This is a genomic window from Halobacterium sp. KA-6 (assembly GCF_021029015.1).
GTDB lineage: Archaea > Halobacteriota > Halobacteria > Halobacteriales > Halobacteriaceae > Halobacterium.
Genome location: NZ_JAJJZH010000010.1, coordinates 1 through 106,938, shown reverse-complemented (window position 1 = coordinate 106,938; position 106,938 = coordinate 1). Strand labels below are relative to the sequence as shown.

Here is a 106,938-nt window from a genome sequence, read left to right as displayed (position 1 = left end):
GTTGTGTCGGCTTCTTTCCGTCCACGTTGTCGAGAGCGTCTTGCAATTCCTCGACGGAGATCTCGTCGAGATGATTCACTAGCTACTGCAACTGTCTCTGAGTAAAAAGTTCTACCGGTTACTATAGCTACGAGAACTGCATCACCTCGAACGTGACAGCCAGAGATGCGCTGTACGACCGACTTCGTGAGGAGACTGACTTGACAGCAAACCTCATCCAAGAGGCAATACGGCGTGCTGTCCAAGCTGTAGATAGTGGTGTAGATCGCTGGAAGAAGGGCAAGCGGACGAACAAGCCGGAATTCGCCTCTTGGAGTATGGTGTACGACAAGCGCAGTGCGACGTTCTACCGAAACAAAATCTCACTCTCCACGGTGAACGGACGCATCGAGTGTGATTTCGAGCTACCAGCGGATAGTCCAACACCATATGAAGAGTACGTCTTGTCTGAAGAGTACGAGTTTCGGACGAGTACACTCCAGTACGACCAAGCCAGCGACGAGTTCTACTTCCACGTTAAAACGCGGAAAGTAGACGAGAACGGCGAAGCTGTTGAAATTGAGGATTCGGACGTTCCTGGGCACGAAACCGTCCTCGGGATCGACCTCGGTATCAACAGCCTCGCAGTCGCCTCAACCGGCACGTTCTGGAGTGGTGACGAGTACAACCACTGGATCCGAGAGTTCGAAAAACGGCGGGCAGAGATGCACCAGCGCGGCACACAAGCCGCACATAATGCCCTGCTACGCCTTGGACAGCGGGAACGTGCGTGGCGCAAACAGTACATTCACACGGTCGCCAACGAAATTATCGAAGAAGCTTGTGACCACGAGTCCGATGTAATCGTTTTTGAGAACTTGACGGATGTTCGCGAGCGACTGCCACACGCTGAGTGGCATCACGTGTGGGCGTTCCGCCGACTCCTTGAATACGTGCAATACAAGGCGCCAGAACGCGGGGTATCCGTTGAACAGGTGGACCCTGGCTATACGAGCCAGCGGTGTTCTCGGACTGACTGTGGTTTTACGCACGAAGACAACCGCGACGGTGAGCACTTTGAGTGTCTGAAATGCGGCTACGAAGTGAATGCGGATTATAACGGTGCGAAGAACGTCGGATTGCGGTACATGCGGAAGCGACAGCACAGCCTGCGTTCCTCGCCCACGTCGGGGGGCGCAGACGCACCAGTAGACGTGCGTATACATGGTGGGATGCTGAACGGCGACGGCTATCAAGCCGTTTGATAGACGATTGCCGGGGGTCCATATCAAAGCCCCTCCCTCAACGAGCAAACCCATTATGGGTAAGCGAAGCCGGGTCGGGTAGTTTACGCTTAAGGCAGCGGCGGGCCTCCGTCGTCGTATGAAAGTCGCACTCCTCGCGCACGAGAAGTTCCCCGGCCGCGCGAAGACCGCGGTGGGCGTCCTCCGATACGCCGACTACGACGTCGTCGCGGTGCTCGACCGGGACAACGACGGCACCCGCGTCAACGACCACCTCGCGGACGTGCAGGACGCGCCCGTAGTCGCGTCGATGAGCGACGTACCGGACGACGTGGACGCGCTCGTAATCGGCATCTCGCCCATCGGCGGCGCGTTCGACGAGTCGTGGCGGCCGGACGTCCGCAACGCGCTCGAACGCGGCTGCGACGTCTATTCGGGCCTGCACTACTTCCTCAGCGAGGACGAGGAGTTCGCCGACCTCGCCGCCGAGCACGGCTGCGAACTCTGGGACGTGCGGAAACCGCCCGCCGACCTCGGCGTCGCGGACGGCGTCGCGGACAGCGTCGACGCGACGGTCGTCGCGACCGTGGGCACGGACTGCTCGGTCGGGAAGATGACCGCCACCCGCGAACTGTACGAGACCGCGCGCGAGCAGGGGATGGACGCGGCGTTCGTGGCGACCGGGCAGACCGGCATCCTCATCGAGGGCGAGGGCATCCCCGTCGACCGCGTCGTCTCGGACTTCGCCGCGGGCGCGGTCGAGCGCATGGTCCTGGAGGCGGGCGCGGACCACGACTACGTCTTCGTGGAGGGGCAGGCGAGCATCGTCCACCCCGCGTACTCCGGGGTCACCGCGAGCATCGTCCACGGCTCGATGCCCGACCACCTCGTGCTCTGCCACGAGCACGGCCGCGACTCCGTCCACGGCTACGACCAGGCGCTCCCGCCCGTCGAGTCGTTCGTGGAGCGCTACGAGGCCTTCGTCGAACCGGTCACGGACGCGGACGTAGTTGGCGGGATGCTGAACACGCGCAGCGTCGAGACCGACACGGCCGCTCGCGGCGCGGTCGCGGACTTCTCCGAGGCCATCGGCGCGCCCGCCGACGACCCCGTGCGGTTCGGGCCCGACTCGGTCATCGAGGTGATTCGATGAGGACCGAGTTCGAGCGCTACGAGTTCCCGCTCGAACACCCCTTCACCATCGCGCGCGGCACGCAGGAAACCGCCGCGAACGTCGTCGTGCGCGTCGAGGACGACGAGGGCAACGTCGGCGTCGGTGGTGCCGCGCCCTCCGCGCACTACGGGGAGACGGCGGCGACCGTCGAAGCCGTCCTGCCGGAACTGCTGGCCGTCGTCGAGCGCGTCGACAACCCGCACGACCTCGCGCGTATCGAGACCGGCCTCCGCGAGGTCGTCGAGGACAACCCCGCGGCGCGCAGCGCGGTCAGCATCGCCTGCCACGACCTCGCCGCGAAGCGCGCGGATTTGCCCCTCTACCGCTACTGGGGGCTGGACGCCGCGAACACGCTCGACACCTCCTTCACCATCGGCATCGACGACGAGGAGACGATGCGCCGGAAGACCGCCGAGGCGGTTGAGGCGGGCTACGGCACGCTGAAGGTGAAACTCGGCACGAGCCGCGACGAAGCGCTGCTCTCGGCGGTCCGGGAGACCGCGCCCGACGCCACCATCCGCGTGGACGCCAACGAGGCGTGGACGCCCAAAGAAGCCGTCCGCAACATCGAGTGGCTCGCCGACTACGACGTGGAGTTCGTCGAGCAACCCGTACCCGCGGAGAACCGCGAGGGCCTGAAGTACGTCTACGAGCGCTCGCCGCTCCCGATTGCCGCCGACGAGTCCTGCATCGTCGCCAGCGACGTCCCCGACATCGCGGACCGCTGCGACATCGCGAACCTGAAACTGATGAAGACGGGCGGATTGCGCGAGGCGAAGCGCCTGATTCACACCGCCCGCGCGCACGGTCTCGAAGTCATGTGCGGGTGCATGATAGAGTCCAACGCCAGTATCGCGGCTGCCTGCCACCTCGCGCCCCTCCTGGACTACGCGGACCTCGACGGCTCGCTGCTGCTCGCCGAGGACGACTTCGACGGCGTCCCGCTGCCCGCCGGCCACATCGACCTGCAGGCCGTCGACCGGCCCGGGACGGGCGCGCGAGAGGTCTGACGCGCGACTCGACGCTTCCGGTGGTTCGGCACGCACTCGCACCGTCTCAACAGGCTTATGGGTGCCTCCGGGCGAACTAACGGACAGAATGAGCACCGTTACTGTGACGCTCCCGGACGGCGCCACGCTTTCCGTCGAAGCCGGGGCGACGGTCGAGGACGTAGCGTACGAAATCGGGCCCGGCCTCGGCCGTGACACAGTCGCCGGGAAGCTGGACGGCGAACTCGTCGCGAAGGAGGAGCCGATTACGGAGGACCGCGAAATCGAAATCGTCACCGAGGGCTCCGACGACTACCTCGACGTCCTCCGGCACACCGCCGCACACGTGCTCGCGCAGGCCGTCCTCCGCCACCACCCCGACGCGAAACTCACCATCGGGCCGTACACCGACGAGGGGTTCTACTACGACATCGCGGACGTCGAACTCGACGCCGACGACCTCGAAGAGATTCAGGCGGAAGCCGAGGACATCATCGAGGCCGACTACGACGTCGAGCGCGTCGAGTACGACCGCGAGGAGGCCTTCGAGAAGTACGAGGACAACCCGTTCAAGCGGGAGATTCTCGAGACCGAGGCGGCCGGCGAGGACCCCGTTAGCTTCTACCGGCAGGACGGCTTCGAGGACCTCTGTCAGGGCCCGCACGTCGACTCCACGGGCGAAATCGGCGGCTTCGAAGTCCTGGAGACCTCCGCGGCGTACTGGCGCGGCGACGAGGAGCGCGAGACGCTGACTCGGGTCTACGGCACGGCGTTCCCCACCGAGGACGGCCTCGAGGAGTACCTCCAGCGACGCGAGGAGGCCAAGGAGCGCGACCACCGCAAACTCGGCTCCGAGATGGACCTCTTCTCGATTCCGGACGTCACCGGTCCCGGGCTTCCGCTCTACCACCCCAACGGGAAGACCGTGCTGCGCGAGCTCTCGGACTACGTCCACGGCCTGAACCGCGACATGGGCTACGACGAGGTCGAGACGCCGCACCTCTTCCGCACGGAACTCTGGAAGAAGTCCGGCCACTACGACAACTACGTCGACGACATGTTCCTCATGGACGTCGACGACGAGGAGTACGGCCTGAAGCCGATGAACTGCCCGGGCCACGCCACCATCTTCGACCAGTCCTCGTGGAGCTACCGCGACCTCCCGGTCCGGTACTTCGAGGACGGGAAGGTGTACCGCCGCGAGCAGCGCGGCGAACTCTCCGGACTCAGCCGGGTGTGGGCGTTCACCATCGACGACGGCCACGTGTTCGCGCGCGCCGACCAGATCGAGGAGGAGGTCCGCCGCATCATGGACCTCATCTTCGAGGTGCTGGACACGTTCGACCTCGACTACGAGGTCGCGCTCGCCACCCGCCCCGAGAAGTCCGTGGGGAGCGACGAAATCTGGGAGCAGTCCGAGAGCCAGCTCCGCGACGTGCTCGACCAGCAGAACGTCGACTACGACCTCGAACCCGGCGACGGCGCGTTCTACGGGCCGAAAGTCGACTTCGCGTTCGAGGACGCGCTCGGGCGCACGTGGGACGGCCCGACCGTCCAACTGGACTTCAACATGCCGGACCGCTTCGACCTCGAGTACACGGGGTCGGACAACGAAGCCCACCAGCCGGTGATGATTCACCGCGCGCTCTACGGGAGCTACGAGCGGTTCTTCATGGTGCTCATCGAGCACTACAACGGCCGCTTCCCGACGTGGCTCGCGCCCGAGCAGGTCCGCATCCTCCCGGTGACCGACGACAACCTCGGCTACGCCCACCGCGTGAAGAACGAACTGGAGGGCTACCGCGTGGAAGTCGAGGACCGCGACTGGACGGTCGGCCGGAAAATCCAGCAGGCCCACGACGACAACGTCCCGTACATGCTCGTCCTCGGCGACGACGAGGAGGAAGCAGGGACGGTCTCGGTGCGGGACCGTCAGGAGCGCGAGCGCAACGACGTCGACCTCGAGGCGTTCCTCGACCACCTCGACAACGAGGTCGCGGAGAAGCACACGGAACCGGACTTCGCGGAGTAACCCGCTACTCGTTTTTCGCGGTCAGTCGCCGACGTGGAAATTCGGCGGTTCGCGGCGCGGCGCCGCAGTCTGAAGGAAGCCGACGAGCGGGCTCCCGACGAACCCGACCAGCGCCGCGAGGAAGACGGGCGTGATGCTCGCACCGTCGGTCAGCGCGATGGCGATGAGCGCCGACGACAGCGGCGTTCCCGTGACGACGGCGTTGAACGCGGCCATGCCCGCGAGCATCGAGAGTATCGGCGGGAGCGCGGGGACGACCGTCGACGCCGCGAGCCCGAGCACCGCGCCCATGAACATGTGTGGGACGATGAGCCCGCCAATCCAGTTGCCGTTGATAGTGAACGCGGCCGCGACCATCGTCCCGAGCAGCGTCGCCACCAGCACCCCGAGCCCGAGGTCGGTGCCCACGAGCTGGTTCATCTTGCTGCCGCCGTAGAAGTACGTCAAGGGGAGCGCGTAGCCGAGCAGGCCGATGCCGAGGCCGGCGACGGTCGTCCGGACGTAGATGGCTGGTGACCACCGGTTGAACAGCCGCCCCACGGTGTCGAAGATGGTCGTGTAGAGCGCGCCGAACGGGATGGTGACGACGGCGACGGCGGCTGCAGCGACCAACTGGCCGCCCGAGATGGGCGCGACCGCGGAGACGTGCCACGTCGGGAACAGGTGGAAGCCGCCGAGCGCCGCCTCCGTGAGGTAGCCCGCGAAGCTCGCGACGAACGTCGGGATGATGGCCTCGTAGTACTCGAGTCCGCGCTCGTGGGGGAGTTCCAGCCACAGCAGCGCGCCGCCGATGGGCGCGCCGAGGATGGCGCCGAACCCCGCGCCCATGCCCGCGAGCGTGAGGAGTTTCTCGGCGTTCGGCATCCCGAAGGTCTCCGCTGCCTGCGTGCCGAAACTCCCGCCGACGACGCTCATCACGCCCTCCGGGCCGGCGTTCTGCCCCGCGACGAGCCCGATGAAGCCGACCGGGACTGTGGGGACGTTCTCCGCGAGCGGGACCCTGCCCTCGTCGTGGAACTGCCGGACGAGCGCGGCGAGCGCGCCCGGGTAGTACGTCTTGTAGAGGATAGCACCGATGAGGACGCCGGCCGCCACGCTGACCGGGATGCGCCAGTAGGTCGCCTCGAAGGTGTGCCAGAGTGCGTGCTTGGCCGCCAGCCACGCAATCCGGAACCCCGTGGCGACGAGGCCGACCGCGACGCCGAGCACGGCCGCGCACGCGAGCAGTTTCGAGAACCGACGCTGGTCCATTACACCGGTCCGATGCCCGGAGCGGGGACGTAGCTTACGATTCGGGGCGTCACGGCGTCCGGCGCGCGACGAGCACGGGGCGGTCGGCGTTCCGGACGACGCGCTCGGTGACGCTCCCGGAGAGCAGCCTGCTGACACCCGTCCGGCCGTGGGTCGCCATCACGACGAGGTCGACGGCCGCCTCGTCGGCGTAGTCGAGAATTTCGCGGTGTGGCGTCCCGCTCCGAATCTCGGTTTCGGCGTCGAGACCGCGGTCGTCGGCGGCCGCGGCGACGGTCTCGACGGCGCGCTCGGCGGCCGCAGCGACGCTCGACTCCCCGGGGTTGCTCGAACTGCCGACGATGCTCGCGCGCTCGGACTCGGGCACGACGTAGAGCGCGTGGACGACCGCGTCGAACTCCGCGGCGAGGTCGAGGCCGTGCGTGACGCCCGCGGAGGCGGCGTCGCTGCCGTCCGTCGGCACGAGGACCGCGTCGTACATGTGTCGAGGTAACACGGACGGCCACGTAAGTGTCGGGTGCGCTGGCGTCAGTCGACGTCCCCGCTGCGCTCGGTCTCCCGGAGCACGAACGGACCGATGGAGAGCGTGCGCTTCGTGATGGTGACGATGCGCAGGATGTACGACAACAGCAGCGCGAACGGCAACACGGTGACGGTCACGGCCGCGCTCACGACGAGCAGCGCGTGGTTGACGCCGAACGTGCTCCGGGGGTACGCCGCCGGGTCGAGGAACAGCAGCGACACGATGGCGACCCCGAGCGCGGGCACGGCGGCGTACAGCAGCGTCCGCGAGAGGTCCGACAGCTCCCACTGGAAGTACAGCGTCTTGAAGTGCTCGCGCGCCGGGCCGAACAGCGCCAGCGTGTCCAGGAGGTCGTCGAGGGCCGCGTCGGCGTCCTCGTCGAGCGCGTCGCCGTGGTCGGCGCGGAGGCGTTCGCCCGCGTACATCTTCCACGAGTAGTTGTAGTTCAGCGCCGCCCACACCACGTCGAACTCCCCGAATTGGGCACCGTCGAGTTGATTCGCCACCACGCGCGCGTTCTCCGTGAGGTTGTCCACGTAGGCGTCGACGGCCGCGCCTGCTTCGCCGTCGGGCGCGGCGTCGGCGAGCGCGTTCGCCTGTTCGCGGGTCGCCTCCACGAGCCCGCGGAGGAACGCCGACGGCTCCGCGGGCGCGACGTCCATCCCGGCGGCGGCGGCGGCGTCCTCGCGGAACGACAGCGCGCCCTCCATGCGCTCGCGCTGGTCGCCCGCCGCGCCGAGTTCCTGGGAGAGCACGAGCTGGCTCAGCGTGAGCACGAGCGTCACGCCCGTAATCGTCGCCGCGACCAGCGCGTCGAACAGCGTCTCGTGGGGGTCGCCGTCGGTCAACAACTCGTAGGCTGGTGTCGGCAACAGCGTTCCCACGGCAACCATCGAACAGAACAGCACCGCGAGCACGCCGGCCGCGACCGCCTGCCGGTCGGCGTCCAACACGACCCAGACCCACCGGCTGCTGCGCGGGACGCGCTCGCGCAGCTGGTCGCTCGGCTTGCTATCGTCGCTGTCGGCCATACCCGGGCTTCGACGCACGCACGGAAAACAGTAGTCGCCACGCGCGCTCGCCGTAGCCGACTACGCCTGCTCTTCCTCCTCGCGGATGGTCTCTAACTCCGCGTCCACGTCCTCGTCGCCGTCCGCGCCACGCTCGACGGCGTCCTCCCCACGGACCTCCGCGCGCAGTTCGTTCAGTTCCGCTTCGACCTCGCGGTCCTCGCGTTCCTCGTCGAGTTCGCGGTCGATGCGGTCGCGGTCGTCGCCCAGCGGGCTGTCGAGGACGCCGCGCTCGTCGAGTTCGTCCATCGCGGCGGCGCGCGCCTCCATCTCCTCGGTCTGGTCTTTCGCGCGCTCGATGGCGCGGGTGACCTCGGTCGACTCGTCGCCGACGCCGGTCACGGCTTCCGAGACGCGCGTCTGGGCCTGCGCGGCTTCGTGGCGCGCCTTCATCGTCTCCTTCTTCGTGCGGAACTCCTCGACGCGGGTCTCCAGTTCCTCCTTCTTCTCCTCGAGGTCGCGCTGAGTCTCCTCGAGGTCCGCGATTTGGTCGTCGATTTCGGTGACCTGGTCGCGCTTCTGTCGTTTCTTCTCCAGCGCGCGCCGCGCGAGGTCGTCGCGGTCCTGCCGGACCGCCTCGCGGGCCTGCTCGTCGTGCTTCTCGGCGTTCCGCTGGAGGCGCTCGCGCTGGACTTCGAGGCGCTTCTTCTGGGCGGTGAGGTCCGCCAGCCCCTTCTCGACGTCCCGCAGTTCGTCGCGCAGGCGCTGATAGGAGTAGTCCAGCGTCTCCGTCGGGTCTTCGGCGGAACTGACGACCGCGTTCAGTTTCGACCGGACCGCGTACGAGAGGCGTGACACGATACCCATACACACGACTTTGGGCTCTGGACGTATAACCTTCATCGCAGCCTACACCATGTTCGGCCGCTAACGGCGCCGTATGCAACAGGAGACCGTGCTGGTGCCGGGCGCGCGGGACGTGGAAGCGACCCTCGATTCGCCCGAGGACGGCGCGACGGCGTGCGTCGTCATGTGTCCACCCCACCCGCAGCATCGCGGGCACCGCGGCGACGACCGCCTCGTCGCCGTCGCGGAGTGCCTCGTCGAGCGCGGCGTCGCGGCGCTGCGCTTCGACTACGGCGACTGGGACGAGGGGTTGGGGGAGCGCGAGGACGCCCGGAACGCGGTCCGGTGGGCGAGCGAGCGCTACGAGCACGTGGGCCTGTTCGGGTTCAGTTTCGGCGGGTCGGTCGCCGCGCTCGCCGCCGCGAGCGTGGACGTCGAGTTGTGCGCGGTGTCGCTGCTCGCGCCGACGGCCGAACTCGAAGCCGGGCTGAACGCCGCCAACGCGCTCGCTGACGTGACTGCGCCGCTGCAAGTCGTCTACGCGACCCGCGACACGACCGCGGACTGGGAGCCGGTCGTCGAAGCAGCCCGTGGCCTCGACTGCGAGGTCGTGGAACTGGACGCCGACCACTTCTTCGTCGGGCGCACCCATCACGTCGCGGAGGCGGTCGGCCCGTTCCTGGCGGACGCCTGCTAGCGACGCCACAACCGCTATCAGGCGACGCGTCCACGCTGCGGACATGACGAGTCGCTGGACGTCGTTCACGCGGTGGGTGTTGTTGACCGGCGACCGCCGCGCCGTCGCCGCCGCGCTGCTGGCCGCGTTCGCGGTGCTGTTCGGGCCGGTCGGCCACCTCGTCACGCTCGGTGGCGGCGGCCACGAGACGACGGTGCCGCTGGTGACGACGCTGCTGTCGGGGAACTTCGTGCTCGTCTCCATCGTCGTCTCCGTCAACTCCGTGTTCGTCTCCGGCGAGCAGAGCCCACTCGGCCAGCAGTTCGGCCGCATCCGGGACACCGCGGAGTTCCGGCGGCAACTCGAATCCGTCGTCGAGGCCGACCACGTGCCCGCCGACCCCGAGGGGTTCCTGCAGGTGCTCACCGGGGACATCGTCGAGCGCGGGCAGCGCCTGGAGGACGACGTGCCGCCCGCGGACGTCGACGTGCGCGCGGACCTCGACGCCTACCTCGACCGGCTCGGCGCGGCGTCTGGCGACATGAACGCCCGGCTCCAGGACGTCGAGCGCCCGCTCGAAGCGGTGCTGGCGACGATGCGCTTCGACTACGCCCGGCAGGTCGCGGACCTCCAGCGGCTCCGCGCCGAGCACGGCAACGACCTCCCCGAGACCGCCGCCACCACGCTCGAGGAGATGCTGGACCTGCTGGAGTACTTCGCGGTCGCTCGCGCGTACTTCAAGTCGCTGTACCTCCGCCGCGAATTCGCGGGCCTCTCCACGAACCTCGTCTACGTCGCCGTCCCGTCCATCGCGGCGGTGTCGTTCTTCCTGCTGCACTTCTCCCAACTGCCGAGCACGCACGCGCTGGTCGTCGCCGTCCACGTGCTCGCGCTCGCGCCGTTCGCGCTGCTGTCGGCGTACGTCGTCCGCGTCGCCGCCATCTCGCGGCGGACCGAGTCCCCCGGCCACTTCGTGTTCGGGGACGGCGAACCCGGCGTCCCCGGCGTCTCCTCGCCGTAGGGCGGGACGTGCCAGCGGCTGGCGAACCACGCCCGTCCCGAAACCGTTTTTGCCGCGCCCGCCGCACAGTCAGTATGCCGACGGAGACCGGGTACGACCCGACACTGGGAAGCAAGTTCGTGTTCGTTACTGGCGGGGTGATGTCCGGGCTGGGGAAAGGCATCACCGCCGCCAGTCTGGGCCGCCTCCTCTCGAACGCCGGATTCGACGTCACGGCCGTCAAAATCGACCCCTACCTCAACGTGGACGCGGGGACGATGAACCCCTACCAGCACGGCGAAGTGTACGTGCTCAAGGACGGCGGGGAGGTCGACCTCGACCTGGGGAACTACGAGCGGTTCCTCGACGTGGACATGACCTCCGACCACAACGTCACCACGGGGAAAGTCTACCAGCACGTCATCGAGCGCGAGCGCGCCGGCGACTACCTCGGGAAGACCGTCCAGATTATCCCCCACGTCACCGACGACATCAAGCGGCGCGTCCGCGAGGCCGCCGAGGGCTCCGACGTCTGCATCGTCGAGGTCGGTGGCACCGTGGGCGACATCGAGGGGATGCCGTTCCTCGAGGCGCTGCGCCAATTCAGCCACGAGGAGGACGACGAGGACATCCTGTTCACGCACGTCACGCTCGTGCCGTACTCCCAGACGGGCGAGCAGAAGACCAAGCCCACCCAGCACTCCGTGAAGGAACTCCGGTCGATTGGTCTCCAGCCGGACATCCTCGTGGGGCGCTGTGAGGACGAACTCGACCCCGACGTCAAGGAGAAAATCGCGCTGTTCTGCGACGTCCCCACCGACGCCGTCTTCTCGAACCCGGACGTCGAGGACGTCTACCACGTCCCCCTCGTCGTCGAGGAGGAGGGCCTCGACGAGTACGTGATGGAGGAGTTCGACATCGCCGACGACGCCCTCCCGAAGGCCGAGCGCTCGACGGAGTGGCGCGACCTCGTCACCCGCGAGCGCACGGGCGAAGTCGACATCGCGCTCGTCGGGAAGTACGCCCTCGAGGACGCGTACATGAGCATCCACGAGGCGCTCAAGCACGCCGGCCTCGAACGCGGCGTGGACGTGAACGTCCTCTGGGTGGACTCCGAGAAGATGAACGACGACCACGAGGAGCGTCTCCGCGAGGCCGACGGCGTCGTCGTCCCCGGCGGCTTCGGCTCCCGTGGCACCGAGGGGAAGATTCGCGCGATTCAGTACGCCCGCGAACACGACGTCCCCTTCCTCGGGCTCTGTCTGGGCTTCCAGCTCGCAGTCGTGGAGTACGCGCGCAACGTCCTCGGGATGGAGGACGCTCACTCCTCGGAAATCAACGAGGAGACGCCCCACCCGGTCATCGACCTGCTGCCCGAGCAGTACGACCTCGAAGACCTCGGCGGGACGATGCGCCTGGGCGCCCACGAGACCCAAATCGAGCCCGGGACGCTCGCCCACGAACTGTACGGCGACACCTCGTGTACGGAGCGCCACCGCCACCGCTACGAGGTCAACCCCGACTACATCGACGACCTCACCGAGAACGGCCTGACGTTCTCCGGGGAGGCCGGCAACCGCATGGAGATTCTGGAGTACGACGACCACCCGTTCTTCTTCGGGACGCAGTTCCACCCCGAGTTCCGGTCGCGGCCGACCCGCGCGAGCCCGCCGTTCGTCGGGCTGCTGGACGCCGTCCTCGAAGCCACCGAGACGGAAGTGGAGGTGGTGAACTGATGGTCGACGTCGAGGAGTTCGTCGCGGACGCCAAAGCCGAGATTCGGGAGAAGCTCGGCGACAGCACCGCCATCATCGCGCTCTCCGGCGGCGTCGACTCGTCTACCGCCGCCGCGCTGGCGTACGAGGCAGTCGGCGACCAGCTCGTCCCCGTCTACGTCGACACCGGCCTGATGCGGAAGGGCGAAACCGAGGAGATTCGGGAGGTCTTCGACTACATGGACAGCCTCCGCATCGTCGAGGCGCAGGACCGCTTCTTCGACGAACTCGAGGGCGTCACGGACCCCGAGGAGAAGCGTCACGTCATCGGCGAGCAGTTCATTCGGGAGTTCGAGACGGTCGCCGAGGACGTCGACGCCGACTACCTCGTGCAGGGCACCATCTACCCCGACCGCATCGAGAGCGAGGGCACCATCAAGAGCCACCACAACGTCGGCGGGCTCCCCGAGCGCGTCGGCTTCGAGGGCATCGTCGAGCCGATGCGCGACCTCTACAAGGACGAGGTCCGGGAGGTCGCCCGCTACCTCGACCTCGAGGAAATCATCAGCGAGCGCATGCCGTTCCCCGGCCCCGGGCTCGCGGTGCGCGTGCTCGGCGAAGTCACCCCCGAGAAGGTCGAGGTCTGCCGCGAGGCGACCGCGGTCGTCGAGGAGGAACTCGAAGAGTACGACCCGTGGCAGGCGTTCGCCGCCGTCCTCGGGAAGGCGACGGGCGTGAAAGGCGACAACCGCGTGCACGGCTACGTCGTCGCCGTGCGCTCCGTTGAGTCCCGCGACGGGATGACCGCGCGCGCCCAGGAACTGGAATGGGAGACCCTCCAGCGCCTCCAGTCCCGCATCGCCGGGACCATCGACGACGTCTCGCGCGTCGTCTACGACGTCACCCACAAACCACCCGCGACCATCGAGTACGAATGAAGGCAATCGTCGTCGGTCCCGACCGCGGCATCGTCGACGCCCTCCGGAACGAGGGCGTGGAAGTCACCAGCATCGAAGGCGTCGCCTCCGGGGAGCGCCTCGAAGACGCCGGCGTCGCGGACGCCGACCTGCTGGTCATCACGGACGCCGCAGAAGCGACCGCCATTCCGGTCGCCCGCGAGCAGAACGCGGACCTGAAAACCGTCGCGTTCACGCCCGACTCGATGCCCGAATTCGTGAAAGGCGTCCTCGACCTCGCCGTCGACCCCGCGCTGCTGGGGCCCGAGACGGTCGCCGAGGAACTCGTCGAACCCGACAGATAAGGACCTCCGCCGCCTCCCTTCTCGCGTGTCACTCGACCGCTATCCCGACCTCGCGCCCGAGACTGGCGAGGTCGTCACGGAGGAGCTGTACTACTCGCCGGACGAACTCGTGAAGGCGTTCGCGCTCGGACCGGGCGCGGAAGTCGAACCGCACGAGCACGGCGACCAGACGAACACCTTCCACGTCCTGGAGGGCGAAATCGTCGTCGTGCAGGGCGACAGCGAGGAGACCGTGTCAGCGCCGGGCGTGGTCGTCCACGAGCGCGGCGTCGCCCACGGCGCGCGCAACGAGAGCGACGACGTAGCGGTGTTCACGGCGACGATGGCCCCGATGGAGTCATAGCGAGAGCGCGACCGGACGGCCGGGGCGCTCGCCGTCGCCGTCGACGGCCGCGGAGTGCGGGCTGACGTGCTCCCAGCAGACGAACTTCTCGACGCTGCCGGGTTCGTAGAGGAAGTAGTCCGCGGGCTTCGAGCAGAGCACGCACTCGGGGTCGCCGTCGGCCGCGTCGATGGCTGCCGACAGCGCCGCCTCCGCGCTCGCGTCCGGGTTGTCGCCGCTCGAAGCCGGCATACGCGTCGAGTACGGCGCTCTCCCGTTTAAACTGTGGGCCGATTCAGGGGGCGAGGCGCTCCAGGACGGGAATCTCCTCGCGGCGCTCCTCGCTCAGCGCGTCCCACTCGATACCTTCGGGTTTCGTCGCGGGCGCGTCTGTGTCGATAACTCGCTCGGGCGTGACGACGTAGTCCATCGGCACGTCGTGGTCGACGGTCGGGATTTTCTCGTCAACGACCTGTCGCTCGTGGACCGTCGTCACCGTCGCCGTGTCGTCGTCGACGCGGTCGAACTCCCGCAACAGCGCGAATTCGAGGTCGCTGTACCCCTCTCCCTTGCCGACGCGCTCGCCGTGCTCCGTGACCGCGACGCTCCCGGAGACGATGAGATCGACCGGCTCGACGTCCTCTGGGCCGACTGGTGTGCCGTGCTCGCTGATGCCGCTGACCGTCGTGGCGTCGTCGACGTCCGCGACTTCCGCGGGGTCCAGACGGAGGAAACACTCCTCGTCGCGCAAGCGGGGCACGGCGACGTACACCGTCTTCCCCGCGCGTAGCGCCGCGCGTCGCACCGGCAACTGTGGGGCGTCCGGATTCGCCTTCACCACGTCGGCGTCCGCCCACACGTCGGTGTCGGCGAGCCGGTCGGCGGCGTCGCTGGCGCCCGCGAAGTTCGAGATGCGGCCGTGTGGCGGGAACGGGAAGCGAGCTTCGCCGCTGGCCTCCAGGTCGTCCCAGACGCGCTCGCGGAGGTCCTGCTTGTCCATGTGGGTGTCTGCGTGCCGGCGCGACGTGAACCCACGGCTTCACGAGCCGGAACTGTGCGCCGACGCCGGTGTCTCTTTCCACGCGCCGCCCGTCGGTTCGCACGTGACTGATTCGCAGATGACGGCGTACGTCGTCGAGGAGTACGGTGACCCGGACGTCTTCACCGAGACGACCGTGGAGACCCCCGAGCCCGGTCCGGAGGAGGTCCGCGTCGAGGTCGCCGCGACCAGCCTCAACCCCGTGGACTACAAGATTCGGCGTGGCGACATCCCCGACTTCGCGCCGCCGTTCCCCGCGATTCTGCACTGCGACGTCGCGGGCGTCGTGGACGCCGTCGGCGACGACGTCGACGCCTTCGAGGTCGGCGACGAAGTGTACGGGATGCCGGGTGGCGCGGGCCGACATGGCGCGCTCGCGGACTACGTCGTCGGGCACGCCGGCACGTTCGCGCCCGCTCCCGACGCCATCCCGCTGGAAGACGCCGCCGCGCTCCCCGTCGTCTCCACGACTGCCTTGGAGATGCTCACCGACAAGGCCGACGTCGGCGAGGACGACGAAGTACTCGCGTACGGCGCCAGCGGCGGCGTCGGCCACATCGGCGTCCAGCTCGCCGCGAACCTCGGTGCGACGGTCACTGCGACCGGTTCGACCGCCGAGAAGCGCGACCTCGCCAGCGACCTCGGTGCGGACGCGACCGTGGACTACACGACCACCGACGTCGCCGACTACACGGCCGAGTACGCCACCGGCGACGGCTTCGACGTGGTGTTCGACCCCGTCGGCGACGACCACATCCAGACGTCGTTCGACGCGGTGCGGCCGTTCGGGACGGTCGTCACCACGGAGTCCAGTTCCACGCAGGACCTCTCGGCGATGCACGCCAACTCCCTCGAACTCGGCGTCGTGTTGGTCATCCTGCCCGTACTGCTCGGCGACCGACAGGAGCGCATCGGCGACGAACTCCGCGAAATCGCTTCGCTCGTCGACGACGGCGCAGTCGAGCCCGTCGTCTCGGAGTACTTCACGTTCGCCGAGGTCGCCGACGCCCACCGCCGCGGCGAAGCCGGCGACTTCCACGGCAAGCTCGTGCTCACGCGCGAGTAGTTCGGCGCGCGCCAGCGACGAGCGCGGCCGCTGTGACGGAGCCGGCCTGGTTCCGCCGCACGACCACCGTTAATCGCAGTTGAATTCGGCTTAATCGGGGTTGAGACGGGCTACTGAACCGGAAATCCGGCTTCACGGCTACCCCGGTTCAAGTGGGATGGGCTCCGAGAGACGACTGCGATGAACGCACGCAAACTGCTCACGCTGGTCGTCGCGGCGACCGTCCTCGTCGGCGGTGCCGCAGCGGCTGGCGCTGCGACCCCCGGCAACGCACCGACAGACGAAGCACCCGACGAAGCGAACGGGAACGCGCCGGACGACGCCGGCGACGCCGACGCGGACGACGCTGAAGCCGACAGCGAGGACGCTGACGAGGCCGGCGAGAACGAGACGGATGCGGACGACAACGAGTCCGCCGGCCCGCCTAGCGACGTCGGCCCCGCCGCGAACGCTTCGGAGCACGCCGCGAACGCCTCCGAGCACGCTGACGAGAACGCGTCCGACGCGGCCGGCGAGCGCGGCCCGCCGACGGACCTCCCCGAGCAGGTCCCGGACCACGTCTCCGCCATCCACGAGCAGATTCAGTCGTTCCTCGGCGGTGACGTCGACCACCTCGGGAACGCGCTGAGCGACCTCCTCGGTGACGAGGGCGACGCGAGCGAGGAGGAGACGGCCGAGAACGAGACCGCTGACGACGAGACCGCCGACACTGAGACGACCGAGAACGAGACCGCAGACAACGAAACGGTCGACAACGAGACGACCACCGCCGCGAACGTCGCGCCCCTCGCGTAACGTTTCCTGACGCTGTCGTGCCGTTCTTTTTCGAGTGACTCGCCGCGTAGCCGCGGGCTACGCGTCCTCGCGGCTCGCGAGCCCGACGAGGTGCCCGATTTCGGGGACGACGACCTCCTCGCTGCCGAGTTCGGCGGCGTTTTCGCTGCCAGGCAGGCAGAACACGGGGACGCCGTCGGCGACGCCCGCGGTGGCGCGCGTGGCGACGACCTTCTCGCCGATTTCCTCGTAGGAGAGCCGTCGGAACAGTTCGCCGAACCCCGGCAACGTCTTCTCGAACAGCGGCTCGGCGGCCTCGACGGTGACGTCGTCGGGCGTGACGCCCGTACCGCCGGTGGTGACGACGACGTCGACGTCGCCGCGGCCCGCGAGGTTGTCGATGCCGCCCTGCACGCGGTCGTAACTGTCACGGACGAGTTCGCGCGTGACGACCTCGTGGCCGTCGGCCTCGAACGCCGCCGCGATGGCGTCGCCCGCGGGGTCGTCGTCCAGCGAGCGCGACGAGGACACCGTGAGAATCGCGACGCCGACGTGCTCGACGTCGTGGTGGTGGTGGTCGTGTTCTTCCTCGTCGTCGTGCTCGTGGGGCTCGCTCTCCTCGGTCAGCGGGTCCTCCGCCGGTTCGTCGGTTGCGTCCTCCGCTGGCGCTTCGTCCTCGTCGTCGTCCCGTCGCGTCTCGCGGGATTGGAAATCGACCATGGGCGCGGGTTCGCGCGCCGACGGGAAAAGCGTGGACCCCACAGTTTTGGTCGGGGGCCGCGACGCCCCGCGCATGCAGGCAGTCCACTTCGCGGGCCACGGCGGTACCGAGGTCGTCGAGTACAGCGAAGTCCCGGACCCGGAGGTCGGCCGCGACGAGGTGCTCGTCGACGTGAAGGCGGGCGCGCTCAACCACCTCGACGTGTGGACGCGCCGCGGGATGCCGCAACTCGACCTCGAGATGCCCCACGTCCCGGGGAGCGATGCCGCGGGCGTCGTCACGGAGACTGGCTCCGACGTCACGCGCTTCGAGGTCGGCGACAGAGTCGCGGTCTCGGCGGGCGTCTTCTGCGGGGACTGCGAGTTCTGCCGGGACGGCGACTACCCGCTCTGCACGTCGTTCCACGTCCTCGGCGAGCACGTGCCGGGCGTCCACAGCGAGTACGCCGGCGTCCCCGCGGACAATCTCGTCCCGGTACCCGAGCACGTCGACTGGGAGACGGCGGCGGCCGCACCCCTCGTGTTCCAGACGGCGTGGCGGATGCTCCACACGCGCGCCGATGTCGAAGCCGGCGAGAAAGTGCTCGTGCTCGGCGCGAGCGGCGGCGTCGGGCACGCGGCCGTCCAGATTGCTTCGCACGCGGGCGCGGAGGTGTACGCGACCGCGAGCAGCGAGGCGAAACTTCGGTACGCCGAAGAGATTGGTGCCGACCACGCCGTCAACTACGAGGCGGAGAACTTCGCGGACGAGATTCGCGCGCGGACCGGCAAGCGCGGTGTGGACGTGGTCGTCGACCACGTAGGGGAGGCGACGTGGAGCGACTCGCTGCGCTCGCTGGCGAAGGGCGGCCGGCTCGTGACGTGCGGCGCGACGACGGGCGGCCGCCCCGAAACCCACGTCCAGCGGCTGTTCTGGAACCAGCTGTCCGTGCTCGGGTCGACGATGGCGACGCCCGGGGAGGCCGACGACGCGCTCTCGCTGGTCTGGGACGGCACCTTCGACGTGCGGATTCGGGACGTGCTCCCGATGAGCGGGACGGCGCGCGCCCACGAACTGCTGGAGAACCGGGAGGGCTTTGGGAAGGTAGTGGTAATCCCCGACAGCGAACGCTAATGGTGACCCACGACCCCCGCGAGGACCACGACGACGCCGGCGGCATGAGCGAGCGAGCGCAGTGGCTAGTCGTCGCGGCGCTGGTCGTCTGTGGGATTCTCGCGCCGCTGTACCTCTACGTCCTCGGGCCCGGGAGTTTCGGGCTCGGCTTCCGGGACACCTACCTCGCGGTGCCGATGGTGCCCGCGATACTGCTCGGCGCAATCGGCGTCTGGACCGCCGTCCGCGGGCGGTAACCCTTCTCGGCTGCTGTTCTAGTCGCTCAGCGCGACGTCCTCGCGCTCGAAGTGCTCGCCGGTCCACGTCCACGCGTCCAGAATCGGCGGACGCGCGGCCAGCGACGCGAGCACGTAGACGTAGCCCGGCCACGACGCCTGCTCGCGGTCGGTGTCGCTCATGTGCGCGGGCCCGGCAGGATGAGAGTGGTAGAAGCCGACGACCTCCCGGCCCGTCGCTTCCGCTTCGTCGAAGACCGCCAGCGTCGCCTCCGGGTCGAGTTCGTAGGTGACGCGGGGCGCGTCCGCGACGTTCGGGACGCGCCGGACGGCCTCCGCGATTATGCGGTCGTCCTCGCGGTGGCCGAGCAGCGCGCCGCAGGCCTCGCGCGGTGCGTCCGCTCGTGCGTGGTCGAGCACCGCGTCGTAGGCCGCGCGGCCGAGTTCGAGCACACCTGTGCTACGTGGTGTGGCCGGAAAAATCCGCCCGACGGCTCGCGCTACTCGCGGGTGCCGTCCGGCACGGGGTCGGCGTCGCCCTCGAAGTCGCGGCGCATCGCGATTTCGAACCACGGGCAGAGGCGGAGTTGGCGGTAGTAGCGCGGGTTCTCGTAGAGGTCCTCGTAGTCCGCCCAGAGGATGCCGCCGACCTCGTCGGGGTCGGGGTCGACGCTCGTGTCCGACAGCGTCGCGACGAGCACTGCGCAGACCTCCCACTCGAGGCCCTCGTCGAGGTAGTGGCGCTTGTACTCGAAGCGGTCGGTGACTTCGAGGTCGTCGTACTGGTCGGGCGTGATGCCGAGTTCCTCTTCGAGGCGCTCGCGGGTGGCCTCCTTCTGGGTCTGTCCCTCGACGGGGTGGCTGGCGACGGTGCCGTCCCAGTGGGTGTCCCAGAGGCGCTTGCGGGCGGCGCGCTGGGCGAGCAGCACGCGGCCGTCCTCGTCGAACAGCAGGCACGTGAACGCCCGGTGGCGGATGCCGTCGCCCGTGTGGGCGTCGAGGCGGTTCGCGAGGCCTTCCTTCTCGTCGTAGGCGTCGACGGCGACGACGTCCTGTTCGGCGTTCTCCGCGGTCTCGTCGGTGCGCGCGGACTGGACGGGCACGTCGGGCCCTGAATCGCTCATGGCGTCACCGACGGGCACGTGGGTAAATAGCGCTTCGACTCGCCACGCTCAGCCGAGCTTCTCGTCAAGGATGAGTCGGGTCTTCGTGGAGACGACTTCCTCCTGTTCGCGGGCCTTCGAGACGAGTTCGTTGACGCCGCCGGTGTCCGTCGCGTCGACGACGAGCACGATGTCGTCCTCGCCGGAGACCTGCCAGACGAAGTCGACGGGCTCCCAGTCGACCATGCGGTCGCCGACCTCGTGGGTGTCGACGTCCATCGCCACCCCGATTTCTATCATCGCCTTCACGTTGCCCGTGGAGGTGGCGACGGTGAACCGCTCGATGACGCCCTCCTCCAGGAGGCTGTCGACGCGGTTGCGGACGGTGCCCTCGCTGACGCCGATGTCGTCGGCGATTTCCGTGTACGGGGTGCGGGCGTCCCGTCGCAGCGCGTCGAGGATGCGCCGGTCGATGTCGTCCATGTCCAAGCGTTGGTCCCCCGGACAAAAAGAATTTCGAATTTCGCAACTTCGCTACGAAAGCAAGATTTATACTCCGGGGATGCGTTTGAATCTCGTAATGTCGGACGCCTACCTCGCGTTAGAGACCGGCGACGTGGTCGAAGCCAACGCCCGCTCCCCGGGCCAGGCGCGAGGCGAACTCGTGTTCACGACCGCCTACACTGGATACGAGGAGAGCCTCACAGACCCGTCCTACGAGGCCCAAGTACTCACCTTCGCGTACCCCCTCATCGGGAACTACGGCGTCCGTGAGGAACGCTTCGAGTCGGACCGCGTCCACCCCAGCGCCGTCGTCGCCCGCGAACTCACCGACGACGTCGCCGAGTGGCTCACCGAGGAGGGCGTCCCCGCCGTCGACGGCCTCGACACCCGCGACCTCGTCCTCGACATCCGCGAGGGCGGCGCGATGAAGGTCGGCATCGCCGCCGGCCCCGACGCCACGCCCGAGGACGCCCGCGCGCAACTGGAGGACTGCCCGCACATGAGCGACCTCACGGACATCGGCAGCCGCGTCAGCGTCGACGAACCCGAGGTCCACGGCGACGGCGACACCGACGTCGCGCTCGTCGACTGCGGGGCCAAGGGCTCCATCGTCTCCGAGCTCGTCGAACGCGACGCGACCGTCCACGTCCTCCCCTACGACACCACACCCGCGGAACTCGCGGCCGTCGACCCGGACGTGCTGTTCATCTCGAACGGCCCCGGCGACCCCGCGAATTTCGAGGCCGCCGAGACGCTCGTCTCCGAATTCGTCGGCGACCTCCCGGTCGCGGGCATCTGCCTCGGCCAGCAGGTCGTCGCCCGCGCGCTCGGCGGCGCCACCGAGAAGATGGACTTCGGCCACCGCGGAGTCAACCAGCCGGTCCTGGACTACGACTCCGGGCGCGTCGTGATGACCACGCAGAACCACGGCTACACGGTCGCCGAACCCGGCGACCTCGACGTCACGCAGGTCAACGTCAACGACGACACCCCCGAAGGCCTGGACTCCGAGGAACTGGACGTCATCACGCGCCAGTACCACCCCGAAGCCAACCCCGGCCCCCACGACAGTCTCGACTTCTTCGACGACGTGCTCGAGTTGGCCTCAAGCCGCACGACGGTCACGGCCGACTAATCTAACCGTACTTCTTCGTCGACGAGGCCGCGGAGCTGCGTCGACGCCTGTTCGCTGAGCACGCCGCTCGCCGTCGTCAGGACGCCGTGGGCGTTGCGCGCCCGTATCGCGCTCACGAGCGTGTCCAGCAGCCGGAACAGCCGCTCGGGGGCGACGTACATCGAGAGTACGCCGACGCCGTCGACGACCACCCAGCCGGTCTCGGGCTCGACGTGCTCGAACGCCTTCGAGAACTGGATGCTCACGCCCGTCAGGTCGCTCGGCGCGACGCGCTCGGTCACCCACAGCGGCCCGTCGTAGTCGACTTCCGTCCCCGTGACCGGAACGACGCCGACGCGGCGCGGGTCGCCGCCCCGTTCCTCGATGCGCGTTTCGAGTTTCCCCAGGTGGCCGTCGGTGGTCACCACGAGCAGATTCTGGAACGCGGCGTCGGGGAGCGCGTCGACGATTCGCTGGCCGCTGGGCTGCACGCAGAGCGCGACCTCGCCGGCCGCCAGGTCGCCGAGTCGCCGCTCGAACTCAGGAGTCACGCTCGAACCCTCCACTGAATTCGCCGGCGTCGATTTCCACGCCCTCCTGTCCGAGGTGCACGAATTCGCGGGCGAACCGCCACGTCGCAGCGACGCTCACCACGCCGCTGGCCGCGTACGCGACGTACGCCGCCACCTCGACGAGTGCGCCGGCGCTGGTGACGTCAACGAAGAGTTCCAGCACCGACCCGACCATCAGGCAGCCCAGCGCGCCCACTAACAACAGGACGCCGCCCCGGTAGAGGACGTTCCGCGAGTACGCCACCGCGGGGTACGCGAAGCCCGCGCACAGCACCACGAGCACCGCGACCTCCGCGAACCAGACCAACCACGTCATCGGCCGACCACCCGCCGTTCCGTGAACAGGGTCACGAACCGCCAACACGAGACGGTGATGGCGACGATGGCTATCGCCCACATCGCCAGCGCGAGTTGGCCGCCGTCCGCGGGCGTCGCGGGGTGCAGCGTCGCGCCCGTCGAGACTGTCATCGCGCCGAACACGACGGGCAGCGGGGCGAGCGCGCGCCCCCACTCCGTCTCCCGGAAGCCCGCCGCTGCGATGGTCGCGAACGTGCACGCCACGGTCGTCGCGACGAGCGTCAGAATGTTGAGCGCGACGGTGATGTTCGTCGCCCACGTCGGCAGCGCCATGCTGGTCCGTCGCTTTTCGACGCGGTCACTAAGCAGTTTGGGCGAGGGGATGACACGAACGCGTGCCGCGCACCGAAACTATAAATCCACGAGCACAGAATCGGAAACTAATGTCGGACTCGGTCCTCTCCGGGAACAAATTCACGTTCCGCGAGTGGCACGCCGGCGTGCTCGGCGCCGCCGTCGGCGCGTTCGCCAGCTACCTCCACGCTATCGACTACACGAACCTCGGTGTCGCGCTCGCGGTCGTGTTCGTCGCGGCGGCGCTCGGCCTCCGGCGCTACGGCAGCGTCGCCGGCCGCACCGTCCGCCGAGAGCCGTGGTACGCGCTCGCTGCGTTCGTCCTCGCGGGTGCCGCCGTGTTCGCGCTCGCCTGAATCAGCCCCACTGCTCGTCGCGAATCGGGCGGTCGCCGACCGGCAGCACGTCGAGGTCGTCGTCGTGGTGGGCGACGCCTTCGAGCATCGCCTCCGCGCTCTCGACCGTCGAGAGGTACGGCACTTCCTCCTCGACGGCGGTTTCGAGGGCGTCGCGCTCGTCGGAGATTACGAAGTCGACGTCGCCGCGGCGAATCGCCTCCGAGAGGTCGTCGAACGTCTGCACGTCGAAGTACTCCTCGAAGCCGCTGACCGGGAGGTCGACGACGGCAGTGCCGCCGATTTCGGGGTCGTTGCCCGCGGCGCGCTGGGCCTTCCAGTACGCCAGCCCCGGCTTCGCGGCGGTGCCCATCACTTCGCCCGTGGACTTCATCTCCGGCCCGAGGCGCGGGTCCGAACCCGGCAGCCGGTCGAACGGCAACACGACCTCTTTGACGCTGTACTGCTCGGGGACGCCCTCGCTGACGTCGAGGTCCGAGAGCGAGAAGTCGGCCATCACCTTCGCCGCGAGCTTCGCAATCGGGACGCCGGTCGCCTTCGAGACGAACGGGACAGTGCGCGAAGAGCGCGGGTTCGCTTCGAGCACGTACACCTCGCCGTCCTGCACGGCGAGCTGGACGTTCAGCAGACCGACCGTGTCCAGCGCGGTGGCGATGTCCTCGGTGACCTCGCGCACGCGGCCGAGCGTCTCCTCGTCGAGCGAGCGCGGCGGAATCGTACACGCCGAGTCGCCGGAGTGGACGCCCGCGGTCTCGACGTGCTCCATCACGCCGCCGATGAGGACGTCCTCGCCGTCCGCGACGGCGTCGACGTCGAGTTCGACCGCGTCCGCGAGGAACTCGTCGACGAGGATGGGTTTGTCCGGGCTGACCCGGACGGCCTCCTCCATGTAGTGTTTGAGTTCCTCGTCGCTGTGGACGACGTCCATCGCGCGCCCGCCGAGCACGTAGCTCGGGCGGACGAGCACGGGGTAGCCGATGTCGTGGGCGAGGTCCAGCGCCTCCTCCTCGCTGGTCGCGGAGCCGCCGTCGGGCTGGCTGATGCCGAGTTCGTCCATCAGGACGTTGAACCGGTCGCGGTCCTCCGCGAGGTCCATCGCGTCCACGCTCGTCCCGAGAATCTCGGCGTCCACGCCGTCGCGGCGCTCCAACTCGGCCTCCAGCGGGTCCGCGACGTTCACGGAGGTCTGGCCGCCGAACTGCACCATCACGCCGTCGGCGTCGGTCGCCTCGACCACGTCGGCGACCTCCTCGGCCGTAATCGGCTCGAAGAACAGGCCGTCGCTGGTGTCGTAGTCCGTCGAGACGGTCTCGGGGTTGTTGTTCACGACGTGCGCCTCGATGCCGGCCTCGCGGAGCGCGCGCACCGCGTGCACCGAACAGTAGTCGAACTCCACGCCCTGCCCGATGCGGATGGGGCCGCCGCCGACGACGACCACGGAGTCGACGTCCGTGTTCACGCGGAGTTCGCCCGCGGCCGCGTCGCCCTTGAGCGGACCGTTGAACCACTCGGGACGCCGCGACGAGTAGTAGTACGGCGTCTGCGCGGCGAACTCGCCAGCGCACGTGTCTACCTGCTTGTACGAGCGGCCGGGGACGGCCTCCTCGACGTCGGTGACGCTGGCGCCAGCGCCGTCGGGCGCGAGTTCGTCTTCCGCGTCGTCGGTCGCGCCGGGCAGCCACGACGCGTTCGCGTCGTCGAACTCCCCACCCGCGAGCGCCGAGATTTCGTGGTTCGTGAAGCCGGCGGTGGCGGCAGCCGTGAAGTCGCCCTCGCTGGCGGCTTCCGCGGCCTCCGCGACGTTCTGGAAGCGCTCCAAGTACCACTCGCGGAAGTTAGTGAAGTCGTTGACCTCGTCGACGGTGTAGCCGCGGTCGAACGCCTCGAACACCGCGTACGGGCGGTCGGGCGTCGGCGTCTCCAGGTAGTCGGCTTCCAACTCGTCGTCGCTGACCGCGCCCCAGTCGACGTCCGGGTCGTACTCCGAGGAGCGCAGCGCCTTCAGGAGGCTCTCCTCGAACGTCCGGCCGATGGCCATCGCCTCCCCCGTGGACTTCATCGCCGTGCCGAGTTCGAAGTCCACGTCCGGGAATTTGTCCTTGGGCCAGCGCGGCACCTTCGTGACGATGTAGTCGATTGCGGGCTCGAAGGCGGCGGTGGTCTCGCCGGTAATCTCGTTCTCGATTTCGTGGAGGCGCTTGCCGAGCGCGACCTTCGCGGTGACCCGCGCGATGGGGTAGCCGGTCGCCTTCGACGCCAGCGCCGACGAGCGCGAGACGCGGGGGTTCACCTCGACGACGCGGTACTCGCCGCCGGGCGTGCCGTCGTCGCGCCACGCGAACTGGATGTTACAGCCGCCCTGGATACCCAGGTCGCGGATGACTTCGAGCGCGACGTCGCGCATCGCCTGGTGGCCGTCGTCGGGGATGACCTGGCTGGGCGTGACGACGGTGGACTCGCCCGTGTGGATGCCCATCGGGTCGATGTTCTCCATGTTGCAGACGATGATGCAGGAGTCGTCGGCGTCCCGCATGACCTCGTACTCCAGTTCGACCCAGCCCTCGATGGACTCGGTGACGAGCACCTCGTCGTTCCGGGAAAGGCGCAGGCCCTTCCGGACGCGAGCGACGAGTTCGTCCATGTCGTCGACGACGCCGGAGCCGCTGCCGCCGAGCGTGTACGTCGTGCGCGCGATGACCGGCAGCCCGCCGACCTCGTCGGCGGCGGCCTCGACACGCTCGCGCAGCGCGTCCTCGTCGAAGTCCTCGACGGACTCGCCCTCGTCGAGCGTGATGGTCGTCGACGCCGGGACGGGCTCGCCGAGGTCCTCCATGCGCTGGCGGAACAGGTCGCGGTCCTCGGTCGCATAAATCGTGTCCAGCGGCGTCCCCATGATGTCGACGTCGTACTCGTCGAGGACGCCCTCCTCTGCGAGCTCCGCGGTGACGTTCAGCCCGGTCTGGCCGCCGAGCCCGGCGATGACGCCGTCGGGGTTCTCCTGGGCGATGACCTCCGCGATGGCGTCGGTCGTGATGGGCTCGATGTACACCGCGTCGGCCATCTCGGGGTCCGTCATGATGGTCGCGGGGTTGGAGTTGACGAGCACGACTCGCACGCCCTCCTCCTGCAGTGCCCGGCACGCCTGCGCGCCAGAGTAGTCGAACTCAGCCGCTTGTCCGATTTGGATGGGGCCGCTCCCGATGAGCAGTACCGTGCGGTCGTCGTGCTCGCTCATTTCTACTCGTTCGGAGTTCGCCCATCGTAATAAGCCCCGCGGAATGGACAGAAGTTCGAAGTCGAATTGCGAAAATCGAAGCGGTTGCGAGCGATACGATGCTCTCGGTGGCGTCGTTTCGGTCAGGTGCGAGAATCTCCCGCAGCGACCCGCTACGCGGGCGTGTCGTACTCGTCCTCGAAGTCCCGTTGTGCGCGGTACGCGTCCACGAACTCGCTGACGTCGAACTCCTGCATCTGCTGCTCGAACTCGCTCTCGGTGCCGCTGTCGTCGGCGTGACTCACCGCGTGGTCCATCAGTTCGACGACCAGTTCGACGACGACCTCGTGGAGTTCGCGCGCTTCAAGGTCCGTCACCCACAGCAGCGCGTAGCCGACGCTGCCGTTCTCGCTCTCGTCCACGGCGACGATGTCCTCGGGGAGCTGCTCCATCACCGCGCCCATCAGGTGCGGCGTTCCGAACTCCTCGAACTCGTCGTCGGGCGCGGGCGTCACCGCCTCCTTCAGCACCGCGACGATGTCCTCCGGCACGAACCGCGACGGCGGATGCATGTCCATCACGACCGCGTGCGTCTCCCCGCACGAACAGTCGTACTCCCGCATCCCCAAGTCGAAGTCCTTCACGTGAGCCTGCTCCCCGCACGGGAGGTCCACCCACGCGTCGTCGTCCTCGGCCCCCGGTACGCGCGGCTCGGTCATTACCACGCGGTTGGCCCGCCGACCGGTTAAGCCCCGCGAACACCGTCTGACCGTTTGGACTCTCTCAGCACTGAATCGGTCGCCGTCGAGACCGTCCAGAAAGCCCCGGCGCGCTCGCCTCCCGCGGCTCGCTGCGCTCCTCGCTTCGCTGCGGTGCTTACTTCGCCGGGGTTCGGCGACCGCGCCGCCCCTTTCAGTCCACCCACTGCCGGCTGGTCGGGTCGCTGTTGGCTGTTCTCGGGCCGAATCTTCTTGGCGGGTGTGTGCGTCTGTCCGCTATGGCCGCCATCGAACTCCGCGACCTCACCAAGCGCTACGGGGACCTCGTCGCCGTCGACGACGTCTCCTTCGAGGTCGAAGCCGGCGAAGTGTTCGGCTTCCTCGGGCCGAACGGCGCCGGCAAGACGACGACCCTCCGCACGCTTCTCGGGATGCAAGCACCCACTTCGGGGACCGTCTCGATTCTCGGGCACGACACCACCGTCGAGAGCCAGCGCCTCGACGCGCTCGCGGACACGGGCTTCCTCCCGAGCAACCCGCAGTTCGACGAGCAAGCCACCGGCTTCGAGGTGCTCAACCTCCACGAGTCGCTGAAAGGTGGCTCTCGGCGCGCCGACCTCCTCGGCCGGTTCGAACCGCCGCTGGACCGTCCCGTGCGCGAGTACTCCACGGGGAACGTCCAGAAACTCGGCATCGTGCAGGCGTTCATGCACGACCCCGACGTCGTCGTCCTCGACGAACCCACGTCCGGGCTGGACCCGCTGCTCCAGGACCGCTTCAACGAGTTCGTGCGCGACGAGCGCGAGCGTGGCGTCACCGTCCTGTTCTCCAGTCACGTCCTCAGCGAGGTGCGACGCATCTGCGACCGCGTGGCCGTGCTCCGGGACGGGGAACTCGTCGCCGTCGAGGACGTCGAGACCCTGCTCGACCGCAGCGGGAAGGTCGTCCGCGCTCGCGTCGCCGACGACGTCCCCGAGAGCGCCTTCGACATCCCCGGCGTCTCGGACCTCGCGCGCCGGCCCATCGACGGCGCGACACGCGTCTCGTTCACATTCACGGGCGACGTGGACGCGCTCGTGGACGAACTCGACCGCTACCCGTTGCAGGAACTCGACGTCGAGGAAGCGCCACTCGAGGACGTCTTCCTCGACTTCTACGGGGGTGACGACGATGTTTGAGATTGCTGCGTACGGTGCTCGCAAGCGCGTGAAGGGTGCGCTCGCGCTCTCGGTCGGCCTCTCGGCGTTCAGCGCGATGTACGCCGCGTTCTTCCCGTCGCTGACCGGGAACCTCGACCTCGAGGAGTACATCAAGGCGCTCCCGCCCGTGTTCGTGGAGGCGTTCGGCCTGCGCGCGTTCAACACCATCGAGGGGTTCCTCGCGACCGAACTCTACCAGTTCGCGTGGGTCATCCTCCTCGGCCTCTACCTCGCGTACAGCGCCGCCTCCCTGATTTCGGGTGACGTCGAGAGCGGTCGCATGGACGTCCTGCTCTCGCTGCCTGTCTCCCGCGCCCGCCTCGTCGGCGAGCGGTTCCTCTCGCTCGTTCCCGGCGTTCTCCTCATCAACGTCGTCGTCGCCGCGGTGACGTGGGTGGCGACGCGCGCCATCGGCTACCCAATCGGGACTGTCGACCTCGTCGCCGTCCACCTACTCTCGCTCCCGTACCTGTTCGCGTGCGCGGCAATCGGCCTGGCGTTCGGCGTCCTCGCGGACCGCGAGAGTATCGCCCAGCGCGCGGCGATGGCGACCGTCTTCGGGCTGTTCCTGCTCGAATCGCTGCTCGCGAGCACGGACTACGCGTGGGCCGGCGCCGTCGCGCCGATGCGGTACTTCGACCCGACCGCGATTCTCGTCGACGGCACCTACGACGTCGCCGGCGCCGTCATCCTCGTGGCCGCGACGCTGTTACTGGTCGCTGGCAGTCAACTGTACTTCCGGCAGAAGGACGTGAACTAACGACAGCAGACCCAACCGGTGGCCAGTATCCGCGAGTGAGCGGTCCGAAGGACCCGAACGAAGCGGTTCACTCGCGGCGAAGCCGCGAGGCCGACGAACCCCCGAAGGGGGTGAGGAGTGCTTTTTCCGCAAGTTTTTGCAAGCGAGGGCGCCGCAGGCGCCCTCCCACAGCAAAAAGTGCGTTTCAGGGCCAGTCGTCGCGGACTTCGGCTTCGTCTTCGGGTTCGTCGTCGGTCTCGCTGGCGAGGTCCCAGTCGGCTTTCGCGGCGGCGTCCTCCAGCGGGAGGTACTCCCAGCCGACTTCCTCGGCGAGTGCGCGGTCGTCGTCGTCGATGCCGACGAAGACGTGGCGTTCGGTGTCGAACTGGCGTTTGACGGATTCGAGGCTCTCCTTGCGGCCCTTCGGGCCGGAGAAGAAGTCCTGGCGGATGCGGCGTTTGCGCGTGAAGTTGGTGACGACGTACGTGGGTTCGTCGGAGACGACGCCGACGTACTCGGTCCACTGGCGCGCGCCCGCGAACGCGGTCCCGGGTTTCGCGAGTTCCTGGAGCGCGGACAGCTCGAACGCGAGGGTCATGTCCGTGCTCCCGCCGGATTGACTCATGGCGGAACATCGGGCGCGAACGGGAAAAACGGCTTCGGTCGCGGGCCGCGCTACTGGGCGATGTCGAGGCGATAGTAGCCGGTGAAGCGGACGACTTCGCCGTCGGCGAGGTCGTCGGCGACCTCCTCGGGGATTGTCACGCCGTCGCCGTCGACGGCGTCCGGGAGGGCGGCCTGTGCTCGGTCGTGGAGTTCGTCGTAGTCGCGGACGGTCTCCTCGACGGTCGTCGGCGCGGTCTCGGTTGCTTCCAGAATCGGGTTCATGTGCTCACCGGCAGTATCGTGTGCCGTGCCAACGTATGCCACGAAAGAACATAAGGATACCGGCAGGTCGGCTGGTGAACGAGGAACGCGGACCGAATACGTAGAAACGAGCGACGAACGACCGAGCGCGAGGCGGGTCCTACTGTTCCTGCGGAATCGCGAGCTCGTCGATTTCGAAGTTCTCCTGGAGGAGGACGTCCTGCTGGTCGGCGACGACGGCCTCGTCCTTGATGAGCTTCTTGTACTTCGACTGCGGCGCGAGGTTCCCGATGAGCACGCCACCGATGAGTTTGCCGTCCTTGAACGTCAGACGGCGCCACTCCGTGTCGCTGTACTTGCGCTCGCAGGACTCGTCGCCCATCGTCGGGAAGCCGAAGGAGAGGAACGGGAAGTCGAAGTGCGTAATCGAGTACGAGGACACCCAGCGGAACGGCTCGATGTCGACGTCGTATCCTTCGTCCGCGAGCATCGTCTTCCCGGCGAGGGCGCCCTGCTGTTTCGCGGAGCCCCACGAGCCGTTCTGCGCGCGCTCGTCCATGATGGTGTCCCAGTACTGGGTGATGTCGCCAGCGGCGTAGACGTCCTCGACGTCGGTGCGCATGTACTCGTCGACGTGGACGCCGTTGTCGATGGTGGCTTCGGTGTCCTGTAGGATTTCGACGTTGAAGTCAAGGCCGATGGCGACGCCGACGAAGTCCGAGTCGTGGCGGTCACCGTTCCCGTCGACGGTCGCGACGACTTCGCCGTCGTCGTTCGTCTCGAAGTGGTCCGCGCCGGACTCGAAGACGGGCTCGACGCCCTTCTCGCGGAGCCCCTCGTGGATGATTTCGGCGCCTTCCGCGCTGAGCGCGTACCGCCACCAGCGGTCGCCGCGCATCAGGTACTTCGCGTCGACGTCCTGGCCGCCGCAGATGGCCGCGAGGTCGATGCCGAGCAGGCCCGCGCCGACGACGACGCCCGTGTCGGCGTCTTCGGCGTGCTCTCGAATCTTCCGTGCGTCCTGGAACGTCCAGAAGTGGTGGACGCCGTCGGCGTCGGAGTTCTCGACGGGGAGCTGGTTGGGCGTGCCGCCCGCCGCGACCAGCAGCTTGTCGTAGCTAATTTCGTCGCCTTCGTGGGTTTCGACGGTGTGGGCGTCCGGGTCGACACCCGTGACGAGCGTGTTCAACTGGAGGTCGATGTCGCGCTCGTCGTACCAGTCCGGTTCGTGGATGCTGATGGGGGCTTCCGGGAGCTTCCCCTTCGCGAATTCCTTGATGAGAATCCGGTTGTAGAGGGCCTCGCCCTCGTCTGTGACGACGGTGACGTCGGCGTCGGGAGCCTCCTCGCGGATAGCTTCGGCGGCGGAGCTGCCCGCGATGCCGTCGCCGATTATCACGTAGGACTCGCTCATGTTCGGACTGTGGCATTCCGGGTTAAAGTGGATTGCTATCTCTCCGGCGGGACGAGAATATTGCGCGAACGCGGCGCACGCACGTGATTTCCGAATCGGCAGCGAGCGCGAACGGTGCCGCGTCGGGACGTTCTTTAGGCCCGCGTCCGTAGCCGTGGACGTGAAACTCCACCAGAACGCCAAGCACTTCGCGTCCCGGAAGGCGCTGGAACTGCCCGGCGTGCGCTCGGTCGCCAAGAAGGGGTTGGTCGACCTCCACGTCCGCATCTTCTCGGGGAAGGCCGACGAGGCCCGCCGCGAGGAGCGCCGCGACCACCTCGAGGACTTCTTCGACGCGACGATGGACATGTACCTCGCCGCCCTCCAGGAGGGCTACTCGGAGGCCGAGGCTCGCGAGACTACGCACATCGTCGCCAACTTCGACTTCTACAACCACGGCTGGGCGGAGATGATGGAGTTCCCGCCGAGCGAACTGACCGACCACTACGAGCGCTACGAGAAGTTTTTCGACGCCCACGGAATCAGCGTCGACGACCCGCTCGGCGAGTTCCGGCCCGCCGACGGCGTCGCGGACGCCCCCGCAACACCCGACCGTCTCGACGAGGCCGACTTCGACCACACCGAGGGCGGCTACGCCGACGACGTCTACGTCGAGACCGAGGACGGCGAGGTGCAGCGCGGCGACGTCGAGGAACCCGACGACGTCGACCCGTCGAAGAGCCCCGGGACGTAACTACGCCTCCTTCTCGCCGGCGATGCGGTCGGCACATTCGTACCCGGCGACGATGCCGCCGTTGAGCGAGCGCTCTGGGTACTGGGCGCGAGAAGCCATCCCCGCGTAGTAGACGCCGTCGGCGACCTCGGTGTCGAGGTGGTAGGGAATCACCATGTCGAGGTAGCCGCGCTCGTAGACGGGCGCCGTCCGGGGGTTGCGCGCGGTGGAAATCCAGTTGACGTGCGAGCGGTCGAATTCGGGGAACAGCGATTCGATGCCGTCGAGCCAGTGCTCGGCGACCTCGTCGTCGCTCATCTGCCAGACGGGGTCGTCGGGACTCTGGATGTACTTCGGGACGTACAGCAGGTGTTCGTCGCCGTAGCGCTCCGGCGGTACGAAATTCGTGTGCTCGATGAGCGCGCCGAACGGCGCGTCGTCGGCGATATTCAGCCAGTACGTGTCCGTGAGCTGGCGGTCCATGCTGATTATGGAGCAGACCGTCCCCTGAAACGTGATGTCGCACTCGTAGCCGGTGAGCGCTTCGAGGACGTTCGGCATCGCGGCGACGACGACGGCGTCCGCGTCGACGGTTTCGACGTTCGTGAAGCCGTCCTCGGCGGGGTCGCTGTGCTCGACGGTCACGGTCTGGAGTTCGCCGTCGGCGGTGCCGACGTTCGTGACGCGCGCGTTCGTGTCGATATTGTCGCGGCCGACATCCTCGACGAGCGCGTCGTTCAGCCGACCGAAGCCGCCGTCGAGGTAGCCCAGCGGCTCGCCGCGCAGGAGATCGCGCTCGCCGCGGAATTTGATGCGACCGAGCAGCCACGCCGCGGAGACGTCCTCCATGCGCTCGCCGAACTTCGCTTCGAGGAGGGGTTCGAAGAACGTCTCGTAGACGTTGCGGGTGGTGTGCTCGATGCAGAACTCCTTGACCGGCACGTCCTCGAAGTCCTCGAGGTCGTCGTACGTGTCGAAGGAGGGGATGCCGCCGCGCACGTCGATGTCGAGCGTGAGCATCCCGAGACGGAATTTGTCGTAGAGACTCCAGTGCGGGAACGCGAGAATCTCCCAGGGTTTGTCCATCGGGTGGACGGTGCCGTCGACGTAGTAGGCGTTCTTCCCGATGGGCCACTGGAGGTCGTCGCCGAGGCCGAGGTCGTCCAGTAGGTCGACGATGGTCTCCTCGCTGGCGGAGAGGTGGTGGTAGAACGTCTCGATGGGGTCGCCGGCCGTCTCGGTGGTCGCCGCGAGGCCGCCGACCTGTCCGGACGCCTCGAAGACGCGCACGTCGTGGCCGTGGCCCTGGAGTCGGCGCGCGGCCGCCAGTCCCGCGATGCCGCCCCCGACGATGGCAATCATAGTCGCAGGTCGGGCGCGACTCCGGGTTAACGTTGCGGTCGCCCGTGCGTTGCGGAGTCCGCTACGCTTTTGCGCGGGCCCCGGTAACGGACGGGCATGGTTACCGTCCGCGCGCCGGCGACGAGTGCGAACCTCGGCAGCGGCTTCGACGTCTTCGGGGTGGCGCTCGACCGACCCGCGGACGTCGTCCACGTCGAGCGCGCATCGGAGACGACAATCGAGATGACTGGGATGGGCGCGGACTTCATCCCCGAGGAGCCGATGGACAACACGGCCGGCGTAGTGGCCGAGGAACTGGGTGCGCCCGCTCACATCACCATCGACAAGGGCGTCCGACCGTCGTCGGGACTCGGGTCGTCGGCCGCCAGCGCTGCGGGCGCGGCCGTCGCGCTCGCCGAACTGTACGACCGCGACCTCAGCCAGCGCGAACTCGTCCGAGTCGCCGCGGAGGGGGAGGCCGCGGTCTCCGGGGACGCGCACGCGGACAACGTCGCGCCCGCCATCCTCGGCGGGTTCACGGTCGTCCGCGACGACGGCATCGAACGCGTCGCCGCGGACCTCGCGCTGGTCGTCTGCCTCCCAGACATCGTCGTCTCGACGCGCGACGCCCGCGGCGTCGTTCCCGAAACCGCGTCCATCGAGAACCTCGTCGACACCGTCGGATCGGCGGCGACGCTCTCCATCGGAATGTGCCGCAACGACCCCGAGCGCGTCGGCCGCGGCCTCGAAGAACACCTCGTCACGCCCGCCCGCGCGAAACTCATCGACGGCTACGACACCGCCTGCGAGGCCGCCCGCGAGGCCGGCGCGACGGGCGTCACGGTCAGCGGCGCGGGGCCCGCGATTCTCGCCGTCTGCCACGACGACAACCAGCGCGGCGTCGCCAGCGCGCTCGTCGACGGCTTCGAGCGCGACGGCGTCGACGCGACCGCGTACCGCTCGCGAGTCGGTGACGGCGCGACCATCCTCTGAATCGCTGACGAACCCACTGCCGTTCACTTCCACTCACATTCTTCCATTAGCGTAACTGATAGTCATCACTCCGTTCTGGCAACACTTTTGAGGATGGCGTCCAGCGATGTATCTATGCCAATACAACGGCGGAAGTTCCTCGCGACAGTGGGTACAGCGGCGACAGTCGGCCTCGCGGGCTGTTCGAGCGTGCTCGGCAGCGACGAGAGCGGCGCGGAAGTCACCGGCGAGACGCTCACGCTCACCACGACCACGAGCACGTACGACACCGGCTTGCTCGACGCGCTGAACGCGCCCTTCGAGGACATGTACGGCGTCACCGTCGACTCCGTCGCACAGGGGACGGGGGCGGCGCTGGAGACCGCGCGCAACGGCAACTCCGACGTCATCATGGTCCACGCGCGCTCGCTCGAAGACGAGTTCATGCGGAACGGCCACGGCGTCAACCGCCGCGACCTGATGTTCAACGACTTCGTCATCGTCGGCCCAGCCGACGACCCCGCCGGCATCGAGGGGATGAGTTCCGCGGCCGACGCGTTCGCCACCATCGCCGAATCCGAATCCCAGTTCGTCTCCCGCGGGGACAACTCCGGGACGCACACGAAGGAACTCGCCATCTGGTCGGAGGCCGGCGTCGAACCCGGCGGCAGCTGGTATCAGGAGACCGGTCAAGGGATGGGCGCGGTGCTCAACATCGCCAACGAGCAGGGCGGCTACACGCTCGCCGACCGCGGCACCTACCTCTCCCAGCAGTCCGAAATCGACCTCACGATTCTCGTCCAAGGCCCCATCGAGGGCGGCCCGGAACTGCTCGCGAACCCCTACGGCGTGCTCGCCGCCAACCCCGCGCGCCACGAGGACGCCAACTACGACCTCGCGATGGCGTACATCGGCTACATCACGAGCCCGCAGGGCCAGCAAGTCATCTCGGACTACACCGCGAACGGTGAACAACTGTTCTTCCCGCGCGCGCTCTCCGAGGACCCGAACTTCCAGCAGTACGTCCCCGAAGGCTGGAGCGCTGACGAGTCGAACGAGTGAAGATGGTCGCGGTGCTGGCTGCACTCGTGTCGCTGGCTGACGTCCTCTCCGTGCTCGCACACGTGGCCGCCGGGCCGCTGTTCGTGGAGTTCCCGTTCGAATCTCAGTACATCACGAGCATCATCTTCGTCTCGCTGTACGTCAGCCTCTCCGCCGTCGCGCTCAGCACGCTGTTCAGCGTCCCCGTCGCGCTCGTCGTCGGCTTCACCGACTTCCCCGGCAAGCGCCTGGTCAAGGCAGCCATCAACACCGGCATGGGGTTCCCGAGCGTCGTCGTCGGGCTGGTCGTGCTGTTCGCGGTCTCGAATCAGGGGCCGCTCGGCGAACTCAATCTCGTGTTCACGAAGGAAGCGATGATTATGTCCCAGTTCGTGCTCGCGACCCCGCCCATCACCGGTATCGCGCTGGCGTCCGTCACGGGCGTCCAGGCGGACGTCCGGGACGCCGCGTTCGCGCTCGGCGGCACGCGCCTCGACGTGGCGCTGACCGTCGTCAAGGAAGCCCGCTACGGCATCGCCACCGCCGTTCTCGCGGGGTTCGGGCGCGCCATCAGCGAGGTCGGGTCCGTGCTCATCGTCGGCGGGAACATCGCCGGCTCGGACGGCGTCTCGAAGACGCGCACGCTCACGACCGCCGTCCAACTGGAAGCCCGGCAGGGCCGCTACGAGACCGCGCTCGTACTCGGCGCGGTGTTGCTCGTGCTCGTGCTCGCCGTGAACGCCGTCGTCGTCCGTCTCGGGGACGGAGGGCAGATGCGATGACGCTGCGCGCCGACGGCGTCACGCGCGCCTACGGGGACGAGGTGGTCTTCCGGGACGTCGACTTGCGCGTCCCGCAGGGCGAAGTCGTCGCCATCATCGGGCCGTCCGGCGTGGGGAAGTCGACGCTGCTGCGCCTGCTCGGGCTGTTCACGCCGCCCGACGAGGGCAGCGTCGCCGTCGACGGCACCGACGCGTGGTCGCTGCCCACCGACGACCGCCTCGCGCTCCGGCGGCGCGTCGGCGTCGTCTTCCAGGAAGCGAGTCTCTTCGACGCGTCGGTCGCGCGCAACGTCGAGTACGGCCTGCGCGTCCGGCGGTCGTGGCGCGAACGCGTCCGCGACGAACTCCGCGCGCTCGTCGGTACCACCGAACTGCCGGACACGGCCCGCGACGCGCTCGACGTCGTCGGGCTCGCCGACTACGTCGACAAGCCCGCGGACTCGCTTTCGGGCGGGGAAGCCCAGCGCGTCGCGTTCGCGCGCGCACTGGCGTACGACCCCGACTTCCTGCTGCTCGACGAGCCGACCTCGGACCTCGACCCGCGGAACACCGCCGTCATCGAGGACGCCATGACCGCGGCCGCCGAGCGCGACATCGGCGTCGTCGTGGCGACCCACGACATGAATCAGGCCCAGCGCGTCGCCGACCGCGTCGCCGTCCTCCTCGACGACAGCGTCATCGAGTCGGGGCCCGCGGACCGCGTCTTCGAGAACCCGCGCGACGAGCGCGCGCGGAAGTTCATCGACGGCGAACTCGTCTACTGAAAAGAGGGAGCCGCTACAGCCGGTCGCGAATCGCGTCGCCGACCTGTTCTGTCGTGGCGTCGCCGCCGAGGTCTGGTGTCCGCGGACCGTCCGCGAGCACGCCTTCGACGGCGTCGCGGACGCGCTGGCCGTCCTCCTCGTAGCCGAGGAACTCCAGCAGCATCGCCGCCGACAGCACGGTCGCGCCGGGGTTGGCGACGCCCTCGCCGGCGATGTCCGGTGCGGTGCCGTGGACGGGCTCGAACAGCCCGCGCTCCTCGCCGACGTTCGCCGAGGGCAGCAGGCCGAGGCCGCCGACGAGGCCGGCTGCGAGGTCCGAGAGCACGTCGCCCGCGAGGTTCGGACAGACGACCACGTCGTAGTCGTCGGGGTACAGCGGCAGCCGCGTCGCGAACGCGTCCATCAGCTCCTCGTCGGTCGCGACGCCCTGCTCATCGGCCACGGAGAGCACGCCGTCGCGGAAGCGGCTGTCCGTCTTCCGCATCACGTTCGCCTTGTGGACAACCGTGAAGCCGTCGGTGCCCTCGGGGCCGCGGCCCGCCTCGACGAAGTCGCAGGCGAACTCCGCGAGCCGCCGGGACGCCGACGACGTGACGACGCGCGTGAGCGTCGAGAGGTCGTCACTGAGGTCGTCCTCGTGGCCCGCGTAGACGCCCTCCGTGTTCTCCCGGAGGAACACCACGTCGGTCTCCGGGCGGAGCGCGTCGACTCCCGGGTACGCGCGGGCGGGGCGGATGTTGACGAACGACTCGACTGCCGAGCGCAGCGGCAGGATGACGTCCGCGGCGGTTTCGCCGGCCGCGCCGAACAGCGTCGCGTCCGCGGCTTCGACGGCCGCTCGCGTCTCCGCTGGGAGGGCGGTGCCGGTCTCTTCCTTCACCGCGTCGCCGGCGTCGGCGTGCACGAAGTCGAAGTCCCCGACTGCGTCGAGGACGTCCACGGCGACGGGGACGACTTCCTGCCCGATGCCGTCGCCGGGGATGACCGCAATCTCCTCAGACATCCGTGTAGGGGAGACTCTCGGCGGTTTCGCGCACGGTGTCGGCGTTCGCGCCCATCAGCGCGGTCGTGTCCCAGACGCCGTCAACAAGCGCGCGCCGCTGCGCGTCGTCGACCTCGGCGTCGATGGTCGTGTCGCCGTACCGGACTTCCTCGTTCACGACGTCGACCTCGACTTCCTCGTCGGGGTGCTCGTCGATGAAGTCCTGGAGGGCTTCGACGTCCTCCTGGGAGGCGGTGACAGTGGGGATGCCGAGCGCGAGGCAGTTCCCCGCGAAAATCTCGGCGAACGACTCGCCGACGATGGCGTCGATGCCCCACCGCATCAGCGCCTGCGGCGCGTGCTCGCGGGAGGAGCCACAGCCGAAGTTCGAATTCACCGTCAGGACGGACGCGCCCTGGAAGTGGTCCTCGTTGAACGGGTGCTCTTTGGGATTGTCGTCGTCGTCGAAGCGCACGTCGAAGAACGCGAACTCGCCGAGACCGTCGAACGTGACGACCTTCATGAACCGCGCGGGGATGATCTGGTCCGTGTCGATGTCGTTCCCGCGCACGGGGACGCCCGTGCCCGAAACCTGCTTCACGGTCTCCGCAGGTCCTTCGTCGCTCATGCGCGCACCTCCTCGAAACGCTCCAATTCACGCACGTCCGTGACCTCGCCGGTCACGGCGGCTGCGGCGACCATCGGCGGGCTCATCAGGACGGTGCGGCCGTCCTTCGAGCCCTGTCGGCCGACGAAGTTCCGGTTCGACGAGGACGCACACCGCTCGTCGCCGACCAGCTGGTCCTCGTTCATGCCCAGACACATCGAACAGCCGGCGCCGCGCCAATCGAAGCCGGCTTCCTCGAACACTTCGTCGAGGCCCTCGGCTTCGGCGGCGGCTTTGACGCGCTGGCTGCCCGGTACGACCATCGCGCGCACGGAGTCGTGGACCTCGTGGCCCTTCACGACCTCCGCAGCCTCGCGTAGGTCCGGCAGGCGCGCGTTCGTACAGCTCCCCAGGAACGCCACGTCGATGGGGTAGCCCGCCATCGTGTCGCCGGGCTCGACGTCCATGTGTTCCTGCGCGGCGCGTGCGCTGTCCTCCTTGTCCGCGGGCAGGTCCTCGGGCGCGGGAATCTCCTCGGAGATGCCGATGCCCTGCCCGGGCGTCGTCCCCCACGTGACCGTGGGTTCCAGGTCGTCGCCGTCGATTTCCACGACGTCGTCGTACTCGGCGTCCGCGTCGGAGGCGATGGACTCCCAGTAGCGTTTGAGTTCCTCGAACTCCTCGCCGTCGGGGACGCGGTCGCGGCCTTCCAGATACTCGTAGGTGGTCTCGTCGGGGTTGACGTAGCCCGCGCGAGCACCGCCCTCGATGGACATGTTACAGATGCTCATGCGGCCGGCCATGTCCATGTCGCGGATGGCTTCGCCGCCGTACTCGTAGACGTAGCCGACACCGCCGTCGGTGCCCAGCTTCCGGATGACCTGGAGGATGACGTCTTTCGGCGTCACGCCGTCGTCGAGTTCGCCGGTGACCTCGATGCGGCGGACCTTCTGTTTCTCCATGGCGACGCAGCCGGTCGCCAGCACGTCCCGAATCTGGGAGGTGCCGATGCCGAAGGCGAGCGCGCCGAACGCGCCGTGCGTCGCCGTGTGGGAGTCCCCACAGACGATGGTCATCCCGGGCTGTGTGAGTCCCTGCTCCGGGCCGACCACGTGCACGATGCCCTGTCGGCCGGTCGTCGGGTCGGCGAAGTCGATGTTCGCCGCGCGCACGTTCTCCTCCAATTCACTCATCATCTCCTCGGCCGCGTCGTCGCTGTACGGCCGCGACTGGTCCGCGGTCGGGACGATGTGGTCGACGGTGGCGTACGTGCGCTCGGGGTACGCGACGTCGAGGTCGCGCTCCTTGAGCATCCCGAACGCCTGCGGGCTCGTCACCTCGTGGATGAGGTGGAGGCCGACGAACAGCTGGGACTGTCCGGTCGGCAGTTCGGTCACTTCGTGTCGGTCCCAGACCTTGTCGTAGAGCGTGTTCTCACTCATCGCGTCCGTCCTCGTCCGCTACGGGTTCGCCGCCGCGCTCCCAGACGGGGTTGGCACCCTCGTCCTCGGCCGGCGGCGTCTGGTCGACGTCTTTCATCGTCTGCTCTTCGGTCGCCTCACGTTTACCTCCGTCTGCGGCGACCACGGGACCCCGTCGGAACACCGAGCCGACGCCCTCGGGTGCCTCGGGGTTGCGCTGGCTGACGTCCGCGAGCGTCTGCTCAGTCATCCGCGGACACCTCGGCCTGCTCGACGTCCGCGTCGTCGTCGGCCCACGCGAACAGGTCGCGGAGGCGCTCGCCGACTTCCTCGATTTCGTGGTTCTGCTCGGCCTGCCGGCGCTGGCGGTACGACGGCCGGCCCGCCTGGTTCTCCGCGATCCACTCGCGGGCGAACTCGCCGTTCTGGACTTCTTCGAGGGCTTCCTCCATGTTCTCGCGGACGTGCTCGTCGACGATTTCGTCGCCGCGCGTGAGGCCGCCGAACTCCGCGGTGTCGGAAACCGAATCCCACATCTCGGAGTTGCCGCCCTCGTACATCAGGTCGACGATGAGTTTGAGCTCGTTCAGGCACTCGAAGTACGCCATCTCGGGGCTGTAGCCGGCGTCCACGAGCGTCTCGTAGCCGGTCTTGACGAGGCTCGTGACGCCGCCACAGAGGACGGCCTGCTCGCCGAACAGGTCGGTCTCGGTCTCCTCGCGGAACGTCGTCTCGACGACGCCCGCGCGAGCGCAGCCGATGCCGTCGGCGTACGCCAGCGCCTCCTGCTGGGCGTCGCCCGTGGCGTTCTGGTAGACGGCGAGCAGCGCCGGGGTGCCCTGGCCGGCCTCGTAGTTCCGGCGCACGAGGTGACCCGGGGACTTCGGCGCAATCATCGTCACGTCCACGTCCTCCGGCGGCTCGACCTGGCCGTAGTGGATGTTGAACCCGTGCGCGAACTGGAGCGTGTCGCCGGCGTCCAGTTCCGGTTCGATGGTCTCGAACAGCGACGGCTGCACGGTGTCCGGGACAAGCACGGAGACGATGTCCGCCTCGCGTGCGGCCTGCTTCGGGGTCTCGACGCGCAGGCCGTCGGCTTTCGCCGCGGACCGCGAGGACGAGTCCTTGCGGAGGCCGACGATGACGTCGACCCCACTGTCGTCGAGGTTCTGGGCGTGCGCGTGGCCCTGGCTGCCGTATCCGAGTACGGCGACGGTCTTGTCGTCGACGTAGCGGCGGTCGACGTCCGATTCGTGGTACACTGGCTGCGTGAAGTCTGCGTCTTCTGCTGTCATTTGAGGTGATCTGGAACGACTGCTGTCTTGGTCTCGCCACGCGCCAGCGCCGTCTGCCCGGTCCGGGCAATCTCCCGGATACCGAACTGCCGGTAGGCGTCGATGGCGTCGTTTATCTTCTGTTCGTCGCCGGTCAACTCGACGGTAATCGTCCGCGGACCGGCGTCGAGGGTCTTCCCGTTGTACATCTCCGTGATGGCGTGGACCTCGTGGGGGCGGTCGGCGTCGACTTTCACCACCACGAGCTCGCGGGTCACCGCGTCGGTCTCGAGTTCGCGGACGTGGATGACCGGGACGACCTTCTCTAACTGTTTCTCGACCTGGTCGATGCCGGGGTCGGGCTCCTCGACGACGACCGTGATACGCGCCCAGTCGTCGTTCTGGGTGTCCGCGACGGTCAGCGACTCGATGTTGAACTGCCGCCGGCTGAACAGCCCGGAGACGCGCGCGAGCACGCCCGGCTCGTGTTCGACGAGCGCGGAGATGACGGTGCGCCGCGGCGGGTGCTCGGCCTCCGCTTCGGGGTCAATGCGGATGCCCTGCGAGCTCCGCCGTCCCTTCGGTCGACGGCGCTCCTCCGGGGCCGGCCCCGGCAGTCCCTCTCGTTCGGTGTTTTGTTCACTCATAGGTGCTCCTCCGAGAGCGCGAACTGGCCGTTGTCGCCGCCCGAGGGAACCATCGGGTAGACGTCCTCGGTCGGGTCGATGTAGACGTCGACCACGGCGGGACCGTCGGTGGCGAGCGCTTCCTCGATGACGTCGGGGGCGTCGTCGTAGCCCTCGATGCGGAAGCCGTCCGCACCGAACGCCTCCGCGAGCGTGTCGAACTTCGGCACCCACGGGTACTCCGAGGCCATGCGGCGGCCCTCGAAGAACGCGTCCTGCCACTGGCGGACCATCCCGATGGCCTCGTTGTTCAGGATGAAGACGGTGATGTCCATCTGCTCGCGCACCGCGACGACCAGTTCCTGACACGTCATCAGGAACGAGCCGTCGCCGTCGAAGCAGACGACGGACTGGTCGTCGTCGGCGGCGACGCGCGCGCCGATGGCCGACGGCAGCCCGTACCCCATCGCGCCGAGGCCGTGGGAGGACACCCACGTCCGCGGCTCCGTGTACGTCCAGAACTGGCAGGCCCACATCTGGTGTTGGCCGACGCCGGTCGTGACGACGGTGTCGCCGGCGGTCGCCTCGTCGACGGCCTCGACGACGTACTGGGGTTTCAGCGGCTCGTCCTCGGGTGCCGCGTAGTCGAGTCGGTACTCCTGTTGCCACTCGCGGCACTGCTCGGCCCACTCGCTGGTCTCGGGCGAACCTGGCATCGCCTCGTCCAACTGGTCGAGGACGGTGCCGGCGTCGCCGATTAGCGGGTGGTCGGCTTCGATGTTCTTCGAAATCTCTGCGGGGTCGATGTCGACGTGGACGACTTCGGCGTCCGGCGCGAACGAGTCGACGCCGCCCGTGAGGCGGTCGTCGAAGCGCGTCCCGATTGCCAGCAGGCAGTCGGTCAGCGTGATTGCCATGTTCGCGTAGCCGGTGCCGTGCATCCCCGCCATCTCCATGGCGAGGTCGTGGTCCTCGGGGAACGCGCCGATGCCCGGCATCGTCGTCACGACCGGAATCTCGTGCTCGGTCGCGAACGCGTACAGCTCCTCGGTGGCGTCACCTTTGACGACGCCGCCGCCCGCCAGAATCACGGGCTCGTCGGCGTCCACGATGGTCTGCGCGGCGGCCGCGACGTTCTCGTCGTCGGCGTGCGTCTGCACGTCGACGGTGCCCGGAACGGAGGGCTCGACGGGGTCGACGTTGGTCTCGCCGGTCGTGACGTCCTTCGGCAGGTCGACGACCGTCGGCCCCTGTCGGCCGTGGTTCGCGAGCGCGAACGCCGTGCTCACGTCCTCGCCGACGCTGTCGGGGCTGGACGCGAAGTAGTTCGACTTCGTGATGGGCGTCGTGACACCGACCGTGTCCGTCTCCTGGAACGCGTCGTTCCCGACGAGCTCCGTGGGGACCTGGCCGGTGAGCGCGACGACGGGTTCGGAGTCCATGTCCGCGTCAGCGAGCCCGGTCACGAGGTTCGTCGCGCCCGGCCCGGACGTCGCCATACAGATGCCGGGGTCACCGGTGACGGCGCCGTAGGCGTCGGCCGCGTGCGCGGCGCCCTGCTCGTGCGCCATCGTGACGTGGTCAAGGTCGGAGTCGTAGAGCGCGTCGTAGACGGGCATGATGGCACCGCCCTGCACGCCGAACACCGTCTCGACGCCCGCCGTCTCCAGCGACGCGATGACGGACTCCGCGCCCGTCTGCGCCGTGGATTCGGTCGGCTCTCCGTCCTCGGCCGGCTCGTCGGCGGTCGCGTCGTCGGCGTCGTCGGGTTCGGTCACTGCGCCGTGGTCTGTCATCGATACCCCTCCCGCGGTGTCGCGTTCTGTGTGGACTGTGTCATGGCGGATGCTGCGGTGGCTGTCGGTTGTCGGTGAATCGGGTCGGTTCGTGGAGAAGTGGTGGTAGGGGAGCTTACGCCCCTACGATACCGACGAGAGCACCGCTGCCCGCGAGAAGACCCGCCTGTGTAGCGTCGGGCAGCATCGTAGCCCGACAGTCGGGCTCGACGAATAAAGCCGTTGCTGGGGGCGCAATACCTGCCGGACGGCATTACGCCGTCACCTCCTCCGTGGCGCGTTCGATACCGACCTCACCCGCGAACGCGCGGAGGACAGCGTCGGTGACGACTTCGTCATCGCCAGCGTGGGCTTTCACCTTCTTCGTGACCTCGCGTACCTCCTCGTCGGTCGGGTCGTACCCGGCGTCTTCGAGGTGGTCGCGGACGGCGTGTGTGCCCGTGTGCTTCCCGAGCACGACTTCGCGCTCGGCCCCCACCATCTCGGGGGTCATCACACCCGGCTCGAACGTCTCGCTGTTCTCGATGACGCCAGCGGCGTGGATGCCCGACTCGTGGGCGAACGCGTGTGCGCCGACCACGGGCTTGTTCACCGGGACCGGGACCGATGACCGCTCGGAGACCAGCTTCGAGAGCTCCGTGATAGCGGTCGTGTCGATGCCGGTGTCCGCCCCGTAGAGGCTCTCGGCGGCCATCACGACCTCCTCGAAGGCGGCGTTGCCGGCGCGCTCCCCGATGCCGTTGACCGACACCTGCATCTGGTCGGCGCCGTACTCCACGCCCGTCAGGGCGTTCGCGGTGGCCAGCCCGAAGTCGTCGTGCGTGTGCACGTCGATGCGTGCGTCGGTGTGCTGGCCGACGTACTCGACGAGCTCGCCGAACCGCTTGGGCGTCCCGACGCCGCAGGTGTCCGGGATGTTGATCCAGTCGACGCCGACGTCGTCGACCGCTTCGACGATTTCGGCGAGGAACTGGGGGTCCGTGCGCGTGGCGTCCATCGGCGAGAACATCACTTCGACGTCGGCCGCGGCGGCCTGCTCGACGGCCGCGACCGAGCGTGCGACGACGTCCTCGCGTGTGCTATGCATCGAGTCTTCGATTTGCACGTCGCTCGTGGACGCGAAGACGTGGATCATGTCCACGCCCGCATCCACGGCTGCTTCGACGTCGGACTCCACGACGCGGGCCAGCCCGCACGTGGTAGCCTCTGTCGAAGCCGCGATGTCGGCGACCGCCTCGGCCTCCTGCTCGCTGTTGGCCGGGAACCCGGCCTCGATGACGTCGACGTTCGCGTTGTCGAGCGCGGCCGCTATGGCGCGCTTGTCGTCGTAGCTGAATGAGGTCCGTGGCGTCTGCTCGCCGTCACGCAGCGTGGTGTCGAAGATTCGTACCGTCTCGAATTCGTTACGCTGGGCTAACGTGCCCTGGAAGAACTCGTTCCCCCGGACTTGCACCGGGCGCCTCGTTGTGAGACATCGTACCACTCTCGCGGGGCCCCGACTATTTACGTGTTTCCCCCTGACAGAAACTTGCCCGCGACGATTCTGCATCATCGTTCAGTTGGAACAGCGAGAATCGCAAGACAGCAGTACGTCAAATCGGATATAAGGAACCTATTTCACTACATACGCCTGAATGTCCGAACGTCCGACTCGTTCCCCGATTCGGGGGTAAAAATCGGACATTCGTGGAGGGCGCGCGACGAGCGCGCGCTCACCACACCCCGTCGCGGCCTGCGTAACGATTATGATACGCGATTGAAACGTGGTCGGTGTGCGACACCGACAGGCTACACCCAGAACGCATCGACTCCAGACGCGGGACTCCCCCGCGGTGGTCGAATGAGCATCCGCGGCACCATCCGCGGGCTCGCCGAGCGCGCGAACCCAGCGTTCGCCGTCGCCGTCGTCGGCCTCCCCCTGCTCGCGCTCGTCTACGCGACGACGTTCGCGAACGTCGTCCACCACACGTACGTCCACGTCATGGCTGGCGTCCTCTGGACCGGCATCGACGTCTTCATCGCGCTCGTACTCGGCCCCGTCCTCGGCGGCCTCGACGTCGAACAGCGCGCAAACGTCTTCCAGCGACTCACCCCGAAGACGTCGTTCCTCCTGCCGTCGCTGTCGGCCGTCACTATCGCCGGCGGCATTACGCTCGCGCTCCGCATCCCTGCCATCTTCTCACACGCCTACGTCTGGCTCGCCATCTTCACGTTCGTCGCGCTCGTCCCGACGCTGCTGCTCGTCGGCTGGCAGTTCGACGCGTTCGACGACTGGCGCTGGCAGGCGTGGTTCGGCGTCGTCCTCGTCGGCTCCCTCGCGTTCCTCGCTACTACCGTCCCGGACTTCGGGTGGACCGAACCCGTCTTCGTCGTCGCGCTCGCCATCGTCGCCGTCCTCAACGTGCTCGGGTTCGGCGTGCTGATGCCCGGCGAGGTCCGGATGTACCAGCAGATGACCTCCGAGAACCCCGACACCCAGGTCATCGCCGACATCGGCATGCGAAACGCCAAACTCGGCGGCATCCAGGGCGTCTTCCAGTTGGCCGTCGTCGCCACGATGGTGTACATCCGCTACGGCGGCTTCTGACTCGAAGCACCGTCCACTGGCCCGCGCGTCAGCGCTGCCAGAACGACGGCGTGAACACGACCAGCACCGACAGCACTTCGAGGCGGCCAATCCACATCAGGAAGACCATGTAGAGCTTCCCCAGGTCCGAGAACAGCCGGAAGCTCTCCATCGGGCCGACGACACCGAAGCCCGGGCCGACGTTCCCCAGCGTGGCGATGGCGACGCTCATCGCGTCGAGGCCGGACAGCGTCACGTCCGGCGTGCGGAAGCTGTCGAGGTAGAGCAGTATCGTCGAGCCCGCGAACAGCCCGAAGAACAACAGCACGAACGCGAAGACGTCCCGAATCGTCTCCTCGTCGACGACCTCCTGCTCCAGCCGTATCGCCCGCACCGCCTCGGGGTGGACGGCCGTGAACAGCGACCGGCCGATGGCGCGCTTGACGAGCACCCAGCGCACGATTTTGATGGAGCCGGCGGCCGAACCCGCCGAGCCGCCGAGGAAGTACGCGAACAGCAGTATCGTCTGCGCTGAGGCGTCCCAGTTGTTGACGTCCATGCTCGCGTACCCGGTCGTCGTCACGATGGCGACGACCTGGAACACCCCCTGTCGGAGCGCGTTCTCCACGTTCCCCGAGATGGCGCCCACGTTCGTCGGCGTCTCCGCGATGCCGACGCCCGCGAAGAGGACGCCCGAGACCACCGCACCGAAGCCGGCGACGGCGAGCAGGTACGACCGGAACTCCGTGTTGTCGACGAGTCGGCGGGGCTCGCCCTTGAGCACGTACCAGAACAGCGCGAAGTTCGTCCCGGCGACGAGCATGAACGGCACGAACGCCCACTGGACGACGGGTGCGAACGCCTCGACGCTCCGGCCCTCCGGCGAGAATCCCCCGGTCGGGAGCGTCGTGAGCGCGTGCGCGACCGCGTTGTAGAGGTCCATGTTCGGCGCGACGCCGACCACGTTGAGCGCGTAGTATACCACCGCTGCCAGCACCGTGAATCCGACGTAGACGGCCCACAGCGCGCGTGCCGTCTCCTGAATTCGGGGCGTCAGCTTCTCCAGCGCGAGCCCCGGCGCCTCCTGGTTAATGACCTGCGCGCCGCCGACGGACAGCTTCGGCAGGATGGCGACCATCAACACGAGGATGCCCATGCCGCCGAGCCACTGGGTGAGTTGGCGCCACATCAACATCGCGTGGCCGTGGCGCTCGACGGAAATCTCGCCGAGGACGGTCGCACCCGTCGTCGTGAACCCGCTCATGCTCTCGAAGAGGGCGTTGACGGGGCCCGCGATGGTGCCCGTCCCGGCGACGAGGTACGGGACCGTCCCGACCAGCGGGACGACCAGCCAGGAGAGGCTCACGAGGAGGAACGCCTCCCGGTTCCCGAGTTCCTCGTCGGTGCGTAGTCGTTCCAGCAGCGCGCCGACGCCGACCATGACGGCCGCCCCGACGGCGAACGGGACCGGGTCCTCCCCGTAGTAGAGCGCCAGAACGAGCGGGAACAGCGGCGTCACGCCGATGTACTTGAGGACAGTCCCGACGTAGGCGACGCTCACTCGGTAGTCGACGTACGTGCTCGGCATGCGGACCATCGAACGTCCACCACAACCGACTGGGGACGGATGGCCGTTTCGGCACGGCTCCGCGGCTTACTACAGTCAGTCGCCGAACGAAGAAACCGAACCGCGGCCCTCAGCAGTGCGCCGTCAGTTCCCGCGGCCCTGCAGCTTCTCCTCTTCGGGGAGGTCGACGTTCGCCTCGCCCTTCATGCCGGACCCGATGTTCGCCGAAATCTCGGCGAGGCGCTGGGGGTCGTCCCAGTTGTTCACGGCGTCGACGATGGCGCGGCCCATCGACTCGGGGTCCTCTGCGCCGAAGATGCCCGAACCCACGAAGATGCCGTCGCACTCGTGGTGCATCATCAGTGCGGCGTCGGCGGGCGTCGCGATGCCGCCCGCCGCGAAATTCACGACCGGGAGTCGCCCCATCTCGGCGGTCTCGTGGACGAGCTCCGCGGGCGCCTCGATGTCGCGGGCGTAGTGCTCGCGCTCCTCGTAGGTCATCCCTTCGAGCTCGCGGATGGCGCTCTTGATGGTGCGCTGGTGGTGGACGGCCTGGTTCACGTCGCCCGTGCCGGCCTCGCCCTTCGTGCGAATCATCGCCGCGCCCTCGTCGATGCGTCGGAGCGCCTCGCCGAGGTTGCGCGCGCCACAGACGAACGGCGACGTGAATTCGCGCTTGTCGATGTGGTACTTGTCGTCGGCGGGCGTCAGCACTTCCGACTCGTCGATCATGTCCACGCCGACGGCCTCCAGAATCTCGGCTTCCTTCGTGTGGCCGATGCGGGACTTCCCCATCACCGGAATGGAGACCGCGTCGATAATCTCCTGCACGTCGGCGGGGTCGGCCATCCGCGCGACGCCGCCGCGTTTGCGGATGTCCGCCGGCACCGCTTCCAGGGACATCACGGCGACCGCGCCGGCTTCCTCGGCAATCTTCGCCTGCTCGGCGTTCACCACGTCCATGATGACGCCGCCCTTCTGCATCTTCGCGAACCCGCGTTTCACGAGGTCGCTGCCGCGCCGCAAGTCCTCCAGGTCGGTCTCGGTAGCCATACGAGGGTGTTGCGTGCGCCGCCGCTTAATTGGGTTGGTTGCGGAACGCCCGCTGTGGCGGCGGCCACCGGGTACTGTGATGGCAAACGATTAGGGCGACCCCGCCGACGCACCGGTAATGGCTGACGGAGACGATTCGGACGCGCCACCCACGCCCGACTCCCAGCATCCGCCCGAGGGGGACACGGACGTGGACTTGGCGTCGCCGGACGCACCCGACCCCGAGGAGTCGGTCCGCGAGGCAATCGAGCGTTCGCGCAGCGGCGCGCCCGCAGTCGGCTCGGTCGTCCGCGACCGCTTCACGTCGAACGAAATCTTCCAGCGCATCATCGCGGCCGCCGACGAGGAGATTACCTCGGGCAGCCGCGAACTGTTCTTCAGCGCGCTCGCGGCCGGCTTCGCGATTACGATTACGTTCATGCTGTACGTCTCGCTGACCGCGACGACGGGCGGCGACCCCATCCTGAGCGCGCTGCTGTACCCGCTGGGCTTCATCTACATCATCATCGGCGGCTACCAGCTCTACACCGAGAACACGCTCCCACCGGTCGCGCTGACCTTGGAGCGCCTCGCCAGCATCCCCGCGCTGTTGCGCAACTGGTCGGTCGTGCTCGCGGGGAACTTCCTCGGCGGCGCGCTCGGCGCGGCCGCGCTCGCGTTCGGCGGCGTCATCTCCCCGGAGGCCGCCGAAGTCGCGGTGTACCTCGGCGAGAAGGGCGTCTCGACGCCGTGGTGGAGCCTCTTCTCGAAGGCCGCATTCGCTGGCCTCGTCGTCGCCGGCGTCGTCTGGGTGGAGTACGCCGCCCGCGACACTATCTCCCGGATGGTCGTCGTCTACATCGCGTTCCTCGCGATTCCGCTCGGCGGCCTCTACCACTCCGTCGTCTCGTTCACGGAGATGATGTACCTCGTCTTCCAGGGGTCGCTGTCGATGACGACCGGCCTCTGGGAATTCGTGCTCCCCGTGTTGCTCGGGAACACCATCGGCGGCGTCGTGCTCGTCACCGTCGTCAACTACTTCCAGACGACCGAACACCGACTCGCGTCCGCGCGCTTCGAGGGCTCCGACCGTCAGCTCTCCATCCGCGAGTGGGTGTTCGGCGGTCTCGTCGGCCGGTCGTACGTGCCCCTCATCGACCACACGAGCGAGGAGGCACTCGCGGAAGCCGACGAGTACCGCATCGTCGTCCCGATATCGAACCCCCGCACGGAGACCAACCTCGTGGACCTCGCGTACACGCTCGCCAGCCGGAAGCCCGGCGCGAGCGTCCACATCGTTCACATTGTCCAGATGCCCGACCGCACGCCGCGCGGCTACCGAGTCGACCAGCACGAGCGCATCGTCGAGGACTCCGACGAGCTGATGGCCGACCTCCGCGAGCGCGCGGCGGGCTACGACGTCCCTTGCGAGACGTCGACGGTGGTCTCGCATCGCTCGTTCGAGGAACTGTTCGACGTCGCGAAGCGCAAGCGCGCCGACCTCATGGTGATGGGGTGGGGCGACGACCGCCTCTGGTCGAACGGCCGCGCAGAGCGCCCGCTTGACGAACTCACGAACCGGCTGCCGTCGGACGTACTCGTGTTCAGGGACCGCGGGCTCGACGCCTCCCGCATCCTGCTCCCGGTCGCGGACAACCCCCACGCCGACCTGAACGCGGAGGTCGCGCGCATCCTCCGGCAGACCGCCGGCTCGGAGGTCACGCTCCTCCGGGTCGTCGACAGCCCCGACGACCACGAGGCCGGCGAACAGTTCCTCGCCGACTGGGCGGCCGAACACGGCCTCGAAGACGCGACGTTCCGCGTCGACGACTCCGGCAACGTCGAGACCGCCATCGCCAACGAGTGCGGCGACCACACCCTCCTTCTGATTGGCGCGACCTCCCAGGGCTTGCTCGCGCGCCTCGCCCAGAACGCGCTCCACTACGACATCGTCCAGGATATCGACACGTCGATGATTCTCGCGGAGCGCGCGACCGACCGCAGCATCCTCGAGCGGCTGTTCGGCCGGTAGCCGGATTCGGTTTCCGTCAAGTCTATGCGGCGGTCCCGCGACGCTCTCGGATATGTCGCTGCCGTCCCGGTCGGACCTCCCGTGGTATCTCGCGCCGCTGCCCGACTGGCTGGAGGACCTCGCGCTCCGATTGGCGTGGGTCATCGTCGCCATTAACCTCGCGGGCACCGCGTTCGGGTTCTGGTACTACCGCGTGCAGTTCGAAGCCACGCCAATGCTGGCGTGGCCGGTCGTCCCGGACAGCCCCGTCGCGACGCTGTTTATCGGGCTGTCCTTGGCCGCGTACAAGCTCGATGTCGACGCCGACTGGCTGCACGCGCTGGCCTTCTTCGGCTGCATCAAACTCGGGCTGTGGACGCCGTTCGTCCAGCTCGTCGTGAACGGCCAGGGCGATCTCTGGTGGGTTATGTACTGGTTCCTCGTCCTCAGCCACCTCGGGATGGCCGTCGAGGCGTTCGTGATTCACCGCTACGCCAAGTTCTCCGTGGGTGCGGTCGCCGTCGCCGCGGCGTGGTACGGCTTCAACGACGTCGTGGACTACTTCGTCAGCGTGGCGGGCGGCCCGCACCACACGCTCCTGCGCGCGGAAGTCGTCGCGGGCGTCGGCCACTCGATTCCCGCCCACGACCTCGCCGCGGCCGCTGCGGTCGCGCTCACGCTCCTCGCGACGTTCCTCGCGCTCGCCACGCGCGTGAAGACGCTCGAATCCCGGCTCGCGGACTGAGTTCCTGCTGGCTTTTTCCCGCCTGCCGTCGTCCGTCCAGCCATGTACGACACGATTGCCGACCTCCCGCTGACAGTCGAGGCCGTCACCCTCGACCGCGTGGAACGCGAGACGCCTGCGTTCACGCGTGCCACCACGGTCGTCTCGCTCTCGGGCGCCGGCGAGACGGGGCGTGGCGAGGACGTCACCTACGAAGCCGTCCACCACGACGCACTCCAGGAACACGAGACGGAAACACCCGAGGGTGAAGCGTTCGACCTCGCGGGCGAGTACACGCTCGCAGAGTTCTCCACAGTCCTCGACGAGACCGACCTCTGGCCCGTCGACGACCCGGCGCGCGAGGCCTTCCAGCAGTACCGCCGCTGGGGGTTCGAGGCCGCCGCGCTCGACCTCGCGCTCCGGCAAGCGGGAGAGACGCTCGCCGACCGCCTCGACCGGACGCTCGACCCCGTGCGCTTCGTTGTCAGTAGCCGGCTCCCCGAGGGCGATACCTCGCGCGTTGAGACCTTACTGTCGCGCTACCCGGACGCCGAATTCAAACTCGACCCGACGACTGACTGGCCCGACGAGACGTTCGACTACCTCGCCGACACCGCCGCCGTCCGCGTGCTCGACCTGAAGGGCCACTACGAGGGCACCGACGTCGACCAGGCCCCGGACCCCGGCCTCTACGAGCGCGTCTTCGAGACGTTCCCCGACGCCACCGTCGAGGACCCCGCGGTCACGGACGCCACGCGCGACGTCGTCGCCGACCACGCCGACCGCGTCGCGTGGGACGCTCCGATTCACGGCCTCGACGACGTGCTCGACACGCCGTTCGACGTGCGCTGGCTGAACGTCAAACCGTCCCGGTTCGGCACGCTCGAATCCCTCTTCGAGACGCTCGACTGGGCGTTCGAGCACGACGTCGCGCTCTACGGCGGCGGCCAGTTCGAACTCTCGGTCGGTCGCGGCCAGATTCAGGAACTCGCCGGCCTCTTCTACCCCGCCGGCCCGAACGACGTCGCGCCCGGTTCCTACAACGACCCCGAACTCCCCGAAGAACCGCCGAAGAGCCCGATTTCGCCGCCCGAGGACCACATTGGATTCGGACTGTAGCAGCCCGAGCAACCGGCCCCTGGTGGATTGAAAGGGCGAGGCGCGCTCGCGTTCGCGTGGTCGTCTCGCGACGCAAGCACCTGCAGTGAGCGCAGCGAACGAAGCGCGCAGCGAGCGAGCGACCGCGAGCGGGCCGAGGGCTTTCAGTGAGTAGCGAAGAAGCAGTTAGCAGCGCGCCCGACCAGACGCACCGTTCGACCTAGTCGTCGTTTTGGTGCGCGCGAACCCAGAGCTCGCCGATGCGCGAGAGCCGCGTCCGGTAGGACTTCCCGTGCTCCTCGCGTTCGACGTATCCCTTGCCGCCGGGGCCGAGTTTGTCGACGGTGTAGGTGACTTTCGACCGGAAACTGTCCGTGTACTCCTCGTTGAGTTCGGCGGCGAGGGTCTTCGCGAGGTCGCTGACGGAGTCGAATTCGCCGTGTTCGCCGAGCGTGAACAGGATGAGTTCCTCGAAGGGTTTGACGTTCGAGAAGGAGGCGACGGGGAGTTCGACGACGTGGCTGCCGTCGATTTCCTTCGCGCCGATGGTGGTGCCGCGCTCGTCGAACTCCGCGAGCAGGTCGCGGGCGTCGTCGAGTTGGTCGCGCACGTCGCTCTCGTCGACATCGCCGTCCGCGACGGCTTCGAGGAGGTCGGCGCTCGCGCGCAGTTCCTCCGCGAGTTCGGTTTCGAGGTACTTCTCGGGGGCCGTGTAGTAGGTGTGGATGCGCTCGCGGTCCTCGGGGCGCTCGACCATGATGGAGTGGGCGGCGATGGCGAACGCGAACGAGACGGTGCGGGGCATCGACGCGATGTTCACCCAGACTTCGCCCTCGGGGTCGGCGTCGAGTTCGTCCTCGATGAGGTCGAACGCCTGCTCGAAGGCGGCGTCGTAGTCGTAGACGTCGACGACGGAGACGCGCTCGGTCTCGGCGCCGAGGAGGTTCCGGAAGTCGTCTTCGAGCTTCTGGGAGATGCGCTGGCTGTACTCGACGTTCGCCTCGCTGCCGACCGCACCCTCCAGGAGGACGACGCGGTCGACGGAGAGCTGTTCGCGCACGAGCGGCGCGATGAGCCGGTCGTAGTCGAAGCCGACCGGGACGACGTGCGTCTGCATGCCCGAGTCTTGGGGAATCCCGCTGAAAAGGCTACCGTGGCGGGGCGTACTTACTTGCCGGACGACGCCGATGCGACGAGCATGGACGCTGGTCGCGCTCGCACTCTCGCTGGCACGGCACTCGTCGTCGGCGGCGTACTCACGGTGCTGGGTTTCGTCACCGCGGAAGTGCTCTATCCGGGGTACAGTGCGGCCGACCAGACGATTAGTGCGCTCGGCGCGGCGGGCGCACCGCCGGCCTCACAGGCGGTGTTCAACGGGACAATGGTCGTTGATGGCCTGCTGGTGATGTTCGCCGCGTACGCGCTCCGGGCGGTGTACGACCGACCGCTGTTTCCGGGCATCTTCGCGGTCGCTGGCGTCGGCATCGTGGGGGTCGGTGTGTTTCCGTCCCAGACCGGCGTCCCGCACTTCGTCGCGGCGTTCGTCGCGTTCGGCGGCCTCAGCCTCAGCGCGCTCGCAGCCGCAGCGACCGTCCGCGGGCCGATGCGGTACGTCTCCATCGTGCTCGGCGTCGCGGAGTTGATTGCATTCGTCGCGTTCGTGGCGCTGGCCGACGCGACGCCGCTCGGTATCGGTGGATTAGAGCGCTGGGTCGCGTACCTCGGACTCGCGTGGGTGCTCGCGTTCGGTGGCTACCTCCTCGGCAGCGTGGACTTCCGGTAAACCACTCGAACGCGGCGACCGTCAGCGGTTTCTTCGGCTCGCGCGAACACGCGGCCATGAGCAAGTGGTTGTCGTCGGGGCTGCGCCGCGACGTCTGCGTGGTCGTCGCCAGCGAGGGCGACCCCACCCAGCAGTCCGTCAAGCGCGCCATCGAGCGGAAGAACGACGAGCGCATCCGACCGAAGCGGTTCAACGGCGCAGTGCGGAAACTCGAAGACGCGGGGTTCGTCGAGCGCGAACCGGACGGCGTCCACGACCGCCTCCTGCTCACGGAAGCGGGCGAACAGCGCCTCCGCGAGCACCGCGAGTGGGTCGCCGAGCGCCTCGCCGACTGGTAGTCAGTCCGCCGCCTCGAAGTAGACGCTCGTGTCCTCGCTGGTGGCCTGCGCGGTCATTGCGGAGACGCCGACCGTGAGCACGAGCCCGATAGCCATGCCGACGACCGAGGGGAGCCAGCCCCAGTAGGCGTCCGCGAACACGGGGACGCCGCCGACGTACAAAGTCGGGCCGAACACCGTCACGAGGTAAAACAGTTGGCTGCCGCCGACGCCCGCGAGCATCCCCGAGCGCGTGGTGTTGCGCCAGTAGAGCGCGACGCCGACCGGGAGCGCGAGTTGGGCGAACCCGCCGAACGCCGTCTCCCCGATGGAGACGAGCGTGCCGGGCGTGAACAGGCTCGCGACGAACGTCGCGGAGGCGAAGACGACGACGCCGATTCGCCCCAGTTTGTTCTCGTAGCCTTCGCTGGCGTCGGCGTTCACGAACGGCCGGTAGAGGTCGCGCGTGAAGTACGACGCGCCCGAGAGCAGCATCGAGTCCGATGAGCTCATCATCGCGGCGAGCGCGCCGGCGACGACGAGTGCGGCGAACCAGCCGGGCGTGTACTCCGCGAGCAGCACGGGGAGGATGTTCCCGCCGTCTGGCATCGCGAGGCCGACGCCCTGCGCCCACGACCCGAGCAGGAACGCCGGGACGAACAGGAGCACGACGAGCACGGGCCAGAGCGCGAACGTGCGCTTGAGCACTTTCTCGGACTTCCCGACGAAGAAGCGCTGGTTCACCTGCGGGAACATCGTCACGCCGAACGCGATGCCGACGGCCTGCGAGAGCATCCACTGCGGCGAGTAGACGCCGCCGCCGAGCGCGCGGAACTCCGTGGGCATCGCCGCGCCGATGCCGCCGGGTTCGGCGGCGAGCGCGCTCGCAATCCACGCGAACGCGAGCCACACCATCGACAGCATGAACACGCCCTGGAGGGTGTCCGTCCACGCGACGCCGCGCATCCCGGACAGCACGACGTACGCGATCATGAACAGCGTGATGAAGCCCGCGCCCGCCCAGTACGGGACCACTCCATCAGTGAGCGCTTCGAGCGCGGTGCCGGCGCCGACCTGTTGGAGCATCACGTACGGGAACAGCCAGAAGATGCTGACCGCGGCGACCAGCCCCCGCAGCGTCTTCGAGCCGAAGCGGTCGCCGAGCATCTCGCCGAGCGTGACGTAGCCGTGCGCGCGGCCGAGCAGCCACTGGCGGTAACCCAGCAGGTACCACAGGAGGCCGAAGAGGACGCCGTCCATCAGCCCCATCACGAGAATCCACTCCGGCCCCGCGGAGAACGCGGTGTTCGGGCCGCCGAAGAACGTGAACGCCGAGAGGAGGGTGGCGAACGTCGTGAACAGCAACACCCCAGTACCGAGTCCGCGGCCCGCGAGGTAGTAGTCCTCGGCGGTGCGGTCAGTGACGCGGTACGCGACCGCGCCGACCGCGAGCGCGACCAGCATGTACGCCGCGACGATGCTGATTTCGAGTAGTGCGCTCATTTCGCCACCCCCGCGAACGTCCCCCAGTCGCGGCGCGCGAACGCGGCGAACGCCGCCGCGGTGACGACCATCCAGCCGACGTGCCACCACACCCAGACGGGCAGGCCGGCGACCATCGAGGCGTCGTTCCACAGGAACCACGGAATGGCGAGTGCGACGAGCACGACGAAGACGATTCCCCAACCGAGTGCCGAACGTGATGGCATGTTACTGCTAGGTGTCTACCTATCTGGGTTAAGTGTTACTGAAAACCTCCGAAGAACACTTCATAGAAAATTTTTCTCCTATTCGCGGACGTGTCGCGTCACACTCTCGACGAGGGCGATTCGCCCAGCCGAGCGTGTTCCCTCTGTTGCCGAAACCGTCGTTCGGCGGCAGACAGCGGCGCTGGTCGCCGTCGCGACAGCTATTTCCCGCACGCCTCCATACTTCTAGGAGAGCACAATACTGATGGAGGACACCGCGAAGTACCTCATCCACGCGGACTTCGTCGCCGACGGGGTCGTCGAGCGCACCGACGTAGTCGGTGCCGCCTTCGGGCAGACCGAGGGCCTGCTGGGCGACGACCTCGACATCCGTGACCTGCAGGACTCCGCGAAACTCGGCCGCATCGACGTCTCCGTCGACAGCGAGGGCGGCCAGTCCTTCGGCACCATCACCATCGCGTCGAGTCTCGACCGCGTCGAGACGGCGACGCTCGCGGCGGCCCTGGAGGCCGTCGAGCGCATCGGCCCGTGTCGCGCGCAGGTCGAAGTCGAGCGCATCGAGGACGTTCGCGCCGCCAAGCGCCGGGAAATCGTTGACCGCGCGAAGGAACTCCTCGCGTCGGCGTTCGACGAGGGCGCAATCGACTCCGAGGACATTCTCCGCGAGGTCCGCGAGAGCGTCCGCGTCGAGGACGTCACGGAGTACGAGGGCCTGCCAGCGGGCCCGCACGTCGCCACGAGCGACGCCGTCCTCGTCGTCGAAGGACGGGCTGACGTCGTCAACCTCCTCGAGTACGGCATCAAGAACGCTATCGCTGTCGAGGGGACGAACGTCCCCGACGCCGTTGCGGACCTCACGCACGAGCGCACCGCGACCGCGTTCCTCGACGCGGACCGCGGCGGCGACCTCATCCTCCGGGAACTCCGGCAGGTCGGCGACCTCGACTACGTCGCGCGACCGCCCGACGGGGAGTCCGTCGAGGACCTCTCTCGGGGGGCCGTCGACGTCGCACTCCGCGAGAAGACGCCGGCGGACTCCGCGACGCTCGTGAGCGACCCCGACGACGCGGACGAGTCCGAGGAGACACAGCGGGACGAGCCCGCAGTCGCGGACGCGACGGCCGCCGACGACGTGGTTGGCGGAACACCAGCGTCCGTCGTCGAATCGGTCACGGCCGACGAAGCGACCGCGGCGACCGACGGCAGCGCGACGCCCGCGCCCGCTTCGACCTCGTCGACGGCGAGCAAGGTGCAGACCGAACCCGAGTCCCCCACGGAGCCACCCGAACCCGTCTCGAAGACCGTCGGCGACCACGTCGACGAGGTCGTCGGCTCTGGGACCGTCCGGCTGCTCGGCGACGACCTCGACGTTCTCGTGGAAGCCGACGCGGACGAGGCGATGGAGACGCTGGATTCCGCGACGACGGTGCCGCGGGTCGTCGTCCTCGACGGCCCCATCACGCAGCGGCTCCTCGATGTGGCCGCCCAGCGGGGCGTCGCGAAACTCGTCGGCACCAGCGCTGGCGACTTCGTCAAACAGCCCGCCGGCGTGCGCGTCCACACCGCCGACGACTACTGATTCTGGAGTAATTAGGCGAGACCGACCAGCAGCGCGAGCGCGCCGCCAGCGATGCCACCGGAGAGCGTCGCGAGGAAGTTCACACCCTGATTGCCGACGACGTCGCCCTCGATGACCGCGCCGGCGACGCTGTCCGCAGTCATCCCGACGAAGCCCGCAGCGACCACGACGCCGGCGCCCGCGAGCCCAAACCCGAAGACGGCGACGCAGATGGCGGCGATGAGGCCCGCGCCCGCGAGCCCCGCGACTTCGCCCTGCCACGTCACCGCACCGTCGGTCCCGGGTTCGACGCGCTCGAACGTCGTCACGAGCCGCGGCGTGTCGAAGAGCCCGCCGACCTCACTGGAGAGCGTGTCCGCCAGCGCGGTAGCGACGGCGCCAGCGTAGGCGAACTGGTACGCGAGGTCCGACAGGGGCACGTGTGCGTGCGCGGCGTACAACAGCAGCGCGACGAGCGCGGCCGCGGAGTTCCCGAGCACGTTCCCGGTGCCGCGGGCGCCCTCGTTGTCCTCGGCGACGCCGCGTTCGAGTTTCTGGTCGTAGCGGAACTTCGTCGTGAGGCTGCCGATGGCGAAGAACGCGATGAGTACCACGAACCAGCCGTAGTCGCCGAGCACGACCGCGAGCAGTCCGAGGAGCACGCCCGTCAGCATCCCGGCGACCGAGGTCGCGTCCAGGGCGTAGGAGACGTAGCCGAACCCAGAGGTGACGACGAGCGCGACGACGACGCGCTCCCACGCGGTCGCCGCCGAGACGTCGGCGAACGGCGCGAGTACGGCGAACAGCCACAGGAGGAGCGCGACCGTCACGAGCACGACCGGGTCGTCACGGCCGATAAACACCGACCGCAGAATTCCCGCGGCGAGCGCGCCGCTCGCTGCGAGGAACACGTGCGTCGGGGTGACGACCGGCTGGCTGGCGAGCGCCGCGATGACGCTCTGCCCGGCCAGCGCCGCGAGCGCGCCCAGCACGACGAAGCCGACCATCGAGAGCGCGCGGCTCTCCCGGGCAGCGAGGACGAGCCGCCGGCCGAGGTCGCCGTAGCCGACGACGAGCACGCTCGCGACGAACACGCCCACCGGCACCTCGAACAGCGGCACGAGCAGACCGAGACCGGCGGCTGCGAGCGAGAATCCGACGAGCGTCCACAGCCGTCCCTCGCGGCGGTCGCGCGGCGTCGAGAACACCTCGAACAGCCAGCCCTCGGGGACGACGGCGGCTGCCGCGGCGACGAGCACGAACGGGGCGGCCGCTGCCCGGCCGAGCAACGGCGCGAGCAGCGAGAGCGACGCCACGAGCGCGAACGCCGCGGCGCGCCGGAGACTCCAGTTCACGTCCGTCGTGGGTTACCCGGGACCGTACTTAACTTCCCCGAACCGGGAACCGCGACACCCGCTGCCCGCCGGTAAAAGGGTCGCCACGCCCGCAGACCCGCAAGGTTTTGAGCCGCGACGGCGGAGACGACGGTGTGGGCCTCTACGACCGCTACCTCGCGCTCCGCGTGCGCCGCCACGACGCCGACGCGCCCGACCACGTCGCGCTCGTCATCACGGAGCGTGACCTCCTCGAAGCCGGCGCGTACGACACGCTCGCGGACTTCTTCGGGTGGGCGTTCGACTACGGCGCCGACCGCGTCACGGTCTACGTGAGCGTCCTCGACGAGGCCGCCGTCCCGACGCTCGAACGCGAACTCGCGCGCGTCTCCGCGCCCCGCGAGGTCGCCGTTCGCGGGCCGGAAGACGACCAGCGCGCGGACGCCCCGATTCAGGTGAGCGTCGGCCACGGCGGCAAACAGGAGTTCGCGACCGCCGTCCGGAACGTCGCGGAAGCCGTCGAAGCCGGCGAGATGGAGCCCGAAGACGTCGACGAGGAGGTCGTCGAGTCGGAACTCGTCTTCCCCGAGGAGCCCGACCTCGTCATCAAGACCGGCGCCGAGCGCCTCTCCGACTTCATGATTTGGCAGTCCGTCTACTCGGAACTGTACTTCACGGACGTCAACTGGCGGGACTTCCGCAAACGCGACTACCTGCGCGCGGTATTGGACTACGAGAACCGGCAGCGGCGGTTCGGTCACTGAGCCGAATCAGTCCGCGGACTGCCCCTCCGCCTCGACGTCTTCGGGCGGGTTCGGGAGGTGGTCCCGGAGACGGTCGAGGATGCGCCGCGCCTCCCCGACTTCGCTGCCGAGCGCGCGAACGAGCGCGAGGGCGCGCTCCGCTCGCGTCCGCCGCCACGACGCTTCTCGGGACTCGTACGTGCGGACGGCGCGCAGGAAGTCGGTCTTCGAGAACTCCGGCCAGTACGGCGTGCAGAAGAACGCGGCGGCCTCACTGCCGTTGGCGTGCCACGGCAGGAAGTTCGACGTGCGCTCGTCGCCGCCCGTGCGCACGATGAGGTCGACGTCGCGGACGGGACTCGTCTCCAGGCGGTCCTCGATTTCCGCGACGTCCACGTCCTCGGGGTCGAGGTCGCCGTCCGCGACCGCCTCGGCGACGCCGCGCGCAGCGCCCAGCAGTTCCGCGCGGCCGCCGTACGCGACCGCGATGTTCAGCGTGAAGTCGTCGTAGCCGACGGTGCGGCGGTCGGCGTACTCGATGGCGTCCCGCACGCGCTCGGGGAGCATGTCGGTCTCGCCGATGGCGCGAATCCGGACGCCCTGGTCGTGGACGCGGTCGGCGTCCGCGAACTCCCGGAACTTCTCGGTGAGGAGGTCGAAGAGGTGCTGGCGTTCCGCCTCGGGGCGGTCGAAGTTCTCCGTGGAGAACGCGTACAGCGTGAGTTCCTCGACGCCGATTTCGGCACACCAGTCGAGGATGTTCTCCGTGGTCTCGGCCCCCTCGCTGTGGCCCTCGGTGGCGTCCTTGCCCCGTTCGCGGGCGTACCGCCGGTTGCCGTCCTGGATGACGGCGACGTGCGCAGGCGCGCCGTCGACCTCATGGCGAAGGACGCGCTCGTAGCCGGCGTTCAGGACCGAACGGAGCCAGTCTCGCATCACGCGAGTTGACGACGGTCGTACGTATCAGCCTTCTGCTCGCGCGCGACCGGGGGCTGCGGCGGCGAACCGCCACACGTATGGCTCGTAGGTGTGTCGTCTCGGCCATGAGCGAGACGGTCAACGAGGACCTCTACCGGGAGACGGTCGAACTCCTGCAGCCCGGCGACATCGAGCTCGCGGGCGCGGTCGTCCACACCACCTACGACTCCAGCGCGGAGAGCCTGCTCCACCAGCTCACCCTCGACGCCGGCAGCGCGGTCGCCGAGCACGCCGACGTCGGCGACACGTACGTCTACTCGGGCAACGACAGCGACGAGTTCGGCGTGAACCAGCACCAGGGGCTCACCCTCGACGGCGACGACTTCGTCTGGGAGTGCCAGCAGCTGCTCCGCGAGGGTACGTTCGACCTCGTGCTGTACTGGAAAGCGACCGGCGAGCACGACGCCGTACTCGACGACATTCGCGCCCTCGACGGCGTCGAACGCGTGGTCGGCATCACCGAGGACGGCTTCGAGGGCTAACTCCGGGACAGCTGCGAGCCGCCCGCGCTGATTCTCTGCGTTGCCGACTCACGGGCTGTATCTGTAATTCACGGTTCCCAGTCCGCGGTGTGAGTCGGGTCGTTTATGGTTCGCGCTCCCTCAGTAGTGGCTATGAATATCGCGGACCTCGACGACCGGGACCGCGCGGTACTGAACGCGTTCCAGGGGGGGTTCCCGGTCGTGCACCGGCCCTTCGAGCCGGCGGCGCACGCGCTCCGGTCGCGGGGCGTGGACATTGAGCCGGCGGGCCTGCTCGACCGCGTGCGCCGCCTCGACGACGAGGACGTGCTGACGCGGTTCGGCGCGCTCATCAACGCCGAGGAAATCGGCGGGAACGCGTCGCTAGTCGCGATGCACGCGCCCGAGGACGAGTTCGAGGAAATCGCCGATGTCGTCAACAGTTACCGGGAGGTCGCGCACAACTACGAGCGCGAGCACCCACACCTGAACATGTGGTTCGTCGTGTCGGTCGCCGACGACGAGCGCGTCGAGGACGTGTTGGCGGATATCGAGGAGGAGACCGGTCAGCCGACGTACAACCTCCCGAAGCAACAGGAGTTCCGTGTGGAGGCGAAGTTCCTCGTGGACGGCCCCATTTCGGACGGTGACGTGGACCTCTCGCACCTCGGGCCGACGCCGGACCCGACCGACCGCGACACGCTCACGCCCGCCGAGCGCGACCTCGTGCTGGAAGTCCAGGATGGCCTTCCCATCGTGGAGACGCCCTACCAGGCGGTCGCCGAGGAAATCGGCCAGGAGACCGACTGGGTCGTGGAGACGCTGCGGCGGTTCAACGAGGAGGGGAAGGTCCGGCGCGTCGGCGTCATCCCGAACCACTACTCGCTGGGGTACACGGAGAACGGGATGACCGTCTGGGACGTGCCCGACGACCTCGTGGAGGAGGTCGGCCCCGCCGTCGCGAGCCTCGACTTCGTGACACACTGTTACGAGCGCCCGCGCCACGACGGCGTCTGGGAGTACAACTTCTTCGCGATGACGCACGGGCGTAGCGAGGAGGAGAGCCAGCAGCGCATCGAGCAGGTGCGAGACGTGATGGCCGAGTACTGGGACGTCGAGGACGACGACTGGGACACGCTGTTCTCGACGCGCATCCTGAAGAAGACGGGCATCCGGCTCGCCGAACGCGCTGACGCGAACACCGCATGAGCGGCCGACGGGAGCACACTCGGAGGAAGGCACTGTGATTCCGCTGTTCCACGACTTCGCGGACGAGACCGTGCTCGTCGTCGGCGGCGGACCGGTCGGCGCGCGGAAGGCTCGGAAGTTCGCCCGGGAATCAAACGTGCTCGTGTTGAGTCCCGACTTCGTGGACGCGGACTTCGGTGACGCCGAGCGTGTGCAGACCGCGCCCGAACCCGAGGACGCGGCCGACTGGGTGGCGCGAGCGGCCCCGGCACTCGTGGTGGCCGCTACGAACGACAGAGACGTGAACGACGCGTTCGTGGCCGCGGCGCGAGATGCCGGCGCGCTCGTGAACCGCGCGGACGAATCCGGCGGCAGGGACGCCGACAGCGTCGTCGTCCCCGCGACGATTCGCGACGACCCGGTCGCGGTTGCCGTCGCGACGGGCGGCGCGAGCCCCGCGCTCTCGAAGTACCTCCGCGAGCAACTGGAAGACGAACTCGCCGGCGCCGGCGCGATGGCCGAGTTGACGGCCGACCTCCGCACGGAGTTACGAGCGGCCGAGGTCGACCCCGAAACCCGCCGGAACGCGGTCCGGGCGGTGGTGCGGTCGGGGCCGGTTTGGAAGGCTTTACGTACTGGTGGGACAAACGCCCGGCAAACAGCCGACGACGTCGTCGCCGACGTCGTGGGGAACTCAGAGTGGTCCACGTGAACGGAAACACAGGTGTCGTCTCGGGCGTGCGCGTCTCCCACGAGTCGGCCTCCCTCTCGGAGCTGGAGGCCGCGAGTGCGGACAGCGAAGCGGACGCCCTCGACGCGCTGCTCGTCGAGCCGGCCGTCGAGGAAGCGTTCGTGATTCAGACGTGCCACCGGTCGGAAGCGTACGTCGTCGCGGACGAACCGCGGGACGGCCGCCGCGCGCTGGCCGCCGCCGGGTTCGACCCGGCGACGGAGGGCGCGGTCGCGATGGGGCACGAGGAGAGCCTGCGCCACCTCCTCCGGGTCGCCGCCGGCCTCGAATCCCTCGTGGTGGGCGAGGATCAGATTCTCGGCCAGGTGCGCGACGCCTACGACACCGCCCAGGACGCCGGCGCAATCGGGCACGTGCTCCGGCAGGCGGTGACGAAGGCCATCCACGTCGGGGAGCGCGCGCGCACCGAGACCGCAATCAACGAGGGCGTCACGTCGCTCGGGAGCGCGGCCGTCCGCCTCGTCGAGGACGAGGTCGACGTCGACGGCGCGACCGCGCTGGTCGTCGGGGCCGGCGAGATGGGCGCGCTCGCGGCGAAGGCGTTCGCGAGTTCGGGCGTCGACCGCGTCGTCGTCGCCAACCGGACGACCGCCCGCGCCGACCGCGTCGCCGACGCCGTCGACGCCGACACCGAGACTGCGTCGCTGGCCGACGCAGCCGAGCATGCCGACGCCGCGGACGTCGTCGTCACCGCGACCAGCAGCCCGGACCACGTCCTCGACGAAGCCGAACTCGCCGACGCCGGCGAGACAGTGGTCGTGGACCTCGCGCAGCCGCGGGACGTCGCGCCGGGCGCATCTGCTCTCGACGCAGTGTCCGTCCACGACCTCGACGACCTCCACGCGGTCACGGAGTCCACGCGCGAGCAGCGCGAGGACGCCGCCCGCGAGGTCGAGGCGATGCTGGAAGCGGAGTTCCAGCGGCTGCTCGCCCAGTACAAGCGCAAGCGCGCCGACGAGGTCATCGCGCGCATGTACGAGAGCGCCGACCGTCTGAAGGCCCGCGAGGTCTCGACGGCGGTCTCGAAACTGGAGGCCGCGGAGGGCGAAGTCTCCGAGGAGGAGCGCGAAGTCCTCGAGTCGATGGCCGACGCGCTGGTCAGCCAACTCCTGGCGGCACCGACGAAGAGCCTGCGGGACGCCGCCGAGGAGGACGACTGGTCGACCATCGCGACCGCGCTGGAGCTGTTCGACCCGGACTTCGAGGACGGAATGCCGTTCGACGCGCCCGCCGGCGAGGCGACGCCCGCCGAGTCCGAGGACTAAGCGTACCCGAGTCTGATTCCTGCGGCGATGATTATCCCGGCAGCCAGCGGCGGCAGTAGCGCCACTGTGCCCGTGAGGCCGGCGGCGTTCGCGGCGACCGCGACTGCGAGGACGAGCACGACGCCGACCACGGTGGTGACTGTCAACGACCAGTTCGCGTCCATCAGTCACTGGGTCGTCGCGCGGGTCCTTCGCTGTGTCGGCGGGTACGATTATGTGACTGGCGTGCGACGGCACGACCATGGCAGAACTCCTCTCCGACGACCAAGTCGAGGAACGACTCCCCGAGGGATGGGAGCGCGACGGCGACGAAATCGTGCGCATCTACGAGTTCGACGACTACCTGAAGGGCGTGGCGTTCGCCTCCGAGGTCGGCGAACTCGCCGAGGAGCAGTTCCACCACCCCGAGATTCGGATTCGCTACGAGGAAGTCGAGGTGCGGTTCACGAGCCACGAGGCGGGCGGTATCACGACACAGGACATCGAACTCGCGGAGCTCTGCAACGACCTCCGGTAGGATGGACGCGCAGTACGTGTTCGCGGTGCGGTTCCGCCTCGACCCCGACTACGAGGTGCGCGTCGACCCGCAGGTCTTCGAGACGCGCATGGAACGCGTCGCCGCCGAGCCCGGCGAGCCCGGCTGGCTGTTCTTCCGGGACAACCTCTGGCGTGGCGACATCGGCGACCACGACCACTTCCGGGAACTGACGAAGGACGCGCTCGGCGTCCCCGTCGACGCCGTGGAGTATCGTGCGCTCGAAACCGACCGCGAGTACTACGACGCGCTCAAAGAAGAGATTAGCGCGCACCTCGACCTGTTCAAGGCCGACAGCACGCCCGAGGTGCTCAACAAGTACCTCGGCAGTTCCGTGGAAGTCGAGGACTGACACACCGGGGCAAAACACTTGTCAGGGCGTCCCTTACGCTCCGGTCTGATGCAGCCCTCCAACTACGACGTCTGGCTGTTCGACCTCGACGGCACGCTCGTGGACACCGAGTGGTCGTACACCCGCGAGGTGTTCGACCGCGTCGGCGACCGGGTCGGCCACGAGTTCTCGGACTACCAGGCGGAAGTGCTGTGGCACGGCCTGGGCGGCTCGCGGGACGCCCAGCTCCGCGAGTGGGGGTTCGAGCCGTCGGCGTTCTGGGACGCGTTCCACGACGTCGAGGACCCGACCGCACGCGCGGAGGCGACGTACCTCTACGACGACGCCGCGCAGGTCGCGGACCTCGACGGGCCCGTGGGCGTGGTCACGCACTGCGCGGAGTTCCTCACCGAGCCGGTGATGGACAGCCTCGACATCGGCGACTGGTTCGACGTCGTGGTCTGCTGCGACGACGACACCGGCTGGAAGCCCGACCCACGCCCCATCGAGCTCGCGCTCGCCGACCTCGACGCGAGCCCGGACCACGACGGCGTCTACGTCGGCGACGCAGAGAGCGACGTCGGGGCCGCCCGCAACGCCGGACTGGACGGCGTCCACGTCGAGCGCCACGACCCGCACAAGCGGGGGCACTGCGTGCTCGGCGACCACCGCGTCGAGTCCTTCGACGACCTCTTCCTCGCGCCCCGGAGCGCGGACTAAGCCTCGTAGCCCGCGAGGTCCGCGAGCACGGCCTCCAAATCGTCGAGCACGTCCGCGAGTTCCTGCACGCCGGCTTTCTCGACGCGCTCGGGGTTCGCGAGCGCGCGCACCGTCTGCTCGCCGACCGGCACGAATTCGAGGCCGAGGCGGTCCGCCGTCGCGCGCAGCGCGAGCCCGGCGTCGGCGTCGCCCTCCAACACTGCTCGTGCCGGGCTCTCCGTGCCTTTCGTCTCGCGCTCGTAGCCGTCGACGTTCTCTGCGAGCGTACGGCGGTCGCTGTCCCGCTCGTCGGCCAATTCGGCGAGCGCGTCGTCGAACGCGTCGCGCAGCCCGCTCGCGCCGGTGCGGTTCGACAGCGTCACGTCCGAATCCACGAGGTCCGCGATGCCGGAGACGGCGAGCGGGTTGCCCGCGGGGACGACGAGCCCCCACTCGCGCGTCCACGACGCGAGTTTCTCGCCTTCACCACGTCCGTCGGTCGTCACGGCGACGTCCGGTACGCCGTTCCGGAGGCGGCGCGCGCCCTCGCGGGAGCCGAGTCCGAGGAACCGCGGGTTCGAGAGCCGGTCGAGCACGCGGTCGAACCCGGGGTCGCGCTCGCCGACGGCGAACACCGACGGCGGGCGGACGTCCGGCGAGAACAACTCGACTTCGACGGTCTCGCCCTCGTCGAGGTACTCCGTGTCGGCGTCCACGGTCACAGTACCGTCGGCCTCCACGAGGCTCGTGGTCGCACCCGAGCCCTTGTCCACGGGGTAGACGAGCGTCTCGCCATCCCCGGACTCCACGAGGCCCGCGGGCATCAGGCGCGTGCGCCCCTCCGCGTATCGCTCGCGTACTGCCATCTGCCCCTCGACGGTCGCCGAGCGCGGTTCGGGGAGGCCTGCTGCATCTCGGATTTTGGGTGCGACGAACGCGCGGAAGATGGTGAGCGCGGACACCGGGTAGCCCGGCAAGCCGACGTACGCCGACCCGCCCATTTCGCCGAGTAGCATCGGCTTCCCGGGTTTGACGCTGACGCCGTGCAGGAGGAGTTCGCCACGCTCCTCGACGACCTGATAGACGACGTCGACCGCGCTCGCCGAGGTCGACCCAGAGGAGAGCACGAGGTCGCAGTCGTCCGCGGCGTCGCGGAGCACGCGCTCCAGTTCCTCGTAGTCGTCGCCCGCGTGCGGGTAGAGTACGGGTTCGCCGCCCGCGTCCCGCACCGCAGCGGCGATGGAGTAACTGTTCACGTCGTAAATCTGGCCCGCGCGGTGGCTCACCTCGCCGCCCGGCCGGACGAGTTCGTCACCCGTAGAGACGATGCCCACACGCGGCTTCGCGCGCACCGGCACGCTCTCGACGCCGAGCGCCGCGAGCAGCCCGACTTCGCGGGACGTCAAAAGCGTCCCCGGGCCGAGCACGCGGTCGCCAGCCGCCACGTCCGCGCCCGCGACCATCACGCCGTCGCCGGGCGCGAGCGAGGTTCTAACGGTGACTGTGTCTCCGTCTCGCGCCGTCCGCTCGACCATCACTACGGCGTCCGCGCCGGGCGGTACGGGCGCGCCCGTCGAAATCTCCGCGCACTCCCCGTCTCCGACGCTGACGTCGGGCTCGCTCCCCGCATGGATGTCGCCGACGCACTCCACTTCGACGGGGTCGGTCTCGCTCGCGCCGAACGTGTCCGCGGCGCGGAGCGCGTAGCCGTCGACTTTCGCGCGGTCGAACCCCGGCACGTCGAGGCGGGCGTCGATGCGGTCCGCGAGCACGCGGCCGTCCGCGTCGTCCAAGTCCACGCGTTCGACGCCCGGCGAGAGGTCGAGGCCGGCGATGACCTCGCGGGCTTCCTCGGGACTCGCGAGGTCGCGGAACTGCTTGCGGTCGCTCATCGGTGCGCCTCCCAGTTTTCGACGGCGACTGTCTCGCCGGCGTCGATGCCCTCCGTCTGCTCGGGGACGACGACCCAGCCGTCCGCGAGCGCGACGCTGGAGAGCACGCCGCTCCCGCTCGCGCTCACCGGCTCCGCGACGCGCTCGCCGTCCGACTCCCGGAGGCGGACCCGCGCGAACGTCCGGACGCCCGGTTCGGAGCGAATCTTCCCATCCAGGCGCGCCTGCACGCTTGGCAGGTCGTCGAGGGGCATTCCGCCGACGCGCTTCACCGCGGGTCGCAGGAACTGCACGGCGTTCACGATGCACGCGACGGGGTAGCCGGGGAGCATCACGACCGGCGTCCCCGCGACTTCGCCGAGTGCGACTGGGTGGCCGGGCCGGAGTGCGACGCCGTGGACGAACACCTCGCCGAGGTCGTCAACGACTTCCGGGATAAGGTCGCGCTCGCCGACCGAGGACCCGCCGGTGGTCACGACGACGTCCGCGTCGACGTTCGCCTTGATGGCGTCCGCGAGCGCCGTCTCGTCGTCTGTCACGACGTCCTCGTAGCGCGCGCTCGCCCCCCAGCGCTTCACAAGTCGCGAGACCGTGAGCCCGTTCGTCTCCACGACCTCGCCGGGCTCGGGGTCGTCCTGCACGAGTTCCTCGCCGGTCGGGACGACGGCGACGTCTGGGCGTTCGTACACTTCGACCTCGCGCAGTCCGACGGACTTCAGCAGCCCGAGGTCAGAGGGCCGGAGGCGGTGCCCGGGCTCGTAGAGCCGGTCGCCCGATTCGACGTCCTCCCCGACTGGTGCGACGTTCTCACCCTCGCCAACTGCGGAGAACACTTCGACGTCGCCGTCAGCGGTGTCGGTCTGCTCGATCATCACGACCGCGTCCGCCCACTCCGGGACCGCGCTCCCCGTGTGCACGCGCTCGGCCCCGTCCTCGCGGAGGATAGCCGGCGACCGGTCGCTCGCGCCGAACGTGTCCTCGGCGCGCACCGCGAACCCGTCCATCGCCGCGCGCCGGTAGTGTGGGACGTCCCGCTCGGCGGTGACCGCGGTCGCGACGGTCCGCCCGTCCGCGTCTTCGAGCGCGACGCGCTCGGTGCGGTCGTGGACCGCGACCCGGTCGAGCAGCCGCTCGCGCGCGGCCTCGACGCGTGTTCGTTCCTTGAAGCCGGCGTCGTGCCGGTCGTGTTCGGTCATGAGCGTCTGTTGGGTTGGGGTAGGGGTAAAGGCTGCGCGGCGTGCCTCTGGCGCGCCGCGTTGATGCGAGCGGGGAGCGAAGCGACCCGCGACCGACGCGGCCGACCCGTGAACACCCTAGCGCACCCACCCCGACAACCGAACCACCCCACGAACCCGCCCAGTAACCGGAAAACCGCGCTTAATTCGGCTTAACCGTCGCTAATCCGGGGCGAGCGACTGCATCGTTGAATACCCCGGCGGTCTACGAGTCGAGTGGCGGCAGACGTTCGCCGCCGGTCAGGGCACACTGAGCGTCACGGTGCGTCGCCGGCTGCACTCCCCCACATCCCCCTCTCGCCGCCGGCGACGCGGTCGGGCCACGCGATTCCCCCCACCGGCGTGGTCCACGTCAGAGTCTGTCAGGACGCCATCCGGTGTGTCGAAGCACAGCCGGTTTCGCGCCCTCGCGGACGTCCCCCGCCGCGAGTGCGCCCGTCCATCGTGGACGGTCTGCTCCGTTTTCGCGGTCGTTCCCGCCGACGACCACCGGGTTTAACGCTGCGCCGACCCAACGCCCGAGCATGTCCCGCTTGCGCGAAGCGCTGGGGAGCCTGCCCGATTCCGTGTTCGTCGACGTCTTAGAGAGTGACGACGCGTACGCCTTCGTCGTGGACGTTCCGGGCGCGACGGGCGACACCGTGGACGTCCGCGTGGAGGGTCGCACGCTCGCGGTGGACGCGCGCCGCGAGAAGGACGTGCCTGCAGAGTTCGACTACCGCAGCGAGGAGCGGTCGCTGTTCCTCGAATTGGAACTCCCGCTGCCGCCAGACGCCACCGACGAGGGCGCGTCCGCGAGCGTCGAGGACGGCGTGCTCGACGTTCGGCTGCCGAAGCGCGGCACCGACAGCCACAGCGTCCCCATCGAGGGGTAGACGAGTGGCGGTGCTCAAGGCGTACCGGCGGTTCGCCGTCGTCGTCTGGCAGTTCTTCCCGCTCGTGTGGGGGTACTTGCGCGACCGCCGGCGGTTCGTGTTGTTCGGCGGGCAGCGCCGGGTCACGACGGAAATGCGGGTGGCGCGCGCTCGCCGGCTGCTGGACTCGCTGTTGACCCTCGGGCCGACGTTCATCAAACTCGGGCAGTTGTTGTCGACGCGGCCGGACGTGCTCCCGCCGGAGTACGTGGACGTGCTGGCGGACCTCCAGGACCGCGTGCCGCCCGCGGACTGGGAGGATGCGCGCGTCGTCCTCGAGGACGAACTCGGGCCCGTCGACGAGCGCTTCGACGACTTCGACACGGACGCCATCAGCGGCGCGAGTCTCGGCCAGGTGTACACCGCTAAGGTGGACGGCGACGAGGTCGCGGTGAAGGTGCGGCGGCCGGACATCGAGGACCTCGTGGAGGCGGACCTCCGCGTGATTCGGTGGACGCTCCCGATCGTCGCGCGGTTCGTCGGGGAGTCGCGGGCGTTCAGCCTCCAGAACCTCGCCGACGAGTTCGCGAAGACCATCCGCGAGGAGATGGACTACGCCCGCGAGGCGGAGATGCTCACCGAGATTCGCGGCAACTTCGCGAACGATTCCGACGTCGTGATTCCGGCGGTCTACGGAACCCACTCCAGCAACCGCGTGCTCACGATGGAGTATATCCCGGGCACGAAGATCTCGAACGTTCAGGAATTGGACCGCCGGGGTGTCGACCGCTCGCAGGTCGCAGAGACCGTCGAGCGCGCGTACCTCCAGATGATAATCGAGGACGGCGTCTTCCACGCCGACCCCCACCCGGGGAACCTCGCGGTCCGCGACAACGGCTCGGTGGTGTTCTACGACTTCGGGATGAGCGGGCGGGTCGACGAGTTCGTCCAAGGGAAGATCGTGGACTTCTACGTCGCAGTCGCCAACCAGGACATCGACGCCATTCTGGACGCGCTCATCGAGATGGGGACGCTCTCCCCGGAGGCCGACCGCGCGACGATGGCGGACGTGATGGAGCTCGCGATTCAGGACGCCCGCGGGGAGGACATCGAGACGTACCGCGTCCAGCAAATCGTCGGCCAGGTCGAGGACACCATCTACGAGTTCCCGCTGCGCCTCCCGTCGAATCTCGCGCTCGTGCTGCGGGTCGCGACCGTCGTGGAGGGCGTCTGCGTCACCCTGGACCCCGAGTTCGACTTCATCTCGGTGGCGACGGAGTATCTCACCGAGCAGGGCTACCGCGAGGAGTCGGTCCGGCAGTTCGCCGAGGAGACCGCCGACCAGTTCCAACGCTCGGCGCAGTCGGCAGTCCGAATTCCGCCGAAACTGGAGTCCGCGCTCGATCGCGTGGAGCGTGAGGACTTCCACGTGCGCGCGGACCTCGAGGACAGCGACGGTGTCGTCGACCGGCTGGCGCGCCGGGTCGTGCTCGGCCTCGTGTTCGCGACGAGCGTGCCGACGACCGCATTACTGTACGTGGAGGCGGACCTCGTCGCAGCGGGCGTCATGGCCGCGTTCACGGCCGCGGTCGGCATCGGCCTCTACCGGTCGTTCCGGAAGCGCCGCGGGACGCTGGCGACCCCGCAATTCACGCGCCAGAATCTCGGCGAGCGCCGCGAGGACTGACGGGCTGCCGACGCCGTCCCTGTTTTCACGCTGCCGCGCGAACGCCGGCTATGGACGTCGACCCCTTCGAGTTGGAGCGGTGGTTCGCGGCGTACGAGCACGAGGCGGACGTGATGCTCGCGGAGAGCGGCGTCCGCAGCCTCCCGGCGGACCGCTTCGACACCGACCCCGGCGACCTCGGCTACGTCATCCCGACGGCGGGCGCGCCCGACGTCCGCGAGACGATTGCCGCGGACTACGGCCGGAGCGCCGACGAAGTGCTCTGTACTGTGGGTACGCAAGAGGCGAACTTCCTCGCGTTCCAGTCGTTGCTCTCGCCCGGCGACCACGTGGTCGTCGTCACGCCGACCTACCAGAGTCTCCACGCCGTTCCAGACTCCATCTGCGACGTGACGCGAGTGCCGCTGAACGAGCCCGGCTGGACGCTGGACGTAGATGCGGTCGCGGACGCGATGCGGCCCGAGACCGAGTTGGTGGTCGTGAACAACCCGAACAACCCGACCGGCCGCAAGCATCCCGAGGACGCGATGCGCGCGCTCTACGACGTCGCCGCCGACAACGACGCCTACCTGCTCGGCGACGAGGTGTACCGGCTGCTCGCCGAGGACCCAGTCTCGTCGGTCGCGAGCATGGGCGAGTACGGCATCAGCACCGCGAGTCTCTCGAAGGCGTACGGGCTCGCGGGCCTCCGGTTCGGCTGGCTCGCCGGGTCCGAGGAAGTGGTCGAGGCCGCGGAGCGCTGGAAGGACTACACGACGATTTCCCCGTCGAAGTTCGGCCAGCACGTCGCGCGGCAGGTGCTCGACGGCGAGGAAGAGGACTTGCGCTCGGAGGCGCTAGCGCACGTCCGGCGGAACCACGAGATTACCGCAGAGTGGGCGCGCGGCCACGGCCTCGACTGGCCCGACCCCGTCGGCTGTAACGTCTTCCTGCGCGTTCCCGACGGCTTCGTGGATTCGCGGGCGTTCTGCCGGACGGTCGTCGAGGACGCTGGGGTCGTGCTCGCGCCCGGGGACTGCTTCTCGACGGGCGGGGTGTCCTACGACGACTACTTCCGGCTCGGCTTCGGGCTGTCGACGGACGAACTCCGCGAGGGGCTGGCGCGCGTGGACGACGTGCTCTGAAGTGCGCGGGTTCGGTCCACTCTCACGTGGCCGTCTCCGCGAGTGTGGGGGCCTCTCCCGGCCGGAACGCGTTCCAAACCGTTTATACACGGCAGGCGTGAATCCGGGCGTATGGCGAAAGAGCAGACAGAAGTCCGGGAACTGCAGGAAGGTAACTACGTGATGATCGAGGACACGCCGTGTCAGATCAACGCCTACAGTACCGCCAAGCCCGGGAAGCACGGGAGCGCGAAGGCCCGCGTCGAGGCCGAGGGCGTCTTCGACGGGAAGAAGCGCAGCTTCAGCCAGCCCGTCGACGCGAAGGTCTGGATTCCGATCATCGAGCGAAAGCAGGGTCAGGTCGTCTCCATCGAATCCGAGACGGTCGCGCAGGTCATGGACCTCGACACCTACGAGACCGTGACGATGCAGATTCCTGCGGACCTGGACCTCTCCGCGGACGACAACATCGAGTTCCTCGAATTCGAGGACAAGCGGAAAATCCTCCAGTAACGGATGTTCCCCGGCGCCAGCCCCGTCGACGAGTCCGCGGACGCGCCGTTCGCCGACGCGGACTACGTCGCCGTGGGCGCGCCGCTGGACACCTCTACGTCGTTCCGTCCGGGCGCGCGGTTCGGCCCGGACCGAATCAGGAAGTTCGCTCGCACGTTCGAGGACTTCCACCCCACGACGGGGACACACTTCTCCGAACTACACGTCGCCGACCACGGCGATGTCCACGCGTGGCACGACACCGCGGAGTACCTCGACTACCTCGAAGGTGTCCTGACGGACGTCTACTGGGCGGACGCCGTCCCCGTGCTGCTCGGCGGCGAACACACCGTCTCGGTGGCGGGCGTGCGCGCTGCAGACCCCGACGTGTTCGTCGCGCTGGACGCCCACCTCGACCTCCGCGAGGAACTCGGCGGCGACCCGCTCAGTCACTCGACGGTCACCCGCCACGCGCTCGACGTCGCCGACGAAGCAATCGTCGTGGGCGCGCGCTCGGGCAACGAGGTCGAGTACGAGCGCGCCACCGAGAGCGACGTCACCGTCGTCACGCCGGAAGAAGCGGCCGACTGGACGCCCGACGTGGACGGCTCGGTCTATCTCTCGGTTGACATCGACGCCGCCGACCCTGCGTACGCCCCTGGAACGGGCACGCCGGAGCCGTTCGGCCTCGACTCCGCGACGATGCGGGACTTCGTCCGCGCGCTCGCGCCGCAGTCGGTGGCTTTCGACGTCGTGGAGGTCAACGACCGCGACGACGGGCAGGCCGCCACGCTCGCCGCGAAACTCGTCCGTGAGTTCGTCCACACGCACGCCGACGCGTAGTCCGCTACTCCTCGACGACGTCCGCCTCGGGCGCGTTCTGCATCACGCTGCGCAGCCCCTTCCACGCGTTGTGCTTGGCCGTGTAGCCTTCTCCGCTGCTCGCGATGACGTTGCCGTTGCGGTGGCGGAGCCGCCAGCGGAACTCCCCGGCCTTGTCCTCGAACACCTCGAAGCGGGCCAGCGACTGCGAGCCGTCGGCCGCCCCGACGGGAACCGCGCGGTCGGCCACGTCGGGGGCTTCGGCCGATACGTCGGCGTCGCTCTCTTCGTCAGCCGTTTCGCTTTCCTCGTCGCTGGTTTCGACTGCAGAGACAGCGTCGCTCGCCTCGTCGTCCCACTCCAACTCCAATTCGAGGCTCAGTTCGTCGTCCTCGCGCTCGAACTCCACTTCCAGCGAGAGTTCCGCGGGGACATCGACGGCGACGGCGTCGTCGCCCTCGCCGAGTCGAATCGACCCCGCGAGCAGGCCGTCCGCGACGTCGCTCAGTACGGCCGCGGCGTCCTCGGGGCTCGCAGTCACTTCGGATTCGTAGTCGTCTCGTGTCACGGTGGCACTACGCGCCCCGCCGGGTTAAACGGTTACAGGGGGTTCAGTGGTAGCCGGGCGCTCGCGGTTCGCTCCGCTCACCGCTCGCAACTCGAGACCTCCCTTCGGTCGGTCTCGCTGCCGACGCCTAGAAGTCCCCGGAGCCCCCGCACTCGCACATGGACCTCTCGGACATCGTCGCGAAGTACGACCAGCGACTGCGCGTCGACGACTACGAGGACGCCGCCACGAACGGCCTCCAGGTCGGCCCGGACGACGCCGAAATCGAGCAGGTAGCGTTCGCGGTGGACGCCGCGACCGCGACCATCGAGGAGGCCGTCGAGTGGGGCGCGGACCTGCTCGTCGTCCACCACGGCATCGTCTGGGGCGGCATCGACGCGGTGACGGGCCGCGAGTACGACCGCGTGCAAGCGCTGCTGGACGGTGACTGCGCGCTGTACGCCGCCCACCTCCCGCTGGACGGCCACCCGGAACTCGGGAACGCCGCGCAGCTCGCCGACCTGCTCGGGCTGGAGAACCGCGCGCCGTTCGGGGCGCACGCCGGCGAACACCTCGGGTCGCGCGGCACCGCGCCGACGGGCTTCACGGCGGACGAACTCGCGGCGACGCTCGACGACGAACTCGACCCCGAGAGCGGCGTACAGGTGCTCGGCTTCGGGCCGGACACGCTCGAGGAAGTCGCGGTGGTGACCGGCAGCGGCGCGGACTGGATTCGGGAGGCCGAGGCCGACGGGGTGGACGCGTTCATCACCGGCGAGGGCAAGCAGAAGCTCTACCACGAGGCCCGGGAAGCCGGCATCTCGGTGTTCCTGGCGGGTCACTACGCCACGGAGACGCTGGGCGTACGCGCGCTCCAGTCGGTCGCCGAGGACTGGGGCGTGGAGACGACGTTCGTCGACCACCCGACCGGCCTCTGACTGGGCCAGTCGAGGTGACACCACTCGCCGGCATCCGGCGAGACTCGCCGAGAGACAGTATCACGAGCGAAAATCGGGGGCGAACCCTTTTGTCGTATCCCCAAGACGCCACGCAGGAAGATGGGGATTGCCCGCCAGTTCGAACGAGTCCGGGGGAGCTACGGCGCGAAACTCGCCGTCGCCCTGCTCGTCGTCGTCGCGATTGCCGTCGGCGTCGGCGCGATGGTGTACCAGCAGACCAACGACCAGCTACAGGAGGACGTCCGGACGGAGCTGTCCGCGACGGCAGACGCCCGCGCCGCGCAGCTCGACGCGTTCCTCGACAACGTGCGCGGCCAAACGCGGCTGGCGTCCTCGCGTTCGGAACTCCAGTCCGGCGACCGCGAGCAGATTTCGTCGTTCCTCGACGCGCTCGCGGCCAGCGACTCGCTACCCGACGGCGTCGTCGCGGTCAGCTACTACGACGCCGACAGCCAGCGCATTATCGAGAGTTCCAGCGACCAGTTGACCGGCGTGGACGCCGGCGAACAGGGCGCGGCGTTCGCCACGAACCCGCCCGCGTTCGAGAGCGCCGACGACGTCGCCGTGACCGCGCCGTTCGAGGTCGACGCCGTCGACGTCCCGGTCGTCGCCGTGCTGTCGCCGGTCGACGGGACCGCCGGGAAGCGCCTCGTCTATCTGGTGAACGTGAACGAACTCACCAGCGGCTTCAGCGAGGTCGTCGAGGGCAGCGACACCGTGGTCGTGAACAGCGAGGGGACGAACGTCGCGCACACCGACGCCTCGCAGGTGTTGGCGAGCCACGAGGGGAGCGCGTCGATGCTCGAACGCTCGCTGACCGAGTCGACGTTCACGAACCACGGGGGGACCGTGATGGCGGCCGCGCCCGTCGCCGGCGCGGACTGGACCGTGATGGTGCACGCGCCCGCGAGTCAGGCGTTCGCGCTCGGCGACTACGTCGCGTCCAGCGTCGTCGGGCTCATCCTCCTGACCGTGGTGAGCCTCGCGCTCGTCGGCGTGACCCTCGGGTCGACGACCGTTGTCTCGCTGCGCCAGCTATCCGCGCGGGCCGACGAGATGGCCGACGGCGACCTCGACACCACGATAGAGACCAACCGGAACGACGAGTTCGGGACGCTCGCGGCGTCTTTCCGGCGGATGCGGGACTCGCTGTCGGAGTCGCTCTCGGAGGCGGAGGCCGCGAAGGCCGACGCCGAGGCCGCCCGCGAGGACGCCGAAGCCCAGCGAGAGGAAGCCGAGCGAGCCCGGCAAGCCGCGCAGGAGACCGCGCGCGAACTGGAGGCCGCAGCCGCGGACTACGACGACGCGATGACCGCGGTCGCGGCCGGCGACCTGACGCGGCGCGTCGACGCCGACCGCAGCCACGACGCGATGGCGCGGGTCGGCCGGTCGCTGAACGCGATGCTCGACGACATCGAGGACGGCGTCGCCGCCGCGTCGTCGTTCGCCGACCACGTCTCCACGGCGGCCGCGAGCGTCGACGACGGCGCGACCGCCGCGATGGACGCCAGCACCGACGTCTCCGGCGCGGTGGACGAGATTTCGGACGGCGCGACCGAGCAGACCGAGCGCCTCCACGAGGTCGCGGGGGAAGTCGACGACCTCTCCGCGAGCGCCGAGGAGGTCGCCGAGACCGTCGCGTCGCTGGCGGACACCGCTGGCCAGGCCGCGGACGCGGTCGAGGACGGGCAGGACGCCGCGGACGACGCGGTCGCGACGATGGACGAGGTCGCCGAGGAGGCCGAAGCCGCGGCCGACGCGATGGACGCCCTCGACGGCGAGATGGACGACCTCGGGGAGGTCGTCGACGTCATCGCGGACATCGCCGAGCAGACGAACCTGCTGGCGCTGAACGCGTCCATCGAGGCCGCGCGCACCGGCGCGGAGGGCGACGGGTTCGCGGTGGTCGCCGACGAGGTCAAGAGCCTCGCCGAGGAGTCCCACGCCGCCGCCCAGGACGTCGAGGACCGACTACTCGACCTGCAGGAGCAGGTGAGCGACGTGGCCGACGAGATGCGCGAGACCAGCCAGCACGTCGCGGACGGACGCGCCACGGTCGACGAGACCGCGGACGCCCTCGACGACGTCGTGGAGTTCGTCGCGCAGACGGACTCGGCGGCCGGCGAGATTCGGGACGCCACCGACCGGCAGGCCGAAGCCGCCTCGCGGGTCGCGTCGGCGGTCGACGAAGTCGCCAGCATCAGCGAGGAGACCGCCGCACAGTCGACGGACGTCGCGGACGCGGCGGACGAACAGACCGAGACGCTCTCGGAGGTCGGGGACGCCGCCGCCGACCTCGCGGAGCGCGCCGTAACCTTGGAAGACCTGCTCGCGGACTTCGACGCCCGCGGCGAGGAGGAGGTGAATTGAGATGACGCCCGAAACGTGGTTCTGGATCGGCGCCGTCGGCATGACGCTGGGCACGATGTTGCCCGTGCGGGACGCCGTTCGGAACCCCGCGCGTCGCCGCTTCGACGCCGTGCTCGTCGGCGTCACCGGCGTCGCCGCGGTCGCGTACGCACTCATGGCGCTGGGCGTCGGCGCGCTCCCGATGGACGGCTTCACCGTCCAGCTCGCGCGGTACGCCGACTGGCTGGTGACGACGCCGCTGCTCGTGCTCTACCTCGCGATGCTCTCGCGCCCAGGCCGGCGGACGTACGTCGGGCTGGTCGTCGCCGACGTCGTCGTCATCACGGCCGGCGTCGGCGCTGCCCTCACGCCCGCGCCGGAGAAGTGGGCGTTCTACGCAGTCGGCTGTCTCGCGTACGTCGCGCTCCTGTACGGCCTCCTGCGCACGCTGCCCGCGGCGCTGGGCGAGGACGCCGACCCGCGCGTGGACGCGACGTTCACGACGCTCCGGAATCTCACGGTCGTCCTCTGGACGCTGTACCCGGTCGTGTGGCTGCTCGCCCCGACCGGCCTCGGCGTCCTCCGGCCCGAGATGGAGGCCATCGTCGTAGTCTACCTCGACTTCATCAGCAAGGTCGGGTTCGTCGCGTTCGCGGTGCTGGGCGCGGACGCGATCGACCGCGTCGTCGGCACGACCGAGCGGGGCGCGACCGACTCCCTCGCGGTAGACGACGACTGACGAAACCACCCTTCGTCACGTGGCGTCTTTACTTCGAAAAATACCTTTAGGCGCCTTCTGTGTGGTGTTCTCGGGAGTGGCGCAATACTTACTCTCGTGCGGGGAAAGGGAGAGTTAAGTAGCCGAATCGCAACCCAAGTTACTGTACGGACTACCGCGCGGGAGCCACTCAAGCATGAGAGACGAATACGACTTACTCATCGTCGGCGGGGGTATCAGCGGAGCTTCGCTGCTGTACACGGCCGCGAAGTTCACGGACATCGAGAACATCGCGCTGGTGGAGAAAGAGGACGAAATCGCGAGCGTCAACTCCCACCGCACGAACAACTCCCAGACACTGCACTTCGGCGACATCGAGACGAATTACACGCTCGAGAAAGCCGAGGAGGTCAAGGAAGGCGCGGAGCTGCTCGCGGGCTACCTCGAAGACGAGGACCCCGACCGCGAGATGCACAGCAAGCGCTCGAAGATGGTGCTGGCGGTCGGCGAGGAAGAAGTCGAGAAGCTCGAATCCCGCTACCACGACGAAGGGTTCGGCGACCTCTACCCGAAGCTCCGGGACATCGGCCGCGAGGAAATCGCGGAACTCGAACCGAAGGTCGTCGAGGGCCGCGACCCCGACAAGGAGATGCTCGCGCTCCAGACGCCCGACGGCTACGTCGTCGACTACGGGATGACCGCCCAGTCGTTCGTCGACGAAGCCGAGAAAGTCGACGGCGTCGACGTCTTCACCGGCACCGAAGTCGAGGAAATCAACGACACCGGCGACGAGTTCCTCGTGGAGACGGACGCCGGCTGGTTCGAGAGCGACGTCACGGTCGTCGCCGCGGGCTCGCACAGCCTCCAGATTGCCAAGGAGATGGGCTACGGCGAGAACAAGAGCCTGCTACCGGTCGCGGGTAGTTTCTTCCTCGCGGAGGACTTCCTCAACGGGAAGGTGTACACCCTCCAGATGAAGAAACTCCCGTTCGCCGCCGTCCACGGCGACGCCGACGTCCACGACGCCTCCATCACGCGCTTCGGGCCGACCGCGAAGCTCGTGCCGACGCTCGAACGCGGCGAACTCGACACCATCGGCGACTTCTTCGACGTGTTCGGGCTGAACGTCGACTCGTTCCTGAGCTACGGGAACATCCTCGCCGACCGCATCCTCTTCCCGTACGTCGTCCGCAACCTCGTCTACGACGTCCCGGAAATCGGGAAGCGCACGTTCCTCCCGGAAGTCCAGAAGGTCGTGCCGAGCGCGACCCTCGACGACATCGAGCGCGCGAAGGGCTACGGCGGCGTCCGCCCCCAGATTGTCGACACCGAGAAGAAGTCCCTGGACATGGGCGAGGCCAAGATTACGGGCGACGGCATCATCTTCAACATCACGCCCTCGCCGGGCGCGTCGACGTGCCTGAAGAACGCGATGCGGGACACCGAGCAGCTGATGGCGTTCTTCGACGACGACCACGAATTCGACGAGGACGCGTTCCGCGACGCCACCATCCGGAACTTCCCGCGCATCGACGACGAAGAGGCAGCCGACGCCGAGCAGGACGACGCCACCGCGAGCGCCGCCGCCGACGACTGACCGGCCGCTCGACCCCTTCCTCGTTTCGCGCTTTTCCGCCGGATTCGTTACTCGGTAGCCGGTCGTCTCCGCTGGCTCGCATCGCTCTCGTCGACCGCCAGTGTAGTACAGGAACTTTTATTATATTCCTCGTCGCAGTAGTGGACAACCCATGTCGGTCGTACCTGTACGCGAGTAACTCCTTCCGGGCCGTACAGTCTTCAGACCGACTTTTCCCACACTCCAGACGTGAGCACACACCCACAGCACGCGACCGAATCGAACCCGACCACCAGCGAGACACCTCCCGGGACGGCGAGCCAGCCCACGCCCGCCTCGGACGACACGGACCGACAGCACGGCGACACGCCCGAGTCGTGGGTCGCCCGCTGCCAGTCCCAGTTCGACGCGGCGCGCAGCGACCGCCTCCGGAACCTCGCCGACGACGCGAACCACGCGATGCCGGACGGCGTCTGACCCCTCGACGTGCCTCGCAGCGAGTGAACGCTCTCGGAATCCTCTTGTCCGTGGCTCCAGTACGTCTACGCGGCCGATGACGACGCCACCGGGCCGACCCGGGGTGGCTCCCGCGGGACGACGAGCCCTATGAGTGCCGAGGCCGACTCTTCGACTTCGAGTACCTAGCCGAGCGTGACGAACGCCGCGCCAGCGACGACCACGAACGCACCAGCGACCACGCCGCGCGTGACGCGTTCGACGTCGCTGAGCAGGACGGCCGCGAACGCGGTCGTGAACAGCGGTGCGGCGGCGACGAGCGGGTCGACGACGACGAGACGGCCGGCGGGGTGTTCGAGTGCGGTGAACAGCGACACCATCCCGGTGGCGGTGAGCACGCCGACGAGCGCGAAGAGGACATACGTCTCTCGGGGCGCGGCCAGTTCGTCTGTGCGGCCGCGGACGAGCACGTATCCGAGTATGACGAGCACGGCGGCAGTTTCGTTGACGGTCACCGCGGGGAGCGCGCTCGTGCCGGCGGCGTCGAGGCCGGTGCGGCGGACCGCGTTCGCGGCGGCGTACAGCGCGGCGGCGGACAGCGGGAACAATAGGTCTCGCCGCTGCCACCCCCTGACGTCGCCGCCCTTCGACAGCGAGAGGACGACTAGACCGACGGTCAACACGGCGGCGCCGACGAGCGTCAGGTGGCCGACGCGCTCGCCGAGTACGACGGCGCCGATGACCACCGCGAACAACGGGCGCGTGCTCACGCCGGCGGTGTTGATGGAGGCACCGAGGCGGTCGATGCCGCTGTAGACCACGAGGCGGCCCACCGCTGTCCCCATCGCGCCGGCGAGCGCGAACAGCCCGACGGCACGCGCGGAGAACTGCAACACGGCGGCGGGGCCGTGGAGCACCGTGGTCACCACCCAGAGCACGGCGGCGTCAACGGAGACGATGACGACCGGCGCCTGGAGCGGTGTGCCGCCCCGCGAGAGCGCGTACTTCACGACCACCGGGGTCAGCCCCCAGAGTATCGTCGAGAGCAGCGCCAGCGAGCAGACCGCGGGCGGTGCCGCCAGCCCGCAGTCGAACGGGAGCATCGGCGGAATCACTGTACCGGTCGTTCAGGCGGCCGGGAGAAAGGGCGTTTGGCCCGTTCGGTGACTGCTCGTTCGTGCTGGGTCGCCGTTTCCCACCGGAATTAGATAACCTATAGGAATATTTTGAGTTGAGATACTACCGCAAGTCATATCACCGTCGTCGGCTTCTGCACGAACAACGAATGAGCGACGACCACATCTCCACGACGCACATCGGCAGTCTCCCCCGTGACCCCGAACTCCTCGACCTCCTGCAGCGCCGCCAGGATGGCGAGGACGTCGACCCCGAGCAGTGGCACCAGACCGTCCAGGACGCCACCGAGTCCGTCGTCCGGAAGCAGGCCGACGTCGGTCTCGACGTCGTGAACAACGGCGAGCAGCCCCGCGTCTCCTTCAACTGGTACGTCGCCAACCGCCTCTCCGGCATCGGCGGCGAGCGCGACGCGCCGCTGTGGGACGACCTCGCGGACTTCCCCGAGTACGCCAGCGACGCCTTCGACACCGAGACCATCGACCTCACGAAGCAGCCGTCGGTCACCGGCCCGGTCGTGTACGACGGCACGGAAGCCGTCGACGAGGAAATCGAGACGTTCGCCGACGCGCTCGACGCCGTCGACGCCGACTTCGAGGGAACGTTCCTGACGGCGGCCTCCCCCGGCGTCGCCGCCGCGACGCTCGTCAACGAGTACTATGACTCCCACGAGGAGTTCGTCCACGCCGTCGGCGACGCCCTCCGCGAGGAGTACGAAGCCATCGCCGACACCGGCGCAATCCTCCACCTCGACGCCCCGGACCTGCTGACGACCGGGCACCGCGGCTTCGGCGACCGCCCGTCGAGAAGCTCAAGCCCATCGTCCGCCTGCACGTCGCAGCGCTCAACGAAGCCACCCGGAACATCCCCGACGACCAGATTCGCGTCCACACCTGCTGGGGGAGCTACGAAGGCCCCCACCACCGCGACACGCCGCTCGTGGACGTGCTCCCGGAACTGTACGAACTCGACGTCGGCGGGCTCTCCATCGAGGAAGCCAACCCCCGCCACGAACACGAGTACCGCGTCTTCGCGGAACACCCGCTTCCCGACGGCTGGGACCTGCTTCCGGGCGTCGTCGACGTGAAGACGAACGTCGTCGAACACCCCGACGTCGTCGCGGACCGCATCGAGCGCGTCGCGGACGCCGTCGGCGACCCCACGCGCATCGTCGCCGCGCCCGACTGCGGGTTCGACACGCAGGCCGGCCTCGCGATGGTCCACCCCGAGATCGCGTGGAAGAAGCTCGAAGCACTCGTCGACGGGGCCGCGGTCGCCACCGACCGCCTGTTCTAGTCCTCCGCGCTCTCGCCAGTCAGCCCGCGCCGGATGCTCCCCACGAGCACTTCGAGGTCCTCGGGGTCGGCGTCCAAGTCCACTTCCAGCGAGACTGCGTGCTCGCCGTCACCCGACTCGCCGCCTTCGCCGTTTTCTTCCGCCGTCGCCGTTGCAGCGGCTTCGATTTCGTCGACGAGTGCCTCGACGTCTGAGACGTCCGCCGCATCCACGAGCGCCTCGATAGTCTCTTCGGGAACGTCTACGCCCTCGATTTCCGCGGCCGCTTCCACGGACTCCGCCGCCTCTTCGGCCGCCTCGCCCGCTTCTTCCACCTCTTCAGCGGCTCCTTCGCCCTCTTCGGCGACCGCCTCGGCCTCGCCTTCGACTGCCTCTTCCGCTTCCTCGGCGGTCGCTTCGGCTTCCTCGGCAGCCGCCTCGCCCGCTTCTTCGACTTCCTCGGCTGCTTCGGCCGCTTCCTCTTCGGCCGCCTCCTCCGTCGCTTCCGCTTCTTCCTCGCCTGCTTCGGCGGCCTCTGCTGCTTCTTCCGTGGCTTCTTCGGCTACCTCCTCGCCTTCCTCGGCTGCCGCTTCACCTTCTTCTGTGGCTTCTTCGGCCGCTTCACCGGCTTCCTCGCCGCCGACCGAAATCGTGATTCCGGGTTCGGCACCGATTTCGATGGTCACCGTCTCGCCCTCCTCGGAGATGTCGACGTCCGGCTCGGGCTCGCCGCCGTCGGGCTGGAGGTCGTCGGACCCGCCGTCCGCGGCCTCCTCGACATCGAGGTCGCCGCCCACGCTCAAATCCTCCAGGTCGACGTCGCCGTCGACGGAAATCTGGATGCCGTCGTCGTCCCCGACCGCGATGTGGACGTTCGTCCCGTCGTCTAACTCCAACTCGACTTCCGGCGGGAGAGACGTGCTGGCGGCTCCCTCTGCTACTTCAGCGGCTTCCGCGGCTTCACCCTCGTCTCCGGCTTCAGTTTCGGCTTCCGGGCTGATGCCGCGGCTCGCCTCGCGCGCGACGTCCTGCACCGACTCCACGGCTGATTCGGGTGTCGTCGCCGGCTCCTCGGCGACCTCCTCGACCGCCGACTCCGCAGCTTCGACTTCCTCGGTCGCGGGTTCGACGGCGGACTCGAGTTCCTCGCTCACCGGCTCCGCGCCGGACTCAACCGCTTCCGCTCCTGCTTCGGCTGCCTCTGCGACTGGTTCCACAGCCGACTCCACTTCCGTCGCCTCCTCGCCAGCTGCTTCGGCGACCGGCTCTACCGCCGACTCGACGGCTTCTCCCTCTGCTTCGGCCGCTTCTGCGACTGGCTCGACGGCGGACTCGACCGTTTCTTCGGCTTCCGCGGCGGCCTCCGCAGCCGGTTCGACGGCAGACTCTACTGCCGCGGCTTCGGCGGTTTCGGTGGCTTCACCGGCAGTTTCAGAAACTTCCTCGGCAGTCTCGGTGACTTCCTCGACAGCTTCGACGGCTTCGTCGACGGTCGTCTCGACGCCCGCCGCCGTTTCGGCCACCGACTCGATGCGCTCGCGTGCCTGCTCCGCGGCCGTCTCGACGTCCGCAGCGGCCTCCTCGACCGCGACCGCGGCCCCTTCGACGGACTCACTCGCCGCTTCCGCGCGCTTGGCCGCCTCGTGGGCCTCCGCCGCGGCCGTTTCTGCGGCGTCTCTGGCCGTCTCCGCCTGCTCGGCCGTCGTCTCGACCGTCTCCTCGACGTCCTCGGCGGTCTCGGCGGCGGACTCGGCCTCCGCGGCGACGCGGCCGACCGCCGCACCGGCTTCGGTCTCGTGTTCGCCGGTCGCCGCTTCGGCTGTTTCGTCGCTCGGCAGACGCTCTCCTTCGGGGAGGCGATACTGCCCGTCCTCGTCGCGGTCGAGCAGGCCCGCCCAGTCGTACAGTTCCAGTAGGGTGGTGATGCCGCTCCGGACGCGACTCGCCTCGGGGTCGTGGCCCGTGATGGCGGCCACGAGCGGCACGAGTTCGTCCTCCGTACTGGGGTTCCCACGAACGAGCCCGCGGAGTTCCTCCGTGACCGGCCAGTCGGCCAGCAGTTCGCGCGCGCGACCGCTAGCGCGCTCCTCGTCGTCCACCGCGAGCGCGCCCGCCAGCGCCTGCCCACGGTCCGTCAGCCGGTGTTTCTGCCCCTCTTCGGTGAGCACGCCGACGTCTTCGAGGAACCGCGTCTGTCGGCCGACCGCGTCGCTGATGCCCGTGGCGTCCTCCACGGCCGTGGTGTACTTCGGTTCGGCCGCCGCGCCGACGGCGTCCCAGCCGGCGATAATCTCCCGGAGCGTGTCGAGGCTCACGCCCTTCGGAATGTGGTGTGTCGCCATTATCGGATGTGCGACCCAGGCTGCCAAAAATCAGTTGGCCGTTCGAACTGTCGCGAGCCCGGACGTGCGTGTCGCGGGTCTCCGCCGCGTCGACGGCTGGATGCCAACCCTTAACCGTGTACCCGGCCTTCGTATGGTTGTAATGGCAAACGGTACGGTTGACTTCTTCAACGACACGGGCGGCTACGGTTTCATCGAGACTGAGGACGCGGACGAGGACGTTTTCTTCCACATGGAGGACGTCGGCGGCGAGGACCTCACCGAAGGCACCGAGATCGAATTCGACATCGAAGAGGCTGAGAAGGGTCCGCGCGCGACGAACGTCGTCCGACTCTAATTCGGCTCTTTCCGTCGCCCCACGGCGACACAGACACTAACGTTTCTTTCGGAACTACGACACACAGCGACGGCGTCGCGGTTCTGTGCACCCGAGCGAAATCCCGGCGCCTATTACGCAGTCGGTGCTACCGGCGAGCATGTACGACCGGATTCTAGTCCCGACTGACGGCGGCGACGCCTCGCCGAAGGTGTTCGCGCACGCCGCAGACATCGCCGCGCGCCGCGACGCGACCGTCCACGTGCTCTACGTGGTCGACGACCGCGCGTTCCTCACGCTCGACGACGCGATGCAGAGCGAAGCCGTCGAACAGCTCCGCGCGGAGGGTCGGGGCGCGCTCAGCGACGCGAAACAGACCTTCGAGGCCGAGGGCGTCACCGTCGAGACGGAACTGCGCCGTGGCAACCCCGGCGAGGAGATCCTCGACTACGCCGACGAGTCGGACGTCGACCTCGTCGTGATGGGGACGCGGCGCGGCGACTTCGAGAACTCGATGCTCGGCAGCGTCTCCCGGGAGGTCGTGACCTCCGCGGACGTGCCCGTGCTCACGGTGTCGCTAACCGACGACGAGTAAGTCAGCAGCGTCGCTACGACGTCGAAATACGGGAAAAGACTGCAGAACTACTCGGAGCCGCGATTCAGTTGATGTGGCCTTCTTCGCGGAGCTGGTCCGCGTCCTGCTCGTCGTAGCGCCACTCGATGTTGGCCTTCTCGTCCTGCCAGTCCCACGGCTCGACGAGCACGACGTCGCCCTCGTTGATCCAGGTCCGGTACTTCATGCGGCCGGGGATGCGGCCCATCCGGTTCTCGCCGTCTTCGCACTGCACACGCACGTGATTTCCGCCGTTGTGTTCGGTCACGACGGCGAAAAGTTCGTCTTCGTCGGGCATCCGCAGGTTGCGGCGCCCAGATTCTTCGCTCACACATAGTATAGCCGTCCGAGACGTTTAAATCAACGGGAAGGAGTGGTACCACATCTCACGCGATAGATTGCCGTACGGCTTCCCGGCCGTGGTCCGGTGTCGAAATACAGAAAGGCCCTACCTGCGAGCATCGAAACAAGCCGTGCTCTCGGACTCACGTCCCGTCGCCTCGCTCGCGAACCGCTCGCGCCGCCCGGAGGCCACTCACTGATGGTCGACTTCGCCGGCATCTTCCTCGGCGCTGTCGGCCCCATCGTCGCCATCGCGGCCGTCGGCTACGTGCTCGCGACGCTGAAGGACGTCGACCCGCAGCCGCTGAACACCGCGGTCGTCTACGTACTCGCGCCCGCGCTCGTCTTTCACAGCCTCGCGGTCACCGAGCTGGACGCCGCCACGCTCCAGTGGCTGACGGTCGGCATCGTCGCGTTCACGGTCGCGATGTGGGGCGTCGCGGAGGCGACCGGCCGCCTGCTCGGCGAGCGCGAACCGATTCTGAGCGCGCTCGTACTCGTCGCGATGTTCACGAACTCCGGTAACCTCGGCATCCCCGTGTCGGACTTCGCGTTCGGCGACGTCGGCCGCCAGACCGCGGTCGTGTTCCTCTCCGTCCAGTCCGTGCTGATGTACACGCTCGGCGTCTACGCGGCGTCCCGGAGCGGCGGCTCCGCGGGACTGGTCGGCCTCCGGCGCGTGTTCCGGCTGCCGCTCGTCTACGCCGTCGTCGCCGCGCTCGCCGCACGCGCGCTTGGTGTCGTCCCGCCCGCCAGCAACGCGGGCATGGAGTCGCTCAAACTGGTCGGCGACGCCTCGATTCCCGTGATGTTGCTCGTCCTCGGCATCCAGCTCGCGCGGACCAACACGGGCGCGGCGGTCTCCCGAACGGCGCCCGCCACGGCGCTCAAGCTCGGGGTCGCGCCGCTCGTCGCGCTCGGCGTCGCGCTCGTGATACCGTTCGGGGACGCGACGGTCGCGCGCGTGTTCGTCCTCGAAGCCGCGATGCCCGCGGCAGTCACGCCTGTCATCCTCGTCGGCGAGTTCGCCGCCGGCGCGCGCTCGGAGGGCGTCTCCGTCCCCGAGTACGTCTCGACGTGCGTGCTCGTCACCACGCTGCTCGGCATCCCGGTGTTGACGGTGCTCATCGCGTTCTTGCGCTCGGGAATCGTGCTCTAGGCGTGGCCGCTGCTCGTGATTTGGAGGCCGGCGATACCGACGACGACGAGCGCGATGCAGCCCACGCGCAGCGCCGACACCGGCTCGTCGAAGAGGTAGACGCCGAGAATCGCGGTCGCGACCGCGCCGATGCCCGTCCAGACGGCGTACGCCGTCCCGACCGGAATCTGCTGGACGGCCCGCGACAACAAGTAGACGGAGACGCCCATCGCCGCCAGCGTCGCGACCGACGGCAGCGGCTCCGTGAAGCCGTCAGTGTACGCCAGTCCGATTGCCCAGATAGTCTCGAACAGTCCGGCGACGAGCAACACCAGCCACGGCGACATGGCCGGATAGAGAGCGCTCGGGTCCCTCAACGTGTCGGACCCGGACGAGCGCTCAGTTCGTGGTGATGATTTCGACGACGTCCCGCGGGTCGAGCTCGTGGTCGGCGGCGATTTGGCGGTTCGCGCGGCAGTCCTTGGCGTGGAGGAAGCCGTCACCGACGTCGCTGTGAACGTGGTACGCGAACTGTTCGGCGGTCGCGCCCTCCGGCAGCAGGAAGACGTCCGGGAGCACGCGGCCGTCGGTCGTCCCGAGACCGTTCGCCGAACCCGGGAAGACAGGGACGACGCCGAGTTCGTCGAACAGCGCGGCTTCGAGGGCTTGCTGGACGCCCGTGCCGCCGAATTCGCCGAGGAATTCGCGGATGGATTCGAGGCCGGCGGCCTGCTCGTCGCCGACGTCGCCGGTAATCTCGAAGTCGTCGCTGCCGGGGCGGTAGTCGACGACACCGCTCTCGCTAGCCTGCTTGAGCGCCTTCTCGGCGTGCGCGCTCGTCGGCACGAACGTCAGGTGGTCGTAGTCGGGGTCGTCGGTGATGGTCTCCCAGTTCGCCTGTGCTTCGGGGGTGTCCATCTTGTTCGCGGCGACGACCATCGGCTTCGTGCGCTTGCGAATCTCCCGGGCGAGCTCCATCCGGTCGTCGTCGTCCCACGTCGCGGGGTCGAGTTCGAGGCCCAGCGCGAGGATGACCTGCTTTATCTCCTCGTCGGTGGTGCGGAACGCGCTCATCTGCTCGGCGAGTTCGACCTCGAGCGCGGTCTCGCCGGCGTGCTGGCCTTCGAAGCGCTCGATGCCCTTCTCCAGGATGTCGAGGTACCACTGGTCGAGTTCGTCTTCGAGGAAGTCGATGTCCTTCCGGGGGTCGTGGCCCTCGGTGGCCTCGCCCTCCATGTCCGTCGTCCCGGAGAAGTCGACGACGTGGACGAGCACGTCTGCCTCGTTGAGGTCCGTGAGGAACTGGTTGCCGAGGCCGGCGCCCTCGTGAGCGCCGGGGATGAGCCCCGCGACGTCCACGAGTTTCGTCGGGACGAACCGCGTGCCGTCCTCGCAGTAGCCCGTCGAGGGCGTGCACGTCTCGTCGAATTCGGGTGCCGCGCAGTCCACGCGCACGTAGGCTTCGCCGACCGCCGGGTCGATCGTCGTGAACGGGTACGCGCCCTCCGGCACGTCGTTCATCGTCGCCGCGTTGAAGAACGTGGACTTCCCCACAGAGGGCTTGCCCACGAGCCCAATCCGATAACTCATTGTTGGATACAGTGGACCGCCGTACAAACGGGTTGCGTCCCCGCTGTGGTCTGTGACCCACTCACACCATCACGCGATGTCGTGGAGGTCGTAGAGCGTGTCGAGTTCGTAGTCGGGGGACGCCGAGAGGTCGTAGTCAGCGCGGTGGTCGCGCCACAGGAACGCCGAGTCTGTGCCGGCATTCGTGGCCGCCTCGACGTCGCTCTGGCTGTCGCCGACGAACAGCGTGCGCTCCGGGTCCGCATCCAGGTCGTCGAGTACAAGGTCGAGGTAGTGCGGGTCCGGCTTCTTCCGGTGGAGGCTGGCCGGCTCCATCTCACGCCCGTAGTACGCGTGGAAGTCCTCGCGGATACCATGGAAGTCCAGAATCTCCTCGATGGTGCGGTGCTGGTTCGTCGAAACGATGCCGCGAGGCACGTCCAGGTTCCGGACGGCGTCGTAGTCCCCGTAGAGGGGTTTCCGGCCGTCGCGCATGTCCGCGACCTGCTTCTTCGAGAACCACAGGTCGCGCTGGCGCCACAACGCGTCCGGGTCGACGCCGTAGGTCTCGCTGACCGCCTCGAGGTCGTCGGGCGTCACGTGCATCGTCATCCGGTCGACGTGCTCGGGGTCCGGATCGTCGACGCCGATCGCCCGGAACCCCTCGACGGTCGCCTGTTTGAGGACGTCCAGCGGCGTGGGGTGTGTGAGAACGCCATCGTTGTCGAATACGACTGCGTCGTAGGTCACGTCTGGGGGTTGCGCGAACACCGGCAAAGTCGTTTCGCGCTGCGGTCGCAGCACGGCCCGAACGTCACACTCTCGGCGTCGGGCTTCCGTCGCCGACTCGTTTTTCGGCTTCCGGCGCGTAGACGCCTGTATGGAAGCTCGTTCGCTCGCCGAAGCGTTCGCGTCGTTCGAGGAGACGTGGGAGCCCCGCGTGCTCGCCGAACTGAACGACCAGCACGTCAAGGTCGCGCGGCTGGACGGCGAGTTCGTCTGGCACGCCCACGAGGACGCCGACGAACTGTTCTACGTCGTCGAGGGCGACCTCACCATCGAGTACCGCGAGGACAACCACGAGGACGCGGTCCACCTCGGCCCGGGCGACCTGACGGTCGCGCCCGCTGGCGTCGAACACCGCCCGGTCGCCCACGAGGAGACGAAAGTCGTGCTGTTCGAGCCGGCGGGCACGACGAACACGGGCGACGCCGACGACAGCGAGCGGACTGTCGACGAACTGGAACGGCTCTAGACACGCGCCAGTGAGTCGAATGTATCGTCGCCGACTGCGGCGAACGAGCGAGCGGTGCGGACAGCGACAGCCCTTACTTCGGTGACGCCCACAGATACGGGTATGAACCGCCGCGCGTTCCTCGCCGCCAGTGCCGCGGGCTCGCTGGCTGCGGTCTCGGGCTGTCTCGGGCTGCTGGGCTCCTCGTCGTCGTCGGTCAACCACGTCGGCAACCTCGACGCGGAGTTCCACGCGAACACCTCGCTGCCGGCCGACGAGGACCCGGCCGACGGCTACCCACCCGAGTACGGCAACCCCGACGAGCGTAACGTCGACCCGTCGTCGTTCCGCACGACGACCACGAACGGCGAGACCATCCGGCTCGCGCCCATCGAGGTGGCGCGCTACTGGCACCAGCGCGCGGCCGCCCGCTTCGTGGACGCCCGCGGCCTCCAGCAGTACGAGCGCGCGCACATCTACGGCGCCGTGAGCAGCCCTGCCCAGCGCGGCTCGGAGGGCGGCGGCATCAGCGGCTGGTCGAAGGACGACCGCATCGTCTGCTACTGCGGCTGCCCGCACCACCTCTCCTCGGTTCGGGCGTCCGCGCTCCAGCAGGCCGGCTTCTCGAACGTCTTCGTCATCGACGAGGGGTTCGGGCCGTGGTACGAGAACGGCGAGCCGATGCGCGGCACCGACTTCAGCGCGCCCCAGGAGGCGTTCGTCGACGGCGAGGTCGACCCCCAGCACGCCGGCGACTACGCGTGGGCGACCCACGAGCCCTCGGGCCAGCAGGAGGCCGCGCCCATCGGCGACGACGGCACGTTCAGCCTCCACCTCAAGTTTTACGACGTCACCGAGGACACCCCGATTCACGTCCAGACGCCCGCCTTCGACGTCACGCGGCCGCTCGGCGACCTCACCAGCACAGTGCTGACGGGCTGACCGGCCCCGGTTGTTTTCCCGTTGCGGCGTCTCCGCCCGACCGATGCGTAGTCGCGCGTCCGAACGACACCCCGTAGCCCGCGCCCGGTAGCGTGTTCGCGTCACTGCTCACGCTGCTGGCGGGCGTCACGACGCTCGTCTACGGCGGCGACCGCGTGGTCGACGGCGCGAGCGAACTCGCCCGCCACGCCGGCGTCTCCACGTTCTTCGTCGGCGTCACCGTCGTCTCCGTCGGGAGTTCGGTGCCCGAAATCGCGACGTCGCTGTACGCCGCGGCGTACGGCTCCGGCGACCTCGTCGTCGGCCACATCGTCGGCTCCGCGACCTCACAGATTACGTTGGGCGTGGGTATTCTTTCGCTGGCCGCGCCGTTGTCGGTCGCCCGTGAGAAGACCCGCGTCTACGGCGGTGGAATGCTCGCTGCGATGGCGGTGATGGCGGTCGCGCTCCAGTCCGGGACCATCACGCGCGTCCAGGGCGCGCTCATGGTGCTGGCGTACCTGGGTTTCCTCGCGGTGCTTGCCGAGCACGAGGACTACGCCGAACACGTCGCGGACTCGGAGCTGACGCTCCAGCGCGCCGCGGGCTACGTCCTCCTGGGCGTCGCGTTGGTGGTCGTCGGCGGCCACCTCCTCGTGACGGGCGGCCAGCGCCTCGCAGTCGCCGTGGGCGTCCCGAGTTACCTCGTCGGCCTCGTCACGGGACTCGGGACGACTGCGCCCGAAATCGCGGTGGCGCTGGTCGCCGTCCGCCGCGACCGCACCGGCATCGCGGTGGGGACGCTGCTCGGCTCGAACATCACGGACCCGCTGTTCTCGCTGGGCGTCGGCGCCGCGCTCGCGGGCGTCACCGTCACCGGCGTCGACGCCGTCCTCACCTCCGTCGGCTACATGATCGTCGCCAGCGCGCTCGTGCTCGCGGTCGTCTACACGCGCCGGCCCGTCGGCCGGGCCGGGTCGCTGGCGTGTCTCGTGCTCTACGTCCCCACCTTCCTCCTCGGGTAGTGGCGGGTAGGCTTACGGTGGTGGCGTGGCGACGCCACAGTATGCGACGAGTCGTCATCGTGGGTGCCCTCGGCCGCGACTTCCACGACTTCCTGACCGTCTTCCGCGACAGCCGCGACCACCGCGTCGTCGCGTTCACCGCCGCACCAAGTCAGAACCTCGGTGAGACGGGCGACCACCACGCCACGTTCCCCGCAGCACTCGCGGGCCCGGACCACCCCGACGGCATCCCGATCGTCCCCGAACCCGAACTCGAAGCCGTCGTCGAGGAGTACGCCGCCGACGAGGTCGTCTTCTCGTATTCCGACGTCTCCCACGAGAAGGTGATGCACGTCGCCTCGCGGGCGCTGGCGGCCGGCGCGGACTTCCGCGTCGTCGGCCCCGACGAGATGCAACTCGACGCCGACGTGCCCGTGCTCGCGGTGGACGCGGTGCGCACGGGCTGCGGGAAGAGCCAGGTGTCGCGGGCGCTCACCGCCGAACTCGAATCCCGTGGCTACGACGTCGCGGTCGTCCGCGAGCCGATGCCGTACGGCGACCTCACCGAGAAGCGCGTCGAGCGCTTCGCCGACGAGTCCGACCTCGCCGACCTCACCATCGAGGAACGCGAGGAGTACGAGCAGCACGTCCAGCGTGGGCACGTCGTCTACGCGGGCGTCGACTATGCCGAAATCGTCGAGCGCGCGAGCGCGGAAGCCGACGTCATCGTGTGGGACGGCGGGAACAACGAACTCCCGTTCGTTCGCCCGGACCTCCACGTCGTGCTCGCGGACCCGCTGCGCGCCGGCGACGAACTCACCTCCCACCCCGGGGAGGCGAATCTCCGGGACGCAGACGTCGTTGTCGTGAACAAGGAGAACAGCGCCAGCGACGACCAGATTCAGACGGTCGTGGAGAACGTTCGCGAGGTGAACCCGAACGCCGAGATTCTCCACGCGGACTCCGTCGTGACCGTCGACGACCCCGACGTCGTCCGCGGGAAGGACGCGCTCGTCGTCGAAGATGGTCCGTCGCTCACGCACGGCGGCACCGACTACGGCGCCGGCACGGTCGCCGCCGAGCGCTACGACGCCACGCTCCTCGACCCGCGCGAGGAAGCGGTCGGCTCCATCGCGGACACCCTGGAGAAGTACGACCACCTCGACCGGCTGCTGCCCGCGATGGGGTACACCGACGAGCAGATTGCGGACCTCGAAGCCACCATCCGGAACGTGGACCCCGAGGTCGTCGTCGCGGGGACGCCGCACTCGCTGTCGGACTACGTCGACGTGGACGCGCCAATCGTGCAGGTCGACTACCACGTGGAGTTCCACGACACCACGATCGCAGACTTCCTCGACGCGCACGCCGACGACATCGGCCTCTGAGCCATCCGGGAGATTTACCCCCGGTGGCGTCGTCGCTGTCGCCATGACGACAACGGTAGCGGTGACTGGGGCGACCGGCGGCCTCGGCGAAGCGGTCGCGCGGGCGTTCGCCGACGAGGGCGCGACGGTCGTGCTCGGCGGCCGGGACCGACAAGCGCTCGATGCACTGGCCGACGAACTCGGCGGCGAGTTCCTGCGGGCGGACGTGCGCGACGAGTACGAACTCGAACGCCTCATGGAGCGCGCGTCGAAGGCCGGCGACACCTCCGGTATCGACGTGGTTGCGCCCTGCGCGGCCGTCTACCACGGGCCGGCGGGCGAGACGCCGCTCCCCGAGGAGTCCTACAGCGCGTTCGACGACACGATGCGGACGAACGCCCGCGGCGTGTTCGCGGCCGTCCGCGAGGCGCTCCCGCACATGGACGAGACAGGGCGCGTAGTCATTCCGACTGGGAGCGTCGCCCGCGACCCGGACCCCGGATTCGGGGCGTACGCCGTCTCGAAGGCCGCCGTCGAGGGCGTCGCGCGCCAGTTCGCGGCGGACTGCGAGCAGGCCGTCGGCTGCGTCGACCCCGGTGCCGTCGATACCGCACTCCACGGGGAGGGCGGCCGAGACCCCGCGGAAGTCGCGGGGCTGTTCACGTGGGCGGCGTCCGAGCCCGAGCGCCTCGACGGCGCGGTGCTGGACCTCGCTGACTGGCAGGCGGCGAGCGAGTAGTCAGACGACACGCACGCGCTCGGCGGTGACGTCGACGCCCGGGCTGTGGAGGAGGTGCGGGACGGATTCGGGCTGTTCGAAGCCGTTCGCGGCGAAGAGGTCGTTCGTGCGGAACGTCGCGTCGGCGTGCGCGAGCCGCCACGGGTCGTGGGCGACTTCGCCGCAGAACACCCGCTTGCGGCCGGCCGCGTAGAAGCGGTAGCGCTCAAGCAGGAACGCTTCGAGCGTCCCCGGACTGGCTGCTGCGGGCTCGCCGACGGGCTCGTAGGTCGCGTCGAACTCCAGGTCCGGGACGCCGGAGTGCGTGCGGTGGCTCCGGAACTCGACGGCGCCGTCTTCGTGGGTGACGTTCATCTCCGCACGGTAGTACGGCAGCCAGGAAGAGCGTGCGCGCGAGCGCGACGCCGAGCCGGTCGTTCGCGTCGAGGTTGAAGAAGTAGATGCCAGGGCCGGCGTCGCCGGTGACGTACGTGCGGAGGTTGAGTTCGCCGAACGTCCGGCCGATGGACGCGGGGATGCCGAACGGCCGGACGTCTTTCATCACGAACGGGACCGCAGACAGCCACGCACGGCCGTCGAACGTGTCCACCTCGACACCGTCGGGGAGTCGTCTGGCGACGACTTCGGGGTCGACCGGCCAACTCGCGACCAATACGTCCCGCCACTCCATCGAGACGACGTCCATACCCGAAGTACGCGACCTGGGGTCTTCGGCGTGCCGGCCAACCGACACAGTATTAACTCTCCGGGAGGATTTAATAACTGAATGTCTGTCACGCAGTCCGTCGCGACAATCCGGGCGCGCACCTCGCGCCTCGGCGCCGTCAGTCTCGTCGCGTTCCTCGCGCTGTCCGCCTACGTCTTCAGCACGGGCGAAGCGCGGAAACTCCTCGGCATCGCGTGGGTCGCGTTCGCCGCGATGGCCGGCGCCGCCGCAATCGGCGCACGCGCCAGCACCGAACACCCAACAGGCCTCGTCTGGGGGTACGGCCTCGCCAGCGGCGCGATGGTCGCCAGCTCCGCCGCGTTCCTCGTCCCGCAGGCCATCGGCTACGCCCCCAAGCCCGGCGGCTTCGGCATCGCCGCCGGCATCCTCGTCGGCTTCGGCGCACACACCATCGGCCACCTCGTCACACACCGCGACCTCCCGCTGGACCGCACGTCCGCCGAATTGGCCGCGCACTCGCTGACCGCCGGCTCCATCATCGGCATCGTCTACACCGCGATGCCCGAGCTCGGCCCGCTACTCGGGCTCGCCATCGTCTCCCACAAAGGCCCCGCGGGCTACGCCGCCGCGCGCCGGCTCACCGCGCAGGGCCGCTCCCCGATGATGCTGCTACTCCCATCCGCCGGCGTCGGCATCGCCGCGCTCGCGGTCACTATCCTCTCATTCCCAACGGACGCCACCTTCCGCGCCGTCATCTTCGGGTTCGCCGCCGGCATCTTCCTCCACGTCGCGATGGACTTCCTCCCCGAGTGCGAGACCGGCAGCGAAGTCCACGCCGCCGCCACCCGCGGCCTCGACGACCACGACCACGGCGTCCTCGACCAGCTCCGCCTCCACGCCGTCGCCTCCACCGCGCTCGGCGGCATCGCGGTCGCGACCGCGTGGCTGCTGCTGCAGTGACTCACTCTTCTGGTCCGCCGCGCGTGACCTCATACGCTTGCCCACGGAACGTGAACCGCCGCGTGTCGGCATCGTAGCCAAGCGCGCTGTCCACCGCATGCTCGTCCGTTCGCACCACCACGCGCTCGACGTCGTCTGTCGCTGCCGCGAGCGCGTTCCGTAGTCCGCTTCCCGCTCGGGCGAACCCGCCGTCGCCCATCACTTGTTCGGCGATGACGCGCTCGTCGGCGTCCACCACGCGCGTCAGCGTGAACGACGCGTCCGGCGGACGCTCGCCGTCGCCGTACCGCCCGGTCGCCACCACTGCCGTGTCGCCGTTCACCTCAACGGTCGCATCCTCGGTCGGGGTGATGGTCACGGGGTCGCCAACGAGTTCCACGAGCGCCGCGCTTTGGTCCTCGGGGTGGCCGTAGCCCGCGACGACGGCGTACTCGCCGCCACCGAGATAGCCCCGCGTCAGCCCGTCCCGGCAGCCACCTCCGCTCACCTCGCACGGCACGGCGTCGCCGTTGAACGCGCGTAGCGCCCACGGCTCCCGGCTGCCCGGCGCGAGCTGCCGGCAGTCCGACGTATGCCCCATCGGTGCGACGTGGAACCACTCGCCGTCCACGAGCTTGTGGAGGTTCCAGTGCCCGCAGCCCACCGATTCGTGGCTGTGGTTCACCACCTCGAACGCCACGCGGGCGTCAAGTTCGACGCGCTCGCTGGCCGGTCGGACGAACACTTCTGTTGGTTCGTCAGCGTCGTGGAACCACTGTACTGTCGCGCCGTCGGCGAGCGCCGGGACCGACCGGCCGTCGAACCGCGACGCCGCGTCCGGCCCTGGACTAGTCGTGTCCCAGACGGCGACCCGCGCGTCGCCGTCCCGGCCGCGGAACTCGTAGGTGCCTGTTGGTCGCCCGTCCATCTCCGGCTCGCCGACGAGCACGTACTCCAGTTCGACGCGCTCGCCCGCCTCCATCGGCTCTGTCTCGGTCATCCATGGTCCAAGATCTTCGACGCGCCAGTAGCCGGACTCGTCGCGCACCACCTCCGGCACCGTCGCCGCGAGATCGTTGTTCTCCGTCGGCGCGAAGTGCAGGCGCGCCCCGTGGTCGTAGCCGCTCGGCTGTCGACCGTGCACTCGTCCGACGGCAGGAATCCACTCCACGTCGACCGGGTTCGCGTAGTCGCCCCGGTTCTCCAGCCACCCTCGCAAGCGCGCGGGGTGTTCGGCGGTCGCCGTGCGGTCGAACCACAGCGCCACCTCCACCCCGTCGTCGGTGCGCTGGCGCGTCGGCGCGAACGCGTACGTCCGCGGTCCCGTCTCTAACTCGACGATGCTCGCGTACGCATCGGGCTCGCCCGAGGGCACGTCGCCGGCGCTCGTCGACGTTACAGATCTAGTCGTCTGCAGGTCATCGACGGTCGTTCCGGTGCCATCGCCCGACGACGCACACCCCGCGAGGGCTGCGGTGGTCGCCGCCAGCGACGACAGGAGGGCTCGGCGTCGCATACTCGGACCTCCAGCGCCGGCAGTAAAGCCCTTCTGTGGACTTACACAGCGACTGAACCGTCAGTCCGATCGGGTGGCCGCGACGCGCTTGGCAAACTCGACAACGTACTCGGGTACGTTCTCGTTTCCTTCGAAGTGCTCGTACGGCAGCCAGAACGCGCGCTCGACCTCGTCGGTGGCGTGCACCCGTGGCTCGCCAGCGACGTACTCGCCGCGCGTCACCACGTTCAAGCACTGCGTCCCCTCGTCGGCGACGAACGTGTTACTGCAGATGTACTCGATGTCCCCAACCTCAATGCCGACCTCTTCGCTTACCTCCCGCCGGGCCGTGTTCTCGATGGCATCCAACCCTTGTTCCTGTTCGACTTTCCCGCCCGGGAACGTGACAGTTCCCGGTGCGTGCTCCTCCTCGCTGCCGCGCTCGATGACGAGGTACTCGTCGTCTCTCACCACGGCGCAGTCCACGTTCACGACGTACGCGAACTCGTTCATGTGCTCGCGTCACCCCAGTCGAGCGTGAACGTTTCGGAGGTGTGCTAGGCGTACTCGCGCCATCGACTCCCGCACTCTTTACATTTGAAGAAGCGCGTCGGCGGCTCGTCGGCGGCGCCAGTCTGCTTGATGGTGTACCACGCCTCGTCGTGGCCACAGTCCGGGCAGATTTCCTCGGCCGTGGGTTTCCCCTCGAAGTTGGCCTCCTCGCTCGTCTCGATGACGTCGCTGGTGTCCTGAGCGGCGGTCGTGACGAACTCGCCGCTGTCGCCGGCGGGCTCGGTGTTCCCACAACCGGAACATACCCGCTCGTCGTCCTGCTTGTGCATCATCGACCCGCACTCGTCGCAGAACTGCATGTCCCGAACTAGGGCTCGTCCGCGGAAAAATCACTCGCCTCGCTCTCCTCGCGGGCCGCGACCACCGGACAATTCACGACGCGGAAGTGGTCGGTGTCGACCTCCGCCTCGATGGTCGTCCCGTCGTGCGTGCACGCCGTCTCCGGCGGGTCCGAGAAGTGCTCGCAGCCCTGGCAGAGCCGTTTCTCGACGACGCGCACGTCGCGGTCGAGTTCCCCGCTGGCTCCGGCTTCGACGCTCGTCGACTCCGCGACGCCCACCGCGTCTGCGACCGGCTCGTCCGCGGACTCCGAGAGTTGCTCCCAGACCTCCTCCTCGTCGACGCTGCCGACGTCGACGTCCGTGAACAGCTCCTCGAACTCGTCGTCCGTCTCTGCTTCGCGGCTTCGCTCGACATCCTCGCGGAGGTCCGCCAGCGGCTCCCGCTCGTCGTGTTCGTCGTCGCCGTCGTGTTCGTCACTCATCGCGCTCACCCTTCGGCTGGTCCTCGTCGAAGTCGTCCGCGACCTCGGAGAGTTCGTCGCCCTCGACGCGCTCCGGGTCGACGACTTCCGGCCCCTCGTCGGTATCCTCGTCGTCACCGGCGGCCATCGCTTCGAGCGTCTCGCCGTCGGTACCGAGCCACGACTCGTCGTCGAGCACGCTCTCGTCGGTCGGCAGCGCGGGTGCCGACCCCGTCACGAGCATGTGCGTGCCGAACCAGCCCGGGTTCGCCTCCACTTCTTCGAAGGTCGCCGCGCAGAACGGACACTCCGGGGCGGTCAACAGCGCGATTGTCACCGTCTCGCCGCACTCCTCGCACTCGGCTTCGCGGACGTCCGCGACGTTGGCCTCCCGTTTGAGGCGCTCGGCGCGCTCGCGGCGCGCCTCCGCGGCCGCCAGCGACGCCACCGAGTCCCGCATCGATACGACCGCCGTCGCCAGCGTCGCCGTCTTCCGGTTGAGGTCCTGGGTCTCGTCGCGGAGGTACGTCAACACCTCCTCGAAGTTGTCGAAGCCCGCGTCTACGCGCTCGCGGAGCCGTCGCGCTGCCTCCGAAACCTCCGCGACCTCGGCTTGCGCGTCGCGGGCGGCGTTCACCGCCTCCTCAGCTTTCGAGGAGAGTTCCGGGTGGTCGTGGTCCTTCGGCGCTTTCGCGTCGGCGTCGCGCTTAACCTGGATGACGCGCTCGCGGACATCCTGAATCTTCTCGTCGAACTCGCTGTCCACGGTCTCGATATCCGCGCGCAGGTCGTCCTCAACGGCGCGCAAGCGGTCATCGAGGTCGTCGCTGGTGACGACGTCAGTCTGCTCGTCGGCTTCGCGATACGCCGCCAGAACCCGTTCGAGAAACTCCTCGGTGGGCACGCCGAGGTCGTCGGCGCGCTCCGACAGCCACGACGCGACGGGGCCCTCCAGCGTCGTCTCGACTGCGTCCGACGTGCTGTCGGCCATTCACCCAGAATTGGCACTCTGCTCTCTTAATCGTTGGCCCGCGCTACCGGATCTTCCGGACGTCCGTGACGTCGAAGCCCGCGTCGTGAATTTCGGTCTCGAACTGGACGATGTCTTCTTCCTCCAAGCGCCCGAGCACGCCACGGAACTCCCGGACGAACATCGTGCGCACACGCTCGTTTCCGCCGCTCTCCCACCGGAACTGCACGGTGCCGTCCACGGAGGTCATCAGGCTCCCGAACTCCTCCTCGGTGACCGCGTCCCGCGTCAAGTGCAACAAGAGCAAGCCGTCCCAGCCGCGAGCGGCCTTCCGCAGTCCCTTCAGCGTCATCACGACGTCGCTGAACGCCATCTCCTGTTCGCGTGCGCCGATGAGGTCGGTCAGCGAGTCCACGACCACGAGGCTGCCGCTGGCGTGTTCGTCGAGGTAGTCCGCGAATGCTTCGAGGACGTCCCGCCGGTCGCTGTCGGACTGCCCGAGGTCCAGAATCGAGCGGTGTTCGCCCGCGTACCACTCCCGGGGGACGGGGCTCAACTGGAAGTACTCCGGCGAGAAGTCCTCGAAGGTTACCGCGTCGAGGCCCGCGTCGACGATTTCCTCGTCCATCGTGAACGAAATCTCCCGGCGGAGTTCGGCCTCGTCGGCGGTGAACGAGACGTAGTGGATGTCCTCCGGCGGTACCGCCGACCCATGGAGGTCGCCGTAGTGTAACTCGAAGAGCTCCGGGTCGGCGGCCTGCAGGCCGTTGAGGACGGCGCTCGTGTAGACGAACTCGCGAGCGCCAGCGCCCGCTTCTCCCGACAGCAACACGACACTCCCCTCGGGTGCGCCACCCCCGATGCGGCCGTCCAGCCGCGATATCCCGAACGGAATCGTCGCCATACGCCCGAGTCGCGCGGGCGGCGTTTACGCTTTTCCCTGCCCCGTCTCCGTGACGCGCGCGCCCTCGTTGCGGGGCGCGACCACGCGGACGTCGCCATCGACGCCAGCCGCGTCCAGCGCGTCGCGGCCCGCTGCCAGCGCGTCCTCGGCACGACTCTCGTCGGTGACGCCGTAGACGGCCGGCCCCCACGACGATTGGCCAGCGCCCGACACTGCGGGGCTCCCGTCAAGCGCGTCCACGATGCACCCTACAGGTGGGCGGTAGACGCCGCCCTGCTCGTCGGCGTACCACGCGCCGTTCAGCCGCCCGACCTCCGCGACCGCCGCGCCGAACGCCGCGACGTCCTCGCTGGCAAGCGCCGGGAGCACGCGCCGCGTCACGACGCCCGAAATACGGTCCGCGAGCCCGGGGTCAGCCGCCTCCACGGCCGAGCGCATGCTCGCGTCCTCCTCGCTGCCGTCCTTCCCGGGTGTCGCGTCGGGCAGCACGAGCAGGAACCGCCAGTCGTCGGGAACCCGGTGGCGTGCCGCGACCGCTGGGACCGTCCACTTCCCGCGCGCCGGCGCCTCCGTCGTGAACAGTCCCGTCGGGTGGCCGGCGTCGAGGACGAACTCGCCCGCCTCGAACGTCGCGACGCCCACGCCGCTCCGGCCGCCTCGTCCCAGTTCGGGCGCGAGGTCTCGCACGTCTACCTCGCGACCGTGGGCTCGCGCGACTGCTTCGAGCACCGACAGCGCGAGTTGCGTCCCGGAGCCGAGCCCGACGTGCGGCGGTAGTTCCTCCCGAACGGTGAGGTCGACGCCCGGCATGTTCAGCACCTCGCAGGCGCGCTCGGCGTGCTCGCGCGCTCGCTCGTGGTCGCATCGAATCCCGTCCGCGCGCTCGGCTTCGACGACCACCCGTGGCTGGTCGAGCGCGACGCCGAGGCTGCCGTACAGCCGGTCGTGGGACAGCGAGAGGTTCAGGAAGCCGAAGTGGAGTCGGCCGCCGCTCTCGACCCGGGTGGGCATACTACCGGGTTCGTCACCGGCGGTGTTGGTGGTTCTGCCGCTGGCAAACCTTCCCGGTACCCGATTCGGGCGAACATCATCGCCTCCTACCGGGCCTCCGGCAACATCTGTTCAGTCGGCGTGCTTTAACCGCTGCGCGCGTAACCACCTTACATGAGCAAGCAGAAGGACAAGGACCTCCCGAGCGCCGACGTCACCGAAGGCGTCGAGCGCGCGCCCCACCGCGCGATGTTCCGCGCGATGGGCTACGACGACGCAGACTTCTCCTCGCCGATGGTCGGCGTCGCGAACCCCGCCGCCGACATCACGCCGTGCAACGTCCACCTCGACGACGTCGCGGACTCGGCCGTCGAGGGCGTCGAGGGCGGCGACGGCATGCCCATCGAATTCGGCACCATCACCATCTCGGACGCCATCTCGATGGGAACCGAGGGGATGCGCGCGTCGCTCATCTCCCGCGAAGTCATCGCGGACTCCGTGGAGCTCGTGGCGTTCGGCGAGCGCATGGACGCCCTCGTGACCGTCGCGGGCTGCGACAAGAACCTCCCCGGGATGATGATGGCCGCAATTCGCACCGACCTCCCGTCGGTGTTCCTCTACGGCGGCTCCATCATGCCCGGCGAGCACGACGGCCGCGAGATTACCGTCCAGAACGTCTTCGAAGGCGTCGGCGCGGTCGCCTCCGGCGACATGAGCGAGGACGAACTGGAGGAGATGGAGCGCCACGCCTGCCCCGGCGCGGGTGCCTGCGGCGGGATGTTCACCGCGAACACGATGGCCTCCATCTCCGAGGCGCTCGGCCTCGCGCCGCTGGGCTCGGCCAGCCCGCCCGCGGAGAGCGACGAGCGCTACGACGTCGCCGAGCGCGCCGGCGAACTCGCCGCGGAGTGCGTCCGCGAGGACCGCCGCCCCTCGGACATCCTCACGCGGGAGAGCTTCGAGAACGCCATCGCGATTCAGGTCGCGCTCGGCGGCTCCACGAACGCCGTTCTCCACCTACTCGCGCTCGCCGCGGAGGCGGGCGTCGACCTCGACATCGAGGACTTCAACGAGATAAGCGACCGCACGCCGAAGGTCGCGAACCTCCAGCCCGGCGGCTCGCGCGTGATGAACGACCTCCACGAGGTCGGCGGCGTCCCCGTCGTCCTCGCGCGCCTGCTCGACGCGGGCCTCATCCACGGCGACGCGAAGACGGTCACCGGGCGCACCATCGAAGAGGAACTCGACCACCTCGGCGTCGACGGCAGCGTCGACGAGGACGTCGACTTCCTGAAGCCCGTCGACGACCCGTTCCACGAGACGGGCGCAATCACGGTGCTCACGGGGAACCTCGCGCCCGACGGCGCGGTCCTCAAGGTCACCGGGAAGGACGAGACCCAGCACACGGGTCCCGCGCGTGTCTTCGAGTCTGAGGAGGACGCGATGGCGTACGTGCAAGAAGGTCACATCGAGTCCGGCGACGTCATCGTCATCCGGAACGAGGGGCCGCGCGGCGGCCCCGGGATGCGCGAGATGCTCGGCGTCACCGCTGCGGTCGTCGGGCAGGGCCACGAGGACGACGTGGCGCTGCTCACCGACGGCCGCTTCTCCGGCGCGACCCGCGGGCCGATGGTCGGCCACGTCGCGCCCGAAGCCGCGTCTGGTGGTCCCATCGCGCTCGTGGAGGACGGCGACGAGGTGACCGTCGACGTGCCGAACCGCGAACTCTCCGTGGCGGTCGACGACGACGAGATGGCGTCCCGGCGCGAGGACTGGGCGGAACCCGAGCCGCGCTACGACTCCGGCGTGCTCCGGAAGTACGGCGTCCAGTTCGGCTCCGCCGCTCACGGCGCCGTCACCAACCCCGCGGCGAAGCGCGAGTAACTACTTCCGCGAGAGAAACTCCGGGAGTCGCAGCCGGTCGAGATCTTTTCTGGGGAGCGTGTCGATGTCGATTCGCTTCAGGAGCTCCGGGAGGTCCATGCGGTCGCCACCCTCGCCGCTCGCGTCGATGTCGCCGCCCTCCTCGCCCTTGTACGTGATTAGCTTCGACCAGACCGCGCGCTCGCGGGACGGGAACTCCGAGGGGTCGACGTCGCTCTCCCCCGAGGCGAGTTGGCTGTCGAGGTCCGCCGCCGAACTCTTCCCCTCGTCGTAGGCCATCTCCACGAGCGACCGGCCCGCCGCGGCGACGAGCTGGCGGTACTCCTGTGGGTTCCGGTCGCCCAGCGCCGCGGCGACGCCCAGCGCGTACGCCCGCCAGACGGCTTCCTCGCGGTCCAGTTCCTCGCCGTCCCAGTCGCGGGAGAAGGATTCGTCGTACATCACTCGGGGCGGACTTTCCGGCCGGGGTCGACCTGCAGCCCCCCGCCCGTGAAGGAGACGTCCCGGATGTCGCAGTCGATGTTCGTGCCGCGCATCTTCACGAGCTGGACGCCGCGGGTCATCCCGCCGCCCTCTAGGAAGTTGTGGAGGAAGATGACGCCGTGGGCGAGGTAGTGTTCCTCGGCGTACGCTGTCGGGTCGGTCATCTCCGAGACGAGCAGGACGGTGGCGTCGGTCTGCTTGAGGCCGGTCGCGAAGTGCGTGACCTCCGCGTCGGCGTCGTCGGCGAAGTGCGCCAAAAGCATCGTGGAGTCGACGACCACGCGGTCGTAGTCCTCCTGGCGGATCATCGACGCGAGCCGCGAGGAGAGTCCGGACTCGCGGCCGTACTGGGTGAGCGAGCGCCGCGAGCGCTCCCGCGTGAGGTTCAGGAATTCGAAGTTCTCGGCGTTGGCGGCCCGCGAGAAGCCGAAGTCGTAGTTCGCCATGTCGTCGACGAGCTCGTTGCGCGTCTCGTGCATCGTCACGTACAGCACTTCCTCGCCGTTCTTCACGCCCTCCGTGACGTACTGGGCGGCGAGCGTGGTCTTCCCGCTGCCGGGTGGCCCGCTCAGCGTGTACAGGCGGCGCGCCGGGAGCCCGCCGTCGAGGAGGCTGTCGAGCCCGGCGACGCCGGTCGAGATTCTCATCGGTGGTGCTCACGTGGGCCACGCTTAAATCCTCCCGTGTTCGACGGCTTTCACGTTCTCTCCCGCAGCCCTCCGTCGGTTCGCTGTTCAGTTGGCTGGACTGGGAGTCGGTCCGTGTCACTGCCACCCGTGCCACGACCGGTCTCGGAAAGGTTATCCGTGCATCCCGCGTACCTGTAGTTGCAATGGCAACCGGTACGGTTGATTTCTTCAACGACACGGGCGGTTACGGTTTCATCGAATCTGAGGACGCGGACGAGGACGTTTTCTTCCACATGGAGGACGTCGGCGGCCCGGACCTCGAAGAAGGACAGGAAGTCGAGTTCGACATCGAGCAGGCCGACAAGGGCCCGCGCGCGACGAACCTCACCCGGCTGTAATCCCGGCGTTCCTTCGTAGAACTACACTTTCCGATTTTTGTGACCCACGCCGAACAGCGGCGCACTCGTCACGCAACAGTCTAACATTCGCGTAGCCACCGGCTCGTGAGGACTCACTCGTCGCCGCGACGAACGCGCACGAGGAGGTCGCCGTGCACCTCCCCGAGCACGGTCGCGCGCTCGTGGCGCTCGACGGCCTCCCGGTCGACCTCGTGGGCTTTCCGCACGGCGACGCGGCTATCGTCGTTCGTCCGAATCGCACCGACCTTTACGAGTCGGTGCGGTTCCACGTACTCGTAGACGTCCCGGAGCGCCGTCGGCGCGTCGGTGTCGACCGTGCCGATGGTCGCCGCGCCCAGCCGGTCGTCAGGCGCGAGGTCGGCCGCGCTAATCGAGACCCGCTGCCCGAACTTCTGGGACATCGCCGGCAGCACGCTCTCCTGGGTCTGCTGGGACGGCTGGGTCTCCGTCGAGCGCAACACCACCCGGAACGTCACGGCCATAGCCCGCGCTACCACGCCAGGTCATATCATACCACGTGCTACGAGTCAGCACGCTGAATCTTCCACCAGAACCCGCTCACACGCCCAGCGCGCGGTCGCTCAGTCCTCGTCCATCGCCCGGACGGACTCGGTTCCACACTCGCGGCACGCCGACACCCGGTACGGCTGGCGAGCGAACGCCGCGTCCGCCTCCGGCGTGCTCTCCACGCGGAGGTCTATCGTGACGCTGTGTGGCGTCTTCTTGCGACAGCTCTCGCACGACTCCGTCCGACCGGTGCTGTGTGGTGCCTCGCTCGCCATCCTCGGTACCACACGAATACTGTCGCGTCGTGCATCCCAACTGGGCCTAAACAGTTAGGGTGGCAGGGATTCGAGAGCACCACGAGAATCTACACTAGCAGGGAGTCGTGTACCGCTTCGCGGCGTACCGGGTTCACAGTCGTGTACAGATTCGGGAACGCGATTCACTCAATGCGCAACCCCATGAGAGTAGGTATGGAATCGAGAAACGAAGCCGAACGTGGAGCAGCCGCTACTAGAAGGTTAAGCAGTAGGCCCGGAAGTGGATTCCGGGCTATAGTGAAGTGGGACCGCCGAGTTCCGACGGCAGTCCCGTGGCGATTCACTGTCTGCTCTCCGTACTGCGTTTTCGTGGACATAATCAGTGGTCCTCCATCTTCTCGAGAAGACTCCGCCGGTGCGACGCC

At 68.5% G+C, this 106,938-nt stretch carries 113 protein-coding genes and 3 pseudogenes; 60 read left to right on the top strand and 56 right to left on the bottom strand.

Translation table 11 applies throughout. From position 1 onward, the window contains the following. Nucleotides 1–125: 125 nt before the first annotated feature. From LPA46_RS16185 to thrS, 4 genes and pseudogenes are all read left to right on the top strand, one after another. Nucleotides 126–1,244, top strand: a pseudogene (locus LPA46_RS16185) (RNA-guided endonuclease InsQ/TnpB family protein); the annotation flags it as partial. 118 nt (nt 1,245–1,362) lie between these two features. Next, on the top strand, nt 1,363–2,376 hold the full coding sequence (locus LPA46_RS16180) for a DUF1611 domain-containing protein (protein WP_230893385.1): 1,014 nt from the start codon (nt 1,363–1,365) through the stop codon (nt 2,374–2,376). Continuing rightward, the gene (locus LPA46_RS16175) at nt 2,373–3,407 is read left to right on the top strand and encodes a dipeptide epimerase (protein WP_230893384.1); all 1,035 of its coding nucleotides are present in this window, start codon (nt 2,373–2,375) and stop codon (nt 3,405–3,407) included. Before LPA46_RS16180 ends, LPA46_RS16175 begins: the two co-directional genes overlap by 4 nt. Nucleotides 3,408–3,495: 88 nt before the next feature. Continuing rightward, nucleotides 3,496–5,418, top strand: a complete 1,923-nt coding sequence (thrS, locus tag LPA46_RS16170; RefSeq protein WP_230893383.1) for a threonine--tRNA ligase — start codon at nt 3,496–3,498, stop codon at nt 5,416–5,418. Between the two features lie 21 nt (nt 5,419–5,439). On the opposite strand, the gene LPA46_RS16165 is transcribed toward thrS, so the two are convergent. Genes LPA46_RS16165 through LPA46_RS16150 form a run of 4 tightly spaced genes read right to left on the bottom strand, consistent with a single transcriptional unit; the run spans nt 5,440 to nt 9,069 of the window. Then, nucleotides 5,440–6,669 carry a chloride channel protein gene (locus LPA46_RS16165; protein ID WP_230893382.1) on the bottom strand — a complete coding sequence of 410 codons (1,230 nt, stop codon included), beginning with the start codon at nt 6,667–6,669 and terminating at the stop codon, nt 5,440–5,442. 49 nt (nt 6,670–6,718) lie between these two features. After that, entirely contained in the window at nt 6,719–7,150 is a 432-nt protein-coding gene (locus LPA46_RS16160; protein WP_230889278.1) for a universal stress protein, read from the bottom strand. 47 nt (nt 7,151–7,197) lie between these two features. Further along, nucleotides 7,198–8,223, bottom strand: coding sequence for a hypothetical protein (locus LPA46_RS16155; RefSeq protein WP_230893381.1), 1,026 nt, complete (start codon nt 8,221–8,223; stop codon nt 7,198–7,200). Nucleotides 8,224–8,283: 60 nt separating this feature from the next. Further along, a complete protein-coding gene (locus tag LPA46_RS16150) occupies nt 8,284–9,069 on the bottom strand; it encodes a PspA/IM30 family protein (protein ID WP_230893380.1) in 786 nt (261 codons plus the stop codon). Nucleotides 9,070–9,142: 73 nt separating this feature from the next. Between LPA46_RS16150 and LPA46_RS16145 the strand changes: the two genes are divergently transcribed. The 6 genes from LPA46_RS16145 to LPA46_RS16120 all read left to right on the top strand — a co-directional run bounded on the left by LPA46_RS16145 (nt 9,143) and on the right by LPA46_RS16120 (nt 14,043). After that, entirely contained in the window at nt 9,143–9,745 is a 603-nt protein-coding gene (locus tag LPA46_RS16145) for an alpha/beta hydrolase (RefSeq protein ID WP_230893379.1), read from the top strand. Between the two features lie 43 nt (nt 9,746–9,788). Further along, nucleotides 9,789–10,745: a hypothetical protein gene (locus LPA46_RS16140; RefSeq protein ID WP_230893378.1), complete on the top strand. Its 957-nt coding sequence runs from the start codon at nt 9,789–9,791 to the stop codon at nt 10,743–10,745. A 74-nt stretch (nt 10,746–10,819) separates the two neighbouring features. Next, nucleotides 10,820–12,460, top strand: coding sequence for a CTP synthase (locus LPA46_RS16135; RefSeq protein WP_230893377.1), 1,641 nt, complete (start codon nt 10,820–10,822; stop codon nt 12,458–12,460). Next, complete coding sequence (gene guaA / locus LPA46_RS16130; protein WP_230893376.1) at nt 12,460–13,377, top strand: glutamine-hydrolyzing GMP synthase; 918 nt, start codon at nt 12,460–12,462, stop codon at nt 13,375–13,377. The genes LPA46_RS16135 and guaA overlap by 1 nt, the downstream gene beginning before the upstream one ends. Continuing rightward, nucleotides 13,374–13,700, top strand: a complete 327-nt coding sequence (locus LPA46_RS16125; RefSeq protein ID WP_230889271.1) for an NAD-binding protein — start codon at nt 13,374–13,376, stop codon at nt 13,698–13,700. The genes guaA and LPA46_RS16125 overlap by 4 nt, the downstream gene beginning before the upstream one ends. A gap of 25 nt (nt 13,701–13,725) precedes the next feature. Then, complete coding sequence (locus LPA46_RS16120) at nt 13,726–14,043, top strand: cupin domain-containing protein (protein ID WP_230893375.1); 318 nt, start codon at nt 13,726–13,728, stop codon at nt 14,041–14,043. Here the strand turns inward: LPA46_RS16120 and LPA46_RS16115 are convergent. Continuing rightward, the gene (locus tag LPA46_RS16115) at nt 14,038–14,274 is read right to left on the bottom strand and encodes a hypothetical protein (protein ID WP_230893374.1); all 237 of its coding nucleotides are present in this window, start codon (nt 14,272–14,274) and stop codon (nt 14,038–14,040) included. The two genes, LPA46_RS16120 and LPA46_RS16115, sit on opposite strands and share 6 nt — an antisense overlap. Nucleotides 14,275–14,317: 43 nt before the next feature. Beyond that, nucleotides 14,318–15,022: a 5-formyltetrahydrofolate cyclo-ligase gene (locus LPA46_RS16110; RefSeq protein ID WP_230893373.1), complete on the bottom strand. Its 705-nt coding sequence runs from the start codon at nt 15,020–15,022 to the stop codon at nt 14,318–14,320. A gap of 118 nt (nt 15,023–15,140) precedes the next feature. On the opposite strand from LPA46_RS16110, the gene LPA46_RS16105 reads away from it, so the two are divergent. Together LPA46_RS16105 and LPA46_RS16100 are read left to right on the top strand one after the other, a co-directional pair. Further along, nucleotides 15,141–16,127 carry a zinc-binding dehydrogenase gene (locus LPA46_RS16105; protein ID WP_269073738.1) on the top strand — a complete coding sequence of 329 codons (987 nt, stop codon included), beginning with the start codon at nt 15,141–15,143 and terminating at the stop codon, nt 16,125–16,127. A 180-nt stretch (nt 16,128–16,307) separates the two neighbouring features. Then, nucleotides 16,308–16,922 carry a hypothetical protein gene (locus tag LPA46_RS16100; RefSeq protein ID WP_230893371.1) on the top strand — a complete coding sequence of 205 codons (615 nt, stop codon included), beginning with the start codon at nt 16,308–16,310 and terminating at the stop codon, nt 16,920–16,922. 57 nt (nt 16,923–16,979) lie between these two features. On the opposite strand, the gene LPA46_RS16095 is transcribed toward LPA46_RS16100, so the two are convergent. Then, the gene (locus LPA46_RS16095; protein ID WP_230893370.1) at nt 16,980–17,621 is read right to left on the bottom strand and encodes a MogA/MoaB family molybdenum cofactor biosynthesis protein; all 642 of its coding nucleotides are present in this window, start codon (nt 17,619–17,621) and stop codon (nt 16,980–16,982) included. Between the two features lie 73 nt (nt 17,622–17,694). Between LPA46_RS16095 and LPA46_RS16090 the strand changes: the two genes are divergently transcribed. Beyond that, nucleotides 17,695–18,735, top strand: a complete 1,041-nt coding sequence (locus tag LPA46_RS16090) for a zinc-binding dehydrogenase (RefSeq protein WP_230893369.1) — start codon at nt 17,695–17,697, stop codon at nt 18,733–18,735. Continuing rightward, the gene (locus LPA46_RS16085; RefSeq protein ID WP_230893368.1) at nt 18,735–18,971 is read left to right on the top strand and encodes a hypothetical protein; all 237 of its coding nucleotides are present in this window, start codon (nt 18,735–18,737) and stop codon (nt 18,969–18,971) included. Before LPA46_RS16090 ends, LPA46_RS16085 begins: the two co-directional genes overlap by 1 nt. A gap of 18 nt (nt 18,972–18,989) precedes the next feature. On the opposite strand, the gene LPA46_RS16080 is transcribed toward LPA46_RS16085, so the two are convergent. From LPA46_RS16080 to LPA46_RS16070, 3 genes are read right to left on the bottom strand one after another with little or no spacing between them, the layout of a single operon-like run. Continuing rightward, nucleotides 18,990–19,403 carry a desampylase gene (locus LPA46_RS16080; protein WP_230893367.1) on the bottom strand — a complete coding sequence of 138 codons (414 nt, stop codon included), beginning with the start codon at nt 19,401–19,403 and terminating at the stop codon, nt 18,990–18,992. A gap of 47 nt (nt 19,404–19,450) precedes the next feature. Next, complete coding sequence (gene idi / locus LPA46_RS16075; RefSeq protein ID WP_230893366.1) at nt 19,451–20,074, bottom strand: isopentenyl-diphosphate Delta-isomerase; 624 nt, start codon at nt 20,072–20,074, stop codon at nt 19,451–19,453. Nucleotides 20,075–20,122: 48 nt separating this feature from the next. Then, on the bottom strand, nt 20,123–20,536 hold the full coding sequence (locus LPA46_RS16070; RefSeq protein ID WP_157502984.1) for an Lrp/AsnC family transcriptional regulator: 414 nt from the start codon (nt 20,534–20,536) through the stop codon (nt 20,123–20,125). A 97-nt stretch (nt 20,537–20,633) separates the two neighbouring features. Between LPA46_RS16070 and carA the strand changes: the two genes are divergently transcribed. Further along, a complete protein-coding gene (gene carA / locus LPA46_RS16065) occupies nt 20,634–21,692 on the top strand; it encodes a glutamine-hydrolyzing carbamoyl-phosphate synthase small subunit (RefSeq protein ID WP_230893365.1) in 1,059 nt (352 codons plus the stop codon). Here the strand turns inward: carA and LPA46_RS16060 are convergent. From LPA46_RS16060 to LPA46_RS16050, 3 genes are read right to left on the bottom strand one after another with little or no spacing between them, the layout of a single operon-like run. After that, entirely contained in the window at nt 21,689–22,222 is a 534-nt protein-coding gene (locus LPA46_RS16060; protein WP_230893364.1) for a DUF7504 family protein, read from the bottom strand. The two genes, carA and LPA46_RS16060, sit on opposite strands and share 4 nt — an antisense overlap. Beyond that, the gene (locus LPA46_RS16055) at nt 22,212–22,559 is read right to left on the bottom strand and encodes a hypothetical protein (RefSeq protein WP_230893363.1); all 348 of its coding nucleotides are present in this window, start codon (nt 22,557–22,559) and stop codon (nt 22,212–22,214) included. The genes LPA46_RS16060 and LPA46_RS16055 overlap by 11 nt, the downstream gene beginning before the upstream one ends. After that, on the bottom strand, nt 22,556–22,873 hold the full coding sequence (locus LPA46_RS16050) for a hypothetical protein (protein ID WP_230893362.1): 318 nt from the start codon (nt 22,871–22,873) through the stop codon (nt 22,556–22,558). Before LPA46_RS16050 ends, LPA46_RS16055 begins: the two co-directional genes overlap by 4 nt. A 110-nt stretch (nt 22,874–22,983) precedes the next feature. On the opposite strand from LPA46_RS16050, the gene LPA46_RS16045 reads away from it, so the two are divergent. Then, entirely contained in the window at nt 22,984–23,250 is a 267-nt protein-coding gene (locus tag LPA46_RS16045) for a hypothetical protein (RefSeq protein WP_230893361.1), read from the top strand. A gap of 1 nt (nt 23,251) precedes the next feature. Here the strand turns inward: LPA46_RS16045 and carB are convergent, their stop codons facing one another. Together carB and LPA46_RS16035 are read right to left on the bottom strand one after the other, a co-directional pair. Further along, nucleotides 23,252–26,485: a carbamoyl-phosphate synthase large subunit gene (gene carB / locus LPA46_RS16040; RefSeq protein ID WP_230893360.1), complete on the bottom strand. Its 3,234-nt coding sequence runs from the start codon at nt 26,483–26,485 to the stop codon at nt 23,252–23,254. Between the two features lie 152 nt (nt 26,486–26,637). After that, nucleotides 26,638–27,183: a DUF5815 family protein gene (locus tag LPA46_RS16035; RefSeq protein WP_230893359.1), complete on the bottom strand. Its 546-nt coding sequence runs from the start codon at nt 27,181–27,183 to the stop codon at nt 26,638–26,640. Between the two features lie 278 nt (nt 27,184–27,461). Here LPA46_RS16035 and LPA46_RS16030 point away from each other — a divergent pair, with 278 nt between their 5' ends. Together LPA46_RS16030 and LPA46_RS16025 are read left to right on the top strand one after the other, a co-directional pair. Further along, entirely contained in the window at nt 27,462–28,361 is a 900-nt protein-coding gene (locus LPA46_RS16030) for an ABC transporter ATP-binding protein (RefSeq protein ID WP_230893358.1), read from the top strand. Next, on the top strand, nt 28,354–29,142 hold the full coding sequence (locus tag LPA46_RS16025) for an ABC transporter permease subunit (protein WP_230893357.1): 789 nt from the start codon (nt 28,354–28,356) through the stop codon (nt 29,140–29,142). The genes LPA46_RS16030 and LPA46_RS16025 overlap by 8 nt, the downstream gene beginning before the upstream one ends. A 184-nt stretch (nt 29,143–29,326) precedes the next feature. Here the strand turns inward: LPA46_RS16025 and LPA46_RS16020 are convergent, their stop codons facing one another. The 3 genes from LPA46_RS16020 to LPA46_RS16010 all read right to left on the bottom strand — a co-directional run bounded on the left by LPA46_RS16020 (nt 29,327) and on the right by LPA46_RS16010 (nt 31,402). Further along, nucleotides 29,327–29,746 (bottom strand): DUF7124 domain-containing protein, encoded by a 420-nt coding sequence (locus LPA46_RS16020; protein ID WP_230889248.1) that lies wholly within the window; start codon nt 29,744–29,746, stop codon nt 29,327–29,329. A 50-nt stretch (nt 29,747–29,796) separates the two neighbouring features. Beyond that, nucleotides 29,797–30,051 carry a hypothetical protein gene (locus LPA46_RS16015; protein WP_230893356.1) on the bottom strand — a complete coding sequence of 85 codons (255 nt, stop codon included), beginning with the start codon at nt 30,049–30,051 and terminating at the stop codon, nt 29,797–29,799. A 97-nt stretch (nt 30,052–30,148) separates the two neighbouring features. Further along, nucleotides 30,149–31,402: an NAD(P)/FAD-dependent oxidoreductase gene (locus LPA46_RS16010; RefSeq protein ID WP_230893355.1), complete on the bottom strand. Its 1,254-nt coding sequence runs from the start codon at nt 31,400–31,402 to the stop codon at nt 30,149–30,151. A 160-nt stretch (nt 31,403–31,562) separates the two neighbouring features. On the opposite strand from LPA46_RS16010, the gene LPA46_RS16005 reads away from it, so the two are divergent. Next, nucleotides 31,563–32,135: a DUF6149 family protein gene (locus LPA46_RS16005; protein ID WP_230893354.1), complete on the top strand. Its 573-nt coding sequence runs from the start codon at nt 31,563–31,565 to the stop codon at nt 32,133–32,135. Here the strand turns inward: LPA46_RS16005 and LPA46_RS16000 are convergent, their stop codons facing one another. Beyond that, nucleotides 32,136–33,476 carry an NAD(P)/FAD-dependent oxidoreductase gene (locus tag LPA46_RS16000; RefSeq protein WP_230893353.1) on the bottom strand — a complete coding sequence of 447 codons (1,341 nt, stop codon included), beginning with the start codon at nt 33,474–33,476 and terminating at the stop codon, nt 32,136–32,138. Nucleotides 33,477–33,572: 96 nt separating this feature from the next. Between LPA46_RS16000 and LPA46_RS15995 the strand changes: the two genes are divergently transcribed. The 4 genes from LPA46_RS15995 to LPA46_RS15980 all read left to right on the top strand — a co-directional run bounded on the left by LPA46_RS15995 (nt 33,573) and on the right by LPA46_RS15980 (nt 37,014). Then, nucleotides 33,573–34,448 (top strand): homoserine kinase, encoded by an 876-nt coding sequence (locus LPA46_RS15995; protein WP_230893352.1) that lies wholly within the window; start codon nt 33,573–33,575, stop codon nt 34,446–34,448. Between the two features lie 114 nt (nt 34,449–34,562). Further along, nucleotides 34,563–35,489, top strand: coding sequence for a substrate-binding domain-containing protein (locus tag LPA46_RS15990; RefSeq protein ID WP_230893351.1), 927 nt, complete (start codon nt 34,563–34,565; stop codon nt 35,487–35,489). Nucleotides 35,490–35,491: 2 nt separating this feature from the next. Beyond that, nucleotides 35,492–36,250 carry an ABC transporter permease gene (locus LPA46_RS15985; protein ID WP_230893350.1) on the top strand — a complete coding sequence of 253 codons (759 nt, stop codon included), beginning with the start codon at nt 35,492–35,494 and terminating at the stop codon, nt 36,248–36,250. Next, nucleotides 36,247–37,014: an amino acid ABC transporter ATP-binding protein gene (locus tag LPA46_RS15980; protein ID WP_230893349.1), complete on the top strand. Its 768-nt coding sequence runs from the start codon at nt 36,247–36,249 to the stop codon at nt 37,012–37,014. Before LPA46_RS15985 ends, LPA46_RS15980 begins: the two co-directional genes overlap by 4 nt. 13 nt (nt 37,015–37,027) lie before the next feature. On the opposite strand, the gene LPA46_RS15975 is transcribed toward LPA46_RS15980, so the two are convergent. The 8 genes from LPA46_RS15975 to LPA46_RS15940 all read right to left on the bottom strand — a co-directional run bounded on the left by LPA46_RS15975 (nt 37,028) and on the right by LPA46_RS15940 (nt 45,173). Continuing rightward, on the bottom strand, nt 37,028–38,017 hold the full coding sequence (locus LPA46_RS15975; protein WP_230893348.1) for an isocitrate/isopropylmalate family dehydrogenase: 990 nt from the start codon (nt 38,015–38,017) through the stop codon (nt 37,028–37,030). Next, nucleotides 38,010–38,624, bottom strand: a complete 615-nt coding sequence (gene leuD, locus LPA46_RS15970; RefSeq protein ID WP_230893347.1) for a 3-isopropylmalate dehydratase small subunit — start codon at nt 38,622–38,624, stop codon at nt 38,010–38,012. Before leuD ends, LPA46_RS15975 begins: the two co-directional genes overlap by 8 nt. Continuing rightward, on the bottom strand, nt 38,621–40,045 hold the full coding sequence (gene leuC, locus LPA46_RS15965; RefSeq protein ID WP_230893346.1) for a 3-isopropylmalate dehydratase large subunit: 1,425 nt from the start codon (nt 40,043–40,045) through the stop codon (nt 38,621–38,623). Before leuC ends, leuD begins: the two co-directional genes overlap by 4 nt. Beyond that, a complete protein-coding gene (locus LPA46_RS15960) occupies nt 40,038–40,274 on the bottom strand; it encodes a hypothetical protein (RefSeq protein ID WP_230893345.1) in 237 nt (78 codons plus the stop codon). The genes leuC and LPA46_RS15960 overlap by 8 nt, the downstream gene beginning before the upstream one ends. After that, complete coding sequence (ilvC, locus tag LPA46_RS15955) at nt 40,267–41,319, bottom strand: ketol-acid reductoisomerase (RefSeq protein ID WP_230893344.1); 1,053 nt, start codon at nt 41,317–41,319, stop codon at nt 40,267–40,269. The genes LPA46_RS15960 and ilvC overlap by 8 nt, the downstream gene beginning before the upstream one ends. Next, nucleotides 41,316–41,945, bottom strand: coding sequence for an acetolactate synthase small subunit (ilvN, locus tag LPA46_RS15950; protein WP_230893343.1), 630 nt, complete (start codon nt 41,943–41,945; stop codon nt 41,316–41,318). The genes ilvC and ilvN overlap by 4 nt, the downstream gene beginning before the upstream one ends. Continuing rightward, a complete protein-coding gene (gene ilvB / locus LPA46_RS15945) occupies nt 41,942–43,720 on the bottom strand; it encodes a biosynthetic-type acetolactate synthase large subunit (RefSeq protein WP_230893342.1) in 1,779 nt (592 codons plus the stop codon). The genes ilvN and ilvB overlap by 4 nt, the downstream gene beginning before the upstream one ends. Before the next feature lie 253 nt (nt 43,721–43,973). Continuing rightward, nucleotides 43,974–45,173, bottom strand: coding sequence for a LeuA family protein (locus LPA46_RS15940; protein ID WP_230893341.1), 1,200 nt, complete (start codon nt 45,171–45,173; stop codon nt 43,974–43,976). A 387-nt stretch (nt 45,174–45,560) separates the two neighbouring features. On the opposite strand from LPA46_RS15940, the gene LPA46_RS15935 reads away from it, so the two are divergent. Beyond that, complete coding sequence (locus LPA46_RS15935; protein ID WP_230893340.1) at nt 45,561–46,307, top strand: hypothetical protein; 747 nt, start codon at nt 45,561–45,563, stop codon at nt 46,305–46,307. Nucleotides 46,308–46,335: 28 nt separating this feature from the next. On the opposite strand, the gene LPA46_RS15930 is transcribed toward LPA46_RS15935, so the two are convergent. Both LPA46_RS15930 and pdxS read right to left on the bottom strand, forming a co-directional pair. Then, entirely contained in the window at nt 46,336–47,883 is a 1,548-nt protein-coding gene (locus LPA46_RS15930; protein ID WP_230893339.1) for a TrkH family potassium uptake protein, read from the bottom strand. A 114-nt stretch (nt 47,884–47,997) separates the two neighbouring features. Continuing rightward, a complete protein-coding gene (gene pdxS, locus LPA46_RS15925) occupies nt 47,998–48,906 on the bottom strand; it encodes a pyridoxal 5'-phosphate synthase lyase subunit PdxS (protein WP_230889230.1) in 909 nt (302 codons plus the stop codon). Nucleotides 48,907–49,102: 196 nt separating this feature from the next. On the opposite strand from pdxS, the gene LPA46_RS15920 reads away from it, so the two are divergent. The 3 genes from LPA46_RS15920 to LPA46_RS15910 are packed head-to-tail and all read left to right on the top strand — an operon-like array spanning nt 49,103 to nt 52,739. Then, nucleotides 49,103–50,917, top strand: coding sequence for a formate/nitrite transporter family protein (locus LPA46_RS15920; protein WP_230893388.1), 1,815 nt, complete (start codon nt 49,103–49,105; stop codon nt 50,915–50,917). Between the two features lie 52 nt (nt 50,918–50,969). Then, complete coding sequence (locus tag LPA46_RS15915; protein ID WP_230893338.1) at nt 50,970–51,641, top strand: DUF1405 domain-containing protein; 672 nt, start codon at nt 50,970–50,972, stop codon at nt 51,639–51,641. A gap of 42 nt (nt 51,642–51,683) precedes the next feature. Continuing rightward, nucleotides 51,684–52,739 carry a hypothetical protein gene (locus LPA46_RS15910; protein ID WP_230893337.1) on the top strand — a complete coding sequence of 352 codons (1,056 nt, stop codon included), beginning with the start codon at nt 51,684–51,686 and terminating at the stop codon, nt 52,737–52,739. Between the two features lie 199 nt (nt 52,740–52,938). Here LPA46_RS15910 and LPA46_RS15905 read toward each other — a convergent pair whose 3' ends face one another. Further along, complete coding sequence (locus LPA46_RS15905; protein ID WP_230889227.1) at nt 52,939–53,835, bottom strand: HFX_2341 family transcriptional regulator; 897 nt, start codon at nt 53,833–53,835, stop codon at nt 52,939–52,941. Between the two features lie 54 nt (nt 53,836–53,889). On the opposite strand from LPA46_RS15905, the gene LPA46_RS15900 reads away from it, so the two are divergent. Together LPA46_RS15900 and LPA46_RS15895 are read left to right on the top strand one after the other, a co-directional pair. Beyond that, a complete protein-coding gene (locus LPA46_RS15900; protein WP_230893336.1) occupies nt 53,890–54,501 on the top strand; it encodes a DUF998 domain-containing protein in 612 nt (203 codons plus the stop codon). A 56-nt stretch (nt 54,502–54,557) separates the two neighbouring features. Then, entirely contained in the window at nt 54,558–54,839 is a 282-nt protein-coding gene (locus LPA46_RS15895) for a PadR family transcriptional regulator (protein WP_230893335.1), read from the top strand. Here LPA46_RS15895 and LPA46_RS15890 read toward each other — a convergent pair whose 3' ends face one another. Together LPA46_RS15890 and LPA46_RS15885 are read right to left on the bottom strand one after the other, a co-directional pair. Beyond that, nucleotides 54,840–56,321, bottom strand: a complete 1,482-nt coding sequence (locus LPA46_RS15890; protein WP_230893334.1) for a sodium:solute symporter family protein — start codon at nt 56,319–56,321, stop codon at nt 54,840–54,842. Next, complete coding sequence (locus tag LPA46_RS15885; RefSeq protein WP_230889223.1) at nt 56,318–56,527, bottom strand: DUF3311 domain-containing protein; 210 nt, start codon at nt 56,525–56,527, stop codon at nt 56,318–56,320. Before LPA46_RS15885 ends, LPA46_RS15890 begins: the two co-directional genes overlap by 4 nt. Nucleotides 56,528–56,771: 244 nt before the next feature. Here LPA46_RS15885 and dnaG point away from each other — a divergent pair, with 244 nt between their 5' ends. Then, nucleotides 56,772–58,106, top strand: a complete 1,335-nt coding sequence (dnaG, locus tag LPA46_RS15880) for a DNA primase DnaG (RefSeq protein WP_230893333.1) — start codon at nt 56,772–56,774, stop codon at nt 58,104–58,106. An 11-nt stretch (nt 58,107–58,117) separates the two neighbouring features. Here dnaG and LPA46_RS15875 read toward each other — a convergent pair whose 3' ends face one another. Further along, nucleotides 58,118–59,440, bottom strand: coding sequence for a DUF92 domain-containing protein (locus tag LPA46_RS15875; RefSeq protein ID WP_230893332.1), 1,323 nt, complete (start codon nt 59,438–59,440; stop codon nt 58,118–58,120). A 134-nt stretch (nt 59,441–59,574) separates the two neighbouring features. Here LPA46_RS15875 and LPA46_RS15870 point away from each other — a divergent pair, with 134 nt between their 5' ends. Then, nucleotides 59,575–60,183: an undecaprenyl diphosphate synthase family protein gene (locus tag LPA46_RS15870; protein ID WP_230893331.1), complete on the top strand. Its 609-nt coding sequence runs from the start codon at nt 59,575–59,577 to the stop codon at nt 60,181–60,183. A 6-nt stretch (nt 60,184–60,189) separates the two neighbouring features. Here the strand turns inward: LPA46_RS15870 and uppS are convergent, their stop codons facing one another. Next, nucleotides 60,190–61,098 carry a polyprenyl diphosphate synthase gene (gene uppS, locus LPA46_RS15865; RefSeq protein WP_230893330.1) on the bottom strand — a complete coding sequence of 303 codons (909 nt, stop codon included), beginning with the start codon at nt 61,096–61,098 and terminating at the stop codon, nt 60,190–60,192. A 107-nt stretch (nt 61,099–61,205) separates the two neighbouring features. Here uppS and LPA46_RS15860 point away from each other — a divergent pair, with 107 nt between their 5' ends. From LPA46_RS15860 to hemA, 4 genes are all read left to right on the top strand, one after another. Beyond that, entirely contained in the window at nt 61,206–61,622 is a 417-nt protein-coding gene (locus tag LPA46_RS15860; protein ID WP_230893329.1) for a DUF5778 family protein, read from the top strand. Nucleotides 61,623–61,754: 132 nt separating this feature from the next. After that, on the top strand, nt 61,755–62,810 hold the full coding sequence (ahbB, locus tag LPA46_RS15855) for a siroheme decarboxylase subunit beta (protein ID WP_230893328.1): 1,056 nt from the start codon (nt 61,755–61,757) through the stop codon (nt 62,808–62,810). 34 nt (nt 62,811–62,844) lie between these two features. After that, entirely contained in the window at nt 62,845–63,501 is a 657-nt protein-coding gene (locus LPA46_RS15850; protein ID WP_230893327.1) for a precorrin-2 dehydrogenase/sirohydrochlorin ferrochelatase family protein, read from the top strand. After that, nucleotides 63,498–64,805, top strand: a complete 1,308-nt coding sequence (gene hemA, locus LPA46_RS15845; RefSeq protein ID WP_230893326.1) for a glutamyl-tRNA reductase — start codon at nt 63,498–63,500, stop codon at nt 64,803–64,805. The genes LPA46_RS15850 and hemA overlap by 4 nt, the downstream gene beginning before the upstream one ends. Here hemA and LPA46_RS15840 read toward each other — a convergent pair. Next, nucleotides 64,802–64,969: a hypothetical protein gene (locus tag LPA46_RS15840; RefSeq protein ID WP_230893325.1), complete on the bottom strand. Its 168-nt coding sequence runs from the start codon at nt 64,967–64,969 to the stop codon at nt 64,802–64,804. The genes hemA and LPA46_RS15840 overlap by 4 nt on opposite strands. Before the next feature lie 77 nt (nt 64,970–65,046). On the opposite strand from LPA46_RS15840, the gene LPA46_RS15835 reads away from it, so the two are divergent. From LPA46_RS15835 to LPA46_RS15825, 3 genes are read left to right on the top strand one after another with little or no spacing between them, the layout of a single operon-like run. After that, nucleotides 65,047–65,322 carry a 4a-hydroxytetrahydrobiopterin dehydratase gene (locus LPA46_RS15835; protein WP_230893324.1) on the top strand — a complete coding sequence of 92 codons (276 nt, stop codon included), beginning with the start codon at nt 65,047–65,049 and terminating at the stop codon, nt 65,320–65,322. Between the two features lies 1 nt (nt 65,323). Beyond that, complete coding sequence (gene lwrS / locus LPA46_RS15830; protein ID WP_230893323.1) at nt 65,324–65,692, top strand: LWR-salt protein; 369 nt, start codon at nt 65,324–65,326, stop codon at nt 65,690–65,692. A gap of 48 nt (nt 65,693–65,740) precedes the next feature. Continuing rightward, complete coding sequence (locus tag LPA46_RS15825) at nt 65,741–66,391, top strand: HAD family hydrolase (RefSeq protein ID WP_230893322.1); 651 nt, start codon at nt 65,741–65,743, stop codon at nt 66,389–66,391. Here the strand turns inward: LPA46_RS15825 and LPA46_RS15820 are convergent. Continuing rightward, nucleotides 66,388–68,262 (bottom strand): molybdopterin biosynthesis protein, encoded by a 1,875-nt coding sequence (locus LPA46_RS15820; protein WP_230893321.1) that lies wholly within the window; start codon nt 68,260–68,262, stop codon nt 66,388–66,390. The two genes, LPA46_RS15825 and LPA46_RS15820, sit on opposite strands and share 4 nt — an antisense overlap. Further along, nucleotides 68,259–69,458, bottom strand: a complete 1,200-nt coding sequence (locus LPA46_RS15815) for a molybdopterin molybdotransferase MoeA (RefSeq protein WP_230893320.1) — start codon at nt 69,456–69,458, stop codon at nt 68,259–68,261. The genes LPA46_RS15820 and LPA46_RS15815 overlap by 4 nt, the downstream gene beginning before the upstream one ends. Nucleotides 69,459–70,021: 563 nt before the next feature. Here LPA46_RS15815 and LPA46_RS15810 point away from each other — a divergent pair. From LPA46_RS15810 to speB, 5 genes are all read left to right on the top strand, one after another. Further along, complete coding sequence (locus tag LPA46_RS15810; RefSeq protein ID WP_230889208.1) at nt 70,022–70,372, top strand: Hsp20/alpha crystallin family protein; 351 nt, start codon at nt 70,022–70,024, stop codon at nt 70,370–70,372. Between the two features lie 4 nt (nt 70,373–70,376). Continuing rightward, on the top strand, nt 70,377–72,038 hold the full coding sequence (locus tag LPA46_RS15805; RefSeq protein WP_230893319.1) for an ABC1 kinase family protein: 1,662 nt from the start codon (nt 70,377–70,379) through the stop codon (nt 72,036–72,038). Between the two features lie 50 nt (nt 72,039–72,088). Next, nucleotides 72,089–73,162, top strand: coding sequence for an aminotransferase class I/II-fold pyridoxal phosphate-dependent enzyme (locus tag LPA46_RS15800; RefSeq protein ID WP_230893318.1), 1,074 nt, complete (start codon nt 72,089–72,091; stop codon nt 73,160–73,162). A gap of 111 nt (nt 73,163–73,273) precedes the next feature. Then, complete coding sequence (locus LPA46_RS15795) at nt 73,274–73,654, top strand: translation initiation factor IF-5A (RefSeq protein ID WP_230889205.1); 381 nt, start codon at nt 73,274–73,276, stop codon at nt 73,652–73,654. A gap of 3 nt (nt 73,655–73,657) precedes the next feature. After that, a complete protein-coding gene (speB, locus tag LPA46_RS15790) occupies nt 73,658–74,476 on the top strand; it encodes an agmatinase (protein ID WP_230893317.1) in 819 nt (272 codons plus the stop codon). Between the two features lie 4 nt (nt 74,477–74,480). On the opposite strand, the gene LPA46_RS19040 is transcribed toward speB, so the two are convergent. Beyond that, the gene (locus tag LPA46_RS19040; RefSeq protein ID WP_230893316.1) at nt 74,481–75,023 is read right to left on the bottom strand and encodes an HVO_2922 family protein; all 543 of its coding nucleotides are present in this window, start codon (nt 75,021–75,023) and stop codon (nt 74,481–74,483) included. Nucleotides 75,024–75,181: 158 nt separating this feature from the next. On the opposite strand from LPA46_RS19040, the gene LPA46_RS15780 reads away from it, so the two are divergent. The 5 genes from LPA46_RS15780 (at nt 75,182) to LPA46_RS15760 (ending at nt 81,081) form a co-directional block, all read left to right on the top strand. Further along, a complete protein-coding gene (locus LPA46_RS15780; protein WP_230893315.1) occupies nt 75,182–75,940 on the top strand; it encodes a Nif3-like dinuclear metal center hexameric protein in 759 nt (252 codons plus the stop codon). 120 nt (nt 75,941–76,060) lie between these two features. Further along, nucleotides 76,061–78,331 carry a methyl-accepting chemotaxis protein gene (locus LPA46_RS15775; RefSeq protein WP_230893314.1) on the top strand — a complete coding sequence of 757 codons (2,271 nt, stop codon included), beginning with the start codon at nt 76,061–76,063 and terminating at the stop codon, nt 78,329–78,331. Nucleotide 78,332: 1 nt separating this feature from the next. Then, on the top strand, nt 78,333–79,049 hold the full coding sequence (locus tag LPA46_RS15770) for a bacteriorhodopsin (protein WP_230893313.1): 717 nt from the start codon (nt 78,333–78,335) through the stop codon (nt 79,047–79,049). A 175-nt stretch (nt 79,050–79,224) separates the two neighbouring features. After that, nucleotides 79,225–80,625, top strand: a complete 1,401-nt coding sequence (locus tag LPA46_RS15765) for an FAD-dependent oxidoreductase (RefSeq protein ID WP_230893312.1) — start codon at nt 79,225–79,227, stop codon at nt 80,623–80,625. Between the two features lie 228 nt (nt 80,626–80,853). Continuing rightward, nucleotides 80,854–81,081, top strand: a complete 228-nt coding sequence (locus LPA46_RS15760; protein WP_230893311.1) for a hypothetical protein — start codon at nt 80,854–80,856, stop codon at nt 81,079–81,081. 164 nt (nt 81,082–81,245) lie between these two features. On the opposite strand, the gene LPA46_RS15755 is transcribed toward LPA46_RS15760, so the two are convergent. Continuing rightward, the gene (locus LPA46_RS15755; RefSeq protein WP_230893310.1) at nt 81,246–82,175 is read right to left on the bottom strand and encodes an EamA family transporter; all 930 of its coding nucleotides are present in this window, start codon (nt 82,173–82,175) and stop codon (nt 81,246–81,248) included. Between the two features lie 170 nt (nt 82,176–82,345). Here LPA46_RS15755 and LPA46_RS19035 point away from each other — a divergent pair. Next, nucleotides 82,346–83,490: pseudogene (locus LPA46_RS19035) on the top strand (methionine synthase). Here the strand turns inward: LPA46_RS19035 and LPA46_RS15740 are convergent. Then, nucleotides 83,487–85,811, bottom strand: coding sequence for a hypothetical protein (locus LPA46_RS15740; protein WP_230893308.1), 2,325 nt, complete (start codon nt 85,809–85,811; stop codon nt 83,487–83,489). The pseudogene LPA46_RS19035 and the gene LPA46_RS15740 overlap by 4 nt on opposite strands. 142 nt (nt 85,812–85,953) lie before the next feature. Here LPA46_RS15740 and LPA46_RS15735 point away from each other — a divergent pair, with 142 nt between their 5' ends. Together LPA46_RS15735 and LPA46_RS15730 are read left to right on the top strand one after the other, a co-directional pair. Continuing rightward, on the top strand, nt 85,954–86,148 hold the full coding sequence (locus LPA46_RS15735; protein WP_059057480.1) for a cold-shock protein: 195 nt from the start codon (nt 85,954–85,956) through the stop codon (nt 86,146–86,148). Nucleotides 86,149–86,287: 139 nt separating this feature from the next. Then, the gene (locus tag LPA46_RS15730) at nt 86,288–86,722 is read left to right on the top strand and encodes a universal stress protein (protein ID WP_230893307.1); all 435 of its coding nucleotides are present in this window, start codon (nt 86,288–86,290) and stop codon (nt 86,720–86,722) included. 64 nt (nt 86,723–86,786) lie between these two features. Here the strand turns inward: LPA46_RS15730 and LPA46_RS15725 are convergent, their stop codons facing one another. Continuing rightward, a complete protein-coding gene (locus tag LPA46_RS15725; protein WP_330166349.1) occupies nt 86,787–87,071 on the bottom strand; it encodes a translation initiation factor eIF-1A in 285 nt (94 codons plus the stop codon). A gap of 210 nt (nt 87,072–87,281) precedes the next feature. Here LPA46_RS15725 and LPA46_RS15720 point away from each other — a divergent pair, with 210 nt between their 5' ends. Beyond that, nucleotides 87,282–88,241, top strand: coding sequence for an AEC family transporter (locus LPA46_RS15720; RefSeq protein WP_230893306.1), 960 nt, complete (start codon nt 87,282–87,284; stop codon nt 88,239–88,241). Here LPA46_RS15720 and LPA46_RS15715 read toward each other — a convergent pair. The 3 genes from LPA46_RS15715 to LPA46_RS15705 form a co-directional block, all read right to left on the bottom strand. After that, entirely contained in the window at nt 88,238–88,567 is a 330-nt protein-coding gene (locus LPA46_RS15715) for a DMT family transporter (RefSeq protein ID WP_230893305.1), read from the bottom strand. The genes LPA46_RS15720 and LPA46_RS15715 overlap by 4 nt on opposite strands. A gap of 52 nt (nt 88,568–88,619) precedes the next feature. Beyond that, entirely contained in the window at nt 88,620–89,810 is a 1,191-nt protein-coding gene (locus LPA46_RS15710) for a redox-regulated ATPase YchF (protein WP_230893304.1), read from the bottom strand. A gap of 69 nt (nt 89,811–89,879) precedes the next feature. Then, nucleotides 89,880–90,539 (bottom strand): HAD family hydrolase, encoded by a 660-nt coding sequence (locus LPA46_RS15705; protein WP_230893303.1) that lies wholly within the window; start codon nt 90,537–90,539, stop codon nt 89,880–89,882. 130 nt (nt 90,540–90,669) lie between these two features. Between LPA46_RS15705 and LPA46_RS15700 the strand changes: the two genes are divergently transcribed. The 5 genes from LPA46_RS15700 to LPA46_RS15680 all read left to right on the top strand — a co-directional run bounded on the left by LPA46_RS15700 (nt 90,670) and on the right by LPA46_RS15680 (nt 95,054). Beyond that, complete coding sequence (locus tag LPA46_RS15700; RefSeq protein ID WP_230893302.1) at nt 90,670–91,044, top strand: cupin domain-containing protein; 375 nt, start codon at nt 90,670–90,672, stop codon at nt 91,042–91,044. A gap of 102 nt (nt 91,045–91,146) precedes the next feature. Beyond that, entirely contained in the window at nt 91,147–91,965 is an 819-nt protein-coding gene (locus LPA46_RS15695) for a rhodanese-like domain-containing protein (RefSeq protein ID WP_230893301.1), read from the top strand. 92 nt (nt 91,966–92,057) lie between these two features. Next, a complete protein-coding gene (locus tag LPA46_RS15690; RefSeq protein ID WP_230893300.1) occupies nt 92,058–92,969 on the top strand; it encodes a sodium:calcium antiporter in 912 nt (303 codons plus the stop codon). A 41-nt stretch (nt 92,970–93,010) separates the two neighbouring features. Next, entirely contained in the window at nt 93,011–94,336 is a 1,326-nt protein-coding gene (locus LPA46_RS15685; RefSeq protein WP_230893299.1) for a GTPase, read from the top strand. Between the two features lie 43 nt (nt 94,337–94,379). Next, entirely contained in the window at nt 94,380–95,054 is a 675-nt protein-coding gene (locus LPA46_RS15680; protein WP_230893298.1) for an SDR family oxidoreductase, read from the top strand. On the opposite strand, the pseudogene LPA46_RS15675 reads toward LPA46_RS15680, so the two are convergent. Continuing rightward, nucleotides 95,055–95,739 (bottom strand): annotated as a pseudogene (locus tag LPA46_RS15675) (YqjF family protein). An 81-nt stretch (nt 95,740–95,820) separates the two neighbouring features. Here LPA46_RS15675 and LPA46_RS15670 point away from each other — a divergent pair. Next, nucleotides 95,821–96,681, top strand: coding sequence for a ZIP family metal transporter (locus LPA46_RS15670; RefSeq protein WP_230893297.1), 861 nt, complete (start codon nt 95,821–95,823; stop codon nt 96,679–96,681). A 1-nt stretch (nt 96,682) separates the two neighbouring features. On the opposite strand, the gene LPA46_RS15665 is transcribed toward LPA46_RS15670, so the two are convergent. Genes LPA46_RS15665 through LPA46_RS15635 form a run of 7 tightly spaced genes read right to left on the bottom strand, consistent with a single transcriptional unit; the run spans nt 96,683 to nt 102,355 of the window. Then, nucleotides 96,683–98,176 (bottom strand): hypothetical protein, encoded by a 1,494-nt coding sequence (locus LPA46_RS15665; RefSeq protein WP_230893296.1) that lies wholly within the window; start codon nt 98,174–98,176, stop codon nt 96,683–96,685. Between the two features lie 60 nt (nt 98,177–98,236). Continuing rightward, a complete protein-coding gene (locus LPA46_RS15660; protein WP_230893295.1) occupies nt 98,237–98,668 on the bottom strand; it encodes an NUDIX domain-containing protein in 432 nt (143 codons plus the stop codon). 44 nt (nt 98,669–98,712) lie between these two features. Beyond that, a complete protein-coding gene (locus LPA46_RS15655) occupies nt 98,713–99,027 on the bottom strand; it encodes a transcription factor S (RefSeq protein ID WP_230889181.1) in 315 nt (104 codons plus the stop codon). Between the two features lie 8 nt (nt 99,028–99,035). Then, nucleotides 99,036–99,491: a hypothetical protein gene (locus LPA46_RS15650; protein WP_230893294.1), complete on the bottom strand. Its 456-nt coding sequence runs from the start codon at nt 99,489–99,491 to the stop codon at nt 99,036–99,038. Next, nucleotides 99,484–100,461, bottom strand: coding sequence for a hypothetical protein (locus LPA46_RS15645; RefSeq protein ID WP_230893293.1), 978 nt, complete (start codon nt 100,459–100,461; stop codon nt 99,484–99,486). Before LPA46_RS15645 ends, LPA46_RS15650 begins: the two co-directional genes overlap by 8 nt. Nucleotides 100,462–100,504: 43 nt before the next feature. Continuing rightward, entirely contained in the window at nt 100,505–101,344 is an 840-nt protein-coding gene (locus tag LPA46_RS15640) for an RAD55 family ATPase (protein WP_230887950.1), read from the bottom strand. A gap of 24 nt (nt 101,345–101,368) precedes the next feature. Further along, nucleotides 101,369–102,355: a beta-ribofuranosylaminobenzene 5'-phosphate synthase family protein gene (locus LPA46_RS15635; RefSeq protein ID WP_230893292.1), complete on the bottom strand. Its 987-nt coding sequence runs from the start codon at nt 102,353–102,355 to the stop codon at nt 101,369–101,371. A 153-nt stretch (nt 102,356–102,508) separates the two neighbouring features. Between LPA46_RS15635 and ilvD the strand changes: the two genes are divergently transcribed. Beyond that, nucleotides 102,509–104,218, top strand: a complete 1,710-nt coding sequence (gene ilvD / locus LPA46_RS15630) for a dihydroxy-acid dehydratase (RefSeq protein ID WP_230893291.1) — start codon at nt 102,509–102,511, stop codon at nt 104,216–104,218. On the opposite strand, the gene LPA46_RS15625 is transcribed toward ilvD, so the two are convergent. Together LPA46_RS15625 and LPA46_RS15620 are read right to left on the bottom strand one after the other, a co-directional pair. Continuing rightward, nucleotides 104,219–104,659, bottom strand: a complete 441-nt coding sequence (locus LPA46_RS15625; RefSeq protein ID WP_230893290.1) for a hypothetical protein — start codon at nt 104,657–104,659, stop codon at nt 104,219–104,221. After that, nucleotides 104,659–105,348, bottom strand: a complete 690-nt coding sequence (locus tag LPA46_RS15620) for an RAD55 family ATPase (protein WP_230887954.1) — start codon at nt 105,346–105,348, stop codon at nt 104,659–104,661. Before LPA46_RS15620 ends, LPA46_RS15625 begins: the two co-directional genes overlap by 1 nt. Nucleotides 105,349–105,533: 185 nt before the next feature. On the opposite strand from LPA46_RS15620, the gene LPA46_RS15615 reads away from it, so the two are divergent. Beyond that, on the top strand, nt 105,534–105,728 hold the full coding sequence (locus tag LPA46_RS15615) for a cold-shock protein (protein WP_058983995.1): 195 nt from the start codon (nt 105,534–105,536) through the stop codon (nt 105,726–105,728). A gap of 113 nt (nt 105,729–105,841) precedes the next feature. Here the strand turns inward: LPA46_RS15615 and LPA46_RS15610 are convergent, their stop codons facing one another. Together LPA46_RS15610 and LPA46_RS15605 are read right to left on the bottom strand one after the other, a co-directional pair. Beyond that, nucleotides 105,842–106,231, bottom strand: coding sequence for a hypothetical protein (locus LPA46_RS15610; RefSeq protein ID WP_230893289.1), 390 nt, complete (start codon nt 106,229–106,231; stop codon nt 105,842–105,844). Nucleotides 106,232–106,330: 99 nt separating this feature from the next. After that, nucleotides 106,331–106,531, bottom strand: coding sequence for a DUF7835 family putative zinc beta-ribbon protein (locus LPA46_RS15605; protein ID WP_230893288.1), 201 nt, complete (start codon nt 106,529–106,531; stop codon nt 106,331–106,333). Nucleotides 106,532–106,938 lie beyond the last annotated feature (407 nt).

Coding starts and splice junctions, on each gene's coding strand:
- LPA46_RS16180 (WP_230893385.1), top strand. CDS start 1,363: ATGAAAGTCGCACTCCTCGCGCACGAGAAGTTCCCCGGCCGCGCGAAG.
- LPA46_RS16175 (WP_230893384.1), top strand. CDS start 2,373: ATGAGGACCGAGTTCGAGCGCTACGAGTTCCCGCTCGAACACCCCTTC.
- thrS (WP_230893383.1), top strand. CDS start 3,496: ATGAGCACCGTTACTGTGACGCTCCCGGACGGCGCCACGCTTTCCGTC.
- LPA46_RS16165 (WP_230893382.1), bottom strand. CDS start 6,669: ATGGACCAGCGTCGGTTCTCGAAACTGCTCGCGTGCGCGGCCGTGCTC.
- LPA46_RS16160 (WP_230889278.1), bottom strand. CDS start 7,150: ATGTACGACGCGGTCCTCGTGCCGACGGACGGCAGCGACGCCGCCTCC.
- LPA46_RS16155 (WP_230893381.1), bottom strand. CDS start 8,223: ATGGCCGACAGCGACGATAGCAAGCCGAGCGACCAGCTGCGCGAGCGC.
- LPA46_RS16150 (WP_230893380.1), bottom strand. CDS start 9,069: ATGGGTATCGTGTCACGCCTCTCGTACGCGGTCCGGTCGAAACTGAAC.
- LPA46_RS16145 (WP_230893379.1), top strand. CDS start 9,143: ATGCAACAGGAGACCGTGCTGGTGCCGGGCGCGCGGGACGTGGAAGCG.
- LPA46_RS16140 (WP_230893378.1), top strand. CDS start 9,789: ATGACGAGTCGCTGGACGTCGTTCACGCGGTGGGTGTTGTTGACCGGC.
- LPA46_RS16135 (WP_230893377.1), top strand. CDS start 10,820: ATGCCGACGGAGACCGGGTACGACCCGACACTGGGAAGCAAGTTCGTG.
- guaA (WP_230893376.1), top strand. CDS start 12,460: ATGGTCGACGTCGAGGAGTTCGTCGCGGACGCCAAAGCCGAGATTCGG.
- LPA46_RS16125 (WP_230889271.1), top strand. CDS start 13,374: ATGAAGGCAATCGTCGTCGGTCCCGACCGCGGCATCGTCGACGCCCTC.
- LPA46_RS16115 (WP_230893374.1), bottom strand. CDS start 14,274: ATGCCGGCTTCGAGCGGCGACAACCCGGACGCGAGCGCGGAGGCGGCG.
- LPA46_RS16110 (WP_230893373.1), bottom strand. CDS start 15,022: ATGGACAAGCAGGACCTCCGCGAGCGCGTCTGGGACGACCTGGAGGCC.
- LPA46_RS16105 (WP_269073738.1), top strand. CDS start 15,141: ATGACGGCGTACGTCGTCGAGGAGTACGGTGACCCGGACGTCTTCACC.
- LPA46_RS16100 (WP_230893371.1), top strand. CDS start 16,308: ATGAACGCACGCAAACTGCTCACGCTGGTCGTCGCGGCGACCGTCCTC.
- LPA46_RS16095 (WP_230893370.1), bottom strand. CDS start 17,621: ATGGTCGATTTCCAATCCCGCGAGACGCGACGGGACGACGACGAGGAC.
- LPA46_RS16090 (WP_230893369.1), top strand. CDS start 17,695: ATGCAGGCAGTCCACTTCGCGGGCCACGGCGGTACCGAGGTCGTCGAG.
- LPA46_RS16085 (WP_230893368.1), top strand. CDS start 18,735: ATGGTGACCCACGACCCCCGCGAGGACCACGACGACGCCGGCGGCATG.
- idi (WP_230893366.1), bottom strand. CDS start 20,074: ATGAGCGATTCAGGGCCCGACGTGCCCGTCCAGTCCGCGCGCACCGAC.
- LPA46_RS16070 (WP_157502984.1), bottom strand. CDS start 20,536: ATGGACGACATCGACCGGCGCATCCTCGACGCGCTGCGACGGGACGCC.
- carA (WP_230893365.1), top strand. CDS start 20,634: ATGTCGGACGCCTACCTCGCGTTAGAGACCGGCGACGTGGTCGAAGCC.
- LPA46_RS16055 (WP_230893363.1), bottom strand. CDS start 22,559: ATGACGTGGTTGGTCTGGTTCGCGGAGGTCGCGGTGCTCGTGGTGCTG.
- LPA46_RS16050 (WP_230893362.1), bottom strand. CDS start 22,873: ATGGCGCTGCCGACGTGGGCGACGAACATCACCGTCGCGCTCAACATT.
- LPA46_RS16045 (WP_230893361.1), top strand. CDS start 22,984: ATGTCGGACTCGGTCCTCTCCGGGAACAAATTCACGTTCCGCGAGTGG.
- carB (WP_230893360.1), bottom strand. CDS start 26,485: ATGAGCGAGCACGACGACCGCACGGTACTGCTCATCGGGAGCGGCCCC.
- LPA46_RS16035 (WP_230893359.1), bottom strand. CDS start 27,183: ATGACCGAGCCGCGCGTACCGGGGGCCGAGGACGACGACGCGTGGGTG.
- LPA46_RS16030 (WP_230893358.1), top strand. CDS start 27,462: ATGGCCGCCATCGAACTCCGCGACCTCACCAAGCGCTACGGGGACCTC.
- LPA46_RS16025 (WP_230893357.1), top strand. CDS start 28,354: ATGTTTGAGATTGCTGCGTACGGTGCTCGCAAGCGCGTGAAGGGTGCG.
- LPA46_RS16020 (WP_230889248.1), bottom strand. CDS start 29,746: ATGAGTCAATCCGGCGGGAGCACGGACATGACCCTCGCGTTCGAGCTG.
- LPA46_RS16010 (WP_230893355.1), bottom strand. CDS start 31,402: ATGAGCGAGTCCTACGTGATAATCGGCGACGGCATCGCGGGCAGCTCC.
- LPA46_RS16000 (WP_230893353.1), bottom strand. CDS start 33,476: ATGATTGCCATCGTCGGGGGCGGCATCGCGGGACTGGCGGCCGCGCGC.
- LPA46_RS15995 (WP_230893352.1), top strand. CDS start 33,573: ATGGTTACCGTCCGCGCGCCGGCGACGAGTGCGAACCTCGGCAGCGGC.
- LPA46_RS15990 (WP_230893351.1), top strand. CDS start 34,563: ATGCCAATACAACGGCGGAAGTTCCTCGCGACAGTGGGTACAGCGGCG.
- LPA46_RS15985 (WP_230893350.1), top strand. CDS start 35,492: ATGGTCGCGGTGCTGGCTGCACTCGTGTCGCTGGCTGACGTCCTCTCC.
- LPA46_RS15980 (WP_230893349.1), top strand. CDS start 36,247: ATGACGCTGCGCGCCGACGGCGTCACGCGCGCCTACGGGGACGAGGTG.
- LPA46_RS15975 (WP_230893348.1), bottom strand. CDS start 38,017: ATGTCTGAGGAGATTGCGGTCATCCCCGGCGACGGCATCGGGCAGGAA.
- leuD (WP_230893347.1), bottom strand. CDS start 38,624: ATGAGCGACGAAGGACCTGCGGAGACCGTGAAGCAGGTTTCGGGCACG.
- leuC (WP_230893346.1), bottom strand. CDS start 40,045: ATGAGTGAGAACACGCTCTACGACAAGGTCTGGGACCGACACGAAGTG.
- LPA46_RS15960 (WP_230893345.1), bottom strand. CDS start 40,274: ATGACTGAGCAGACGCTCGCGGACGTCAGCCAGCGCAACCCCGAGGCA.
- ilvC (WP_230893344.1), bottom strand. CDS start 41,319: ATGACAGCAGAAGACGCAGACTTCACGCAGCCAGTGTACCACGAATCG.
- ilvN (WP_230893343.1), bottom strand. CDS start 41,945: ATGAGTGAACAAAACACCGAACGAGAGGGACTGCCGGGGCCGGCCCCG.
- ilvB (WP_230893342.1), bottom strand. CDS start 43,720: ATGACAGACCACGGCGCAGTGACCGAACCCGACGACGCCGACGACGCG.
- LPA46_RS15935 (WP_230893340.1), top strand. CDS start 45,561: ATGAGCATCCGCGGCACCATCCGCGGGCTCGCCGAGCGCGCGAACCCA.
- LPA46_RS15930 (WP_230893339.1), bottom strand. CDS start 47,883: ATGGTCCGCATGCCGAGCACGTACGTCGACTACCGAGTGAGCGTCGCC.
- pdxS (WP_230889230.1), bottom strand. CDS start 48,906: ATGGCTACCGAGACCGACCTGGAGGACTTGCGGCGCGGCAGCGACCTC.
- LPA46_RS15915 (WP_230893338.1), top strand. CDS start 50,970: ATGTCGCTGCCGTCCCGGTCGGACCTCCCGTGGTATCTCGCGCCGCTG.
- LPA46_RS15910 (WP_230893337.1), top strand. CDS start 51,684: ATGTACGACACGATTGCCGACCTCCCGCTGACAGTCGAGGCCGTCACC.
- LPA46_RS15905 (WP_230889227.1), bottom strand. CDS start 53,835: ATGCAGACGCACGTCGTCCCGGTCGGCTTCGACTACGACCGGCTCATC.
- LPA46_RS15895 (WP_230893335.1), top strand. CDS start 54,558: ATGAGCAAGTGGTTGTCGTCGGGGCTGCGCCGCGACGTCTGCGTGGTC.
- LPA46_RS15890 (WP_230893334.1), bottom strand. CDS start 56,321: ATGAGCGCACTACTCGAAATCAGCATCGTCGCGGCGTACATGCTGGTC.
- LPA46_RS15885 (WP_230889223.1), bottom strand. CDS start 56,527: ATGCCATCACGTTCGGCACTCGGTTGGGGAATCGTCTTCGTCGTGCTC.
- dnaG (WP_230893333.1), top strand. CDS start 56,772: ATGGAGGACACCGCGAAGTACCTCATCCACGCGGACTTCGTCGCCGAC.
- uppS (WP_230893330.1), bottom strand. CDS start 61,098: ATGCGAGACTGGCTCCGTTCGGTCCTGAACGCCGGCTACGAGCGCGTC.
- LPA46_RS15860 (WP_230893329.1), top strand. CDS start 61,206: ATGAGCGAGACGGTCAACGAGGACCTCTACCGGGAGACGGTCGAACTC.
- ahbB (WP_230893328.1), top strand. CDS start 61,755: ATGAATATCGCGGACCTCGACGACCGGGACCGCGCGGTACTGAACGCG.
- LPA46_RS15840 (WP_230893325.1), bottom strand. CDS start 64,969: ATGGACGCGAACTGGTCGTTGACAGTCACCACCGTGGTCGGCGTCGTG.
- LPA46_RS15835 (WP_230893324.1), top strand. CDS start 65,047: ATGGCAGAACTCCTCTCCGACGACCAAGTCGAGGAACGACTCCCCGAG.
- lwrS (WP_230893323.1), top strand. CDS start 65,324: ATGGACGCGCAGTACGTGTTCGCGGTGCGGTTCCGCCTCGACCCCGAC.
- LPA46_RS15825 (WP_230893322.1), top strand. CDS start 65,741: ATGCAGCCCTCCAACTACGACGTCTGGCTGTTCGACCTCGACGGCACG.
- LPA46_RS15820 (WP_230893321.1), bottom strand. CDS start 68,262: ATGAGCGACCGCAAGCAGTTCCGCGACCTCGCGAGTCCCGAGGAAGCC.
- LPA46_RS15815 (WP_230893320.1), bottom strand. CDS start 69,458: ATGACCGAACACGACCGGCACGACGCCGGCTTCAAGGAACGAACACGC.
- LPA46_RS15810 (WP_230889208.1), top strand. CDS start 70,022: ATGTCCCGCTTGCGCGAAGCGCTGGGGAGCCTGCCCGATTCCGTGTTC.
- LPA46_RS15800 (WP_230893318.1), top strand. CDS start 72,089: ATGGACGTCGACCCCTTCGAGTTGGAGCGGTGGTTCGCGGCGTACGAG.
- LPA46_RS15795 (WP_230889205.1), top strand. CDS start 73,274: ATGGCGAAAGAGCAGACAGAAGTCCGGGAACTGCAGGAAGGTAACTAC.
- speB (WP_230893317.1), top strand. CDS start 73,658: ATGTTCCCCGGCGCCAGCCCCGTCGACGAGTCCGCGGACGCGCCGTTC.
- LPA46_RS15780 (WP_230893315.1), top strand. CDS start 75,182: ATGGACCTCTCGGACATCGTCGCGAAGTACGACCAGCGACTGCGCGTC.
- LPA46_RS15775 (WP_230893314.1), top strand. CDS start 76,061: ATGGGGATTGCCCGCCAGTTCGAACGAGTCCGGGGGAGCTACGGCGCG.
- LPA46_RS15770 (WP_230893313.1), top strand. CDS start 78,333: ATGACGCCCGAAACGTGGTTCTGGATCGGCGCCGTCGGCATGACGCTG.
- LPA46_RS15765 (WP_230893312.1), top strand. CDS start 79,225: ATGAGAGACGAATACGACTTACTCATCGTCGGCGGGGGTATCAGCGGA.
- LPA46_RS15740 (WP_230893308.1), bottom strand. CDS start 85,811: ATGGCGACACACCACATTCCGAAGGGCGTGAGCCTCGACACGCTCCGG.
- LPA46_RS15735 (WP_059057480.1), top strand. CDS start 85,954: ATGGCAAACGGTACGGTTGACTTCTTCAACGACACGGGCGGCTACGGT.
- LPA46_RS15730 (WP_230893307.1), top strand. CDS start 86,288: ATGTACGACCGGATTCTAGTCCCGACTGACGGCGGCGACGCCTCGCCG.
- LPA46_RS15720 (WP_230893306.1), top strand. CDS start 87,282: ATGGTCGACTTCGCCGGCATCTTCCTCGGCGCTGTCGGCCCCATCGTC.
- LPA46_RS15715 (WP_230893305.1), bottom strand. CDS start 88,567: ATGTCGCCGTGGCTGGTGTTGCTCGTCGCCGGACTGTTCGAGACTATC.
- LPA46_RS15710 (WP_230893304.1), bottom strand. CDS start 89,810: ATGAGTTATCGGATTGGGCTCGTGGGCAAGCCCTCTGTGGGGAAGTCC.
- LPA46_RS15700 (WP_230893302.1), top strand. CDS start 90,670: ATGGAAGCTCGTTCGCTCGCCGAAGCGTTCGCGTCGTTCGAGGAGACG.
- LPA46_RS15695 (WP_230893301.1), top strand. CDS start 91,147: ATGAACCGCCGCGCGTTCCTCGCCGCCAGTGCCGCGGGCTCGCTGGCT.
- LPA46_RS15685 (WP_230893299.1), top strand. CDS start 93,011: ATGCGACGAGTCGTCATCGTGGGTGCCCTCGGCCGCGACTTCCACGAC.
- LPA46_RS15680 (WP_230893298.1), top strand. CDS start 94,380: ATGACGACAACGGTAGCGGTGACTGGGGCGACCGGCGGCCTCGGCGAA.
- LPA46_RS15670 (WP_230893297.1), top strand. CDS start 95,821: ATGTCTGTCACGCAGTCCGTCGCGACAATCCGGGCGCGCACCTCGCGC.
- LPA46_RS15665 (WP_230893296.1), bottom strand. CDS start 98,176: ATGCGACGCCGAGCCCTCCTGTCGTCGCTGGCGGCGACCACCGCAGCC.
- LPA46_RS15660 (WP_230893295.1), bottom strand. CDS start 98,668: ATGAACGAGTTCGCGTACGTCGTGAACGTGGACTGCGCCGTGGTGAGA.
- LPA46_RS15655 (WP_230889181.1), bottom strand. CDS start 99,027: ATGCAGTTCTGCGACGAGTGCGGGTCGATGATGCACAAGCAGGACGAC.
- LPA46_RS15650 (WP_230893294.1), bottom strand. CDS start 99,491: ATGAGTGACGAACACGACGGCGACGACGAACACGACGAGCGGGAGCCG.
- LPA46_RS15645 (WP_230893293.1), bottom strand. CDS start 100,461: ATGGCCGACAGCACGTCGGACGCAGTCGAGACGACGCTGGAGGGCCCC.
- LPA46_RS15640 (WP_230887950.1), bottom strand. CDS start 101,344: ATGGCGACGATTCCGTTCGGGATATCGCGGCTGGACGGCCGCATCGGG.
- LPA46_RS15635 (WP_230893292.1), bottom strand. CDS start 102,355: ATGCCCACCCGGGTCGAGAGCGGCGGCCGACTCCACTTCGGCTTCCTG.
- ilvD (WP_230893291.1), top strand. CDS start 102,509: ATGAGCAAGCAGAAGGACAAGGACCTCCCGAGCGCCGACGTCACCGAA.
- LPA46_RS15625 (WP_230893290.1), bottom strand. CDS start 104,659: ATGTACGACGAATCCTTCTCCCGCGACTGGGACGGCGAGGAACTGGAC.
- LPA46_RS15620 (WP_230887954.1), bottom strand. CDS start 105,348: ATGAGAATCTCGACCGGCGTCGCCGGGCTCGACAGCCTCCTCGACGGC.
- LPA46_RS15615 (WP_058983995.1), top strand. CDS start 105,534: ATGGCAACCGGTACGGTTGATTTCTTCAACGACACGGGCGGTTACGGT.
- LPA46_RS15610 (WP_230893289.1), bottom strand. CDS start 106,231: ATGGCCGTGACGTTCCGGGTGGTGTTGCGCTCGACGGAGACCCAGCCG.
- LPA46_RS15605 (WP_230893288.1), bottom strand. CDS start 106,531: ATGGCGAGCGAGGCACCACACAGCACCGGTCGGACGGAGTCGTGCGAG.